General features: G+C 47.6%; 104 protein-coding genes, 4 tRNA genes, 1 rRNA gene and 1 pseudogene (1 of these 110 running past the window's edge). 79 read left to right on the forward strand and 31 right to left on the reverse strand.

The features are described 5' to 3' along the window. Positions 1 to 162: 162 nt before the first annotated feature. From rrf to BM334_RS08135, 5 genes are all read left to right on the forward strand, one after another. A 5S ribosomal RNA gene (rrf, locus tag BM334_RS08115) occupies positions 163 to 276 on the forward strand. A 266-nt stretch (positions 277 to 542) separates the two neighbouring features. Continuing rightward, the gene (locus BM334_RS08120) at positions 543 to 1,925 is read left to right on the forward strand and encodes a hypothetical protein (RefSeq protein ID WP_126801846.1); all 1,383 of its coding nucleotides are present in this window, start codon (positions 543 to 545) and stop codon (positions 1,923 to 1,925) included. Between the two features lie 89 nt (positions 1,926 to 2,014). Beyond that, a complete protein-coding gene (murB, locus tag BM334_RS08125; protein ID WP_092840663.1) occupies positions 2,015 to 3,016 on the forward strand; it encodes a UDP-N-acetylmuramate dehydrogenase in 1,002 nt (333 codons plus the stop codon). Continuing rightward, positions 3,013 to 4,005 (forward strand): bifunctional biotin--[acetyl-CoA-carboxylase] ligase/biotin operon repressor BirA, encoded by a 993-nt coding sequence (gene birA, locus BM334_RS08130; protein ID WP_092840665.1) that lies wholly within the window; start codon positions 3,013 to 3,015, stop codon positions 4,003 to 4,005. Before murB ends, birA begins: the two co-directional genes overlap by 4 nt. Then, positions 3,995 to 4,747 (forward strand): type III pantothenate kinase, encoded by a 753-nt coding sequence (locus BM334_RS08135; RefSeq protein ID WP_092840667.1) that lies wholly within the window; start codon positions 3,995 to 3,997, stop codon positions 4,745 to 4,747. Before birA ends, BM334_RS08135 begins: the two co-directional genes overlap by 11 nt. A gap of 46 nt (positions 4,748 to 4,793) precedes the next feature. Here BM334_RS08135 and nspC read toward each other — a convergent pair whose 3' ends face one another. From nspC to BM334_RS08165, 6 genes are all read right to left on the reverse strand, one after another. Further along, on the reverse strand, positions 4,794 to 5,930 hold the full coding sequence (gene nspC, locus BM334_RS08140; RefSeq protein WP_092840669.1) for a carboxynorspermidine decarboxylase: 1,137 nt from the start codon (positions 5,928 to 5,930) through the stop codon (positions 4,794 to 4,796). A gap of 4 nt (positions 5,931 to 5,934) precedes the next feature. Further along, on the reverse strand, positions 5,935 to 7,134 hold the full coding sequence (locus tag BM334_RS08145; RefSeq protein WP_092840671.1) for a saccharopine dehydrogenase family protein: 1,200 nt from the start codon (positions 7,132 to 7,134) through the stop codon (positions 5,935 to 5,937). A 90-nt stretch (positions 7,135 to 7,224) separates the two neighbouring features. Continuing rightward, on the reverse strand, positions 7,225 to 9,138 hold the full coding sequence (locus BM334_RS08150; RefSeq protein ID WP_092840673.1) for a tRNA(Met) cytidine acetyltransferase TmcA domain-containing protein: 1,914 nt from the start codon (positions 9,136 to 9,138) through the stop codon (positions 7,225 to 7,227). A gap of 3 nt (positions 9,139 to 9,141) precedes the next feature. Further along, positions 9,142 to 10,560, reverse strand: a complete 1,419-nt coding sequence (locus BM334_RS08155; protein ID WP_092840675.1) for a sodium-dependent transporter — start codon at positions 10,558 to 10,560, stop codon at positions 9,142 to 9,144. 142 nt (positions 10,561 to 10,702) lie between these two features. Continuing rightward, the gene (locus BM334_RS08160; RefSeq protein WP_092840677.1) at positions 10,703 to 12,076 is read right to left on the reverse strand and encodes an aldehyde dehydrogenase family protein; all 1,374 of its coding nucleotides are present in this window, start codon (positions 12,074 to 12,076) and stop codon (positions 10,703 to 10,705) included. Further along, the gene (locus BM334_RS08165; RefSeq protein WP_092840679.1) at positions 12,073 to 13,539 is read right to left on the reverse strand and encodes an NAD-dependent succinate-semialdehyde dehydrogenase; all 1,467 of its coding nucleotides are present in this window, start codon (positions 13,537 to 13,539) and stop codon (positions 12,073 to 12,075) included. Before BM334_RS08165 ends, BM334_RS08160 begins: the two co-directional genes overlap by 4 nt. Before the next feature lie 325 nt (positions 13,540 to 13,864). On the opposite strand from BM334_RS08165, the gene BM334_RS08170 reads away from it, so the two are divergent. Beyond that, the gene (locus tag BM334_RS08170) at positions 13,865 to 15,691 is read left to right on the forward strand and encodes a DEAD/DEAH box helicase (RefSeq protein ID WP_092840681.1); all 1,827 of its coding nucleotides are present in this window, start codon (positions 13,865 to 13,867) and stop codon (positions 15,689 to 15,691) included. Here BM334_RS08170 and BM334_RS08175 read toward each other — a convergent pair whose 3' ends face one another. Together BM334_RS08175 and BM334_RS08180 are read right to left on the reverse strand one after the other, a co-directional pair. Beyond that, positions 15,692 to 16,225 (reverse strand): lipocalin family protein, encoded by a 534-nt coding sequence (locus tag BM334_RS08175; protein ID WP_092840683.1) that lies wholly within the window; start codon positions 16,223 to 16,225, stop codon positions 15,692 to 15,694. 12 nt (positions 16,226 to 16,237) lie between these two features. Next, on the reverse strand, positions 16,238 to 17,839 hold the full coding sequence (locus BM334_RS08180) for a cryptochrome/photolyase family protein (RefSeq protein WP_092840685.1): 1,602 nt from the start codon (positions 17,837 to 17,839) through the stop codon (positions 16,238 to 16,240). Between the two features lie 121 nt (positions 17,840 to 17,960). Here BM334_RS08180 and BM334_RS08185 point away from each other — a divergent pair, with 121 nt between their 5' ends. After that, positions 17,961 to 18,701, forward strand: coding sequence for a glycosyltransferase family protein (locus BM334_RS08185; RefSeq protein WP_092840687.1), 741 nt, complete (start codon positions 17,961 to 17,963; stop codon positions 18,699 to 18,701). A 6-nt stretch (positions 18,702 to 18,707) separates the two neighbouring features. Next, positions 18,708 to 20,729, forward strand: coding sequence for a lipid IV(A) 3-deoxy-D-manno-octulosonic acid transferase (waaA, locus tag BM334_RS08190; protein WP_092840689.1), 2,022 nt, complete (start codon positions 18,708 to 18,710; stop codon positions 20,727 to 20,729). Between the two features lie 6 nt (positions 20,730 to 20,735). Here the strand turns inward: waaA and BM334_RS08195 are convergent, their stop codons facing one another. The 4 genes from BM334_RS08195 to mutY all read right to left on the reverse strand — a co-directional run bounded on the left by BM334_RS08195 (position 20,736) and on the right by mutY (position 24,687). After that, the gene (locus BM334_RS08195; protein ID WP_092840691.1) at positions 20,736 to 21,989 is read right to left on the reverse strand and encodes a glutamate-5-semialdehyde dehydrogenase; all 1,254 of its coding nucleotides are present in this window, start codon (positions 21,987 to 21,989) and stop codon (positions 20,736 to 20,738) included. Beyond that, complete coding sequence (proB, locus tag BM334_RS08200) at positions 21,986 to 23,098, reverse strand: glutamate 5-kinase (RefSeq protein ID WP_092840693.1); 1,113 nt, start codon at positions 23,096 to 23,098, stop codon at positions 21,986 to 21,988. Before proB ends, BM334_RS08195 begins: the two co-directional genes overlap by 4 nt. A 189-nt stretch (positions 23,099 to 23,287) precedes the next feature. Next, positions 23,288 to 23,560 (reverse strand): oxidative damage protection protein, encoded by a 273-nt coding sequence (locus BM334_RS08205; RefSeq protein WP_092840695.1) that lies wholly within the window; start codon positions 23,558 to 23,560, stop codon positions 23,288 to 23,290. Between the two features lie 77 nt (positions 23,561 to 23,637). Further along, entirely contained in the window at positions 23,638 to 24,687 is a 1,050-nt protein-coding gene (gene mutY / locus BM334_RS08210; RefSeq protein ID WP_092840697.1) for an A/G-specific adenine glycosylase, read from the reverse strand. A 151-nt stretch (positions 24,688 to 24,838) separates the two neighbouring features. Here mutY and BM334_RS08215 point away from each other — a divergent pair, with 151 nt between their 5' ends. Beyond that, positions 24,839 to 25,915 carry an OmpA family protein gene (locus tag BM334_RS08215; RefSeq protein ID WP_177215061.1) on the forward strand — a complete coding sequence of 359 codons (1,077 nt, stop codon included), beginning with the start codon at positions 24,839 to 24,841 and terminating at the stop codon, positions 25,913 to 25,915. Positions 25,916 to 26,049: 134 nt separating this feature from the next. After that, entirely contained in the window at positions 26,050 to 26,766 is a 717-nt protein-coding gene (gene trmB, locus BM334_RS08220; protein WP_092840701.1) for a tRNA (guanosine(46)-N7)-methyltransferase TrmB, read from the forward strand. A 2-nt stretch (positions 26,767 to 26,768) separates the two neighbouring features. Here the strand turns inward: trmB and hemW are convergent, their stop codons facing one another. Both hemW and BM334_RS08230 read right to left on the reverse strand, forming a co-directional pair. Continuing rightward, on the reverse strand, positions 26,769 to 27,914 hold the full coding sequence (gene hemW, locus BM334_RS08225; RefSeq protein ID WP_092840703.1) for a radical SAM family heme chaperone HemW: 1,146 nt from the start codon (positions 27,912 to 27,914) through the stop codon (positions 26,769 to 26,771). Continuing rightward, complete coding sequence (locus BM334_RS08230) at positions 27,911 to 28,513, reverse strand: XTP/dITP diphosphatase (protein WP_092840705.1); 603 nt, start codon at positions 28,511 to 28,513, stop codon at positions 27,911 to 27,913. The genes hemW and BM334_RS08230 overlap by 4 nt, the downstream gene beginning before the upstream one ends. Before the next feature lie 75 nt (positions 28,514 to 28,588). On the opposite strand from BM334_RS08230, the gene BM334_RS08235 reads away from it, so the two are divergent. Further along, on the forward strand, positions 28,589 to 30,346 hold the full coding sequence (locus BM334_RS08235) for a potassium/proton antiporter (protein ID WP_092840707.1): 1,758 nt from the start codon (positions 28,589 to 28,591) through the stop codon (positions 30,344 to 30,346). On the opposite strand, the gene BM334_RS08240 is transcribed toward BM334_RS08235, so the two are convergent. The 4 genes from BM334_RS08240 to BM334_RS08255 are packed head-to-tail and all read right to left on the reverse strand — an operon-like array spanning position 30,343 to position 32,949. Then, positions 30,343 to 30,786 carry a DUF4426 domain-containing protein gene (locus tag BM334_RS08240; RefSeq protein WP_241970964.1) on the reverse strand — a complete coding sequence of 148 codons (444 nt, stop codon included), beginning with the start codon at positions 30,784 to 30,786 and terminating at the stop codon, positions 30,343 to 30,345. The two genes, BM334_RS08235 and BM334_RS08240, sit on opposite strands and share 4 nt — an antisense overlap. A gap of 11 nt (positions 30,787 to 30,797) precedes the next feature. Beyond that, a complete protein-coding gene (locus BM334_RS08245) occupies positions 30,798 to 31,349 on the reverse strand; it encodes a YggT family protein (protein WP_092840709.1) in 552 nt (183 codons plus the stop codon). A 22-nt stretch (positions 31,350 to 31,371) separates the two neighbouring features. Next, a complete protein-coding gene (gene proC, locus BM334_RS08250) occupies positions 31,372 to 32,199 on the reverse strand; it encodes a pyrroline-5-carboxylate reductase (RefSeq protein WP_092840711.1) in 828 nt (275 codons plus the stop codon). 48 nt (positions 32,200 to 32,247) lie between these two features. Then, complete coding sequence (locus BM334_RS08255) at positions 32,248 to 32,949, reverse strand: YggS family pyridoxal phosphate-dependent enzyme (RefSeq protein WP_092840713.1); 702 nt, start codon at positions 32,947 to 32,949, stop codon at positions 32,248 to 32,250. Positions 32,950 to 32,983: 34 nt separating this feature from the next. On the opposite strand from BM334_RS08255, the gene BM334_RS08260 reads away from it, so the two are divergent. The 3 genes from BM334_RS08260 (at position 32,984) to tsaD (ending at position 36,218) form a co-directional block, all read left to right on the forward strand. Then, entirely contained in the window at positions 32,984 to 34,018 is a 1,035-nt protein-coding gene (locus BM334_RS08260; protein ID WP_055438563.1) for a type IV pilus twitching motility protein PilT, read from the forward strand. A 2-nt stretch (positions 34,019 to 34,020) separates the two neighbouring features. Beyond that, positions 34,021 to 35,136, forward strand: a complete 1,116-nt coding sequence (locus BM334_RS08265) for a PilT/PilU family type 4a pilus ATPase (RefSeq protein WP_092840715.1) — start codon at positions 34,021 to 34,023, stop codon at positions 35,134 to 35,136. Positions 35,137 to 35,198: 62 nt separating this feature from the next. Beyond that, positions 35,199 to 36,218, forward strand: coding sequence for a tRNA (adenosine(37)-N6)-threonylcarbamoyltransferase complex transferase subunit TsaD (tsaD, locus tag BM334_RS08270; protein WP_092840717.1), 1,020 nt, complete (start codon positions 35,199 to 35,201; stop codon positions 36,216 to 36,218). Between the two features lie 15 nt (positions 36,219 to 36,233). On the opposite strand, the gene plsY is transcribed toward tsaD, so the two are convergent. Next, on the reverse strand, positions 36,234 to 36,821 hold the full coding sequence (gene plsY, locus BM334_RS08275) for a glycerol-3-phosphate 1-O-acyltransferase PlsY (protein ID WP_092840719.1): 588 nt from the start codon (positions 36,819 to 36,821) through the stop codon (positions 36,234 to 36,236). A gap of 95 nt (positions 36,822 to 36,916) precedes the next feature. On the opposite strand from plsY, the gene folB reads away from it, so the two are divergent. Genes folB through BM334_RS08290 form a run of 3 tightly spaced genes read left to right on the forward strand, consistent with a single transcriptional unit; the run spans position 36,917 to position 38,621 of the window. Continuing rightward, positions 36,917 to 37,273, forward strand: a complete 357-nt coding sequence (folB, locus tag BM334_RS08280; RefSeq protein WP_092840721.1) for a dihydroneopterin aldolase — start codon at positions 36,917 to 36,919, stop codon at positions 37,271 to 37,273. Positions 37,274 to 37,278: 5 nt separating this feature from the next. Beyond that, positions 37,279 to 37,827 (forward strand): 2-amino-4-hydroxy-6-hydroxymethyldihydropteridine diphosphokinase, encoded by a 549-nt coding sequence (folK, locus tag BM334_RS08285; RefSeq protein ID WP_092840723.1) that lies wholly within the window; start codon positions 37,279 to 37,281, stop codon positions 37,825 to 37,827. Beyond that, the gene (locus tag BM334_RS08290) at positions 37,824 to 38,621 is read left to right on the forward strand and encodes an undecaprenyl-diphosphate phosphatase (protein WP_092840725.1); all 798 of its coding nucleotides are present in this window, start codon (positions 37,824 to 37,826) and stop codon (positions 38,619 to 38,621) included. Before folK ends, BM334_RS08290 begins: the two co-directional genes overlap by 4 nt. On the opposite strand, the gene BM334_RS12910 is transcribed toward BM334_RS08290, so the two are convergent. After that, the gene (locus tag BM334_RS12910; protein ID WP_092840727.1) at positions 38,614 to 39,750 is read right to left on the reverse strand and encodes a tRNA nucleotidyltransferase/poly(A) polymerase-related protein; all 1,137 of its coding nucleotides are present in this window, start codon (positions 39,748 to 39,750) and stop codon (positions 38,614 to 38,616) included. The genes BM334_RS08290 and BM334_RS12910 overlap by 8 nt on opposite strands. Positions 39,751 to 39,855: 105 nt before the next feature. Here BM334_RS12910 and BM334_RS08300 point away from each other — a divergent pair, with 105 nt between their 5' ends. The 3 genes from BM334_RS08300 to BM334_RS08310 all read left to right on the forward strand — a co-directional run bounded on the left by BM334_RS08300 (position 39,856) and on the right by BM334_RS08310 (position 43,997). Then, a complete protein-coding gene (locus BM334_RS08300; protein ID WP_092840729.1) occupies positions 39,856 to 41,346 on the forward strand; it encodes an ExeA family protein in 1,491 nt (496 codons plus the stop codon). Then, on the forward strand, positions 41,346 to 42,128 hold the full coding sequence (locus tag BM334_RS08305) for a general secretion pathway protein GspB (protein WP_092840731.1): 783 nt from the start codon (positions 41,346 to 41,348) through the stop codon (positions 42,126 to 42,128). Before BM334_RS08300 ends, BM334_RS08305 begins: the two co-directional genes overlap by 1 nt. Before the next feature lie 93 nt (positions 42,129 to 42,221). Then, complete coding sequence (locus tag BM334_RS08310) at positions 42,222 to 43,997, forward strand: acyl-CoA dehydrogenase C-terminal domain-containing protein (RefSeq protein ID WP_092840733.1); 1,776 nt, start codon at positions 42,222 to 42,224, stop codon at positions 43,995 to 43,997. Positions 43,998 to 44,042: 45 nt separating this feature from the next. Here the strand turns inward: BM334_RS08310 and putA are convergent, their stop codons facing one another. Continuing rightward, a complete protein-coding gene (gene putA, locus BM334_RS08315) occupies positions 44,043 to 47,210 on the reverse strand; it encodes a bifunctional proline dehydrogenase/L-glutamate gamma-semialdehyde dehydrogenase PutA (protein ID WP_092840736.1) in 3,168 nt (1,055 codons plus the stop codon). A 203-nt stretch (positions 47,211 to 47,413) separates the two neighbouring features. Here putA and BM334_RS08320 point away from each other — a divergent pair, with 203 nt between their 5' ends. Next, positions 47,414 to 48,940: a CYTH domain-containing protein gene (locus tag BM334_RS08320; protein WP_256209418.1), complete on the forward strand. Its 1,527-nt coding sequence runs from the start codon at positions 47,414 to 47,416 to the stop codon at positions 48,938 to 48,940. Between the two features lie 2 nt (positions 48,941 to 48,942). Beyond that, entirely contained in the window at positions 48,943 to 51,690 is a 2,748-nt protein-coding gene (gene glnE, locus BM334_RS08325) for a bifunctional [glutamate--ammonia ligase]-adenylyl-L-tyrosine phosphorylase/[glutamate--ammonia-ligase] adenylyltransferase (RefSeq protein ID WP_092840741.1), read from the forward strand. Between the two features lies 1 nt (position 51,691). Here glnE and lpxL read toward each other — a convergent pair whose 3' ends face one another. Beyond that, a complete protein-coding gene (lpxL, locus tag BM334_RS08330) occupies positions 51,692 to 52,621 on the reverse strand; it encodes an LpxL/LpxP family Kdo(2)-lipid IV(A) lauroyl/palmitoleoyl acyltransferase (RefSeq protein ID WP_092840957.1) in 930 nt (309 codons plus the stop codon). Beyond that, the gene (tolC, locus tag BM334_RS08335; RefSeq protein WP_092840743.1) at positions 52,614 to 53,975 is read right to left on the reverse strand and encodes an outer membrane channel protein TolC; all 1,362 of its coding nucleotides are present in this window, start codon (positions 53,973 to 53,975) and stop codon (positions 52,614 to 52,616) included. Before tolC ends, lpxL begins: the two co-directional genes overlap by 8 nt. Before the next feature lie 259 nt (positions 53,976 to 54,234). Between tolC and BM334_RS08340 the strand changes: the two genes are divergently transcribed. The 8 genes from BM334_RS08340 (at position 54,235) to BM334_RS08375 (ending at position 62,653) form a co-directional block, all read left to right on the forward strand. After that, a complete protein-coding gene (locus BM334_RS08340; protein ID WP_092840745.1) occupies positions 54,235 to 54,849 on the forward strand; it encodes an NUDIX domain-containing protein in 615 nt (204 codons plus the stop codon). Further along, positions 54,846 to 55,286, forward strand: a complete 441-nt coding sequence (locus BM334_RS08345; protein WP_241970966.1) for a DUF1249 domain-containing protein — start codon at positions 54,846 to 54,848, stop codon at positions 55,284 to 55,286. Before BM334_RS08340 ends, BM334_RS08345 begins: the two co-directional genes overlap by 4 nt. 3 nt (positions 55,287 to 55,289) lie before the next feature. Continuing rightward, a complete protein-coding gene (locus BM334_RS08350; protein ID WP_092840747.1) occupies positions 55,290 to 55,892 on the forward strand; it encodes a YqiA/YcfP family alpha/beta fold hydrolase in 603 nt (200 codons plus the stop codon). A gap of 56 nt (positions 55,893 to 55,948) precedes the next feature. After that, positions 55,949 to 57,841 carry a DNA topoisomerase IV subunit B gene (gene parE, locus BM334_RS08355; RefSeq protein ID WP_092840749.1) on the forward strand — a complete coding sequence of 631 codons (1,893 nt, stop codon included), beginning with the start codon at positions 55,949 to 55,951 and terminating at the stop codon, positions 57,839 to 57,841. A 14-nt stretch (positions 57,842 to 57,855) separates the two neighbouring features. Further along, positions 57,856 to 60,096 (forward strand): DNA topoisomerase IV subunit A, encoded by a 2,241-nt coding sequence (parC, locus tag BM334_RS08360; protein WP_092840752.1) that lies wholly within the window; start codon positions 57,856 to 57,858, stop codon positions 60,094 to 60,096. A 61-nt stretch (positions 60,097 to 60,157) separates the two neighbouring features. After that, positions 60,158 to 60,880, forward strand: coding sequence for a 1-acylglycerol-3-phosphate O-acyltransferase (locus BM334_RS08365; RefSeq protein WP_092840754.1), 723 nt, complete (start codon positions 60,158 to 60,160; stop codon positions 60,878 to 60,880). Positions 60,881 to 60,884: 4 nt separating this feature from the next. Beyond that, the gene (gene rraB / locus BM334_RS08370) at positions 60,885 to 61,247 is read left to right on the forward strand and encodes a ribonuclease E inhibitor RraB (protein ID WP_092840756.1); all 363 of its coding nucleotides are present in this window, start codon (positions 60,885 to 60,887) and stop codon (positions 61,245 to 61,247) included. A gap of 44 nt (positions 61,248 to 61,291) precedes the next feature. Beyond that, a complete protein-coding gene (locus BM334_RS08375) occupies positions 61,292 to 62,653 on the forward strand; it encodes a GntP family permease (protein WP_092840758.1) in 1,362 nt (453 codons plus the stop codon). On the opposite strand, the gene BM334_RS08380 is transcribed toward BM334_RS08375, so the two are convergent. The 3 genes from BM334_RS08380 to pepA are packed head-to-tail and all read right to left on the reverse strand — an operon-like array spanning position 62,654 to position 67,519. Further along, positions 62,654 to 65,515: a valine--tRNA ligase gene (locus BM334_RS08380; RefSeq protein WP_092840760.1), complete on the reverse strand. Its 2,862-nt coding sequence runs from the start codon at positions 65,513 to 65,515 to the stop codon at positions 62,654 to 62,656. 18 nt (positions 65,516 to 65,533) lie between these two features. After that, positions 65,534 to 65,989, reverse strand: a complete 456-nt coding sequence (locus BM334_RS08385; RefSeq protein WP_055438584.1) for a DNA polymerase III subunit chi — start codon at positions 65,987 to 65,989, stop codon at positions 65,534 to 65,536. A 24-nt stretch (positions 65,990 to 66,013) separates the two neighbouring features. Continuing rightward, positions 66,014 to 67,519 carry a leucyl aminopeptidase gene (gene pepA, locus BM334_RS08390; protein WP_092840762.1) on the reverse strand — a complete coding sequence of 502 codons (1,506 nt, stop codon included), beginning with the start codon at positions 67,517 to 67,519 and terminating at the stop codon, positions 66,014 to 66,016. A 123-nt stretch (positions 67,520 to 67,642) separates the two neighbouring features. Here pepA and lptF point away from each other — a divergent pair, with 123 nt between their 5' ends. Together lptF and lptG are read left to right on the forward strand one after the other, a co-directional pair. Continuing rightward, positions 67,643 to 68,749 (forward strand): LPS export ABC transporter permease LptF, encoded by a 1,107-nt coding sequence (lptF, locus tag BM334_RS08395; RefSeq protein ID WP_092840764.1) that lies wholly within the window; start codon positions 67,643 to 67,645, stop codon positions 68,747 to 68,749. Beyond that, entirely contained in the window at positions 68,749 to 69,819 is a 1,071-nt protein-coding gene (gene lptG, locus BM334_RS08400; RefSeq protein ID WP_092840766.1) for an LPS export ABC transporter permease LptG, read from the forward strand. Before lptF ends, lptG begins: the two co-directional genes overlap by 1 nt. A gap of 40 nt (positions 69,820 to 69,859) precedes the next feature. On the opposite strand, the gene BM334_RS08405 is transcribed toward lptG, so the two are convergent. Continuing rightward, positions 69,860 to 70,411 carry an RDD family protein gene (locus tag BM334_RS08405; protein ID WP_092840768.1) on the reverse strand — a complete coding sequence of 184 codons (552 nt, stop codon included), beginning with the start codon at positions 70,409 to 70,411 and terminating at the stop codon, positions 69,860 to 69,862. A 177-nt stretch (positions 70,412 to 70,588) separates the two neighbouring features. On the opposite strand from BM334_RS08405, the gene BM334_RS08410 reads away from it, so the two are divergent. From BM334_RS08410 to dnaB, 14 genes are all read left to right on the forward strand, one after another. After that, positions 70,589 to 70,675: transfer RNA gene (locus BM334_RS08410), tRNA-Leu, on the forward strand. A 66-nt stretch (positions 70,676 to 70,741) separates the two neighbouring features. Then, entirely contained in the window at positions 70,742 to 73,924 is a 3,183-nt protein-coding gene (locus BM334_RS08415) for a toll/interleukin-1 receptor domain-containing protein (protein WP_157981881.1), read from the forward strand. Continuing rightward, positions 73,925 to 75,877 (forward strand): hypothetical protein, encoded by a 1,953-nt coding sequence (locus BM334_RS08420; RefSeq protein WP_092840772.1) that lies wholly within the window; start codon positions 73,925 to 73,927, stop codon positions 75,875 to 75,877. It abuts the gene before it with no gap. 70 nt (positions 75,878 to 75,947) lie between these two features. After that, complete coding sequence (gene rnr, locus BM334_RS08425; protein WP_092840774.1) at positions 75,948 to 78,317, forward strand: ribonuclease R; 2,370 nt, start codon at positions 75,948 to 75,950, stop codon at positions 78,315 to 78,317. 27 nt (positions 78,318 to 78,344) lie between these two features. Beyond that, positions 78,345 to 79,091 (forward strand): 23S rRNA (guanosine(2251)-2'-O)-methyltransferase RlmB, encoded by a 747-nt coding sequence (gene rlmB, locus BM334_RS08430; RefSeq protein WP_092840776.1) that lies wholly within the window; start codon positions 78,345 to 78,347, stop codon positions 79,089 to 79,091. Continuing rightward, positions 79,060 to 79,545, forward strand: a complete 486-nt coding sequence (locus BM334_RS08435; RefSeq protein ID WP_126801847.1) for a hypothetical protein — start codon at positions 79,060 to 79,062, stop codon at positions 79,543 to 79,545. Before rlmB ends, BM334_RS08435 begins: the two co-directional genes overlap by 32 nt. Before the next feature lie 129 nt (positions 79,546 to 79,674). Beyond that, positions 79,675 to 80,049, forward strand: coding sequence for a 30S ribosomal protein S6 (rpsF, locus tag BM334_RS08440; protein ID WP_055438593.1), 375 nt, complete (start codon positions 79,675 to 79,677; stop codon positions 80,047 to 80,049). 11 nt (positions 80,050 to 80,060) lie between these two features. Further along, positions 80,061 to 80,384 carry a primosomal replication protein N gene (gene priB / locus BM334_RS08445; protein WP_241970968.1) on the forward strand — a complete coding sequence of 108 codons (324 nt, stop codon included), beginning with the start codon at positions 80,061 to 80,063 and terminating at the stop codon, positions 80,382 to 80,384. Positions 80,385 to 80,394: 10 nt separating this feature from the next. Continuing rightward, complete coding sequence (gene rpsR, locus BM334_RS08450; protein WP_006956988.1) at positions 80,395 to 80,622, forward strand: 30S ribosomal protein S18; 228 nt, start codon at positions 80,395 to 80,397, stop codon at positions 80,620 to 80,622. A gap of 42 nt (positions 80,623 to 80,664) precedes the next feature. After that, on the forward strand, positions 80,665 to 81,117 hold the full coding sequence (gene rplI, locus BM334_RS08455; RefSeq protein ID WP_055438595.1) for a 50S ribosomal protein L9: 453 nt from the start codon (positions 80,665 to 80,667) through the stop codon (positions 81,115 to 81,117). A 154-nt stretch (positions 81,118 to 81,271) separates the two neighbouring features. Beyond that, positions 81,272 to 81,841 (forward strand): RNA polymerase sigma factor, encoded by a 570-nt coding sequence (locus BM334_RS08460; RefSeq protein WP_241970969.1) that lies wholly within the window; start codon positions 81,272 to 81,274, stop codon positions 81,839 to 81,841. Next, the gene (locus BM334_RS08465; protein WP_092840780.1) at positions 81,828 to 82,373 is read left to right on the forward strand and encodes a hypothetical protein; all 546 of its coding nucleotides are present in this window, start codon (positions 81,828 to 81,830) and stop codon (positions 82,371 to 82,373) included. Before BM334_RS08460 ends, BM334_RS08465 begins: the two co-directional genes overlap by 14 nt. Before the next feature lie 50 nt (positions 82,374 to 82,423). Further along, entirely contained in the window at positions 82,424 to 83,374 is a 951-nt protein-coding gene (locus BM334_RS08470) for a DUF4097 family beta strand repeat-containing protein (protein ID WP_092840782.1), read from the forward strand. Between the two features lie 130 nt (positions 83,375 to 83,504). Next, positions 83,505 to 84,935, forward strand: a complete 1,431-nt coding sequence (gene dnaB / locus BM334_RS08475; protein WP_092840784.1) for a replicative DNA helicase — start codon at positions 83,505 to 83,507, stop codon at positions 84,933 to 84,935. On the opposite strand, the gene zur is transcribed toward dnaB, so the two are convergent. Then, positions 84,932 to 85,372 (reverse strand): zinc uptake transcriptional repressor Zur, encoded by a 441-nt coding sequence (gene zur, locus BM334_RS08480; protein WP_092840786.1) that lies wholly within the window; start codon positions 85,370 to 85,372, stop codon positions 84,932 to 84,934. The two genes, dnaB and zur, sit on opposite strands and share 4 nt — an antisense overlap. Before the next feature lie 91 nt (positions 85,373 to 85,463). On the opposite strand from zur, the gene BM334_RS08485 reads away from it, so the two are divergent. The 24 genes and pseudogenes from BM334_RS08485 to BM334_RS08600 all read left to right on the forward strand — a co-directional run bounded on the left by BM334_RS08485 (position 85,464) and on the right by BM334_RS08600 (position 105,187). Next, on the forward strand, positions 85,464 to 86,321 hold the full coding sequence (locus tag BM334_RS08485) for a hypothetical protein (protein ID WP_092840788.1): 858 nt from the start codon (positions 85,464 to 85,466) through the stop codon (positions 86,319 to 86,321). A 95-nt stretch (positions 86,322 to 86,416) separates the two neighbouring features. Continuing rightward, complete coding sequence (gene dusA, locus BM334_RS08490) at positions 86,417 to 87,484, forward strand: tRNA dihydrouridine(20/20a) synthase DusA (protein ID WP_420849458.1); 1,068 nt, start codon at positions 86,417 to 86,419, stop codon at positions 87,482 to 87,484. A 143-nt stretch (positions 87,485 to 87,627) separates the two neighbouring features. After that, positions 87,628 to 87,900, forward strand: a complete 273-nt coding sequence (locus tag BM334_RS08495; protein WP_092840791.1) for a hypothetical protein — start codon at positions 87,628 to 87,630, stop codon at positions 87,898 to 87,900. 203 nt (positions 87,901 to 88,103) lie between these two features. Continuing rightward, the gene (locus BM334_RS08500) at positions 88,104 to 89,285 is read left to right on the forward strand and encodes a dipeptidase (protein WP_092840968.1); all 1,182 of its coding nucleotides are present in this window, start codon (positions 88,104 to 88,106) and stop codon (positions 89,283 to 89,285) included. Positions 89,286 to 89,629: 344 nt separating this feature from the next. Then, positions 89,630 to 89,941 carry a 30S ribosomal protein S10 gene (gene rpsJ, locus BM334_RS08505; protein ID WP_008488677.1) on the forward strand — a complete coding sequence of 104 codons (312 nt, stop codon included), beginning with the start codon at positions 89,630 to 89,632 and terminating at the stop codon, positions 89,939 to 89,941. Positions 89,942 to 89,979: 38 nt separating this feature from the next. Then, a complete protein-coding gene (gene rplC / locus BM334_RS08510) occupies positions 89,980 to 90,624 on the forward strand; it encodes a 50S ribosomal protein L3 (protein WP_055438602.1) in 645 nt (214 codons plus the stop codon). An 18-nt stretch (positions 90,625 to 90,642) separates the two neighbouring features. After that, the gene (gene rplD, locus BM334_RS08515; RefSeq protein ID WP_055438603.1) at positions 90,643 to 91,248 is read left to right on the forward strand and encodes a 50S ribosomal protein L4; all 606 of its coding nucleotides are present in this window, start codon (positions 90,643 to 90,645) and stop codon (positions 91,246 to 91,248) included. Beyond that, positions 91,245 to 91,547 carry a 50S ribosomal protein L23 gene (gene rplW, locus BM334_RS08520; protein ID WP_055438604.1) on the forward strand — a complete coding sequence of 101 codons (303 nt, stop codon included), beginning with the start codon at positions 91,245 to 91,247 and terminating at the stop codon, positions 91,545 to 91,547. Before rplD ends, rplW begins: the two co-directional genes overlap by 4 nt. 14 nt (positions 91,548 to 91,561) lie before the next feature. Continuing rightward, the gene (gene rplB / locus BM334_RS08525) at positions 91,562 to 92,386 is read left to right on the forward strand and encodes a 50S ribosomal protein L2 (RefSeq protein WP_055438605.1); all 825 of its coding nucleotides are present in this window, start codon (positions 91,562 to 91,564) and stop codon (positions 92,384 to 92,386) included. A gap of 16 nt (positions 92,387 to 92,402) precedes the next feature. Next, positions 92,403 to 92,681, forward strand: a complete 279-nt coding sequence (gene rpsS / locus BM334_RS08530; protein ID WP_026860408.1) for a 30S ribosomal protein S19 — start codon at positions 92,403 to 92,405, stop codon at positions 92,679 to 92,681. A 12-nt stretch (positions 92,682 to 92,693) separates the two neighbouring features. Beyond that, positions 92,694 to 93,026 (forward strand): 50S ribosomal protein L22, encoded by a 333-nt coding sequence (gene rplV, locus BM334_RS08535; protein WP_055438606.1) that lies wholly within the window; start codon positions 92,694 to 92,696, stop codon positions 93,024 to 93,026. Between the two features lie 10 nt (positions 93,027 to 93,036). Next, a complete protein-coding gene (gene rpsC, locus BM334_RS08540) occupies positions 93,037 to 93,726 on the forward strand; it encodes a 30S ribosomal protein S3 (RefSeq protein WP_055438607.1) in 690 nt (229 codons plus the stop codon). An 11-nt stretch (positions 93,727 to 93,737) separates the two neighbouring features. Then, a complete protein-coding gene (gene rplP, locus BM334_RS08545) occupies positions 93,738 to 94,151 on the forward strand; it encodes a 50S ribosomal protein L16 (protein ID WP_055438608.1) in 414 nt (137 codons plus the stop codon). Further along, complete coding sequence (gene rpmC / locus BM334_RS08550) at positions 94,151 to 94,342, forward strand: 50S ribosomal protein L29 (protein WP_055438609.1); 192 nt, start codon at positions 94,151 to 94,153, stop codon at positions 94,340 to 94,342. Before rplP ends, rpmC begins: the two co-directional genes overlap by 1 nt. After that, positions 94,342 to 94,605: a 30S ribosomal protein S17 gene (gene rpsQ, locus BM334_RS08555; protein WP_092840793.1), complete on the forward strand. Its 264-nt coding sequence runs from the start codon at positions 94,342 to 94,344 to the stop codon at positions 94,603 to 94,605. The genes rpmC and rpsQ overlap by 1 nt, the downstream gene beginning before the upstream one ends. Positions 94,606 to 94,746: 141 nt before the next feature. After that, positions 94,747 to 96,717: a BCCT family transporter gene (locus BM334_RS08560; protein WP_092840795.1), complete on the forward strand. Its 1,971-nt coding sequence runs from the start codon at positions 94,747 to 94,749 to the stop codon at positions 96,715 to 96,717. 12 nt (positions 96,718 to 96,729) lie between these two features. Then, positions 96,730 to 98,094 (forward strand): hypothetical protein, encoded by a 1,365-nt coding sequence (locus BM334_RS08565; RefSeq protein ID WP_092840797.1) that lies wholly within the window; start codon positions 96,730 to 96,732, stop codon positions 98,092 to 98,094. A gap of 53 nt (positions 98,095 to 98,147) precedes the next feature. Continuing rightward, entirely contained in the window at positions 98,148 to 100,169 is a 2,022-nt protein-coding gene (locus tag BM334_RS08570; RefSeq protein WP_092840799.1) for an oxidoreductase, read from the forward strand. 1 nt (position 100,170) lies between these two features. Continuing rightward, the gene (locus BM334_RS08575; protein WP_092840801.1) at positions 100,171 to 101,013 is read left to right on the forward strand and encodes a PHP domain-containing protein; all 843 of its coding nucleotides are present in this window, start codon (positions 100,171 to 100,173) and stop codon (positions 101,011 to 101,013) included. A 24-nt stretch (positions 101,014 to 101,037) separates the two neighbouring features. After that, positions 101,038 to 101,664, forward strand: coding sequence for an L-threonylcarbamoyladenylate synthase (locus tag BM334_RS08580; protein WP_092840803.1), 627 nt, complete (start codon positions 101,038 to 101,040; stop codon positions 101,662 to 101,664). A gap of 6 nt (positions 101,665 to 101,670) precedes the next feature. After that, positions 101,671 to 102,501 (forward strand): segregation and condensation protein A, encoded by an 831-nt coding sequence (locus BM334_RS08585; RefSeq protein ID WP_092840806.1) that lies wholly within the window; start codon positions 101,671 to 101,673, stop codon positions 102,499 to 102,501. Further along, positions 102,482 to 103,069 (forward strand): SMC-Scp complex subunit ScpB, encoded by a 588-nt coding sequence (gene scpB, locus BM334_RS08590; protein ID WP_092840808.1) that lies wholly within the window; start codon positions 102,482 to 102,484, stop codon positions 103,067 to 103,069. Before BM334_RS08585 ends, scpB begins: the two co-directional genes overlap by 20 nt. Next, positions 103,062 to 103,943 (forward strand): annotated as a pseudogene (rluB, locus tag BM334_RS08595) (23S rRNA pseudouridine(2605) synthase RluB); the annotation flags it as partial. The gene scpB and the pseudogene rluB, both read left to right, overlap by 8 nt. 194 nt (positions 103,944 to 104,137) lie before the next feature. Continuing rightward, complete coding sequence (locus BM334_RS08600; RefSeq protein WP_092840812.1) at positions 104,138 to 105,187, forward strand: agmatine deiminase family protein; 1,050 nt, start codon at positions 104,138 to 104,140, stop codon at positions 105,185 to 105,187. Here BM334_RS08600 and BM334_RS08605 read toward each other — a convergent pair. Then, positions 105,166 to 105,855 carry an SIMPL domain-containing protein gene (locus BM334_RS08605; protein ID WP_157981882.1) on the reverse strand — a complete coding sequence of 230 codons (690 nt, stop codon included), beginning with the start codon at positions 105,853 to 105,855 and terminating at the stop codon, positions 105,166 to 105,168. The genes BM334_RS08600 and BM334_RS08605 overlap by 22 nt on opposite strands. Positions 105,856 to 105,901: 46 nt before the next feature. On the opposite strand from BM334_RS08605, the gene BM334_RS08610 reads away from it, so the two are divergent. From BM334_RS08610 to BM334_RS08650, 9 genes are all read left to right on the forward strand, one after another. Next, the gene (locus tag BM334_RS08610) at positions 105,902 to 106,396 is read left to right on the forward strand and encodes a regulatory protein RecX (protein WP_092840816.1); all 495 of its coding nucleotides are present in this window, start codon (positions 105,902 to 105,904) and stop codon (positions 106,394 to 106,396) included. Between the two features lie 89 nt (positions 106,397 to 106,485). Next, positions 106,486 to 109,086 (forward strand): alanine--tRNA ligase, encoded by a 2,601-nt coding sequence (alaS, locus tag BM334_RS08615; RefSeq protein ID WP_092840818.1) that lies wholly within the window; start codon positions 106,486 to 106,488, stop codon positions 109,084 to 109,086. A gap of 252 nt (positions 109,087 to 109,338) precedes the next feature. Then, entirely contained in the window at positions 109,339 to 109,536 is a 198-nt protein-coding gene (gene csrA, locus BM334_RS08620) for a carbon storage regulator CsrA (RefSeq protein ID WP_055438621.1), read from the forward strand. 198 nt (positions 109,537 to 109,734) lie between these two features. Next, positions 109,735 to 109,827: transfer RNA gene (locus tag BM334_RS08625), tRNA-Ser, on the forward strand. A 12-nt stretch (positions 109,828 to 109,839) separates the two neighbouring features. Beyond that, a tRNA-Arg gene (locus BM334_RS08630) sits at positions 109,840 to 109,916 on the forward strand. 26 nt (positions 109,917 to 109,942) lie between these two features. Continuing rightward, a tRNA-Arg gene (locus BM334_RS08635) sits at positions 109,943 to 110,019 on the forward strand. A gap of 230 nt (positions 110,020 to 110,249) precedes the next feature. Continuing rightward, positions 110,250 to 110,492, forward strand: a complete 243-nt coding sequence (locus BM334_RS08640) for an OadG family protein (protein ID WP_092840820.1) — start codon at positions 110,250 to 110,252, stop codon at positions 110,490 to 110,492. 11 nt (positions 110,493 to 110,503) lie between these two features. Then, complete coding sequence (gene oadA, locus BM334_RS08645; protein WP_092840822.1) at positions 110,504 to 112,294, forward strand: sodium-extruding oxaloacetate decarboxylase subunit alpha; 1,791 nt, start codon at positions 110,504 to 110,506, stop codon at positions 112,292 to 112,294. Between the two features lie 4 nt (positions 112,295 to 112,298). Further along, on the forward strand, positions 112,299 to 113,429 hold the full coding sequence (locus BM334_RS08650) for a sodium ion-translocating decarboxylase subunit beta (protein ID WP_092840824.1): 1,131 nt from the start codon (positions 112,299 to 112,301) through the stop codon (positions 113,427 to 113,429). Positions 113,430 to 113,534: 105 nt separating this feature from the next. On the opposite strand, the gene BM334_RS12695 is transcribed toward BM334_RS08650, so the two are convergent. Beyond that, positions 113,535 to 113,708 (reverse strand): hypothetical protein, encoded by a 174-nt coding sequence (locus BM334_RS12695; RefSeq protein WP_177215063.1) that lies wholly within the window; start codon positions 113,706 to 113,708, stop codon positions 113,535 to 113,537. After that, positions 113,705 to 115,343, reverse strand: the 3' portion of a protein-coding gene (locus BM334_RS08655) for a response regulator (protein WP_092840826.1). Its footprint extends 479 nt past the window's final position; the window shows 1,639 of its 2,118 coding nt (coding positions 480-2,118); its start codon lies beyond the right edge, outside the window; it ends in the stop codon at positions 113,705 to 113,707. Before BM334_RS08655 ends, BM334_RS12695 begins: the two co-directional genes overlap by 4 nt.

The following is a 115,343-nucleotide window of genomic DNA, read 5'->3' on the forward strand; positions in this document are numbered from 1 at the left end:
AGGGCTGTAAGCCAGACACAAGTTCGAGCTTTTATTAAAATGGATGCTACGTCTGACGTAGCCCGGCGTTACACGCCGGGGAGCGATGCTCCAATCATGTAGAGTGGTCATCATTACCTTATACAGAATACAATCAGCCTTCATATTGTTTAACAGTTTATGCCTGGCGGCCATAGCGAAGTGGAACCACCTGATCCATTCCGAACTCAGCAGTGAAACGCTTCAGCGCCGATGGTAGTGTGGGAGTTCCCATGTGAGAGTAGGACACCGCCAGGCTTTAATTACGACGAGACCCCGAGCTAACGCTCGGGGTTTTTTCGTTTTGGGAAAGCCAAAAGCGTGATTGGTCCGCTGCGCTGTTCGCTAATATCAAATATCTAATAGCTAATATCGCCTTTGCTCTTCGTTAATATCGCTCTCGCTCTTCAATTGCCACCAAATTTGTTGTTAAATCGGTAGACAATAAAAATAACAGGGCTGTATTTATGCTTTTTCGGGGGCTTGGAATACTATTGCTGGCAGTATTGACTGGTTGCTCCACAATGACAGAGCGGTCAATGCTAGACCGCATAGATGCCAATAAAGCTCGATTATCACAAGTTTGGATGGGTTACGATGCCGAGCAAAGACGGTTTGGCTTCATTGACTCAGATAAATTTGTCTATTTAAAGGCAGATGAGTTACCCGACAACGATTTTATTGAAGTAGAAAAGGGGCTCTGGAAAAGTGAGAAAGCATATGCTCAGTTTAATGGTCTCTTTCACATCAACGCGCAAATTACCCCGGAAGTTAGAGCAACTCTTGTAGAAGCTGGTGCACGGAAAAATTATCTAGCGCTTAGCGCATTGATTCTTCACGAAGATTTTCACGGCTTTCAACGCGAACATTTCGTGGATAATAGGTCGGATACACTTGCTTATGCTGATATCGGTGAGCTACCTCCTTATGAAGTTTTTGCTGCAGTACGATTTGAACGAAGATTATTGCAAAGCATATTAGAACGGTTTGATGAAACTGATGTTCGTAATGATCTCATCACGTCTTATGTTGCACACCGAAATGTACGGAGCCAGTTGATGCCAGAAAGCTTCTCAATAAACGAGAATGCGATTGAACGTTCAGAAGGAACCGCGACCTGGTTTGAATTCTACGCCATGAAAGAGCTCGGCTTTTTGCACGATGTTACGCCGGTAATGATTCGCCGGTTGCAATCGAGTAGCGAAGAAATTGGCGGGGATTTATCTGCTCGATTTTTTTCACAGCGTTTATACGGAACCGGAGCTGCAATTAGCGATATAGTGCATCGTTTAAGTATTCCTAATTGGCAGCAAGCGATCAAACTTGGAAAGTCACCCTTTGATATTCTAAATGAGCATTATGCTGTTAGTACTGATATAGCATTGCAGACCTATAAGGTATTACAAACAAGCCAAGCCTATCGCGACGAATTGACAGCTTCAAAACGATTTGAGATACCGATACAGCCTCTGCAACGTTTAAATAATATAGCTGAGGAATATGCGTTCAAAGTCACTTTTGAACTCGATAATGCGTCTCGTGATGAATTTGATTACGGCTTTGCGGCTAAACAAATTGTTAGTCTTCCCGAGGGCCTTTTGCTGCCCAATATATATCGTTTCAATGCGAGTGCAGATAATGTGCGAATCAGTGTTGAGGGCGAAAATGTTTTACTGCATAAAACAGCGAGTCTGTCGTCTGAGCTTGGGGTCAGTAAATCAACCTTTGCGTTGTTTGTTGACACTATAAAAATCGATGACAAAGCTTTGAGTTTAGGAAGCTATAGTGCCCGCGCAGAAGATATAGAGGCAACAGGTTGCCAATTCGAAGGGGAAGGAAACATTCGTATTACTGTTGAGAAAGCAGACGTAGAACTTTCTAAAATTAAAAGTGACTCTGTGGACTAATACTACTTGCTAAGACTTTAACTGAAGCTCGAATTGTCTGCTGCGATAATCTCGTTGGGTTTTGTAACGAAGAGCCTTATAATTATTCAATGAATCAAACTTACTTCTTAACTGACCTCGAGCCATTACATAGCTTCCGTTTGCACGGCAAAGCGCATGAAGTTATTTCTTTAAAGCACACATCACAGCTAAGTGCCTTACCTCAACAGGCTTATATACTTGGAGAAGGTTCAAACACAATTTTTCTTGGTGACTTTGAACTTCCAATTGTTAAAGTTGAACTCAAGGGACTCTCGGTAAAAGAATCAGAAACACATTGGCAGGTTACTGTTGGAGCCGGAGAAAACTGGCATCACTTGGTATCTGAGCTGCTTAACCAAGGTGTTTTGGGGCTTGAAAACTTAGCGTTGATTCCGGGGACGGTTGGAGCTGCACCGGTACAAAACATCGGCGCCTATGGCCGTGAAGTATCAGAGTTTATCGAGACTGTGCAGGCGTGGGATAGGCAAACAAAGCAATTAGTAGAATTTTCGAACCAAGAATGTAATTTCGGCTATCGTGACAGTATTTTTAAAAAATATGCAGGTCGATGGCTAATTGTTGAAGTTAAATTTGCTATTCCTAAGCAGTGGCAACCCGAAGTGAGCTATGGCGAGCTTCGGGCATTAGGTACGCCTGTGACTGCGCAGCAAATATTTAAAGAAGTAATTGCCACGAGGCAACGCAAGCTACCTGCCCCTGAAGAAATACCCAACGCCGGAAGCTTTTTTAAAAACCCAATAGTCAGTTTGGCTGAGCTGCACCAGCTATTAAAGAAATATCCGAAAATGCCGCATTTTGATCTTGGTGACAACAAGGTTAAGCTTGCAGCAGGGTGGTTAATTGATAACTTAGGGTTAAAAGGTTTTAGTATCGGTCAAGCGGCCGTGCATGCGAATCAAGCTTTGGTGTTGGTTAATTTAGGTGGGGCATCTGCGACAGACTTGCTTTTGTTGGCTAGAACAGTCCGCAGTAAAGTAATAGAAGCATACGGGGTAGAACTTGAAGCTGAAGTTCGCTTACTCGGTCGACAAGGATTAATCACGTTATGAAGCAGCAGCGTCGCGAGAGAGTCATTACAGTTATAGAGCAACTTAGTGATGGGCACTTTCATTCAGGTGAAACTATCGGCGATTTGCTAGGGGTGTCGCGTACGGCGGTTAGTCAGTATATACGCGACGTGCAGAAGCTTGGTATCGATGTTTTTCGTGTCACCGGGAAAGGGTATCGTCTACAAAGCCCACTTCAACTTATTGAACTTTCAAGCATTCAAGCATATTGCGCAGATAAAGACCACGAAGCCAGCTCAATTGATGTTGAGCGCGTTGTTGGCTCAACGAACGACGTGATCAAGGAACGCCTGCAACAGCTTACTCTGTCCAATGGCTATACCGTTTTTGCCGAAGCCCAAACAGAGGGACGTGGCCGTCGCGGAAAGCGTTGGATATCGCCATTTGGAACTAATTTATACATGAGTATTTATTGGCGATTAGACCAAGGTATGTCGGCAGCAATGGGCTTGAGTCTTGCGCTTGGTACCGCCGTGGCTCAAGTTATTAGCGATTTCGGCGTACCTAACGTTGAATTGAAGTGGCCCAATGATCTTCTTGTTGATGGCAAAAAAATTTCCGGTATTTTGGTTGAGCTCGAAGGGCAAGCCTTGGGCGTTGCGCATGCAATTATAGGTATTGGGGTAAATTTGACCATGCCTCCGCAATGGCAACAAGAGATAGACCAGCCTTGGACCGATATTAGTCATCATCTAGGAGCGAGCTTTTCGCGAAATCAATTGGCGGCAAAGCTATTGATGAAATGTCGCGAATGTTTAGCTGAATATGAGTTAACCGGGCTAACAAGTTTTATCGAGCGTTGGCAGCAATTTGACCGATTACAAGGTCAGCCGGTGCGCATTATTATGGGAAATAGAGAAATTGATGGTATTGCTGCCGGTATTGATGATACTGGGGCAATTCTTGTAACCAGAAATGGTACTACCGAACGATATCATGCTGGAGAGGTAAGCCTACGACATGGCACATAAATTATTGATTGATGCGGGTAATACACGCGTAAAAACGGCACTAATGGATACAGAAGGACATTTGGAACCATGGTTTAATGCTGATTATGAAGAATTAAACCATCATCCAATTGCTATGGAGCTCGACAGTGTTTGGGTGGCGGTCGTAAGCGGTCAACAACAGAACGACAAGTTAGCAGCTTGGCTTTCAGCACATCAGCAAAGCAAGGTATTTCGAGTGCAGTCTGAGAAGGCGGCTTTTGGTGTAACAAATGCTTATGAGAAGCCAACAAATTTGGGAGTTGATCGCTGGTTAGCAATGGTTGGAGCTTATGACGAACAGCCAAAGGCAGCAGTGATTATAGACGCAGGTACCGCTATTACGGTCGACTGGATAGACGAACAAGGGAGTCACTTGGGTGGATGGATTGCCCCAGGCGTCGAGCTTATGAAGAATTCAGTAACGCAACGCGCACCAAATGTTTTTAATGATAGCCACGAGCAATGGGGGAAGGCCCAGCAATTAGGACAAAGCACACCAGATTGTTTACTCAATGGTTGTGTGAACACTTTTGTCGGCCTTGTTCGCCAGGCTATGGCTGTATCGGAGACAGAATTAGACTGGTTTGATTATCGGATTTTATTAAGTGGCGGTTCTATTCCACTATTGCCGGTAGACATAAAGCGGCGAGGTGAAATTCGGACTGAATTGGTATTACAAGGGCTTGCTTGTTATGCCCGGCAAGAAAAAAGCACAGCCTAGGCTGTGCTTTTTCATTTCGGCTATAATATTGAGCTGAATTCGGTGATTAAGATAGACGACCTCGGAAGTCTTCGTAACTAAATTTACGAATAAGATCGAAGCTACCATCGCGTCGCAAAATACCAATACTTGGATGTTCAACGCCATTGAAGAATGAAGTTTTGACCATTGTATAATGCATCATATCTTCAAAAATAACGCGGTCTCCAGGTTTTAGCGGCTCTGCAAAACTATATAAGCCAATAACGTCACCTGCTAAACACGAATTACCGCCTAGCTTATATGTATGAGGCAAAACCCCTGGCTCTCGAGCGCCAGTAATTGTCGGACGGTATGGCATCTCAAGCACGTCTGGCATATGGGCTGTGGCGGAAATATCCAGTAAAGCAATTTGCCCTTCGTTTTCGATGATATCCACAACTTCGGCAATTAACGGGCCTGTTTGCCAAGCAACGGCAGAGCCCGGCTCCAAGATAACTTGTAGGTCGTAAGTTTCTTGCAAGCGCTTGAGTTGAGAAATTAAATGCTCCACATCATAACCCTGGCGAGTCATTAGGTGGCCGCCTCCAAGGTTGAGCCATTTCATGTTGTGCAATAGGTCGCCAAACTTGCTCTCTACAGCTTCTAATGTGCGTTCCAGTGCATAGGAGTCGCATTCACACAGATTATGAACGTGAAGGCCTTCGATGCCGGTTAAATCGATACCGTTCAATTCCGAGGCTCGAATACCTAAGCGTGAGCCAGGCGCACTGGGATCATATAGCTCAGTTTCAGCCTCTTGGTGTTCTGGGTTAACCCTTAAACCGGCAGAAACTCCTGCAGCTACAGTTTGTTCTCGGTACCTTTGCCACTGCGATAGACTATTGAACGATATATGGTGCACAATCGGTAATAATGCGTCTATATCTGATTGCTTGTACGCGGGAGCGTAGGCATGCACTTCGCGGCCAAACTCTTCAGCCGCCAAGCGTGCTTCCCATACCGAACTAGCGGTACAGCCGCGCAAATATTCGCGCACTAAAGGAAAGGTACTCCACATGGAGAACCCTTTTAGAGCAAGAATGATGTGTGCACCACTTTCTTCTTGAACACGCTTCATCAACTGAAGGTTGCGCTCAAGCGCAGCCTCGTCACAAACGTAACAAGGCGAAGGGATAGCGCTATTAATGTATGGATTTGCCATTTGTTTATCGCTTAAATGGTGATTCAGTTTCGACTACTTTCCATGGTAAACCGTATTGATTTAATCGGTTCATAAATTCGTCAGGGTCAAACTGTTCCATGTTCCAAACGCCAGGTTTCATCCAGTGACCTTGTAACATCATCGATGCTGCAATCATAGCTGGCACACCGGTTGTATAAGAAACGGCTTGGGCACCAACTTCCGCGTTACACACGGCGTGATCACAATTGTTGTAAATAAAGATGGTCTTTTCTTTGCCATCTTTTAATCCGGTAACATAAGTACCGATGCAGGTCATGCCCGTATAGCCTTCGGCCAATGAACCTGGGTTTGGTAAAACAGCTTTTAAGAATTCTAAAGGCACAATTTTCTGACCTTGAAATTCAACAGGCTGAATTGAGGTCATGCCGACATTTTCGAGTACCCGCAGGTGTGTTAAATATTGCTCACCGAAGGTCATCCAAAAACGTGCACGTTTTAAAGTAGGAAAGTGCTTAACTAGCGATTCTAACTCTTCATGGAACAACAAATATGATGCGCGAACGCCAACACCTGGATAGTCTAGGTCTTCACGAACGCTAATTGGATCTGTTTCATGCCATTCGCCATTTTCCCAGAACTTACCTCGTTGGGTAATTTCGCGGATGTTAATTTCAGGGTTAAAGTTTGTCGCAAAGGCTTGACCGTGGTCGCCACCGTTACAGTCGACAATATCTAAATAATGAACTTCGTCAAAATAGTGCTTCGCTGCGTAAGCGGTAAATACGTTCGTTACACCTGGGTCAAAACCAGCACCAAGTAAGGCCATAATGCCTTTCTCTTTGAACTTATCTTGATATGCCCACTGCCACGAGTATTCGAATTTGGCTTCATCTTTTGGTTCGTAGTTGGCGGTATCAAGGTAGTGTACGCCAGTTTCTAAACAGGCATCCATAATAGGTAAATCTTGATAAGGCAAAGCAACGTTTATCACCAAGCTAGGCTCAACCTTGCGAATAAGCTCTGCAACTTCACTTGCGTTGTCGGCATCCACAGAATAAACACCGACAACGCGATCTTTACCGGCTTCTTCTTGTAACTTTTCGCATTTTGAAATGGTACGGCTAGCCAAATGTATTTCAGAGAAATACTCAGGCAACATGGCACATTTTTTTACAACTACGCCGGCAACGCCGCCAGCACCAATAATTAATACTCGAGACATGAATAAACCCTTTTTCTTTGGGAACTTAAAGGCTAAACGATAGCATACAATTGCTACATCAGCATATTTTGGTGCGCTATTTTACAGTGATTAACGTGTAAGTTCGAGGTATTCGCGAGCTATTTGGCGTAACTGGTTTTGCATGGTCTGTTGGCTGCTATAACCATAGCGTTGGGTAAGGCGTGCAAGGTCTTCGGTTGCATTTAGAATTTGACCGGGAATAGTCAAACCGGCAGTTTTGATGGGCATTTTCATGTCGCAAACGCTCCAAGCAAATTGTGCTTCAGTGAAGGGTAAATTACCGTACGCGAAGCCATTGAGAATTCCTCGCGCTAATTTATGAATTTCGCTTGAAACTGTTACTGTGAGGTGGCGTTTCCAATCAAGTTCAGCATGAGCGTATTCGTGAAGTGTTTTGACAAGTTCTTTACCATATGAAGAGAAACCGAAGGCAACAATCGCGTTTGGATATCCGCTAGCCATGTTTAGTTTACGGCCCATTCGAATTAATTTGTACGGGGTTTGAGACCAGAAATCGAGAACCTCAGGGCTTGCCCCGAAACTTGAGCCGAGAGACTCAACTCTCGCCTCTTTGCCAAGTTGGTTTAAATGTTCTAACAGGTTTAAACCTATCCCCTGACGTCGCACACTATTGTGAACGGCAATTCGTGTCACGCGCCACCAGCGCCAACTCAAAACGTCTTGTTGTTGCAAATAAAAAGCGACGGCTTGGGGTAATATATGGCCATTAAGACGTCGTTTACCTATTCTAATGTCTTCGTGCAACGAAGGCGGAAGCTCGCCTTCTATTGAATACCAAATGACACCTACCAGTACATGCTGGCGTTTAGCGATGACAAGTCGTTGCTGGGGGTCATCCAACAGCAAGCGCAGATCGTTGGGGCTACTTTGGTAATGAGCTTCTAAAAGCAGGGTAATAACCGCTGATAAATCGCCTTCGCTTAGCTCGCTTGCGTGAAGGTGTTGATACGTTAAAGCTAGATCGGTATCAAATTTTAATAAGCTTTCATTTTCGGAGCTGACTTGCATGAGCAGCAAATCGTTTAGCCAGGGCTCACAGGTGTCTTGTACTGACCAACGTACGGGCTGCGAAAGTTCATGCACTTTGCAAATTCTTTGTTGTTGTACCCAGTCCAAAAAGCGCACAGCAAAGCCTCGACCACAACCTTCATAGCCATCGACGGTACTGGCTATGGCCCAGACAGTAAATCGCTGAACCAACTGCTGTAGGACATGCATCGGCACTGCTGCAGCTTCGTCTATAATAATTCGTACGCTCTGGTCGGGATACTCAGTCAATAATTTGTCCCACGGGACAAACCGTACTGAGCTAGCCGCATGCTCAAGCAGCGTATACACCGACGATGGCTTCGGACCGGTAACAACAAGTTCCCGACCTCGGTAATGACGAATCCATGCTTGGCAAGCCAAACCTAACGTTGTACTTTTGCCACGCCCACGATCAGCCATAAGCAGATGACAGGTTCCGGGCAGTTCAATCATGCTATCCACTATCGCCTTTTGGCTAGCTAAAGGTACAGTAGGGGCGTCATCTGGCACTAAATAGCTTGCTAAAATTTGCTGGGTTAATTGTTTGAGGTCACTGTCAGGTCGAATGATTTCAATGCGTTCGTAATTAGCTGTACTCGAAAGAACGCGTTGTTTGAAAGGCGTATCTTCGGTTGGTAAAAACACAAATAATATGCCACCACCGTTAACTGTGCCTGCTAGAGCAGCTAACGCGTCGGCGTGAATGACCTTGGCAAATTCGAGTAAAACAAAGTTATTATTCGACCCCAGATAATCTCGATAGCGGTGCACTGGAATTGCTTTTTCGTCGTGATCAGATAGGTACAGTGTATTCTCATCGTTAGCGAAGATTGCATGCTTATGATATTGCAACCATGCCGGTGGACCGTCGAACAAAAAGACCGCTCGTACTCGAGCAGTCTTTAAATGATGAGTAATTCGACGTAGGCCCATAAGCTATAAAAACGAGTAACCGAAAAACTTAGTGAGCACGGTATTGGTAAAGACCACCGCAAGTATTAACGGAATGAATGTACCAATGGCAAAACTTACGTATTTTTCTAACCACGACGTTTTATAGTTTGCATTACCCTCGCTTAGTTCAGCTGTCAGTTGCTCACGTTTCCAACGGAAGCGAACAAACAAACAAATAAGCAGACCATTTAGCGGTAAAATCGTGTCGTAAAATACGTCATAGATGACATCAAATACTGACTTGCTTGAACCGGCATAGCTTGTGAACTCACTAAATAACGGCACTAAGCCAAATGACGTGGCGGCGATTAATGTCAATACCGTGAGCGCAATCCCCATATAAACAAGAGCTTGTTTGCGAGAGATATTTTTCTTTTCCATGAGTGACGACGTTGGTACTTCAATAATTGAAACCAGCGAGGTAATTGCAGCTACAAAAGCCAATAGGAAGAATATTGTTGCCGCCACACTGGCTGCAGCATAACCAATGGACTGAGAGAGGGCTAAAAAGATATTCGGAAAGAACGAAAATATCATACTAACCGATGAGTCACTCAATGACTCCGGATTAGTTTCTGGGTATATCGCAAAAATAGCAGGTAATGTCATTAAGCCTGCGATAAAGGCAACAGCCGTATCGGTAGCTGCAACTAACTTGCCAGACGTGACGATATCGTCACTGCGGCGGAAATAAGACCCATAGGTAATTAAAATGCCCATGCCCAGAGACAGTGAAAAGAAGGCTTGAGCCAAGGCTCCGTTAATGACAGAGCCATCTATTTTGCTAAAGTCGGGTACTAAGTAAAATTCCACTCCAGCCCATGCGTTATCAAGCGTAAGCACGAAGATAACGAGCAGCACTAGCATCAAGAATAAGGTCGGCATTAATATTTTTGAAGCTCGCTCAATGCCTTTGCGCACACCACCAATGAGAATAAAGTTAATAATAATCGTGACACCAACCAAATACGCCACAAAGTTATAGTCATTCACAAACTGGCCAAAGTATTCCGCAGTTGCTAGCTGGTCTAGGTTGCCAGTAAATGATTGTATGAGATAACCAAAAATCCAAACGGTGATCACCATATAAAACACGGCAATCATAAATGGCGTAATCGTGGCTAGCCAGCCGGCAATACGCCAGCGGTTTAAACCTTGCCCTAATTCAGCATAGGCGCGATAGGGACTATGTTGAGCGCGCCGACCTAGGCCCATTTCGGCAAGCATAACGGGTAAACATATGAACAATACAAATGCTGCATAGATAAGTAAGAATGCTCCGCCGCCGTTTTTTGTTGCGGCAACAGGAAAGCCGACTAAGTTGCCAATACCGACTGCGGAGCCGGCTGCGGCTAAAATAAAACCAATTTTTGAGCTGAAATGCTCGCGCTGTGCGCTCATAGGTAACCCTTGCGTTTCGTTATTATAGTGATTAGCAAATTGGCCAATCCTAGCGCAAGCGCTACATGCGAGCAAGTGATGCGGGGTTGTGAAGAAGACCAATCGCGCTTTAAACGCGACTGGTCCAATCAATTTAAGAGCGTTACGAGAACCAACGCAAAAGTTTTTGCTTGAACGACGTATATGGAGGGTATCGAAAATTCGGGTCGATTTTAAATGGTCGTGTCATAACGGACTTCACATGACTGAACGTTTCAAAGCCAAAGCGCCCGTGATACCGGCCCATTCCGCTGGGACCAACACCACCAAATGGTAGCTCGGGGTTGAGCATAAACATTAATGTATCGTTATTGCACTGGTTACCCGCGTGAGTTTGTTCGGTCAGCTGCTGTAAGGTGCGCTGCGAGCAACTAAACCCGTAAAGCGCAAGGGGCTTGTCACGCTCACGAATAAAGCTAATAGCACTGGCAAGATTCTTAATTTTCAAAACTGGCAAAATTGGCCCAAATATTTCATCTTGCATCACCTCGCTTTGCTCATTAACGTCGGTTAATACTGTAGGAGCAATAAAGCGTTCCTGTACATTATGTTGCCCACCTACGGCGACGGTTCCGTTATTAAGATAACTGACCAAACGTTGGCAATGGTGTTGGTTAACAATGCGACCGTAGTCTTCAGAGGTACTCGGGTCGGAACCAAAGAAGTCATGGATGGCGGTCTTTAAAGCGCTAAGAAATTGGTCATGAACATTTTCGTGCACCAAAACATAATCTGGCGCAATGCAAGTTTGACCCGCGTTTAGCCATTTGCCCCAAGCAATGCGTCGTGCCGCTACAGATATATCGGCATCATCGAGCACCACAGCTGGGCTTTTACCTCCAAGCTCCAAGGTGACAGGTGTTAAGAACTCGGCTGCGGCTTTCATAACAATACGACCGACGCGGCCACCACCGGTGTATAAAATATGGTCAAAGCGCTGTTGCAACAATTCGGTAGCAACCGTGGCATCGCCGGTAACTACCTGAACCGCCTCGGCGGATAAGTAGTCTGGAAGTAAGCGGTCGAGTAACTCAGCTGTTTTCGGCGCAAGTTCTGACGGTTTGACCACCACACAATTGCCAGCTGCTAAAGCTGCAACCATTGGGCTGAGCAGTAACTGCAATGGGTAATTCCACGCGCCTATCACTAACACCACGCCTAATGGCTCAGGATAGCGGTAGCTGCGCCCAGGCCAAGCCATTAAAGGCTGGCTTACACGTTGCGGGCGCATCCACTTTTTAAGGTGCTTAATCGTGTGTTTTATATCGCTATGTAAATAACCCAGCTCGGTTAGCCAACCCTCGGCGGTTGATTTTCCGAGATCAGAATTTAACGCCGCCAGCAGAGCCGTCTCATGCTCAACAAGCAGTTTTTGTAGTTGTTGCAGTTGCTTGACACGCCACGAAGCAGGGCGTGTTAAACCGCTGTCATAGGTGGCACGCAAGCGTTGCACCGAGGATGCGATAGTTGTACTCATGAAAAACCACCTAAGGTTATATTTTTGGTTTCTTGGTATTCGGCCAAGCCGTAACGCGAGCCTTCGCGGCCTATCCCGGATTCTTTCACGCCGCCAAACGCATTGTAAGCATGCGAAATGGCGCCGGAATTAATGCCTAACATACCACAGTCTAATTGCTCGCTGACGCGTTGAATACGTCGATAGTCCTGAGCGCAAAAGTAGCCCGCTAAGCCGAATGGAGTGGCGTTGGCTTGCTCAATGCCTTGTGCTTCATCGCTGAATCGCTGAATGGCAATGACTGGGCCAAATATTTCTTCTTGCGCGATACGCATTGAGGCGTCCACATCAACAATTAAAGTCGGTGCATAAAACAATTCACCAAGTTCAGTCAATACGCGACCGCCTTCAAGTACTTTAGCACCGTTTTGCTTGGCATCGTTGATAAGGTCGTTCACTTTATCAATAGCGTCTTGATTGATGAGGGGGCCGTAATCAACTTCTTCGGCATCGCCTGCAGCAATTTTCAATGTGTTGATTTGGGTTTGCAGTTGCTCAACAAATTTATCGTGAACCGCGTCTTGTACCAATACTCGGTTGGCACTTATACAGGTTTGTCCGGCATTGCGGAACTTGCAAACCAGTAGTTCTTTTACGGCAAGTTCAATATCGGCATCGTCGAACACAATAAAAGGTGCGTTGCCGCCAAGTTCAAGCGAAACCTTTTTCATGGTGCCGGCGCATTGCTCCATGAGTGCTTTGCCAACGGCTGTAGACCCCGTGAAAGTAAACTTACGCACCCGTGGATGACTCGTGAATACCTCGCCAACCGCTTTTGATTGTGTGGTTGGGACAATGTTTATCACACCATCTGGAATACCTACCTCACTGGCAAGTTGTGCAAGAGCTAATGCTGATAGCGGCGTCAATTGTGGCGGCTTAACCACAATTGTGCAGCCCGCCGCTAAAGCTGGCGCTACTTTTCGAGTGATCATCGCATGAGGGAAGTTCCATGGTGTAATAGCAGCGCAGACCCCCACCGGTTGCTTAATAATCCAACTGCGCTTGTCATTTGCATTAATCGGCAGAATATCGCCATACGACCGTTCGGCTTCGCCGGCAAACCAGTCGACAAAACTAGCGCCATATTCAATTTCGCCAATCGCCTCGGCAATCGGCTTGCCTTGTTCAAGGCTCATGAGTTCACCAAGTGACTGCTTGTTATCAAGCATGGCCTGATACCATTTACGTAATAAGTCTGCACGTTGTTTCGCCGTTTTCCCTCGCCACAATGGGAGTGCTTTATGGGCAGCTTCAATTGCTCGTTCAGCTAATGTTGCATCGCCATCGGCAACTTCAGCCAGCACGTCCTGATTAGCTGGGTTGGTCACTGCAAATCGCTTGTCACTAGGAACCCAATGCCCATCAATAAAAGCATTTGTTTGAATAAGTGAGCGCAGAGTGTGAGTCGGGTGGGTTGTCATAAACGTTCCCCTTGGTTTGAGCACCTAAATCAAGCATATCGATTGAGGTGCTTTTGGTGTTTTGAGATTTATCGTTCTCGAATATATACTTAGAGTATTGTGGTTATACGCAAGAACTTCAATGGTAGATTACCTTGCTATTATTTAACATTTAGCGTATAGTTCGCGGCCTCAGGGTCATTACCGCTATTGATGGGAGCGGCTTTACCCCTGAATTTGCTGGGGTAAACAGCGCCTAATTTCCTGCCAGAGTGTTCATCGTGTTCTGTAGCTGGGCCTATATCCCCAATTAAATAGATGCAGTACAGAAACATGTGAGAAAAATATGTCTGAAGTAATGACTGGCCAATCGTTTGCCGATTTGGCCCTGCCTGCTGTTGTGCTTAAACAGCTAGAAAAAATGTCTTTCACCCAACCAACCCCAATTCAATTGCAAGCTATTCCAGCTTTGCTTGACGGTAAAAACGTGCTCGGCGAAGCGCAAACCGGTACTGGTAAAACAGCTGCTTTCGGTTTGCCTGGTCTAGCCGCAATTGATACCAAAGAACGTAGCACGCAAATGTTGGTGGTTGCACCAACGCGTGAACTTGCCATTCAGGTTGCTGAAGCGGTTACCGAATTTGCTCAGCAAATGCGTGGCTTAGAAGTGGCAACGGTTTATGGTGGTTCGGCGTTTGGTCCTCAAATTAAAGCCTTGCGTGGCGGTGCTCAGGTTGTTGTGGGTACTCCAGGGCGTTTACTTGACCTATTGAAAAAAGGCGTGCTGAACTTATCTTCATTGCGTTTAGCGGTGCTTGATGAAGCCGATGAAATGCTAAATATGGGCTTTATCGAAGATATTGAAACTATTATGGCGGCAGTACCAAACACGGCTCAACGTGCGCTATTTTCTGCCACAATGCCACCAGCAATTCGTAAACTAGCCAAAACATTCTTGGTCAACGATGCCGGTGAGCAACCGCTTAACATTCAAATTGCAGCGATTGAAAAAGCCAAAGCAACTATTCGTCAACGTGCATGGTTAGTGCGTGGTTTAAACAAAATGCAGGCGCTGACTCGCTTGTTAGAAACCCTTGAGTATCAACGAGTACTTATTTTCGTACGTACGCGTTCAGATACCATGGATGTAACCGAGCAGTTGCAAGCATCTGGATTTAAAGCGTCACCATTAAGCGGTGACTTGAATCAAGCTCAGCGTGAGCAAACAGTTGCTCAACTGCGTAGTGGCCGAATTGAAATCTTAGTTGCTACAGATGTAGTTGCGCGTGGCCTTGACGTGCCTGAAATTACCCACGTAGTGAACTATGACCTGCCAGGAGATAGCGAGTCTTATGTCCATCGTATTGGTCGTACAGGTCGCGCTGGGCGTAGTGGTGAAGCAATTTTGTTCTACCGCAATAAAGAAAAGCATTTGTTGCGCACCTATGAGCGTTTAACCAACGGTACGATTGAGTTCTTTGAAGTGCCAAATGCCAAAGAATTGAGCGCGCACCGCCAGCAGAAATTACAGCAGCAACTGGTTGATACGGTAGCTGGTGGTGAATTTGCTGAATTGAACGCGATTATTGCAAAAATGCAGGCTGATACTGGCTTATCTGCTGAGCAAATTGCTGCCGCTTTGTTGGCTCAGCAAAACTCACAGCGTCCGCTGATTGTTGCTGATGACCCAGCACCGCGTAAATTTGAGGAGCGTGCAGATCGCCGTGGTAAGCGCGATGCGCGTGACGGTCGTGATAGCCGTGATGGTCGTGAAAAACGCAACTCGCGTGATCGTCGAGACGCCAACGTTGAATTTGATACTTACAAAATCAAAGTAGGTCGCGAGCACGGTGCTCGCCCGCAAGATATTGTTGGTGCTATTGCCAACGAAGGTGATATTGATAGCCGCTTTATTGGCCAGATTCAGTTGTTTGACGGTCATAGCTTGGTGGAGTTGCCAAAAGGCATGCCGACCAACGTGCTACGCGTATTACAACGTGCACGCGTACGTCAGCAGCAGATGGATATGGAACTTGCAAGTGGTGAACAAATCACTCGTCGTCCACGTCCACCAGCTGGTGAGCGTCCTGCATTTAAAGGCGCTCCGCGTCGCCCTGAACGCAGTCCTCGCGGTGCCGCTCAAGGCGAACGTCGTTCACGTCGCCCGCAGTAATTAATTTGAACCGGCCGTATGATCAACACGGATCATACGGTCGGTTTCAAACCCCCAAGCTTTTGCTTGCGCTTTAATTTCTTCAATAGTTTCTTCTGCAATAGTCGGTGTTCTGGCAAGTAGCCAAAAATAGTCATGGTTATCGCTGGTAACCACAGATACTTCGTAATTACCTTGCTCATCTGTTTGTAACCAACTGACATAGTAGCCACCGTCAAATGGCCAAAAGAAAGTCACCCTGTACATAGCATGATCAACTGGTACGGCGTGGCCGATTGCTGTTTGCCATTCACCATCAGCAACGTGATAACCACGATTGGTCACCTCAATGCTGTTGTCTGCGTTTAATCGGTATTCAGCTGAAACACTTTCAAGCCCTTCCTCAAATGAATGAGGTAGGCGTAGTATTTCATACCATTTGCCTAAATATCGCTGTGCATCAAAGTCGTTAACAACCGGGGCAACAGGCGTTGGTGTACTGCTGCATGCGGCTAATGCAACGACCCAGGCTAATACCAGTATCAATTTTTTCATAACCGTCCTTATTTAAAGCGTGTTGATATTTTCGATATAGAATTGAGCTTGAGCACGCAGTGAATTCTTATCAGACTCAGAACGCTGTTCCCATTGTTTAGTCATCAGTGCCATACGTGGGTTGGTTTTTAGTTTGTCAAAATGCTGATCAATAAAGTTCCAGTATAGGCTATTAAACGGGCAGGCATGCTCACCTACTTTTTTGTCCACTTGATATGCGCAAGACGTGCAGTAATTTGACATTTTATTTATGTAGCTTCCGCTTGAAATATAGGGCTTGGTTGCCAAAATTCCACCATCAGCAAATTGGCTCATGCCACGCGTGTTTGGCAGCTCTACCCATTCAATAGCATCGATATATATACCTAAATACCAGCCATCGACAACCGTGGGATTGACGCCCAATAGCAAGGCGAAATTTCCAGTAACCATGAGCCGCTGAATATGATGAGCATAAGCAAAATCTAACGACTGTTGAATGGCGTGTGAAAGGCACGCCATTCGCGTCGCACCGGTCCAAAAAAAATCCGGTAGGGCATTGCTGTGATTGAAAAAATTCAATTCGGCATAAGCTGGCATTTGCTGCCAATAAATAGCGCGAATGAACTCACGCCAGCCAATAATTTGCCGAATAAAACCTTCAATTTGCGCTAAGTCTACATCCTCTTGATGTTTCTGCCAGTAGGTTAAGGCGCGCTCAACAACCTCCCGTGGAGACAACATTTTTGTGTTCAACGCAAATGAGATTCGCGCATGGTAAAGCGCCCAATAGTCGGTGTGCATGGCATCTTGAAAGCGTCCAAAATTTGGCAATAAATAGCGGACAAAGTGATCAAGTAATTGCCTTGATTCCTTACGGTTAATTGGCCACAGATAGTTCTTTGAGTCAATTGTACCAATGGTTTTTATGTTTTGAAGTTCAAGCATAGCAACCAGTTTGCTCACGTCGTGACTAAAACAAAGCGGCGCGGGCGGCGTCTGTCCTTTGGGTAATTTATTGCGGTTAGCTTTGTCATAATTCCACTTACCGCCAAGCGGTTTGCCGTCGTTCATGAGATAACCCGTCGATTTGCGCATTCGGCGGTAAAAGCTCTCCATAACCACCTGTTTTTTCGGCCCAAACCAATCATCTAATACGCTTCGCTGGCAGAGAAAATGTTCGGTATCAAACCAGTCGACCGGAATGGATTGTTCAGCAGCAAAATCCTGTAAATATTTATCGAGCCGATATTCGTCTGGCTGCTGTATAGAGAACCCTTCAAGCTGCGGCATGACTGTTGCGAGTGCGGTTAAATTACTGGCGATGTTTTGTTGGTTGTGATCGGCATCTAGCGTGAAATAAAACACCTGATGACCAGCACTCGACAAGGCCTGAGCAAATTGACGCATGGCCGCAAAAAAACCGACTACCTTTTGAATATGGTGGGTAACGTAGTTAGTTTCTTGCTTAATTTCCATCAGCACAAATAGGCGTTTTGCATTCACGGTTTTGAACCAACTATGGCTGGCATTGAGTTGATCACCAAGTATTAATGCAACCTCTGAAATTGGTAGAGTAGCCAGTGCCGAAAGGTCAGTGTGGCAGCCCGAAATATCGCCTAATGGTGTTGTCATGAGTTAAGATTTGGCTAAGTTGTTTGCTATATTAGCTAATTACGCGTTTTCACGTGGCGAGATCACTGAAAATTTGGCATTATGCAGCGTTAGATAGACAAACCTTCTAGGCAGGATACACATGCAACCAGTAAATATTATTTGTATAAAATGGGGCAAGAAATACGGCTCTGACTATGTGAACACTTTATATTCAATGGTAAGCCGTAACATTTCAATTCCTTACCGCTTTGTGTGTTTTACAGATGACGCCGAAGGTATTCGCGATGAAGTTGAAGTAAAGCCAATTCCTGAAATTGGTTTTGAAGACTTTGATCAACGCAAGCCGTGGACCTTTGCGCATGGTTGGTTGAAGTTAACCTGTTTTGCGGAGCCGTTGTATGATTTGCAAGGGCAAACGCTATTTCTTGATCTCGACATTGTTATTGTGGGTAGTTTGGACGAGTTCTTTGAGCCTGAAGGCGACTTCTTAGTTATTAAAGAATGGGACAAGTCAGATGCGACAGGAAATACATCGGTATTTCGCTTCAACATTGGCGCCCATGTCGATGCACTTGAGCATCTCAAAGCTGACCCGGTGGGTTCGCGCAAAGATGTGCGCAACGAACAAGAATTTATTACCCAATTTGTTGCGCGCCAAGGCAAGTTAAAATATTGGCCAGCACAGTGGTGTCGTAGTTTCAAACGCCATTGTTTACGCCCATTCCCGCTAAGCTTCTTCCAACAGCCGCGTATACCACAAGGCGCAAAAGTGATTATTTTCCACGGGCGACCACATCCTGACGATGCGATGGCCGGACGCAGTGGTAAATGGTATCGCAAAGTGTTGCCAACCACTTGGATTAAAGAGTACTGGCGCTAAGTTGTTATGACCTTTTGGTACCGACTGCTTATTCGCCTTGCTACGCCATTAGTGTTTGTTTATCTGTGGCTACGTGGGGCGAAAGCGCCTGCTTACCGTCAGCGGTGGGCGGAGCGCTTAGCGAAGCAGACAGTTCCTGCCCAAGCGCGCGATGGTATTATCATTCACTGCGTTTCGGTGGGTGAAACGGTGGCGGCGCGAGGCTTAATTGAAGCTGTATTAGCTGCTTACCCGCACCTTCCTGTTACCCTTACTTCAATGACGCCTACGGCCTATGACCTAGCACAAAAATTATTTGGTGAACGGGTTTTTCACTCTTATTTGCCTATCGATACCCCGAGGGCCATGAGGCGATTTTTTGATAAATTTAGCCCGCGTTTAATCATCATTTTAGAAACTGAGTTGTGGCCATGTATGTTGGCGCAGGCAACCTTGCGGCAGACACCTGTAATGGTTGTGAACGCGCGAATGTCCGAACGCTCTGCAAAAGGCTACAAAAAATACGCGTGGTTGGTTGGGCCAATTTGGCAGCAGGTTAGCTTTATTGCCGCGCAAACTCAGGCTAGTGCAGAAAACTTCAAGCAACTCGGTGTTGCACAACAACAGCTCGCTGTTCGGGGTAACTTGAAACATGATATTCAAGTGCCGTTATCGACATTTGAACAAGCCGCGCACTGGCGTGAAAAACTGCAGCGTCCGATACTGTTGGCCGCTAGCACACATCAAGGCGAAGACGAACAAGTTCTGGCAGCGTTTAAACAGATTTTGAGCGCCTACCCAACCGCGCTTCTCATGATTGTACCGCGCCACCCAGAGCGCTTTGACAGCGTTGCTCAACTTATCGAGCAGCAACAGCTATGTTATACGCGGCGCAGCTTCAATGAGGCGGTATTAGCCAAACATCAGGTTTTTCTGGCCGATACTATGGGCGAATTAATGCTGTGGTATGCGCTTGCTGACATTGCCTTTGTGGGCGGTAGTTTGATTGAGCGCGGTGGGCACAATCCGTTAGAGCCCATTGCCACGAAAACGCCCGTTGTTTCAGGCCCGTATATATTTAATTTTGAATCACTTTTTGCAAGACTTGAGCAGTGCCAAGGGGTGCGATTTGCCAACAATGCACAGCAATTGGCAGACGTTTGGGGGCAACTTTTGGCGCAGCCCGAATTAGCCACAGAGCTTGCAACCAAGGCCGAGCAAGAGTTTAAAAATGACCAAGGCGCCACCGCTGCCATGTTAGCAGATATTTTAACCGTGTTGGCTGCCCCAGATAACAGTGCGCAAAGGACAATGTTCATGATGAAAACCGAGAACCCAGATAAAAACACCACTATTTGGTTCGATCCAGACGTATTAGCTGAATGTTCTAGCAGCTACTTCGAGGCTGATTATTGGCACCAGCAGAACAAAGTGAAGGGGTCTGCGACAGGGCGTAGTACGGCTTTTTTTGTTGACGCAGGTGAGCATGGGTTGTTATTGCGCCATTACTATCGTGGTGGTTTAGTCGGTAAATTTAATAAAGATCGCTTTAAGCGTGAAGCTATACCTCAAAGCCGTGCTATGGCAGAGTTTTCGTTGTTACTAAAACTACGCGAACTCGAGTTACCGGTGCCGCGGCCTGTTGCTGCTCGACACGTAAAAGCGCCGTTGTGGGGCTATCGCGCCGATATTTTGGTTGAAGTAATACCCAATGCGCAAGATACCTTCAAAGTACTGCTGCAGCGCCAGTTAGACGAACAAGAATGGCAACTTATTGGCAAAACAATTCGCCAGTTACACGATGCCGGTGTTTATCATTCCGACCTAAACTGTCACAACATTATGCTTGATGCAGATGGTGCGGCATGGATTGTGGACTTCGATAAATGTGGATTCAAGCAGGCAGGGGAATGGCGCGAGGCAAACTTGGAACGTTTACTGCGCTCATTAAACAAAGAACTGAATAAAGCGAAAGAAGCCAACCGCGATTTTCATTTTGATGAAACACGCGATTGGCCTTTACTAGAGCGCGGATACCGCGCTAACTAAATATTACTACTCGCGAATTTGGCCCGTGCCAGTAACGACAAATTTCTCGGTCGTTAGTGCTTGCAAGCCCATTGGGCCATACGCGTGTAGCTTACTGGTTGAGATGCCAATTTCAGCACCTAAGCCCAGTTGTCCACCATCACTGAAGCGTGATGAGGCATTCGCCATGGTCACGGCTGAGTCGACTTCACGAATGAATCGCTCTGCGGCGTCTTTATTTTCGGTAACGATAACCTCGGTATGGCCACTACCAAACTGATGAATGTGATCAAGCGCTTGGTCAAAATCAGCGACGGTACGCACGGCAATTTCAAGAGCCAGGTACTCTTCACCAAAATCATCGTCAGCAATCACGTCGGCATTGTCGAAGTAGCCAGCTGACTTGGCATCACTGTGAATAACCACATTTTTCTCAGCCAGCGCCTTCGCTACTTTTGGTAAAAACGTTGACGCGATGTCTTGATGCACCAGTAAACCTTCAAGTGCGTTACAAACACCAGTACGTTGGGTTTTGCCATTGAGCAAAATATTCAACGCTTTGTCTAAATCAGCGTCTTTGTCGACATACAAATGGCACACGCCTTTGTAGTGCTGAATGACAGGAATTTTGCTGTTATCGCTGACGAAGTGAATCAAACCTTCGCCGCCACGAGGAATCACCAAGTCAATGTACTTGTCTTGTTTGAGTAACTCATTCATGAGTTCGCGGTCGGGAGAAGGAACCACGGTGATGACATCTTCAGGTAAATCACTGTCACGCAGCGCCTGGTGCAACGCTTTAGCAATCGCTTTGCTGGTTTCTATAGCCTCGCGGCCACAACGCAAAATAACGGCGTTACCAGATTTGAAACATAAGGCACCAGCGTCTGCTGTTACATTTGGACGCGCCTCGTAAATCATGCAAATAACCCCTAGCGGAATTCGCATTTTATCAACTTGAATACCGTTCGGACGCGTTTCAAAGGCTTTGCGCTCACCCACTGGGTCAGCTAGCTTAATGATTTCTTCAATAGCGCTCGCCATGCCTTCAACACGCTCAGCATTAAGCTGCAAACGATCTAACATGGCATCAGACAGGCCTTTTTCGCGCCCAGCAACCATGTCTTGTTCGTTAACCTTCAGAATGTCGTCTTGTGCTGCGCGAATGGCATCGGCCATGCGCTGCAATACTTGATTCTTTTTCGCTTCTGATAATGTTGCGACTGCGCGTGCAGCAACGGCTGCACGTTTTGAAATTTGTTCTGCTAACTGGGTACTCATTCGTCCTCCAGAATCATTAAATCGTTACTTTCGATGACTTCCGTAATTGGGCTGTAACCGTACGCTTCTGCGATATCGCTTACTTCTTGGCCCTTTATGTGCATCAATTCATGCGAACTGTACTGACAAATACCTTTGCCAATCGCTTCGGCATTGCTGCCACTGCGAATCACCACGGCGTCACCGCGATTAAAGTCACCTTGAATATCAACAATACCGCTGGTGGTTAAGGCTTCACCTTTGCCTAGCGCGTCAGCTGCAAGGTCATCAATAACTAGCTCGCCTTGAGCAATAAGCGTGTGGCGTAACCAATGCTTTTTATTGCTCATGGGGTCTTGTTGGCGCTTAAAGAGTGTGCCGGGGTTGTTGCCACGGAGCATATGCTCAAACGTTGCACCTTTGCGACCATTGACGATGTATGTGTCAATACCATGCGATGTTGCTTTTTCTGCGGCTTCAATTTTTGTACGCATACCGCCGGTTGCGATTTTATTCGTGGTGCCGCCAGCCAAGGCGAAAATTTCTTCAGTGATTTCGTCAACTTGAGAAATTTTCTTTGCGTCCGGTTTGACTCGCGGGTCGGCATCAAACAAACCATCGATGTCTGAACAGATAATCAACGCATCGGCATCCACTAGGGTTGCGACCATAGCGGCTAGATTGTCATTGTCACCCACTTTCATTTCATCTGTTGCTAATGCGTCGTTTTCGTTAACCACAGGTAATACATCGTGTTCTAACAATGTTTTTAACGTGTTACGAACGCTCACGTAACGCGCGCGATCACGCAAATCACCATGGGTCATCAACACTTGAGCACATGAGAAGTCAAAGAACCGTGACCAATTAGCCATCATGTCGTTTTGTCCCACGGCAGCCATCGCTTTTTTGACGGTGACGGGAATGGTCTCACCTTCGTAAGTAATATGCTTACGACCTGCAGCGGCGCTGCCTGATGAAACTAAGACGATTTCTTGACCGCGTTCGCGACATTCAATAATAAAACGTGCGATCGCTAATAAATATTTACTGCTCGTTCCTGTATCGTCTGGCGCAATCAACGCACTGCCTACTTTTAGTACAGCACGCTGCCAGGAAGGCATCTCCATAACTACTCCCTCTTGAAAAATTCATATGTAGTCTAACAAATTTTGGGGTGTTTCTCTAGGTTCACGTGATAATCAGAAGATATGGTGAATATAAACCAGATAAAAATAACGAATGAAGTGCACTCTTTGCGGAAGTTTTACGGAATAGCAGGCATAAAAAACCCCGCGAGGCGGGGTTTAGGAGGCTCATTACTTACTTGGAGGGGTGTAACCTTCAATATCGACCTCTTTACCTTCAAAAAGGAAAGCTTTCATTTGCTCTTCAAGAAAGCTTCTTGCATTTGGGTCCATAAGATTTAAGCGCTTTTCATTAATCAGCATAGTCTGCTTCTTTTGCCACTCCGCCCATGCTTCTTTTGAAATATTATTAAAAATCTTCTCGCCTAATTCGCCAGGGTAGAGCTGAAAATCTAGGCCTTCAGCTTCTTTCTTAAAATACTCACAATATACGGTACGACTCATGATGACCTCATGTCTAGGAGCTTCGAGACCGTCATTTTAAGGCGCATGAACGCAGCATTGCAAACCCATCGCCATAGTTATTTGTCCAACCGTTGTAATTGTGTATCAAGATATTTACGAATTGGCGCGGGTAGTCCCACTTGATCAAGATCTTCGACTGCAACACGTTTTAGGGCTGTGTGGTGTAGACGTTCGGCCTTATTTTCTGAACTTGCGTTGTATACCAGCGCGTTGAGTCGGTAATGCGAAAAAACATGTTTAAAAGAGCCATGCTCGGTGAATTCATGAGAGGCTTGCTTTAACTCAGGAAAGCTCCATAAACGCGGCCAAATACCGTCACTTGGGCGCTGCTCAAGTAACACGCCTGCAGCAGTCAACGAATACAAAAAATAGCCTTGCTTGGTCGGTATTTGTTTTTTCTTCTTAGCGGTTGGGAGCGTGTCCACTCTATGTGTAGCAAAAGCGTTGCAGGTTTTTTGTAGTGGGCACTCTTCACATTTCGGCTGGCGGGGCTTACAAAGGGTAGCCCCCAAATCTAGCAGGCCTTGAGCATAAGCGCGATTGTTATGGTTCGGGGTATAGCGCTCTGCTAATTGCCAAAGTTTTCTATTTAGCTGTGTCGAGGATAAGTCTCCCTCAATACCAAAATAGCGAGCAAATAGACGTTTTACATTACCATCGACAATGGCTGCCGGCTTGTTGAATGCAAATGCGGTAATTGCGCCGGCAGTATAAGGACCGACGCCGGGCACTTCTCGCAACAATTCTGGCGAGTCTGGAAGCTGGCCATTATATTGCGCAACAACAAACTGCGCCGCGCGATGCAAGTTTCGTGCTCGCGAGTAATAGCCAAGCCCTTGCCAGGCGTTGAGTACTTGATCTTCTTGAGCACTTGCTAACGTATTGAAATCCGGAAACTTAACAATCCAATTGTGAAAGTAAGGAATAACGGTACTGACTTGTGTTTGTTGCAACATTAGCTCGCTTACTAACACGTGGTACGGTTGATTGTACTGTTGCCACGGCAAGTCATGACGACCATGTTGACGCTGCCAGTTTATCACTCGTTTGGCGAACTCATTTGGCGCGAATGGGATTGGCGAATTTCCAATGTTTTTGTATGTCATGACAATTTCGTAAGTAGGTTGTTAAGAAAAATGAAAATAAACTGTAAAGTCGTATGGATACAGGAAATTTTTAGATATTTGATCTATACTATGTAAAACTTTCAAGCATTACACCTTGAATCCGACAATGAGAAAATATAAGGAGCATCTCATGAAACGGTTATCTATTGTATCAGCAGCAGTACTTTCTGCGCTTGTTATCGCACCAAGTATGGCAAAAACAGGTAACGAGCCAGGTAGTATTTATGTGGGGCCCCGTATTGGCTTGTTTGGAACGGATTCTGATCGTCGAGTGATCGAAGACAATCGCATTCAGTCATTCGGTGGTGGATTTGATTCTGCGATGGGTGGTATTGAAGCTGGTTTTCAATTCACTCCAGAGTGGGGCTATCGAGTTTACTACGATTACCTGCGCGGCGATCTTGAAACATCTGGTTCGTCAACTTCAACGGGTAGTGCGTTAGGTATTGATTTACTTTACAACTTTACTCCAAAATTTTATGGCTCAATTGGTATTAACGGAACTGAATTTAGCGACGTAAGCAATCGTTTCTTGCGCGTCGGTGCTGGTTATAAAGAGTTCTTGAATGAGAATTGGGCATTAAGCATTGAAGGTGCAATTCAACAAAGCGACGGCGACCTGACTGAATTTATGTTCATGACGGGTTTACGCTACTACTTCGGTGGTGCGACGCAACCTACATACACCAAGCCAGAACCTGCACCGGCACCAGTAGCACCACCTAAACCTGAGCCAGTTGACTCAGATGGTGATGGCGTAATGGACGATAAAGACAAGTGTCCGAACACGCAATTAGGCTACAAAGTAGACGCTGATGGTTGTGTTATGTATGCCAACGAAACAGTCACTCGCGAACTTGTTGTTACGTTTGGTTTGAACTCAGCTGAAATCTCTGCTGGTCAAAAATCAGATATTCGTGAAACTGCCGAGTTCTTACGTGAGTATCCGCAGTTAGATATCGTTATCGAAGGTCATACTGACGACACCGGTGCTGCGACCTACAATCAACAGTTGTCTGATCGTCGTGCTAAATCTGTCGGTGACAGCTTGGTTAACGACTTCGGTATTGCTGAAGAGCGTATAAGCACAGTTGGTTACGGTGAGAGCCGTCCTAAGTACCCTAATAACTCGTCAGAGAACCGCGCGAAGAACCGTCGCATTGAAGCGGTTATGTCGGTTACTAAGCGTGTACCTGTCGAAAACTAAGTTTATTCGATAAACAACATCGAATAAAAAGACAGCGAATAAAGGCGTGCCAAACTTGCGTTTGGCGCGCCTTTTTGCATAATGAGCGCCGCAACGTAAATTCATTATTCATTTAAATACCGCACAGAGGCCGCATGAGTTCGGACAATCTAGAAAAAGCCCAAGCCGAAGGGAAATACATTCGCAAAATTCGTAGTTTTGTGAAGCGAGAAGGGCGTCTTACTAAAGGCCAAGCTGCTGCGTTAGAACGTACCTGGCCACGTATGGGATTAACTCACGAGCAAGGCTTACTTGATCTTGATACTGTATTCGGCCGACAGGCTCCAACTGTGCTTGAAATTGGTTTCGGCATGGGCAAATCGTTAGTCGCCATGGCAAAAGCTGCTCCTGAAAAGAACTTTATCGGTATTGAAGTTCACCGGCCGGGTGTTGGTGCGTGTTTAATGGATGCCGAAGAAGCGAATCTAACCAATTTGCGCGTGTATGAGCATGACGCCGTAGAGGTGCTACGCGACTGTATTGCCGATAATAGTCTCGCAACAGTGCAAGTGTTTTTCCCAGATCCTTGGCACAAAAAACGTCACCATAAGCGTCGGTTAATTCAACCTGAATTTGTTGAGGCCCTACGAAAAAAGTTAGCTATTGGTGGCGTTTTGCACTTAGCAACAGACTGGGAAAACTATGCCGAGCATATGCTGGAAGTGATGAGTACAGCCTCGAACTGGCGTAACCTTGCTGCCGACAATATGTATATTCCGCGGCCGCAAGAGCGTCCACTAACTAAGTTCGAGCAGCGTGGTGAGCGCTTAGGTCACGGTGTGTGGGACCTCAAATTTGAGCGTGTCGCTTAAGTTTAATCAAGCAAAGTATCGAGTATCGAATTCAAATAACGACGCCCAAGCGCAGTAGTGTGCCAATGGGTGTCGTTTTCTTTTATCAATCCTTTCTGGCTGGCCGTGGCCAATAAAGCCGATGCTTGTGAACTTGAAACTCCAGTAAGCTGTTCAAAAGTTTTTTTAGGCACAGCTTCAAATAAGCGCAAATAATTCATAAAAAATTCGAATGGCAGCTCTTGTGTGCTGACATCCCACGTTCGGTAGCGTAGCGGCCGAGTTAGGTCCAAATAGCCTTGTGGGTGTTTAACCTTTTCACAACGTAAAACGCGCTGCTCAGCGGGTAAGGTTATTTTACTATGAGCGCCGCAGCCAATGCCCAAGTAATCACCAAAGGTCCAGTAATTACGGTTATGCGCACTCTGATGGCCAGGCTTGGCGTAAGCACTCACTTCGTATTGCTCATACCCTGCCGCGATGAGCTTTTCATGACCACGTTCCTGAATGTCCCACAGTGTTTCATCTTCGGGCAATTGTGGTGGTCGGCTGGCAAACGCGGTATTAGGCTCAATGGTTAATTGATACCAAGATATATGCGGTGGGTTAAGAGCAATAATACCGTCTAAATCGGCCATGGCTTGCTCGACGGACTGGCCTGGTAGGCCATGCATCAGGTCGAGATTAAAGCTGCGTAGACCAAGAGTTGCGGCGTGAGCAGCCGCTGTACGAGCCTGCTCAGGGTCATGAATACGCCCTAAGGCTTGCAACTGCTCAGCTTGTAGGCTTTGGACACCAATAGACAGACGATTTACACCGGCTTTAACAAAACCGGCGAAGCGTTCGGTTTCGAAAGTGCCGGGGTTTGCTTCAAGGGTGATTTCGCACTCAGGTGCTAATGGCACAATTTTTTCTATACCGCGTAACAACGCATGAATGGCCTCAGCACTAAATAGGCTAGGTGTTCCGCCACCGATAAAAATACTACTGAGCGGCCGTTGTTGGGCCCACTTTTGATCGGCACGCAGATCATCTAGCAACCGCGCAACATACTCTTGCTCGGGGATGTCATGCTTTAGAGCATGCGAATTGAAATCGCAATATGGACACTTTTGAATACACCAAGGTATGTGCACATATAGCGATAGCGGTGGCAGTTGTAGCGTCATATGCGGTTACGCAATTCTAGTTGTTGCACTAAGGCCCGCAGAGCTTGACCGCGATGACTTAACTGGCGTTTTTGCTCGGCCTGTAACTGCGCCGCAGTACAATGCTCAGTGGGAACCCAAAAAACAGGGTCATAACCAAACCCGCCTTCGCCAGCTGGCTGTTCGGTGATTTGTCCGTGCCATTGTCCATGGCAAACAATTGGAGTTGGGTCTTGCGCATGCGTTAGATAAACGAGAACGCAGTGAAAACTCGCTTGGCGCTTCTCAGCAGGAAGACCTTGCATTGCGCCGAGAAGCTTTGCGATATTGTCTTGGTCACTGCAATGAGGGCCTGCATAGCGTGCAGAATAAATACCAGGAGCACCTTGGAGAGCATCGACTGCTAGTCCTGAATCATCCGCTAAGGCCGGTAAACCAGAGTGCTCTGCTGCGTGGCGAGCTTTGATTATGGCATTTTCAATAAATGTCAGTCCGGTTTCTTCGGCTTCTTCAAACTGCCATTCAGACTGTGCACGAACATGCCATCCAAATGGTTGCAGTAAGCTTTCAAGTTCAACCACTTTACCTTTGTTGCCTGTAGCGAGTACGAGTTCTTGCATGAAATTAGTCACCAATGTTTCATCATTGACTGCTATTATACGGGCGTAAGGCCGAGTCACCAAGGAGATAAATAGTTGGCGAGTATCAATGGAATAATGCTCTTGATGGGGTCGTTATTACTGATCAGTATATTGGCTGCAGTAGTTTCAAATCGTTTAGGTGCCCCCTTATTACTAACCTTCTTAGTCGTCGGTATGCTAGCCGGTGAAGAAGGCGTATTGGGAATTCAGTTCAGTAACCCTGAGCTGGCATTTTTCATTGGTTCATTGGCCCTTGTCATTATTCTTTTTGACGGCGGTATGAGAACTCATAAGGAACGCTTTCGAGTAGCCTTATGGCCTGCAATAAGTTTGGCTACTATTGGTGTTGCCCTCACTTGTGCCTTGACTGCGGCGGGAGTGGTTTGGTTTTTTGACTTGCCATGGCCCACAGCCTTGCTCATCGGTGCGATTTTGAGTTCGACAGACGCCGCTGCAGTATTTGGTATATTTCAATCGCAGAATTTACGTATTAAACAACGCGTAGCCTCCACACTGGAAATTGAGTCGGGTACGAATGACCCCATGGCCATTATTCTTACCATGACATTAACCTCGATGATTGCTGCAGCCGATAGCTTCTCGTGGGGATGGATGACGGTGGATGTGCTGCAGCAACTTGCTATTGGCTATCTTGCCGGTTGGGTTGGCGGTCGTTTCTTCGTTTGGATGGCACAAAAAATAACCGTACAGTTCTCTTTTTTCCCTTTATTAGCGGCTGCTACCGCGGTGGTCATTTTTGCTTTAGCTAGTGCTATTGGTGGCAGTGGCTATTTGGCCGTGTACTTAATGGGTTATAAAATTGGTAACTCGAGGTTGCCGCAACTGCCGCACATTTTGCAGGTACAAGACGGCTTAGCGTGGCTTAGTCAGATAATGATGTTCTTAATTCTTGGGCTATTAGTAACGCCCTCACACTTGATACAGCACTGGGCCTTGTCATTATCGGTCGCGGTGATGATGATATTCGTTGCGCGCCCACTAGCGGTGTTAATTAGTTTGGCACCGTTTTCGTTTCCTTGGAAAGAGCAAGTCTTCGTGGGTTGGGTAGGTTTGCGCGGTGCGGTACCGATAATTCTTGCTCTGTATCCATGGCTAACGGGATTACCTAATCAAGAGTTATATTTTGATATTGCATTCATGGTGGTTATGGTTTCATTGATTGTGCAAGGTTGGTCGTTAGCTCCCATGGCGCGATGGCTTGGCTTAGAAATTCCAGCTCCGGCTGAGCCCGATAGACGTATGCCACTTGACCGTGTTGGTAGTAAAGACCCCATGGAACTATGGGCCTATCAAGTGACGGAACGTTCGCCGGCTTGTGATCATTACTGGCCAGAACTGCGCCTAGACGTACCGGCTGAATTCTTGGGCGTTATTCGTGATGGTGAGTGGTTAATGCCCGGTCATCAACCGCAGTTTTGCGAGGGGGACACCGCTTTAGTGGTGGCAAAAGTTGAGCATGTTGATGCCATTAGCAAGGTACTTGCCGCTGGCGGTAAACCGACCGAGCTACAATCCAGCGAGTTCTTTGGTGACTTTAGTTTGCGCGGTGACTTAACCCTAGCAGAGGTTGCTAGCTTCTACACTCTAGGCGAATTAGAGGAGGGCATTAAAGCGCTCACCTTAAATGATTACTTTACGCAGAAATTCCATCGCCGAGTTGTGGTGGGCGACCATTTACAGTTGGGTACGGTACGCTTGACTGCGCGCGAAGTTACTGATGATGGCTTCATTCAGCAAGTGGGTATTAAATTAACGTCAGGTTCCGGTAGAAAAAATCAAGGGCCAAATTAATTGGCCCAAAACTCTTTGTGAAAGCGCAATTCATGGCTTTCGTTGCCTTGCTTAATCGTAATAAAAAAGCGTAAAGTTTCTAGGTTAGTAAAACGCGTTTGCGTTAAGTAATAAACCGCATCACCTTCAATGACTTCTTTAAATTCTAAACGCGTTTGTTGGCTGAGTGGGTTCATCACATAGCCACTTACTTCCACTTGCTGAGCTGGTTTATTTGGAAGATTTGCGTTAAGCACAGAGATGTTTAATGTTGCCAAAGTTTCACTGCGCGAAAGCCCATATTGCGAGGCCATCTCCGCTCGTAAGAGCGTTGAATTGAACGCGTTATAATGGACCTCCCATGCGCCTAAGCGCTTGCTTTGTTCTGCAAAACTGGCTGGAGAAAAGCCAGCAACAATAAATACAAGAGCTACAACACCCAATAACATCAGCTTTTTCATAGAAACCTCTTTTAGAGCCCCATACCCATACTAAATAAATTATTCAGCAGAATACGAGCAAACTGAATCGCAACAATGAGTACTAGCACTGATAAATCGAGCCCACCAATAGGCGGGATGATACGTCGAATTGGTGCTAAAAATGGCTCTGTAAGCTGGGCCATTAAGGCGGTCATGGGGTGATAACCGGTATTAAACCAGCTCATAATGGCGCGAATGATCGTTATCCAGAATAGCAACGAAAGGAACTGAAATAGCACCACCGCTAACCCCATAATGATGATGTCGCTCACCATGGGTAGCATGCCAGCGGTTAAACTCGATAAGGCGATAATTTTGCCAATGCCGACCGCATAAGCAAGCACGATGGATGCCAAATCCCAATGGCCAAGAGTCGGTAATATACGACGCAAAGGCAGTATCAGAGGGTTGGTGACCTTCACCACGAATTGACTCATAGGATTGTAAAAATCAGCGCGCGAGGCCTGCAACCATATGCGCAGCAACACGGTGATCAAAAATAAGTCGAAAGCAATTTCAATGAGAAAATTTAAAGCATCCATCAGAGGTCTCTAACTTGTGAGTTTAAAATAGTTTGGCCATTTCTTGGTTACGCTGCACTGCCGCTTTGACAGCGTTTGCCGAAATATCGTCGATATCGGCGCCCTGGTAAACCTCAATGCCCTTGGCAGTAGAACCACCTTTACTGGTTACCTGCTTACGTAAATCTTCTAATTCAAGTTCGCTAGCAATGGCCATTTCAGCTGCACCGAGTGCGGTTTGTTGAACCATTTGACGTGCTTTTTCACGATCAAAGCCTAGTGCGGTTGCGGCTTTTTGCAAGCTGGCCATAAATTCAAAGAAGTAGGCTGGGCCACTACCGGCTACGGCACCTAGAATATCAAGCTCGTCTTCGTTCGCGACCCATAAAGTTGCGCCAACACCGTCAAAGGCTTCGGTAATGTACGAGCGGTCGTCTTCACTAACGCGGTCATCAGCGACCAAGCCAGACATGCCTTTACCTACTAAAGAAGGGGTGTTTGGCATGACGCGAATCATGCGAATGTCGTCACCGAGGTATTGGCGATATTTCTCAATGCGAATGCCAGCAGCAATAGTTACAATTAATTTATCTGCAAGGTTTGGTACCTCTGCACGCAACGCGGCGCAGACATCCGCCATAAGTTGCGGCTTTACTGATAGTACAATGACATCCGCAGTAGCTGCTACTTCAGCGTTGTTATGGCTGGTATGTACGTGTAATTCACTGCTTAGCTTATCAAGTTTAGGTTGGCTTGGATTGCTCACGTATATCAGTTCACTAGGGTAGCCACTTTTCACCATGCCTCCAACAATACTTTGGGTCATATTGCCTGCACCAATAAATGCTATCTTACGAGGCGATGTTGTCATGTTGCTTCTCCTATTTTTTGTTGTTGGGCTCATTGTTTTAGCTGGCGCTTATAGCGCCTTACGGCTGCCAAATATCGCGGTGCCAATACGCACCATGGTGGCACCGTGTGCCACTGCAATTGGCCAGTCATTGCTCATGCCCATGGATAAAGTATCTATCTGTTTATATTGGGCTTGTAATTCAGAAAACAACCGTTGCATGGCCGCAAAGCTTGGCGCGCTGTCCGCGGCCTGCGCATGAGCGGCTGGAATCGTCATTAAACCGCGCAGGGTTAACTGCGGTAACTCATGAATAAGCGCAGCCAATTCCATCACTTGGTGCGGTTGCACCCCAGCTTTCGATTGCTCGTCGTCAATGTTTACTTGAATGAGTACATTCAGTGGAGCCATGTCGTCAGGCCGCTGCTTAGCGAGGCGGGTGGCAGTTTTGACGCGGTCAACACTATGTACCCACGCAAAATGCGTTGCGATATCGCGGGTTTTATTTGACTGAATTGGGCCAATAAAATGCCAACAAATGTCGTTATTAGGTAACGCCTCTGAAACTTGCACAATCTTTGCAATGGCTTCTTGCACATAGTTTTCACCAAAGTGGCGCTGCCCAGCAGTGTACGCAGCAACAATATCTGCCGCAGGTTTGGTCTTGCTGACAGCAATTAATTGTACGCTTTCAGGGGGCCGTTGCTGCGTTGTTGCGACCTCAGTAATTTCACTACGGACTTCTTTTATGCGTTCAGCTATGCTATTCATCAATGGAAATAACTCACTTACAAGAGGCTGTTACATGGATATCACTGAGTTACTCAGTTTTGCTGTTAAGCATAAATCATCAGACTTACATTTATCAGCAGACTCGCCTCCTATGATACGGGTAGACGGTGACGTTCGTAAAATAAATATCCCAGCGCTAAGTCATAAGCAGGTGCAAGAGCTCGTTTATGACATCATGAATGATCGTCAGCGCAAAGAATACGAACAAAATTTAGAGTGCGACTTTTCGTTTGAAGTGCCCGACTTAGCGCGCTTCCGGGTTAACGCATTTGTACAAAACCGTGGTGCGGGCGCCGTTTTTCGTACCATTCCTAGTGAAGTGTTAACGCTTGAACAATTAGGGGCGCCTGAAATTTTTAAAACCATTTCAGAAAACCCGCGTGGCCTCGTTTTGGTTACCGGCCCAACCGGTTCGGGTAAGTCAACAACGTTGGCAGCGATGATCGACTATATTAATGAAAGCAAGCATCATCACATTCTAACCATTGAAGACCCGATAGAATTTGTGCACAAAAATAAGCGCAGTTTAATTAACCAACGTGAAGTACACCGCGATACTCATAGTTTCAGTAACGCGCTACGCTCGGCGCTGCGTGAAGACCCTGATGTTATTCTCGTTGGTGAGATGCGTGACCTTGAAACGATTCGCTTAGCGATGACCGCAGCGGAAACAGGTCACTTGGTGTTTGGTACTTTGCACACCACCTCAGCACCGAAAACCATTGACCGTATTGTGGATGTATTCCCGGGTGATGAAAAGCCGATGATTCGTTCGATGTTGTCAGAATCGCTGCGCGCAGTAATTTCACAAACGCTGTTGAAGAAAGTTGGCGGCGGGCGTGTTGCGGCACATGAGATTATGATTGCAACGTCAGCCATTAAAAACTTGATTCGTGAAGACAAAATTGCGCAAATGTATTCGTCAATTCAAACGGGGGCTGCGCATGGTATGCAAACCCTTGATCAATGCTTACAGAACTTATTAAACCAAGGTTTGGTTGGGCGTGCCGATGCCAAAGCCAAAGCTGCCAATAAGGATTCCTTCTAATTATGGTGTTAGATAAGCTATTGAAAATAATGGTTGAGCGGAACAGTTCAGACTTATTTATTTCTGCTGGGCTGCCGCCAAGCGCCAAAATTAATGGTGAGCTGACCCCGTTAACCGAACAAAAACTCAGTGACAACGCTGCTCTGGCTATCGTCAAAGAAGCTTTAGGTGACCAACACCTCAAAGAGTTCATGGACGAAAAGGAAGCCAACTTTGCAATTTTCCGTGAGGGCATAGGTCGTTTTCGGGTTAGTGCATTTTGGCAACGTCAGCGTGCCGGTATGGTGGTGCGGCGCATTGTTACCGAAATACCGACAGTCGAAGAATTGAAGTTGCCCGAAGTATTAACCAAGCTGATCATGAATAAACGCGGATTAGTGCTCGTGGTCGGTGGTACCGGTACGGGTAAATCAACCACCTTGGCAGCGCTGATTGGTTATCGCAACCAAAACTCAAAGGGTCATATCTTAACCATTGAAGACCCCGTTGAGTTTGTCCATGAACATGCAAAATCAATGATTACGCAACGCGAAGTAGGGGCCGATACGGAATCTTTTGAAACAGCATTAAAAAGCTCATTGCGCCAAGCACCTGATGTTATTCTAGTGGGGGAAATTCGCTCGCAAGAGACTATGGAATATGCACTAACGTTCGCTGAAACTGGCCATTTGTGTGTGGCGACGCTGCACGCCAACAACGCCAACCAAGCGATAGAGCGTATTATGCACATGGTGCCGAAAGAAAAAATTGGCAAACTCATGTTTGACTTGTCGCTAAACCTACGCGGTATTGTCGCCCAGCAGTTAGTACCCACTATTGATGGCGGGCGTGCTGCGGCAATTGAAATTTTGCTGAACAGCCCGATTGTGGCCGAGAAAATTGCCACTAATGACATGGGCGAAATTAAAGAGATTATGGCTAAGTCTCGCGAGCTTGGCATGCAAACATTCGACCAAGCGTTGTTTGATTTGTACAAAGCAGGGCGCATTAGTTACGAAGAAGCGTTGCGCCATGCCGATGCGCCGAATGACTTGCGTTTACGCATTAAACTAAGCGGTGATAGCAACGCTAATGACGACGATAGCGCGCTGCAAGGTGTCACTGTCGATCTCGACTGACTTTAGGTAAAAACTAAGCTAAACTGTGCGCCGTTTTTTCGTCCCAAAGTGAGAGAGTTATCATGCGTGTGCTAGGAATTGAAACATCCTGTGATGAAACGGGTATCGCGATTTATGATACCGAGCAGGGGTTATTGGCACATCAGCTTTATTCACAAGTTAAACTCCATGCGGATTATGGTGGTGTGGTGCCGGAGCTGGCATCGCGCGACCATGTGCGTAAAACCCTGCCGCTTATTCAAGCCGCGCTAAAGCAGGCGCAATTAACCGCGCAAGATATTGACGGCGTTGCCTATACGGCAGGCCCCGGTTTAGTTGGTGCTTTGCTCGTCGGTTCATGTATCGGGCGCAGTTTAGCGTTCGGTTGGAACGTACCAGCAATTGCCGTGCACCACATGGAAGGCCATTTGTTGGCGCCAATGCTTGAGGAGAATCCCCCCGAGTTTCCTTTCGTGGCGTTATTAGTGTCGGGCGGGCACACTCAGTTAGTGCGTGTTGATGGTATTGGCCGTTACCAGTTATTAGGTGAATCGGTGGACGATGCGGCCGGCGAAGCCTTTGATAAAACCGCTAAGTTAATGGGGCTAGATTACCCCGGTGGTCCACGCTTGGCTGCTATGGCTGAGAAGGGAAATGAGAGTACGCATCAGTTTCCGCGGCCTATGACCGACCGACCTGGCCTAGATTTTTCCTTTAGTGGGCTGAAAACCTTTGCCGCAAATACCATCGCTAGCTCTGACGGGTCAGCGCAAGCGCTTGCTGATATAGCTCGAGCGTTTCAAGATGCAGTGGTAGATACCTTGGTTATAAAATGCCGCCGTGCACTGGAACAAACAGGTTTAAAACGATTAGTCGTGGCTGGTGGTGTGAGCGCTAACAAACATTTACGAACTCAACTCACTGAATTTACCCAACGCATTGGTGGGCAGGCATACTTCCCTCGGCCTGAGTTTTGTACCGACAACGGAGCTATGATCGCTTTTGCTGGCGCCCAACGCTTAGTTGCTGGTGAAACAACGGATATTCAGATTAAAACCTACCCACGTTGGCCGCTATCAGAGCTTTTAGCCCCACAGGGCTAAAACTGAAGGGCATTCTTATTGGCGGCGGGTACGTTTTTCTTGACCGGTACGCAGGCGCACGATATTTGATTGATGGCGCCACATAATAAGCACAGAGATCATAATGACTGGCACCGTATATTGAGGCTTTATCCAGTAAGCGTAGAAGGGCGCTAAGCTGACGGTCACAATGGCTGCTAATGACGATACCCGGCTTACCCGAAATACCAGCAACCAAGTTGCAATAAGCAAGAGTGCCATTTCCCAGGCAACGGGGAACATGGCGCCTAAGGCGGTGGCAACAGCCTTACCTCCGCGAAAATGAAAATACAATGGGAAAATATGGCCCAAACAGGCTGCGACGGCAATAATACCGAGATAAAATGGCTCAATGCCAAGAAAATAAGAGCCCCAAACAGGAACCATGCCCTTCAAGACATCAAACCAAAGTGTAAGTGCCGCGGGAATTTTTCCACCAAGCCGATAAACGTTGGTGGCGCCTGGATTATTCGAGCCAGAAGTACGAGGGTCGGGCAGGCCGAATAGGCGGCAGATCAGCACAGCGCTGCTAATAGAGCCGAATAAGTAGGCTGAAATGATGGCTAATACAATTAAAGCGCCCATATATGTGCGTTTGCTTCTGCTGTGCTTTCCGTTAATATGCAAAGCCCATAGCATAAGCGCTTTGCCGCTGAATTTCTATTAATACGGAAACGAGTATGGATAAAGTCTACGTCACAGGTCTAAAAGTTGATGCTTACATTGGCGTTTACGACTGGGAACATGAGCAAACTCAACCACTTATACTAGATCTCGAAATGGACTGGGATCACCGTAAGGCGGCAGAGTCAGAGCAGCTGAACGACGCGCTGGATTATGATGCGTTGAGCCAAGCCGTCATTCAATTCATTCAGGCTCGCCCGCGCGCACTTATTGAAACCATTGCCGAAGAAGTGGCGCAGCTGATTTTACAACAGTTCAAAACGCCACGTGTTCGCGTGAAAGTGGCCAAGCCGCAAGCTGTGCCGGCGGCACAATATACCGCAGTTGAAATTGTACGTTCGCAGGTTCGGTAGGCGTTATGAGCACAGTTTGGTTAGGTATTGGCAGTAACCGAGAGCGGGAGCGCTATATTCGCGCTGGCATTCATGCATTGCACCAAGAGTTTGCAAGTGCTGCGCATCCGATGGCAGTGTCGCGTGTATTTGAAAGCGACGCGGTTGGCTTTTCTGGTCGTCGCTTTTATAACCTGGTTGCGCGTGTCGAAACATCACTTTCCATTCGTGACGTCAGTGCTATTTGCAAAAAAATTGAACGTGAGCACGGGCACAGTTCGAATGCAGCCAGATTTAGCCCGCGTACATTAGATATCGACATGCTGATGTATGATGACATTGTATGTGACAGCCCTGTGCAGTTGCCGCGTGGTGAAATTCTAGAAAATGCGTTTGTGTTGTGGCCATTGGCAGAGTTAGCACCAACATTACGGCACCCAATTAGTGGGCAAACCTTTGCGCAGCATTGGCAAAATTATCGTGGTCAGCAAGTGTTGGAACCCGTAGAATTTCAGTTTGAAAACCTACCATTTTTAAAAATCTATTCGGCTTGTACAGGGAATGCACCGTTGTGAGTACTTTTGAATCAATAATTCTTGCGTTAATTCAGGGTTTTACTGAGTTTCTACCGATTTCTAGTTCGGCCCATTTGATATTGCCGTCACAATTACTGGGTTGGGAAGACCAAGGGCTGGCATTCGACGTTGCGGTGCATGTGGGCACCTTGTTAGCGGTGATGTTGTATTTTCGCCAAGAAGTTGGTCAGCTGATTGTCAATTGGTTTGCCAGTTTGCGTGGTCAGCATAACGCGCATAGTCGCTTAGCGTGGTTGATTATTTGGGCGACCATACCAGCCGGATTAGCCGGATTGTTCGGCAGCGACTTGGTTGAAAACGCTGCGCGCTCGGCACTCGTCATAGCCACTACAACCGTGGTGTTTGGTTTATTGCTTTGGTTTGCCGATGCTCGTGCATCGCAGCGTCAAGGTATTGAGCAGCTGACACTGCGCCAAGCTATTTTTGTCGGTATTGCCCAAGCATTAGCGTTAATTCCGGGTACGTCGCGTTCTGGTATTACCATGACGGCGGGCATGATGCTTGGCCTAACCAAAACCGACGCCGCGCGCTTCAGTTTCTTGCTGTCAATACCCATTATTATTATGGCTGGTGGCTATCAAGGCCTGAAGCTGGTGCAGACGCCAGAGCCGGTAGCGTGGTTACCCGTGGTGGTTGGCATGGTTACCTCATTTATTGCCGCTTATGTGTGTATTCACGTGTTTCTGCAGGTGATTAGCCGCATGGGCATGCTGCCCTTTGTGATTTACCGTTTAGCCTTAGGCGCATTATTATTGTTTTTCTGGTTTATTTAGCAGCGTCAATGTCGCGCCAGTGAGCCTCAATTAACTGTTGTTGCTGCTGGCGAATGGCTTCGCCAATGGCTGGGCCAGCTAATTGCTGCTGGCGCTCGGCGGCATTGGCAATCACCTCACGCGCGCTCACCGCCAAAGCTTGTTCGTAGAGTTTTAATAGCGCTTGAGCCGTACCCGCGGCCATTCCAAGTGCCTGCCACACCCCAACTAACTGCATGAATTGCGTTTTACGCCGCCACCCATCGGCTTTGCTAATGGTGTTGAAAAACCATTGTGGACTGAGCTTGTGCGTTGGTGAATAACCTATTTGAAGTGCGCTGTAAGCAAGTTTTGCATAGGTGTTGGGTAGCTTTAATACTTGCGCCAATTGTTCATGTTCATTTGGCGTAAGGGCTAAACAGGTTAAGACCCAACGCATCTGCGCCAATTCTTCGTCTTTGAAATGCCGTGGTAAGCGCTTTAATTGCTCACCAAGTTGCGCAATATTAAGCTTGTTGGTAAGCAGCATAAACCATGGTGACCAAGCTTTAGCTTCAGCAATGACCTGCCAAAAAACGTGCGCGTGGTGAGTGTGCAGTGCTTTCTCGGTTTCGCGCCAAACGCGTTCGGCCGCAAGCTCGGCTAGCTCACCGCTGGCGCTAATGGTGCGCATTAAGGTCATGGTTTCCGGTGCAACAGTGAAACCATCACCAGTAAAGCGTGCGGCAAAGCGGGCGACGCGTAATACGCGTAAGGGGTCTTCTATAAAGGCATCTGAAACGTGGCGAAGTACTCGCGCTTGAATATCATTCAAGCCGCCATAAGGGTCGATTAACTCACCACTGTCGCTTTGTGCAATGGCATTTATAGTCAAATCGCGGCGCTGCAAATCGGCTTCAAGCGTTACGTCAGGTGTAGCATGGACGGTAAAGCCGGTATAGCCTTTGGCTGACTTGCGCTCAGTACGAGCTAGCGCATACTCCTCGCCGGTTTGCGGGTGCAAAAATACTGGAAAATCTTTACCCACTTGTCGAAAACCGAGCTTGAGCATGTTATCAACCGTACTACCTACCACCACGTAATCACGTTCGTGCACAGGTTTATTCAGTAACTCGTCGCGAACGGCACCGCCGACCAAGTATATTTCCACGCGAACTCCTATTAAAATTTTAATGATGATCGCGAATCACTAGCCCTGATGCAAGTGAGTCGTTACACTGTTCTGCACTATAACAATGCTTGCAGTGATTTTGCTATGTATCTGAACTACTTTGGTCTGCATACGGAACCGTTTTCAATTGCACCAGACCCACAATTTTTATATTTGAGTGAGCGTCATCAAGAAGCGCTTGCTCATTTAAGCTATGGGCTGCAAGGCAGCGGCGGGTTTATATTGCTGACAGGTGAAGTGGGAACCGGAAAAACCACGGTGTCACGCGCGTTACTTGAGCAATTGCCTGAGCACACGCAAACCGCTTTTATTCTTAATCCAATGCTCAACTCTATTGAGCTGTTGGCAACGCTATGTGATGAGTTTGGTATTGATTATGAGGCGCAAGGGGCTACAGCCAAACAGCTCACCGACAAGCTGAGTCAATTTTTGTTAGCCGCACATGCTCAAAATCGTCAATGTGTGGTGCTGATTGATGAAGCCCAGCATTTACAGCCGCAAGTGCTGGAACAGTTACGGTTGTTGACTAACTTAGAAACCAATCAACATAAATTGCTGCGGGTTATTCTTATTGGCCAACCCGAGTTGCAAGATTTACTGCGCCGTCGTGAATTAAGGCAGTTAGCCCAACGTATTACCGCTCGTTACCATTTATTACCGCTACAATTTGCCGACAGTGAGCGCTATATCAATTATCGCCTACAGGTAGCTGGTGCACAGCGAGGGCTCTTTGATGCCAGCGCCATTAAAAAGGTTCACCAGGCCAGTGAAGGCATTCCGCGGCGTTTGAACTTACTGTGTGACCGTGCTCTGTTAGCTGCCTATAACGATCAACAACCAGTTGTTGGTGCCAAGCACATTAAAATAGCAGTGCAAGAACTTGATGGTGGGGTTGGTACAGCAACAACGATGCCACAGTCGCCAAGAGGCTTAACCAACTTTCTCAATCGCGGGCTCTCGCTCATTGTTGTTGCTGCCATAGTTGCATCAATAGTTGCGGTTGGTTCATGGTGGTGGTTGCAGCCGAATAGCGCCGTTTCCACCCCAGCAACAACACAAATTGAGGCGCCGAAACCAGCGGCCGTGGAGGCACTAGCACATGCTTGGCAATTACCAAAACCTCCCATCAACACCGACTTTTGTCGATGGATAGAAAGCTTCGAATTAATGTGCATAGCGGGCAGTGCGCGTTACGACCAAATTGTGAAAACTAATCTTCCGCATTTGTTGGTGTTAGCGGACAGTAGTTACCAATTTGTCGGCAGCAGCAATCAACAACCGGCTGACAATTGGACCGGAGATTTTGTGTTGGTGGTTGCCCAGCCACCAGGATATACCGCAACGGAGGCCGAAGTTGAAGGTTCTGTGTATCAACAATGGTTGGCGCAACAGTTAAAGCAACAGTCCCTCCAAGCAAGTGAACCTTTAGCGCAACAACTACAGCGTTTACAAGTAGCCAAAGGGTTAAGTGTGACGAGTAAACTCGATGCGTTAACGCTGGCATGGCTAATTTCACAAAGTGAGCTTGGTGGGCCAAAGCTTTCAGCAACCGCAGCTACAACAGAGGTACACTAATGTCATCGGTGCTAAAAGCGTTAAAAAATCAATCGTCGCCATTAGTACAAGGTTCGTCAGAAGTGCGACTTCATTCGGCAAAAGCAGCCAGCTCAGGTGCACCGCGCATGGTGTTATGGTTGGTGGTTATTGTGCTCGCCGGCATGTTAGGTTGGTTCACGGTGCAATGGGTGGCTCATCATCGCGCAGAAGCAAGAGCCAATACTGAGACCTTAGAGCGTGAGCAGGCGTCGCCAGTCACTCAGGCGCAATACCAACTTGGTGACATGACAGCAATCAAGACGCCACAGTGGCCTGCTATGACACCCGAAACTCGTGTGACCGAAGAACCCTTTGCGAGCGCAGAACAGGTGGCACAAAGCGCTGAGCAACGACCGATGCCTACTCAACAGCAAGATAATCAAAGCCCCGTTAATGACAACCAGGCAATTGATTTAAGTCAAATCTCTCCTGAATTACTCAGCGCCTTTGAAAGTGCTCTTGCTGAAGACAATAACGGCGATAACCGCGAAAACGGCAGCAACTTAAACCGCAGTGTGGTACCTGAACTTGGTCAATTAGCACCCTCATTTCGACGCACCATACCCAGTTTCAGTTACGACGGACACCAGTATTCATCGCGGCCGCAAGGGCGTTGGATAGAATTAAGTGGGGTGCGATTATTTGAAGGAGATCGCTTTGAGGGGCTGACTGTGTTGACTATCGCCCCGGCGCATGTGGTATTCGTGAAAGACAATCAAGCATTTTCGCAGCCAGCTCTAGAAGACTGGACAAAACCCTAGTTTATCTGATATTAAAACACCTGTTTAAATCCATTGTTTGATTTCGCGCGAAATAACTCCTGCGAAATCGCCGCAACTTAAAGAGGTGTTGTCATGGCGGACTATCGTGTTCCTCGCGAAGACATGCAGTTTGTGCTGCAAGACGTATTTAAAGTAGATAAAGATTGGGCGCAGTTCGAAGAGCTCGCCGAACTAGACATCGAAACGGCCGTGGCCATTATTGATGAAGGCGCCAAGCTGGCTGAAACATTAATTGCACCAAACGCGCGTGCCGCAGACGAAGAAGGCGTGCAATTTAACGACGGCGTTGTGACGACCCCTAAAGGCTACAAAGAAAACTTTAAACAGTTAGCGCAAGGCGGCTGGGTTGGTGTTACCGCAAACCCAGAATTCGGTGGCATGGGCCTGCCGAAAAGTATTTCTGCACAGTACGAAGAAATGCTCTGCGCTGCTGACATCTCATTTTCGTTGTACTCAGGCTTAACTGCTGGCGCCATTATGACCATTGATCAACATGGCGACGACGCGCTCAAGGCCACCTACCTTGAAAATATGATCAGTGGACAATGGACCGGTTCAATGTGCTTAACCGAGCCACATGCGGGCACGGACTTAGGCATTATACGGTCGAAAGCCATTCCAAACGACGACGGCAGCTTTGCCATTTCGGGAACTAAGATATTTATCACCGGCGGCGAACATGACCTAGCCGAAAACATTGTCCATTTGGTGTTAGCTAAATTGCCTGATGCGCCAGCAGGCAGTAAGGGTATTAGTTTATTCCTCGTGCCGAAGTTTTTGGTCAATCAAGACGGTAGCTTAGGCGAGCGCAATGGCGTGACCTGTGGCTCTATTGAGCACAAAATGGGTATTCACGCTTCGGCTACCTGTGTATTGAATTTTGATGGTGCAACCGGGTGGCTTGTTGGAGAGCCGCACAAAGGCCTGCCAGCTATGTTTACCATGATGAACTATGAGCGCCTAGGAGTAGGTATTCAAGGCTTAGGCGCTGCAGCTCGCTCGTATCAAAACGCTCTAGAGTATGCGCAAGACCGTATTCAAGGGCGCGGCGCTAAAGCAACTCGCGACATGGCGAAAGAAGCTGACCCGTTAATTGTGCATGGTGATGTACGCCGAATGTTGTTAACAATGAAAGCCTTTGTTGAAGGCGGGCGCGCATTCTCAACCTACGTCGGGCAGCAATTGGATATTGCCAAGTATGCGCAAGACCCAGCACAAAAGGCTCGTGCTGAATCATTAGTGCAATTGCTAACGCCTGTGGCGAAAGCCTTTTTAACAGACACCGGCTTCGAAGCGACCGTTATTGGCCAACAAGTATTTGGCGGTCACGGCTTTATTCGTGAGTGGGGGCAAGAGCAACTGGTGCGTGATGCCCGTATTGCCCAAATTTACGAAGGCACCAACGGCATTCAAGCATTAGACTTACTAGGCCGCAAAGTTGCGGGTTCACGTGGTGAAATGCTCAAGCCATTGTTAGACGATATTCAAGCACTACTGGCGCAACCACAAGCCGGTTTAGAGAAAGAGTATCAGCAACTGGCTGAAGCAACGCAAATTATTGCTCAAGTGACCAAGAATGTCCTGAGCAAAGTTGCTGACGATGAAAACATTATCAACAGTGTCGCAGTTGAGTATTTGTATTTGGTTGGCTATGTGGCTTTTGCATACATGTGGTTACGCATGGCAAAAGTGGCCGAGCCACTGGTTACTGAGCGTCCGTATTTAGCTAGTAAAGTAAAAACTGCGAAGTTTTATATGTCGCGTATTTTGCCACGTATTCATGGTTTGGTGGGTGCGATTGAAGACGGCAGTGAAAGTTTGTACATGCATGAAGTGGGCGAGTTTTAATCGCCCACACCATGTTTATTAAGTTAAGCGCAATGCTTGTTGTCGTTAGTCACCTAACGACAACAAGGTTGCATTACCACCAACAGCAGTAATATTGTTGGTGCGAGTTTTCTCGGTAACAAAGCTCGTTAAGTAGTGCGGGCCACCAGCTTTCGGGCCAGTACCTGACATACCACGGCCACCAAACGGCTGCACGCCTACAACAGCACCAATCTGGTTACGGTTGATGTATACGTTACCCACGTCAATTCGACGCGCAATGTCTGCTGCAAAGGTTTCGTTGCGGCTATGAATACCAAACGTTAACCCAAAGCCGGTATCATTGATGCTTTGAATAACGGTATCTAACTCGCTCGTTTTGTAACGAATAACGTGCAAAATTGGACCAAAGTTTTCTTTCACCAACTGATTAATGCTGTCAATTTCAATGGCTGTTGGTGCCACGAAAGTACCGCCGTTAGTGAATTCAGGCATAGGTGCACGGGCAATTAGGCGGCCAGCTTGTGAAATGTCATTCACATGCTGCTCAAGGTTGCTTTTCGCCACGCCGTCAATAACTGGGCCAACATCGGTTTCATGCAAAATAGGGTCGCCCACTTTAAGCTCAGCCATAGCTCCTTTGAGCAAGTCGATGACGCGATCAGCAATGTCGTCTTGCACAAATAAAACACGTAATGCCGAACAACGCTGGCCCGCACTCTTAAAGGCGCTAGCGACAATATCAGTAACAGCTTGCTCTGGTAGAGCCGTTGAGTCGATCAACATAGCGTTTTGACCGCCAGTTTCCGCTATTAATGGCACAATAGCGCCGGTACGCGCTGCCAGTGCACGGTTGATGGCTTGTGCGGTATAGGTTGAACCAGTAAAGCACACGCCACCAATTTCTTCTTGCGACACCAAGAAGCTACCTACTTCGGCACCGCTACCCGGCATAAAGTGCAATACATCACCTGGAATACCAGCTTCTAATGCAAGTTGTACTGCACGGAAAGCAATGAGGCCGGTTTGTTCTGCAGGTTTTGCAATAACACAGTTGCCGGTGACCAAAGCTGCAGCCACTTGGCCTAAGAAAATGGCGAGTGGGAAGTTCCATGGGCTAATACAAATAAAGGTGCCACGGCCTTGCACGAACAGCTCATTCGTTTCGCCGGTTGGCCCCGGTAAGGTTGTGCCTTCACCCATAAGTTCACGTGCTTGTTGCGCGTAATAGCGACAGAAATCAACGGCTTCACGAACTTCGTCAATACCGTCTTGTAAGCTTTTGCCTGCCTCAACGCTACATAAAGCGATTAATTCAATACGATTAGCTTCCAGTAAGTCAGCGAGTTTTTCTAATGCACTTGCGCGCACTTCAACGTCAGTGTCACGCCAGCGACGATAAGCGGCATTAGCGCTCTGCAACGCTTGCTCTGCTAACGCTTTGTCACCCCAGCAAATAGTACCAATATGGTGGCTGGTATTTTGTGGGCTATGAATGGCCACTTTGTGATGTGCGTCCACTACGTCGCCATTAACAATCGGGCCACCTTGCCATTGCTTGTCGCGGTACTGGTGTACTGCATTAATAAAATCATCAGCTTGTGAGTGAATGTTCATATTCAGTCCTAACGAGTTTTTCCGATCGCCAAAAATTTGCGTCGGTAGTGGAATTTTATGATTCGCGAAATGCTCATGCTTTAGCATAGTATGCAGCGGGTGCTCGGTTAATTCGGCAACCGGTGTTTGTGGGTCAACCAGTTTGTGTACAAATGAGGTATTTGCACCGTTTTCTAGTAGACGGCGAACCAAATAAGGCAGCAAATCTTTGTGCGCACCAACCGGAGCATAAATACGCACCGTGGTGTTTTCATCTTGCTCGAGCAAGGTGTCGTACAAGTCATCTCCCATACCATGCAGGCGTTGGAACTCTATACGGCGCTGGTAGGTTGCGTTTAAATCACGAATGGCCACCACTGTTTGCGCGTTATGTGTGGCAAATTGAGGGTAGATAGCACCATCAGTTGCTGGGCTCATTAAGTAATGCGCACAGGCTAAGTACGACACATCAGTGTTGGCTTTACGGGTGTACACAGGGTAACCGGATAGGCCATTCACTTGGCATAACTTAATTTCGGTATCCCAGTAGGCGCCTTTTACTAAGCGTACTGGAATTTCATCGCCGCACTCACGAGCTAACGCTGTTACCCAGCACAATACAGGTAACGCACGTTTTGAGTAGGCTTGAACCACGAGACCAAAGCGCGGCCAGCCTTTACAGACACCACTGCGATAAACCTTCTCGAACAGCTCTAATGATAGCTCTAGGCGATCCATTTCTTCTGCGTCAATACTTACGCCAACGTCAGCCTCTTTGGCAAGCTTAACCAGTTCAGTCAAGCTTTGAGCTAGTTCGGTAAGCACACGTTCATGGTTCGCAACTTCGTAACGCGGGTGCAGTGCTGATAATTTAATTGAAATGGTCGGACGGGGCGCGTTCGGGTTATTGAAGTTTTCTTTACCCACAACTTTAATCGAATTGACATAATCAGCATGATAACGGCGTGCGTCAGCCATGGTTAATGCGGCTTCACCGAGCATGTCATAAGAATGGGTATAGCCTTTGTCACGATTATTACGACTGTTTTTTAGCGCTTCTTCAATGGTACGGCCAAGAACGAACTGGGTACCCATTATGCGCATAGCGGCGTAGGTGGCTTTACGTACTACCGGTGAGCTTAACCGGCGCACCATGCGACGAAATACCCCGCGAGGCGTTTCCATTGGCTTGCCGGTTGGGTTAATCACGTTATTGGTTAACGCTAGACCCCAAGTACCACTATTGACCAGCCACGAAGCGCTTTGGCCCATGTGTTTGTGCCAGTCACCACCAGATAAGCGGTCTTGAATAAGTGCATCAGCTGTAGCGGCATCAGGAATTCGCAGTAATGCCTCAGCCAAACACATCAGAATAATGCCTTCTTTGGTATCAAGGCTGTACTCTTGCAAAAACGCATCAACGCCACCGCCATCAGCACGGTCGCGAACTTTGTTCACTAAATTAGCTGCCGCTTGAGTTACACGCTCAAGGTTTTCGTTGTCTTGAGGCACAAGGGGCAACAGCTCACGCAAATAAGCATCTTCATCGACTAAATAGTTGTCGGTGATGGCTTGCTGGAGTCGACCAAGGTCGGCGCCGGTATACTGAGCCGCAAGTACTTCACTCGCTTTAAACATAGCATCTCCTGTAGGACTCAGCCCAAGGCTGGCGGTGACATATTTCGGGCGCCAGTATATGACTTTTTGGGCGCGCGTAAAGCCTGTCTGATCATATTTTTTTGTCACTTCATCGCGACCGATTAATTGCGCCCACGGTGCATTTTTTGTGCAGCGCTGTCAAGCCCATTTCAGTTGACCCGTAAAGTCAGTGCGAGTACCGTATGAAGCAAGGAAAATCAACGCGTAAGAGAGAGCTCGTGAGCCAAGAAATTGAATTGAAATTACTTGTGGAACCGAATCAGCGTGAAGCGGTGTTACGGTTATGCCAACAATTGGCCAAAGACAGCGATAGCAGTACCCTCGAATTAACCAATGCTTATTTCGACACCGACGACTTGCAGTTGCGTCAGCATGATATGGGGTTACGCATTCGGCGGCGTGGCGATGAGCGTGAGCAAACGATTAAGTTAGCTGGGCAAGTGCTGGGCGGCATGCATTCGCGTCCCGAATACAATGCAGTCATCACCAGTGACACCCCAGATTTAACGCTTTTTGAAGAAGATATATGGCCCGACGAGTTTCCGGTATTTGATATTCAACGTGAATTGGTTGAGTTGTTTCGCACCGACTTCACGCGCCACCGTTGGAAAATTCAAAGTGGCGAAGGCGTCATTGAATTGGTTTTTGATGAAGGTCATATTGTGGCCAATGGTCAATCGCGAGCAATTTGCGAAATTGAACTTGAAGTGCAAGGTGGTATTGCCGCCGACGCCTACAAATTAGCGCGCCGTTTTATTACTCGGGTCAATGCTCGGGTAGGCAGTTTAAGCAAAGCTGCTCGCGGTTATTTGCTGGCGCAAAAATCGGTGCTTGAGCCATTTAATCATGCGCATTTTGTGCATCAGCAACCTCAAGATGACGTAGGTACAGGCTTATACCGAGCGTTAGCCTATGCGCTGCAATATTGGCAACACAACGATGCGTGCTTAGCTGAACAGCCAACTGTACGCGCGGTGGCGGGAATTACCGACGGTATTCGTCTATGCAAAGTTGTATTACAGCAACTTGCGTTATTTGAAATTGATGTGAGCGATCACATTGCGAGGCTTGAGCAAATGCTCGGCCACTTAGGTTGGTTAAGTCGCTATGATGGGCTTAATGAGTTGACAGCAGAAGACGGTGCGTATCACCGGGCGCTTGAGCAAAATCAAAAACTTTATGAAGTGATTGTTGAGCAACAAGAACACTCTGTTCAGCTTGAACTGGTGATTAGCCTAAGCAAGCGCGACGACTATCAACTGACATTATTCGAGCTCGGCGAGCTATGCTCAGAGCAACTGCGTCATGAACAACTCATGCAGGTGCCTTTAAAGCAATGGGCCACGCAGCGTTTGCGCGAAGACTGGCAACAAGTGGTTGAAGCTTTTACTAAGCATCAAGAAATGCGCGCTGATCATTATTTGAAGTTACTGCCACAGTTACAAAGCTCGCTACAACTTGGTTATTGCGTTGGGTATTTGTTTGATGCCGAAGACCGCGAATTATTTAGAGCGCCCTGGCAAGACTTAATGCGCGGCATTCGTGAAATTATGGCACTTAAGCTACTGCGCGAGGCCATAAAAGACACCGATGAAGTGAATACTGAAAAGCTTTTAGGTTGGCAAGAAGTGCAGCTTGAATCGCTGCTTTATGCGCTTGAACGCTCGCGTCGTGCGGCACTTAAACAAGAGCCTTATTGGATACTTTAAGTATGGATGCGCAGCGGAAAGTCTGTGAAATAAGTCAATTTGTTGCGCGAACGATTGAGCAGCAGCCGGATGCGATTCAATGGCAGAACGGGCATGTGGTGCTGCCCACAACTGACGCTTATGCTCATACCGTGAATGATATACTCGGATCATGTGTTGACGAGCCCGAGGCTCAGCGTACACTCCGGCGAGTGCGGCAACAATGGTATGCCTCGTTAGCCGCTGCCGACTTGCTACAGCAAATCAGCGTGCCGGACATGCTTAAACACATCAGTGCGACCGCTGATGCCTTTATCAATGGGGCGCTAAACTGGCTGTATCCTCGCTATTGCGAGCGCTTTGGCACACCGCGAGATAACCAAGGCCAAGCGATGCCGTTATTGGTGATTGGCATGGGCAAGTTGGGCGGGCAAGAACTAAACTTTTCGTCTGATATCGATTTGATATTTTGTTACCCCACCCAAGGCGAAACTGACCACTCACGTAAACCAATAGAAAACAGTGTTTTCTTTACACGCCTTGCTCAGGCTTTGGTTGGCCTGCTTGACCAAATTACGGCCGATGGTCGCGTGTTTCGTGTTGACTTGCGTTTGCGGCCGTTTGGTCAGTCTGGACCTGTGGTTGCCAGTATTTCGGCGCTTGAATATTACTACCAAGAGCAGGGGCGCGATTGGGAACGCTACGCCATGGTAAAAGCGCGGTTAATTGGCGGCAGCAAAGCCTATGAGGATGAATTGAAGTCGCTGTTACGGCCGTTTGTTTATCGCCGCTATATTGATTTTTCAGCTATTGACGCTTTGCGCAAAATGAAAACCTTGATTACCCAAGAAACCCGCCGCAAAGGCCTGGAGCGTAATATAAAACTAGGCGCCGGCGGCATTCGCGAAATTGAATTTATTGCACAAGCCTTTCAGTTGATTCGTGGCGGCCAGCAACGGCAGTTACAAACCCAATCACTTTATGCTGCCTATCACGCGATTGCCGAGCTTAATATCTTGCCAGAAGCTACGGTTGAACAGCTTCTACAGTGCTATGAAAAGCTGCGCAAAATGGAACACGTGTTGCAGCAATTGAACGACGAGCAAACCCAAACACTACCCGACGATGCGCCGACTCAGCAGCGCATCAGCTTGGCATATGAGCAGCCTTGGCCTGACATTGAAGCCGATATTCGCGCGACCATGGCGACCGTGCATGAACAGTTTCAGCAGGTTATTGGTGACCCGGACGCCGAAGACGAAGAAGCAGGACAGTTGCAGTTACTTTGGCAAGATATGATTGAAGACGATACGGCCATTGATGTATTGCTTGATTTTGGCCTTGCTAAGTCGACAGCGCAGCTTATTTGGCAACAGGTGAATCAATTGCGTATGGATGTGCGTAAACGCGGCTCAGGGCCTCGTGGACGCAAAGCTATGGCGAGGTTAGTTCCGCTATTGTTAGAGCGTATTGTGCAGTTTGCTGATGCCGACTCAGTACTTGAACGAGTGTTGCAGGTGCTGCGGAAAATCATGACCCGTACCGCGTACGTTGAATTGTTAGTTGAGAACGCTGGTGCGCGAGAGCAGTTGATTAAATTATGCCGCGCCAGTTCATGGCTTACCTCGCAAATTGCCATGTATCCGCTGCTGCTGGATGAATTGATCGACCCTCAACATTTGTACCGTTTACCTGAGCTGAATGACTATCCCCGTTTGTTAGACGAATTTTTGCTGCGAATTCCTGAGCAAGAACACGATTTAGAAGCACAAATGGATGCGCTGCGACAGGCGCGTCAGGTGCTGCAATTAAAAGTTGCTGCTGCCGATATTAGTGGTGCTTTGCCACTAATGAAAGTAAGCGATCATTTGAGTTACCTAGCCGAAGCATTGATAGACAAGGTGGTTCGCTTGGCTTGGCACCAATTGGTTGAAAAGCATGGTGCGCCCCCTGAGCGAAGTGCTGACGATATGGGCTTTGCCGTTATGGCGTACGGAAAACTTGGCGGGCTTGAGCTTGGTTACGGCTCTGACCTCGACCTTGTATTCATTACTGACACCAACTACGAGGGCGATACATTGGGGCCTAAGGCCATTGGCATTCAGCAATTTTATTTGCGCCTAGCCCAGCGAATATTGCATTTATTTACCGCGCGAACGCTTGTCGGCTCGCTATACGAAGTGGATATGCGGTTGCGACCTTCCGGTAAATCAGGCTTGCTAGTAACGCGACTTGATACCTTTGCAAGCTATCTGCAAGAAGATGCCTGGACATGGGAGCTACAAGCCTTGGTGAGGGCTCGTCCGGTGTTCGGTGCGCAACCTTTACGAGACAAGTTAATCGCCCTGCGGCAACGACAAATTTGCCAACGCCGTGATGAACAACAATTACGTGAACAAGTATTGAGTATGCGCGAAAAAATGCGTGGTCACTTAGCAGCGCGGGTAAATGCCCAGCAGTTTGATGTGAAACAAGGGGCAGGGGGTATTACCGACCTTGAATTTTTGGTGCAGTATTTAACTTTACGTTTCGCTCATGAAATTCCGACGCTAGCGACCTTTACGGACAACATACGAATTCTTGAACAAGCTGAGCATAAACACTTGTTAACCAAACAAGAAAGCCAAGCGTTGATAACGGCCTATATTGCCGAACGTGAAGTTTTGCATAAGCTGGCGCTTGATGATCGAGGGTCGGTGACGCATGAAAATCTAGAGGATTACCGCCATACGGTGATCACCGCATGGCAGCATTGGTTGGGCAAGAGCTGAGTTAACGCTTATAGAGATCTGGGTCTGTGTCATTAGGGCGAGTTTTAAAGCGCCGATGAATCCACATGTATTGCTCAGGACGCTGCTGAATTGCGAACTCAACCATTTTATTTACCCGCGTAACGTCGGCTAAGTCATCCCCAGTGGGGAAGTTCTCAAATTCAGGGTAAAACGTCATGTCATAACCCGTGCCGTCGTCTCTGCGAAAACATGTCACTGGCAATACAGCGCAGTTTGCGCCATGCGCAAATAGTAGCGTCCCTGTTGTGGTGCTTGCCTTTTCCACCGCAAAAAGCGGCGCGAAAATGGTTTTTCTGCGGCCATAGTCTTGGTCTGGCAGATAACCAGCAATTTCGCCTTGGTCTAAAGCTTGTAGCATGCCTTTTACGTCGCGCCGCTGAATCATGTATTTATTCGAACGACCGCGGCCAAGAGTCTGTAAATACTCCATAACCGCGTTGTTATGCGGACGATACAAGCCAACTGCTGGCTTTACAAAGCCGTGCAATCGCGCGTGCACCTCAAGGCTTAAGAAGTGAAATAGCAACAACAACACGCCGCGGCCGTCACGCTGTGCCGCATGTAAGTGTTCAACGCCATGCACATGTAACTTGCGGCGAATGCGCCAGTCGGGCCACCACCATGCCATACCTGTTTCAAAAAATGCGATACCGGTATTTTCGAGGTTCTTACGCACCAACGGCTCTACCTCATCGGCAGGCATGTTTGGAAACGAAAGCTCGAGATTTCGACGTGCGATATCAGCTCGACGAGGCACAAAGCGATAAAACAGTCGGCCTAAAACTCTTCCCATACCGAGCTGCCATTGATATGGCAGCCACGATATAGCATAAAGAAAGCCAACACTAAGCCACGTTAACCAATATTTAGGTAATAGAAAACGTGGCTCAAAGCGGGGTTTTTCAATTATCTTCATTAATTAAGCTTGCGTTAATAGCGACTAAATCTTGCTCGCTAATTTGCCCTGATGCTTGTTTCAGAGCTAAGTACTGACGAATATAGCCATAGCGCGCGCTAGATAGATTACGGCGGGCGTTATACAAGTTGCGTGTGCTGTTTAGCACATCAACGATAGTACGTGTACCCACTTCAAAACCTGTTTGCGTGGCTTTCAATGCGCTTTCAGCTGATACTACGGCCTGTTCAAACGCGCGAATAGTCGATAAAGCTGCAACAACGTCGTAGTAAGCGCTACGCACCTGACGTTCAACATTGCGACGCACACCCTCAAGTTCTTGGCTTGCAGCAATGAAGTTTTCGCGAGCTTGGTCAACTTCTGATGATGTTCTGAAGCCCGTAAACAAAGGCACGTTCAGCGACAAACCAATTGAGTTTGAGTCCATGCGCGGTATGTTAGTTTTAATACCATCGACGGTAGTTGAGGTGTCGTTAGTCGAATAGTCGGCACTCAATGATACCGTCGGCAAATGACCATTACGCGCCAAACTTATTTGCTCATCACTGATTTCCACAGCAACACGTTGCACTAATAATTGTAGATTTTTATCTTCTGCAATTTTCACCCACTGCTGTGCGTCGCTTGGTGTTGGGGTTTCTGGCGAAAACGAGCTGGTATTTAATTGGGCTAAATCTTGATGATAACGGCCAGTAATTTCACGCAAAGATTCTTGCGCAACTTCAACCGCATTCTTGGCTTGAATTTCTGAAGCTATGGCGGTGTCGAACTGTGCTTGTGCTTCATGCACATCAGTGATTGCCGTTAAGCCTACCGAGAAACGCTGTTTTGTCTGCTCTAATTGACGTTCAATCGCTTTCTTTTCAGCTGTCGCGAACTCAAGATCATCCATCCGCTCAAGGACTGTAAAATACGCATTAACGACACGAATCATTAATTGTTGACGTGTACTTAAGTAGTTTACTTCTGCTTGATAAGCTTGTTTTTCACTAAGAGCTGCGCGATCCCAAACGTTCATGTCAAAAACGGTTTGCGAAAGACTAACGCCGGCATTCCAGGCACGGCTTTCAGAGTCAATAGTGACAAATTGCTGAGAAGTTGTGTCAAACTGAGCACGCTCCGACTCTGAGCGTGAATACCCAGCTGAGAAACTAACTTGTGGCCAAAATGCTGACTTCGTAATATCAATGCCTTTTTGCGCGGCGCGGCGCTGAGCATCAACTTGTTGTAGGGTTGGATCGTTTTGCAATGCGAGTTGAAAAACTTGTGCGAGGTCGTCAGCATAGGCAACACTTGATGTTGCGCCGATAGTTAAGCCGACTAAAACGGATAATACGTGCTTTTTCATGGGCTAGGGTGTCCTAATTATTTGAAAGCATTATCTTGCCTAAAACTTGGCAGCTATTTTACATACACTCGTGAATGTTTACTAGTTTACTTTGAAACGTCACAAATAGCATTGCGTCAGTTGCAACAGAATGGGTTCAAGTGTAACTAATTATGTGCCAAATCGGTGCTTATTTACAATTTTATTCAATCGCTTTCGCGATTAGGTGAGTACTTATATCGGTAAGTTACTGACGCAATTCAACAGGAAAAGGTTTATTGTGCAAAAATTTTCTAAAAACGACGTTAAGATTATCGAGCGACAACCGGTGCGTGAAGGCTTTTTAAGTATTCATAAACTTGTGTTACAGCATAAGTTGTTTGAAGGTGACTGGTCGCCTATTTTTGAGCGAGAAGTCATGGACCGTGGCCACGCCGTGGTGGTGTTGCCGTATGATCCCAAACAAGATGCTCTGGTTGTGCTTGAGCAATTTCGTGTTGGCGCCTTACTTGGCGCGTCAGATGAAACGCAATCACCTTGGCTGCTAGAATTTGTGGCCGGCATGTATGACGGCGACGAGTCAGCCGAGCAGGTTGCGCACCGCGAGTTATTCGAAGAGGCGGGACTGACAACCGAGCGTTTGCATTTTGCACTGAATTACCTATCTACGCCAGGTGGCTGCACTGAAGAAATATCCATTTATATTGCCGAAGTAGACAGTTCGCGAGCGCTTCGACATGCTGGGCTGGCTAGCGAGCATGAGGATATTCGTGTACATGTATTGCCATACAGTGACGTTGTCCAGTTACTTGAGCAGGGAAAAATTAACAATGCCGCTAGTGTGATTGGGCTACAATGGTTGCAATTACATAAACGCCGCTTTGAGGACTTATGACCACTGATGTGAAGTTACGCCGCTATAAATTTGATTTGGCCGCGCTGCAGCGTTTGGCCGCGTTAAATTATGCTGCGCTGAAGCCGTTGGCTGAAAGCGTGCGGAAACATGGTGCTCAAGTGATTAAAATTGGTCAGCATTTACGTTTTGCTCTCACGGTGCTTGAGTCGGCGCCATACACCACAGAAGTACGCATTGAACAACAGGCTTTGGTGACTCAATTGCCGGGGCTGAAAGAGGCGCAGCTTGATGTGCGGCTTTATCATGATGCGCAACTTGCTGAAGTTGTGCGTAGCCAAGGGGTAACTCGATTACAGCCAACCTATGACGTGCCAAATCCGCGAATGCATCATGCCAATGAAAAGCACCAAGTGAATCATTTTTTACAAGAGTGGCTGCAACTTATTAAGAGCCGAGGCTTACTACAGGAGAATTAGACAGTGCTGTTGTACTTACATGGATTTGAGAGCTCTCCGGAAAGTTTAAAGATTATTCAAACTCGCGAGTTTATCAATTCGCACCAAGCCAAATTACCCTATACAACGAAATCAGCGGTTCAATTGTTAGCGCCTCAGCAGCCATCACGTATGAGCGCAATTCGCCAAGTACTTGACGAACTGGTGGCCTCACAGCCACTGACCGCTGTGATGGGCAGTAGCCTCGGAGGGTTTTGGACGCATTACGTGGTAAGCCAGTTACATCAACGTGGTCGCACCGATGTACGTGGGGTGTTGATCAATCCAGCGGTGCAGCCTTATAACTGGATGCCTGAAGAAGCCGTAGATCGGGTTCATCCGTATACTCAAGAAGCCTATCAGTTGGACGCTAGTGACCGCCAGGTGTTAATTGAGGCGGAACAAAGCTTTGTCGACGAGGCTGATTTACTGGTGCTTTTGCAGGCTGGTGATGAGCGCTTAGATTACCGCTTAGCAAGAGATTATTATCGTCGTCAACGCATGGTGGTAGAGCAAGGGGGAGACCACAGCTTTATAGATTTTCCGCGATACCTACCCGCGGCGCTTGAGTTTCTACACGTCCTGTAACAGTATATGGGCATTCCTATAACAACGATTCCGTGCAACACGAGATAATAAAGCGCATGTCAGATTACAAAGCCGATGCGATAGAGGTCCTTAATGGCCTAGAACCGGTCCGTCGCAGACCGGGAATGTACACCGATACCACGCGCCCGAATCACTTAGGTCAAGAAGTCATTGATAACAGTGTCGATGAAGCACTTGCCGGTTACGCGCGTGAGCTAACTGTTATTTTGCACCCTGATCAGTCGCTAGAAGTTCAAGATGACGGCCGCGGCATGCCCGTAGACGTTCACCCTGAGGAAGGGGTACCCGGCGTCGAACTGATCATGACTAAGCTGCATGCCGGCGGCAAGTTTTCAAACAAAAACTACAAGTTCTCTGGCGGTTTACACGGTGTGGGTATTTCTGTTGTTAACGCACTTTCGACCCGGGTCGATGTTACGGTAAAACGTGATGGCAACGTTTACCAAATGGCCTTCGAGCATGGTGACAAGGTTAGCGATCTGGAAATTACTGGCACGGTTGGTAAGCGCAATACCGGTACGAATATTCGTTTTTGGCCAGATCCTAAATATTTCGATTCAGCAAAATTTTCCGCATTAAAGTTGACACACTTGCTGCGCGCTAAAGCAGTATTGTGCCCGGGGTTAAAAATAACCTTCAAAAACTTAGTCGATAACGACGAACAGAGCTGGTATTACGAAGATGGCCTGCGCGATTACTTGGTGGAAGCCGTACGTGAATTGCCAACGTTGCCTGAAGAGCCGTTTATTGGTGCCATGGCAGGTAACGAAGAAGCGGTTGATTGGGCCGTAACTTGGTTACCCGAGGGTGGCGAAGGGGTTACAGAAAGCTATGTAAACCTGATTCCTACCCCGCAAGGTGGTACTCACGCGAATGGTCTACGCCAAGGTTTATTAGAGGCTATGCGTGAGTTTTGCGAGTTCCGCAACCTACTACCGCGAGGCGTACGTTTGACCCCGGAAGATATCTGGGACCGTTGCGCTTATATTTTGTCAGTGAAAATGCAAGATCCGCAGTTTGCCGGACAAACCAAAGAACGGCTGTCGTCACGTCAGTGTGCTGCGTTTGTGTCAGGGGTAGTTAAAGACGCGTTCAGCTTGTGGCTCAACGAGCACACCGAACAAGCTGAGCAATTGGCCGAGCTGTGTATCAATAATGCTCAACGCCGCATGCGCGCAAGTAAGAAAGTGATTCGTAAAAAAGTCACGCAAGGGCCCGCACTACCAGGCAAATTAACTGACTGTGCAACTCAAGACCCCGCTCGAAGCGAATTATTTCTCGTGGAAGGGGACTCAGCAGGCGGTTCGGCAAAGCAAGCACGAGACCGTGATTTCCAAGCCGTTATGCCACTGCGCGGAAAAATCCTAAATACTTGGGAAGTCGAATCAGACCAGATTCTTGGTTCGCAAGAAATTCATGATATTTCTGTTGCGCTTGGAGTTGACCCAAACTCGGAAGACTTAGAACAACTGCGCTATGGCAAGGTATGTATTTTAGCCGATGCCGACTCGGACGGCTTACACATTGCGACGCTGCTGTGCGCATTATTTGTGAAGCATTTCCGTAGTTTGGTGGATCACGGCCACGTGTATGTTGCCATGCCGCCACTGTACCGAATTGACGTTGGCAAAGAGGTTTTCTATGCCCTTGATGAAGATGAAAAACAGGGCATTTTAGATCGTATTGAAGCGGAAAAGAAAAAGGGCAAAGTAAACGTTCAGCGTTTTAAAGGCTTGGGTGAAATGAACCCGCTACAATTGCGTGAAACCACGATGGACCCAAATACCCGTCGCCTTGTGCAACTCACGGTGGATGACTCGCAAGCAACCGAAGAGTTAATGGATATGTTGCTGGCGAAGAAACGCTCAGGCGATCGCCGTGATTGGTTAGAAAGTAAAGGCAATTTGGTCGATTTGGCTGAGTTGTAAGGAGCAGCACAATTATGTCAACGGAAGTTTTAGAACAAATACCTCTGCGCCGCTTTACCGAAGATGCGTATTTGAATTATTCCATGTACGTCATCATGGATCGCGCATTGCCACACATTGGCGATGGTTTAAAACCGGTTCAGCGCCGAATTATTTACGCCATGTCAGAGCTTGGCTTATCGGCGTTAGCGAAATATAAGAAATCAGCCCGCACGGTGGGTGACGTACTCGGTAAGTTTCATCCGCATGGCGATAGCGCGTGTTACGAAGCCATGGTGCTTATGGCGCAACCGTTTTCTTATCGCTACCCCTTGGTCGATGGGCAAGGGAACTGGGGTTCGCCGGATGATCCTAAGTCATTTGCGGCGATGCGTTATACCGAAGCCCGATTATCGCGCTTTAGTGAAGTACTGCTTAGCGAACTAGGCCAAGGCACTGTAGATTGGACGCCAAACTTTGATGGCACCATGAAAGAGCCGCGCATGTTACCCGCGCGCTTGCCTCATATTTTGTTAAATGGTGTCACCGGCATCGCGGTGGGTATGGCAACTGATATTCCGCCACACAACGTACGTGAAGTTGCCAATGCTTGTGCGCTGTTGTTGGAAAAGCCTAGCGCAGATTTAAGCGAAATCATGGAACACATGCGCGGGCCTGATTATCCAACCGACGCTGAAGTGATTACGCCGCACCAAGAAATCGTCAAAATTTACGAAACTGGCCGCGGCACGATTCGTATGCGGGCTAAATATTCATTAGAAGATGGCGAAGTCGTGATTACGGCGCTGCCGCATCAAGCTTCTGGCGCGAAAGTGCTCGAGCAAATAGCGGCGCAGATGCAAGCTAAAAAACTACCTATGGTGAGTGACTTACGTGACGAGTCAGACCATGAAAACCCGACGCGTTTAGTTATTGTGCCGCGTTCCAACCGGGTTGATACTGAGCAAATGATGCAGCACTTGTTTGCCACCACTGACCTTGAGAAAAACTACCGCGTAAATCTCAACATGCTTGGATTGGATGGCCGCCCGCAGGTGAAGCCAATTCTCAATGTCCTTAAAGAGTGGCTGGTGTTCCGTCAAGACACGGTGACACGCCGTGTTCAATATCGTCTTGATAAAATATTGGCACGCTTGCACATTTTAGAAGGCTTATTAATAGCCTATCTGAACATTGATGAAGTGATTGCCATTATTCGCCATGAAGACCACCCTAAGCCGGTGTTAATGGAGCGATTTGGGCTGACCGACACACAAGCAGAAGCTATTCTCGAATTAAAATTACGCCACTTAGCCAAGCTAGAAGAGTTTAAGTTAAAAGGCGAGCAAGAAGAGCTTGAAAAAGAGCGTCAGCAACTGGAATTGTTACTCGGTTCTGACCGTCGCATGAAGACGCTTATTCGCAAAGAAATTTTGGCAGATGCTGAAAAATATGGTGACGATCGCCGTTCACCGTTGGTTGAACGCCAAGAGGCCAAGGCACTGAGTGAGCGCGATTTAACCCCAGCTGAACCAGTAACCGTGGTGTTGTCGAAAAAAGGCTGGGTGCGTGCCGCCAAAGGCCATGACGTTGACGGTACTAACTTGGCCTATAAATCTGGTGATACTTACCTGGCACAAGCGCAAGGTAAGAGCAATCAACAGGTTGTGTTTTTAGATAGCTCGGGCCGCAGTTTCTCGTGTGAAGCGCATTTATTACCGTCAGCGCGAACTCAAGGTGAGCCCCTGACTGGGCGATTTAGCATGGTCGCCGGTGAAACCATCGATCAAGTATTAATGGCTAAAGATGAGCAGCGCTATTTGCTGGCCTCAGATGCAGGTTACGGATTTATCTGCCAGTTTGGCGATTTGGTAAGCCGTAACAAAAACGGTAAGGCAATTTTAAACTTACCGACAGGTGCAAAAATTTTACCTCCGAGTGCGGTAAACAACCGTGAAAATGACTTGTTGGCGGTGGTTTCCAACGAAGGCCGTATGTTGCTGTTCCCTGTTCGCGATTTACCTGAGCTGTCAAAAGGCAAGGGTAACAAGATGATCAGTATTCCAACCCTGCGCGCACAGTCGCGGGAAGAATATGTGGTGGCTGCAGCGACGGTGCCGGCCGATGCGGCAATTACGCTGCTAGCTGGTAAGCGCAAACTCACGCTGAAACCATCGGATCTTGAGCATTATCGTGGTGAGCGGGGCCGTCGTGGCAATAAATTACCGCGCGGATTGCAGCGCGTTGATGCAATTTTAGTGGAAAATACTGACTGATCGGACGTTTTTCGACGCCTAACAGGTTATACTAGCGGCCATTAAGCTTTAAGGAGATTACATGCTCGCTGTTGTACGTATTTTGCTGTTGGGCGTTTTTATTATCGTTGGCAGTACCTTATTACTTTTAATTTGTATTGTTCGGCCGTTTCACCGAAATAACACCGCGTTAGCTGCTCACTGGTATGGGCGCATGCACCGTTTATTTGGGGTGAAGCTTGATATTCGCATACCGGAATCACTGCGTAACAGTGGCCCTTATGTGTATATAGCGAACCATCAAAACAGTTATGACATTTTTACCCTTGCTCGCGCAATGCCGTTGGGCTCGGTGAGTATTGGTAAGAAAAGTTTGAAATGGATTCCGTTTTTTGGTCAGTTGTACTGGTTGGCGGGCAACATTCTGATTGATCGTAAAAACAAAGGTCGCGCTCACGGTACTATCGAGCAAGCCGCGACAGCGATTCGCAAGCGTAAGCTATCTATTTTATTGTTCCCTGAAGGCACTCGTAGTTATGGGCGCGGCTTATTGCCGTTCAAAACCGGTGCGTTTCGTACGGCTGTTCAAGCTGGGGTAGATATTGTACCTATTTGTGTGTCAAACCTTCATGGGCGCATTAAACTGAATCGCTGGAATAACGGTACCGTTATTATTGAAATGCTAAACCCAGTTAAAATTTCTGACTTTGGTGAAAATGCAGTGCGAGCTTTATCGGCCCATTGTCATCAATTGATGCAGTTAAAAATTAGTGAACTCGACCACGAGCTGGCGCAGGGGCAATAAGCGTATGGCAAATAACTTGAATGAACTCATTGCGCAAAGTGATGAAACAGTTGCAGCGTTATTGCAAGATGGCGCCAATGCAATGGATAAATTCACGATTGAACATCATCTTGTCAGTACTGACTTTACCAAGCTTGAGAAGGCGGCGGTGGAGCTGGTTAAAGCTGGCTACCATGTTGATGACGCTGACGAGTTTGAAACCGATGATGGCGCCCGAATATTTGCATTCGTTGCAGTAAGTGAAGTAAAACTAGATGCAGATATTTTGCGCATGCAGACGCAAGAAATCACAGAAGTTGCAAATATCACCGGCGTTGATTACGACGGCTGGGGCACCTACTTCGGCGAAGACGACGAAGAAGAATAAACAATGAAGCCCCGCTAAAACTAATAACAACAGGGGCTCACTTCATGATTGCGAATTTAGGTTTAATTGCCGGTTTGGGTTTATTAATCTGGCTGGCATTGCGTGGCGTTAATATCCTACTTGCGGTATTGGTCTCAATTTTTGTTATTGGTCTAAGTAACAGTATTCCCATAGCTGATATTTTTCTCAAGCACTTTCCGTTCGGAGCTTCAGGTGCTTTTAGTTTTGCTGGAAACTTTTTACTACTGTTTATCTGCGGTGGTATTTTCGGCCGTGTTATGGCGGCAAGTCACGCAGCTCAAGGCGTTGCAGTGGCGATAACACAGAAACTCGGACAGCAACGCGCACTTTGGATAGCCATGTTAGTTTGTGCGCTGCTTACCTATGGCGGTGTGGTGGTGTTTGTGGTGATGTTTACCATGTACCCCATCGGAGTGTCATTGATGCAGAGCGCTAATATTCCTCGGCGCCTGTATGCGGCAGCCATTGCTCTAGGTGCTGGTACCTTTACCATGACAGCACTGCCGGGTACCCCATCCATTCATAATGTGATTGCCGCACGTAATTTAGGTACCGATCTTTTTGCTGGTGGTTGGCTTGGGGTTATGGCCGGCGTAGTGATGGCGGTGCTAGGCATGTGGTATCTACAACGGCAATGGCGTCGCGCTAGTGCTAACGGCGAAAACTACCAAGCTAACGACAAAGATAAGCAAATGGCAGCGTTAGCGCCAGCAACCGATCAACGCCTACCAGGCTTAGTGAAATCGCTATTACCTATTGTTGCGGTATTGGCTACTATTGTTGCGCCACGTGCGCTACAAGCCTTTGGAATACAGTCACAGTGGCAACAGTTCGCTTTAGGCCAACCGGTGCTGTGGGCAAGCTTTGCACTGTTGGCTGGCAGTGTATTGTGTTTGGTCATGTTCGTGCCGGTACGCAAACGCTTTGTCACAGTCGCGGGGCAGGGGGTTGATGATGCCATGTTACCGTTGATCAATACCGCAGCGGTAATTGGCTTTGGTGGTGTCGTGATTCAAACAGCCGGTTTTCATGAGTTTGCCGCATGGCTGCTAGGCCTCGATATTCCCGCTTTATTGTCGGTGTTTATTTCTGCAAACCTGATATCTGGAATTACCGCATCAGCATCGGGTGGGTTACAGATATTTATGTCAAGCCTAGCGCCTGCTTATATTGAAGCTGGGGTTAGCCCAGACCTGCTGCACCGTATCGCTAATCTGGCTGCTGGCGGTCTCGATTCTCTACCACATTCGGGAGCTGTTATTGCGCTGTTAACCTTAATGGGGCTAACCCACAAAGACGCCTATAAAGACATCTTTGTGGTCACGGTGATTATTCCAATAATAGCTGCATTGCTTGCGGTATTGATTGCATTGGCGTTGTATTAATTACAACGCCGCAATTTTTTCCCGCTGTTGCTGCAGTTGGTGCAGGGTTTCTTGAGCTTCTGCTTGTTTCGCACGTTCTTTTTCAATTACTTCCGTTGGCGCTTTGCTGACGAAGTTTTCGTTGCTTAATTTACGGGTAAACAAGTCGAATTCTTTCTGCGCTTTCTCAATAGCTTTATCAAGTCGCGCTAGCTCTGCTGCCGTATCAATTAAGCCAGCCATAGGAATGTTTATTTCCATGCGGCCCACAAGAGCTGTTGCGCTCGCAGGGGCTTCCTCGTCGGCTGCTAAGAAAGTAACTGATTCAAGCTTAGCCAAGGCACTTAAGAAGCTTTGGTTCTGCTCAAGCCGCGTTTGAGCGGTCGCATCGGCGTTCTTGAATAGCACCGGTAACGGCTTGGTTGGTGACAAGTTCATTTCGCCACGAATGTTACGTACGGCAACGATAACTTGTTTTAACCATTCCATATCGGCACTGGCTGTTGCAAAGCGCTGCGGTTGCACCTGTGGGTAGGCTTGCAACATGATGGTGTCGGCGTTGATACCTACCAATGGTGCCACGCGCTGCCATATTTCTTCGGTAATAAATGGCAACAATGGATGTAACAAGCGTAATAACTGCTCAAGCACCGTCACCAGCGTGTGGCGTGTGCCACGCAGCTGCGCTTCGCTGCCATTAAATAGCACCGGCTTGGTGAGCTCAAGGTACCAGTCACAGAACTGGTTCCAGGTAAACTCATAGGCAATCGCGGCAGCTTGGTCAAAACGATAGGTATCAAGCGCATGACGGAATTGCTTGGTGGTGTCATTGAGCTGCTCAATAATCCACTGGTCGGCCAACGATAATTCAAGTTCACCACTTGGTTTGCCATCGCGTACACCACAGTCTTGGTCTTCGGTGTTCATCAGCACATAGCGGCTAGCATTCCATAACTTGTTGCAGAAGTTACGGTAGCCCTCTAAGCGCTTCATGTCCCAGTTAATGTCGCGACCGGTTGAAGCTAATGCAGCTAGGGTAAAACGCAATGCGTCAGTGCCGTGTGCGGCAATGCCCTCAGGGAACTGCTTTTCGGTGCGCTTCTTAATTTTAGCCTCTAGCTGCGGTTGCATCATATTGGCCGTGCGCTTATTCACCAAGGTATCGAGATCGATACCGTCAATCATGTCGAGCGGGTCTAGTACGTTGCCCTTAGATTTCGACATTTTTTGACCTTCTTCGTCACGAATCAAACCGGTGACGTAGACGGTTTTAAACGGTACTTGCGGTTTGCCGCTCTCGTCTTTTAAGAAGTGCATGGTCATCATGATCATGCGCGCAACCCAGAAGAAAATAATGTCAAAACCAGTCACCAACACGTCGGTTGGGTGGAAGGTTTTTAAGTCATCCGTGTTATCTGGCCAGCCTAACGTTGAGAACGTCCACAAAGCTGACGAGAACCAAGTATCTAAAACGTCGTCATCTTGGCGCAACGGTGTGTCACCAAGGTTGTTGTCACGGCGCACTTCGTCTTCATCACGGCCAACATAGACGTTGCCTTGGTCATCATACCAAGCAGGAATGCGGTGTCCCCACCAAAGCTGACGCGAAATACACCAATCTTGAATGTCGCGCATCCAAGCAAAATACATATTTTCATACTGCTTCGGCACAAACTGAATATCGCCGTCTTCGACTGCTTTGGTTGCAACTTCTGCCATTGGAGCCACGCGTACGTACCATTGGTCAGTCAAATGTGGCTCAATGGGCACGCCACCGCGGTCACCATAAGGAACCTTGTTGGTGTGTGCTTCGGTTTTATCAAGCAAACCAAGCGCGTCAAAATCAGCAATAATTTTCTTGCGTGCGGCAAAGCGCTCAAGCCCTTGGAAGTCGGCTGGTAAGGTACCGTCAAAACCGTCAATTTCGGGCAATGACTCGCCCGTAGGCGTGTATAAACCAGCAACGTCGCGAACATTCGCATGGTCGTCCAACACGGCAATCATGGGTAGGTTGTTACGCTTACCAACGTCATAGTCATTAAAGTCATGGGCGGGGGTGATCTTCACACAACCGGTGCCAAATTCTTTATCGACATAGGTGTCGGCAATGACTGGAATGCGGCGGCCAACAATGGGGAGCTCAACAAATTTGCCGACCAAGCTTTGGTAGCGCTCGTCGTCGGGGTGCACCGCAACACAAACATCACCGAGCATGGTTTCAGGGCGTGTGGTGGCAACCACTAAGTAGTCTTTACCGTCGGCGGTTTTGGCGCCGTCAGCAAGGGGGTAACGCAGGTGCCAAATATGGCCTTGCTGTTCTTTGTTTTCTACTTCTAAGTCAGAAATAGCAGTTTGTAATTTCGGGTCCCAGTTAACTAGGCGCTTACCGCGATAAATCAGGTTTTCTTTATGCAAGCGCACAAACACTTCTTTAACGGCATTCGATAAACCGTCGTCCATGGTGAAGCGCTCGCGGTCCCAGTCAACTGAGTCGCCTAATCGGCGCATTTGTGAGGTAATGGTACCGCCTGATTGTGCTTTCCAGTCCCAAATTTTATCGATAAAAGCATCGCGGCCCAGTTCTTGACGGGTGACGCCTTGTGCGGCTAATTGGCGTTCAACCACCATTTGCGTGGCAATACCGGCGTGGTCGCTACCAACCTGCCACAAAGTATTAAATCCGTCCATGCGTTTATAGCGGGTGAGGGTGTCCATGATGGTATGCTGAAACGCATGCCCCATGTGCAAGCTGCCCGTGACATTTGGCGGGGGGATCATGATGCAGTAGGCATCGCCTTGACCCGACGGTTTAAAATAACCGCGCTCTTCCCAAGTTTTATAAAGGGCTTGCTCAATCGCTTGCGGGGAATACGTTTTATCCATAGAAATAGTCACTTCGTTCTATTGGGTGAATGAATTCATCTGTTCAGATGCTTTAACCGTTTGCAGCTCAACACGCTGCCCGCGGTATAGTTTATAGCGTTCACGCGCCTGTTGGCGCGCATTTTCTTCACTGGGCACGCGTTCAATAATCATGCGTGCGCCTTGCCACTCGGGCATATCAGCCATTAAGTTTACCACCGCAGCGGTGCGGCGTTTAGCCACATTAGCTTGCGGCCAACACAACTCCACCGGTGCACCTTGAGAAGGCCCCTCACCGGCTAAATTATGTGGCACAAAAGCGTCGCTCGGTGACTGCCACAAGGCTTCATCGAGTTTTTCGGCTTCCGCTTGATTGGCACACCAAACACGAACGCTTCGAAAATCGCGCCATGCTTGCGTAATACGCTCACAGAAGAACTGCAACTGTTGTTGCTCATCAAGCCCGTCGAGAACGTAAAAAATGCCTTGTGCCATAGGTTAAGCCTTAACTATTAGGTTTTATTCTTGCTCTGCCGAAGCGGTGCGGTTGAGCACGAATTGCGTCAGCAACGGTACCGGACGGCCTGTTGCGCCTTTCTTCGCGCCGCTGCGCCATGCTGTACCAGCTATATCTAAGTGCGCCCAGTGGTATTTCTTGGTAAAGCGCGACAAGAAACATGCTGCAGTAATGGTACCTGCATCGCGACCGCCTAGGTTAGCCATATCAGCAAATGGGCTATCTAATGCGTCTTGATATTCATCCCACACCGGCAAGCGCCATGCACGATCGCCGCTTTGCTCTGAGGCTGATAACAACTCATGGGCAAGCGGGTTGTGGGTGCTCATTAAGCCGCTAGCGTGGTGGCCAAGGGCAATAATACAAGCCCCTGTTAGGGTGGCAACATCAACTACCGCTTCAGGTTCAAACCGCTCGACATAGGTTAAGGTGTCGCACAACACGAGACGACCTTCAGCATCCGTATTTAATACTTCAACGGTTTGGCCGCTCATGGTGGTAAGTACATCACCAGGGCGATAGGCTTTGCCATCTGGCATATTTTCACAGCCGGCAATGGCACCAATAACGTTGATTGGCAGTTGCAGTTCAGCAATGGCCTGCATGGCACCCAAAACCGAAGCGGCACCGCCCATGTCATATTTCATTTCGTCCATGTTTGCCGATGGCTTAATTGAAATACCGCCGGCATCAAAGGTTAAGCCTTTGCCAACCAACACAATGGGTGCCTGATTAGCATCGCCACCTTGGTAGTGCAATAAGCTTAATACCGATTCGTTTTCCGAACCACGACCAACCGCCAAATAAGCGTTCATGCCAAGTTCGGCCATTTCTTGTTCGGTTACCGCGGTAAATTTTAAATTGTCATAGTTAGTTGCCATTTCTTCGCAGCGTTCTGCTAAATAGCGCGGTGTACAAATATTCGGTGGCATATTTGCCACGTCGCGGCATAGCGACATCCCTTTAGCAACGGCTAAACCGTGCTGAATGGCTTTTTCGCTAAGCGGCAGCTCACGGCGAGTCGGTACATTAAATACCATTTTACGCAACGGTCTGCGCGGCTCTTCTTTGCGAGTTTTTAATTGATTAAAAGTATATAAACCACCTTGCGCGGCTTCTACCGCTTGGCGTACTTTCCAATAGGTGTCACGACCTTTGACGTGAAGCTCGCTGAGAAAACAAACCGCTTCCATGGAACCGGTTTCGTTCAAAGTATGGATGGTTTTTTCAATAATTTGTTTATACTGACGTTCATCGAGCTCACGTTCCTTGCCACAGCCAACCAGTAAAACGCGTTCGCTGAATATGTTAGGAACGTTGTGTAGCAGCAGCATTTGCCCTGGTTTACCTTCAAGGTCACCACGGCGCAGCAGGTTACTGAGGTAGCCTTCGCTGACTTTATCTAGCTGTTCTGCTACACCGGATAGGCGGCGTGGTTCGTATACACCAACCACGACACAGGCAGATCGTTGTTTTTCCGGACTGCCACTTTTTACGCTGAACTCCATATGTGCTCCCGTTTGCTGCGGTTGACAGTGGATCGCTGTCGTAGAATAATTCTTGTTAAAATGACAAGTTTACTTAAAAATCGCAGTATTTCCAGTAAAAAGCAACGTTAAGAGTGGGCATCAGTGCGTATATTTCGCTATTTAATACGTGAAACATTTAAGTCGCAAATCGCTGTGTTAGTGGTTTTGATGACTATTTTTGTCAGTCAAAAGTTTGTTCGCGTGCTTGCTGATGCTTCTGCTGGAGAAATTCCAAGCAACATCGTCATTCAGTTACTCGGCTTAAATCTTCCTGCACTTGCTGCGCTTATCTTACCCTTGAGTTTATTTCTTGGCATTTTGCTAGCCCACGGGCGTATATACGCAGACAACGAAATGACCGTTTTACATGCGTGCGGTGTCAGTGAGTGGTATGTAACGCGAGTAACGCTCGTGCTGTCTGTTATTCTGGCCGTTGGCACTGCGGCGTTGACACTTTACTTGGTGCCTTGGTCGCTTGAGCAAGAGCGGGTGGTGGAAGAGCGAGCACGCAGTGAAACTGGGTTAAGCGTGATTATGCCGGGGCGCTTTCAACAAGCGAGTAACCAAAAAGCAGTGATTTACGTTCAAGGTTTAACCGAAAACGGCGATCTCGATGAAGTATTTGTAGCCCAGTCATTACGTGACGAGAATAACCGTGTGATTGGCGGCAGTGTGGTTATGGCAGACAACGGCGCGGTTATTGCGGCCGACTCGGGTGCACAAACCCTAGTCTTGTCGAACGGCATGCGTTATGCCCAAAGCCTCGATGAAGGCGAGTTCCAAGTGATGCAGTTTGATAATTATCAACTGCAAATCAAAGAACAAGAGGGCAGCGAGTATATTCGAAAGCTTGAAGCCTACAGCACGTTAGAATTGATGAACGAACCCAATACTGAGGCTCAGGCAGAGCTTCAATGGCGTATTGCGATTCCGCTGGCAATGCCGTTACTGACGCTTATTGCTGTGCCGTTAAGCCGGGTTAACCCGCGCCAAGGTAAGTTTGCTCGCATGGCTCCGGCCTTGCTGATTTACTTGGGGTACTTTCTTATCCTGATGTCAGCTCGTTCTGCCGTTGCTGATGGCGCTATTCCCGCCAGTATCGGTTTGTGGTGGATTCATGTGTTGTTGCTTGTTTGTGGCGTTGCACTAATTGGCAAAGGCCGCCCATGGGGGCTGAAAGTGCTATCAAAATTTAAGAGGGCGCGCTGATGTTTTCTATTCTTGATCGCTACATAGCGCGCTCAGTATTGGTCACATCGCTGCTTAGTTTGGCGGTTTTAAGTGGCCTGTCGAGTTTAATTCGATTTGTTGAACAGTTGAAGTCGGTAGGTCGTGGAACTTACTCGGTGGCGGAAGCTGGACTGTTCGTGCTTTACAGCTTGCCCCGCGATATTGAGGTGTTTTTCCCCATGGCAGCCTTGTTAGGCGGCTTGATTGGTATGGGCATGTTGGCGAGTAATTCAGAGCTTGTGGTGATGTTGGCTGCCGGTCGCTCACGCTTGAATATTGTTGGCTCGGTGATGAAAGCGGCGGTGGTGATGATGCTGGCCGTTATGGCGATGGGTGAGTGGGTCGCTCCAGAGTTAGAATCACACGGGCGTGAGCTTCGAGCTCGGGCAATTTCCGGCGGTAGTCTAATTTCAGCGCAACAGGGTATTTGGGCGCGCGACGGCATGAACTTCGTCAATATCGGTGAGGTCGAGAATACCGGCCGGCTGCGCGATATTACCGTCTATCATTTCGATGAAGGCAATGAGTTAAATTCTATTCTGCATGCAGCAAGTGCTGTGTACAGCGCTGAACGGTGGCGTTTGGCTGACGTCACACGCACCACCTATGCATTTGAAAAAATTCAGCAAGATCATCAAGACACAGTCCTCTGGCAATCGTCGTTAACGCCAGACAAGCTTGGTGTGGTTACGGTAAAACCGGAAAGTTTATCCATTCGTGGATTGGTCGATTACCTAGACTACCTAGAGGCTAACCGACAAGCGGCTGAGCGTTATAAGCTAGCCCTATGGCGTAAGCTGTTAGCTCCGGTGACCGTTGCGGTTATGTTGCTTGTTGCGTTGTCATTCATTTTTGGCCCCTTGCGCTCAACCACCATGGGTGCGCGCATACTACTTGGTGTTATTACTGGTTTTGGCTTTCACGTGAGTAACGAAATTTTTGGGCCGATGGCTCAGGTGTATCAGTTGCCGCCCGTGCTTGGTGCTTTGTTACCTAGTTTACTGTTCGCTAGCTGGGCGCTATGGATGATGGGGCGCCGCGGCAGTTAGCGGCGCCTTGTTACAGTTCTTTTTGTTACAACTCCTATTGTTACAACTCTTTCCAGTAATACAGTTGGTTTGCTTCTTTTGATAGGGTAACCAGTTCGGTTCCGGCAGCATAATCGTGCCAAGCTCTGCGGTTTTTAAAGTCAACCAGAACCCACAAGTTACCCAGCCCAAAGGCACAGGTTAAAATGCGAATAGCCGCTTGTTTTTTCGTTAAGCGCTGACCATTGCGTTGTTGCACTTTCAAGCGCCAAGCTCGCATGCCGACGGTTTGTCCGCTGCGCCACCAGAACCAGCCGAAGAACACAGCCAGTACTGTGAGTAAATAAATACCAAAAATAGGTGTTTGATTAAGCCAGTCTGCCGCAGTTAAGTTATCACTAAGTGCAATAACGCCCATACGGTTTAGTACCGCCGGCAAAATAAGAGCGAAGCCAGTTGAGAGCATGAGAATAGCAACAGCTACGAGTAAGTCGTAAATCATAGCCGCTAAACGTCGTAAAAAGCCTGCGCTAGGGAAGCTGGCATGTATTTGGGCGGTGGTTTTTGGTGGACTGTCTTCGACAGATGGCGCGTTAGGTGACGTTGTACTCATGATGAACCCGTGCTGAAAATTTTCGCTATAGTACCTAAAAACCCCGAAGAAAAACCAATTTTTCAGGTTATTTGCTCACGAAATAAGCGATTGAATAATTCTGTCATAAAATGTCTTGATTGGCTTCAACGGTTCAGTATAATGCGCAGCATACTTCAGTAAGCAAGACCCCCCAGTGCCTGGGTGGCGAAATTGGTAGACGCAGCGGATTCAAAATCCGCCGGGATAAAACCCGTGTCGGTTCGAGTCCGACCCTAGGCACCACTTCTTTACAAAACACCACTTTGAAAGCTATAACCTTGTGTATAACAACATACAGGGACCGAAATCTTGTCTTCATCGTCAACACCACAACGCACCTATCAAGCTTTTATTTCGTATCGGCACGCGGACAATACGCTCGAGGGGCGGCAATGGGCTACCTGGCTACATCAAGCCATAGAAACCTACCAAGTACCCGACGAATTAGTGGGTAAAAAGAATAGCCGCGGAGAGGAAATTCCCGAACGTATTTTCCCAATATTTCGTGATGAAGATGAGCTGCCGGCCGATGCTGACTTAGGCAATTCTATAGCCAACGCGCTGAAAGCCTCACGGTTACTCGTTGTGGTGTGCTCACCGAACGCTGTCGCGTCGACTTATGTTGCCGATGAAATTGACTATTTCAAACGCCTTGGCCATTCCGATCGCATTATTGCGATGATCATTGATGGTGAGCCCAATGTGAGTTGGGATACTAGCAAACATAAGCTAGGTTTTTCGGCTGAACAAGAGTGTTTTCCAGAGCCCCTACAGTTTCGTTATGACGAAAATGGCAATCGCACTGAGCAACGGGCCGAGCCCATCGCAGCTGATTTTCGGGTATTCCATGACGGTCAACCTCAGCAAGCGTGGACCAGCCAGGCTGCATATAGACAGCAGCTGAAGGTCGATGGGAAATTAGCCCCGCAAGACATCGATAACGCCGTTAAACGCTATGGCGAGCAGCAAAACCTCATGTTGCTAAAAATCATCGCGGGTATTTTAGGGGTGCCATTAGGTGAATTGACGCAACGCGATAAAGCTTACCAATTGGCGCTGGCAAAACAACGCGCTAAGCGACTACGGCAGTGGCTCGCTGCGGTGGGTGTATTGGCTATGGTCGCGATAGGTGCTGGTATTTGGGCTTATGTGCAGCAGCAAGTGGCAGAGCAACAGCGTGACACAGCGCTTGTGAGCCAAAGTCGATTCTTGCTGAATCAGGCGCAGTTGCGAGCCGAAGACGGTCGTTTTGATGAAGCTATTCTGCTTGGGTTAAACGCGCTACCGGGGGAGTACGGTGGTCAGCGGCCGTGGGTGAATGAATTGGCCGGTTTGCGTTTAGCCATGCAGCAAAACCAAAAAATACTAAGTTGGCGAGCGCCTCAGGCGGTAGCTTATGCAGCATTAATTCCGCACGTACCGCGCTTAGCTGTAGGTTATGACAATGGTACTGTGGATATTCTGGAGGCAAATAGTGGTCAAGTTTTAGCAACATTGGCTCATCAAGCTCGTATCGACCAGTTTACTATAAGTCCGACCGGCCAATATATTGCGCTTAAAGGGCGTGACTCGAGATTAACGATTTGGAGCTTAGCCAACTTTGAAAAAATAAATGACATTTCGATGAAAGGGTGGTCCGAATCGGTGCAATTCAATGCCGACGAGAGTGCGGTTTTTTCGTTGAATTACCCTGGTTATATCGCCAAGTACCCAATCAATGACAATACAGCGCTGTATGAGACGGAGGTTGTTGAATCAGCAAACCGACTCATTATCTCACCCAATAGTAAGTATCTGGCAACGGCGGATTTATTTGGCATGAACTCCCATGTTTTTGACGGTGAAACAGGTCAGTTAATCCGCTCGATTCCGGCCGAAGAAGGGGCTTATTCAGGGATAATTCGTGAACCTCAATTTAGTCCGCTGAATAATGAGATTCTTTTAGTCTATTCTCATCTTGGTACGCACAGTTATGTGGTGACTAGTGATGAAAAGTCGTTTGCCCCTGGCTACCATTTAATATTCGACCAAGCAGGTGAGGCCGGCTTGATGTTATCGACAGGGCAACGAATTGACTCAGGTAATGAAAACGCGGACGGACTAAATGCACTTAGCACTTCACCCATGGTGGTTGATTTAAATAGTCGCAACTATGTGGCACTTGAGCACGGTATGATGGGGCCAGATTTTGTTCAGTTTGGCGCTACAGAAACGATCTATTCTGGCAGTGGCGATAATATATATGTTTGGAATGAGAAAACCGGTGAGCAAACGTTTGCTATCAAAATTCCCGATTCAGAAAAAACCAGTATTGATGATCAGCAACAACTTATTTTAGCGTGGCAGCCCGGCGCACAAAATGTTGATTTGTACAGTTTACAGGGTAATCAAGCCGCTGCTTTTATCGCCAACAACTTCCAAGCACTCGGACGTTCATTGAGCCCTTCGGGCAATTGGTTGCTGGTTATCAATGACGATAATTCTATCGGTTGGCTGAATACGAAAACCAATACGGTAGAAGCCGTTATGCCTATACCATGTGAGCGTCTTTGGCGTGATGCTCAAGTGGTTTTCGCAGCAGATGAAACACGGGCAGCCATTCACTGTCAGCGTGACTCTTGGTTTGTCTCTCAACGTGACACGGCAAAAGCACTAACCTTTCAAGCGACTACGGTGGCCAACTCGGGCGAGCTTGCTGCAAAGGTAGTTGATGCAGGTGAGCAGATTGCTGCACAGGTGTTTGATTGGCGTAACAATACTCAGGTTGCGGAAATAACTTTACCGGCTCAATCACGCTATGACATTGATGGCCTAACTATAGCTGCTGGTGGCAACTATGTATTGGCCAATGTTGATAGTAAAAATACGATTGTCGCAAACATTAAAAACAACACAGTGTATGTTGATATTCCACTTGCTGGTGAGGCTGTGTGGCTTTCTGAGCCGCAACTAACCGTGGTGAAGCAGGTTGATGCGATAACTTTTTGGAGGGCACAGCAACAAGAGCCGATTTGGCGTTTTGCTGACGGTCGTAAGTACAATACGGTTCTACCGATTGCAAATGGACGTATGCTGTTAGTTCAAACCGCAGCCGACGAGTTGCTGTGGTTAGATGTTGCAAGTCAAAAGATCATCCAAACAGCTAAACTAAGTGGCTATTTACCAAGGGTTCGCGAGTATCCACAACATGATATGTTTATTATTCACGGCTACCAATGGCAATCGTGGCGTATCTCTGACCATACACTTATTGACCGGTCGCCTACGTTTGGCCAAAGCCGCGACATTGCTTTTGATGCAACCACCGGTGCGTTAGTGCAGATCATTGATGAGCATCGCTATGTGCGTTATCCGGCTCTACTTGATCTTAGCGTAAAACAGGCTCGCGCCGCTTTACCTATTGGCAAAAACTGCTTATCGGAAGAACAAAGAGCGCGCTATTACTTGCCGCCGTTAACCCCCAAACAACGCCAGCAAAGAGGATGTGAATAAATGATGCCCTCATGGTTATTGCCGCTACTTAAGGTGCTCGGCATAAAGGAGCAAGACAACGCCAAGGTAATTCTTAGCAAAGCCGAGAAACTAGCCAATCAGTTAGCGCCGAATACTCGGCGTATGTACGCCTATATTCTTGTTGTTCAAGGCTTGGCTGTGTTGGCGCCGCTATTGTGGTTGTTAGTAACCCGCAGTGGGGTGAATGTAAGCTATGTCGGATATTTTAGTGCGGTATGCGCTATTTTGTTAGTGGCTGTATTATGGTGGGTGCGTTGGCGCGGTATGCAACATAATTGGGCTCGTGCGCGAGTGGTTGCAGAAATTGCGCGCTCACAATTAGCCTCTGCAAGCATTGACCCAGTCATTACCGCAAAGGCGCTAACGGCTGCACCAAGCCTTGCTGCTATTGCCGCATATTTACAGCGACCTGTTGCAGTTGATGAATTAAAAAATTCGAATGCAGCAGCGTTACAAACGGACTACTGTCAGCAACGCGTTGTTGATCAACTAAATTACTATCGGCAAAAGCGCCGATTGGCGCAGCAACAGCGACATCGCCTGAGTAAAACCGTAACTTTGTGTGTAGATGCTGCGTTGTTTTTGGCTGTAATGGGGCTGCTAATAGCACTGCGCGACAACTCAAATTCGTGGTTGTTATGGTCTGGTTCAGACTATATTTTGGCCTTCATTGGTGCGTTATTGCCTTTAGTTGCTATTTTGCTGCAACTACGTGGCAACTATTTAGACCTTGACCGGCGGGTAGGGCGTTATGCTCAACAAATTGAGTTTCTTGAGCAGCAGCAGCTACGGCTAGAAAGCAAGTTACCGCCAGCGCAATTTAAACAGGTTGTGGTTGAAACCGAGCTTAGTTTGCTGAGTGAAGTTAGTGAGTGGTATTACCAAACCGAACACAACCAGCCTTATTATCGCGCCAATAATCAGGAAATTGACCAACGTGAATTGCAATTAATTAAAGCTAAGCCCGTTGGCTTTATGAGCAAACTTTCTAACGTGTTAGCAATTTCTGCAGGGTTTATCGGGCGGGTGCTGTTTGGTCGAGTACTAGTCGTTGGGCTATCGATTGTGGTAACGACAGCACTAATTCATTACAACAAAGCGCCGCAAGACCCCAACGTAGTCGCTAAATTAAATAGTCAAGAAGGCGAGTTGCTGATCGCAAACCAATCTAGCTACGCACTCTGGCAACCAAGCGATGCTGCGAAACAGCATGGACTCATTGTAGTTGCACACGGTCTGCGTGATGGCGTGCAACGAACAATTCCAGAAAATGTGAGTGACGCACATTGGATGACGCGCCTACAGCAAGCAATTAAACAACAAACCAAGCTTACACCGGAAATTATTTTGGTGAATTGGAGCCATGCAGCAAGGCCTTCAGCGGTACCCGTTGTAACCTTAGAAAATAAAATGCTTGATGCATTAGGGCTACCTAAAGACGCACAAAGCATGTTGAATGATTTATCAATGATTCGGCCGCAAGGTGAGCGCATTGGCGAATTAGTGGGTTTCAAACTTGCCCGAGAATATCGCTCTGGTGTGCTCGATAAAAATAAGCCATTACATTTAATTGGCCATAGCGCTGGTGGCTTTGTCGTGCTACATGCAGCGCTCGTATTAAACGAGTTGGGGCTGGCGCCGACAGATATGCGGGTGACAATGCTCGATACGCCAGTTCCCGTGGCTAGCGATATTGCCAAACTGGCAGCGCACACCCCCGTTGATTTTTACGTTACATCGAGCCTTGCATTGGGTGTGCCCAAACATCAATTTAGTGCTGAATTCAATCGCTTTGATATCGCCGTACCAAGTGAAATTGACCCATATACGGGGGCGCACTCGTATGCGCACAGTTGGTTTATCGACAGTGTGACTCGGCCCGAATTACAGCACGGTTTTGCGCGTTCAAGCTTCGCAAAACAACAGCGCTAATGGCAATTATCTGTTATGCTATAGGCATTCGACTGCTTGCAGTTTTGCAGTAGTTAACTATTGAGGAAATATGACAAAACACGACGATTCGTCAACATCAGAACAACCCGAATACGAGGTTGAAATTCCTTCACGCGACGATTTGCTCGCCGCCGTTGAAGCGCGTTTAAAACCAACCAGTTTTGATGAACTGGTTGAGAAGTTCAAACTATCCGATGAACGGCAACAGGTTGGTTTGAAACGCCGTTTACGTGCTATGGAGCGCGACGGTCAACTTATTTACACCAAAGCCAATGCTTATGGGTTACCCGAGCGTATGAGCCTGATTAAAGGGCGCATGATTGGCCACCGTGATGGCTTTGGTTTTTGTCGCCCAGAAGAAGGCGGCGCCGATTTATTCATTCCGCATCATCAAATGTACAACGTGCTGCACGGTGACAAAGTACTAGTGCAGCAACAGGGTACCGAAAGCAAGGGCCGCAAAGAAGGCCGTATTGTTCGCGTTATTGAGCCGCGTAAGGGTGATATCGTCGGACGTTATTTTATTGAGCACAATATTGGTATTGTGGTGCCCGACGACAGCCGTATTTGCCAAGATATATTAATACCCGAAGGGCAAGCCAACGGTGCGCGGCATGGTCAAATTGTTGTGGTTGAAGTGACACAACGGCCAACACGGCGCAGTAGCCCTATTGGCACGGTCACCAAAGTACTCGGTGAGCACATGGCTCCGGGTATGGAAATTGAAATTGCCATTCGCGAACATGACATTCCAACTCAATGGTCAGCCGCGGTTGAGCAAGAGTTGGCGCGTTACGGTGAAACCGTGCCCGCAGAGGCTTACGAAGGCCGTACCGACTTACGTAAATTGCCGCTGATAACCATTGATGGTGATGATTCGCGCGATTTTGACGATGCCGTATGTGCCGAGCCGCACGGCGATGGTTGGCGCTTGTGGGTAGCGATTGCCGATGTGAGTTATTACGTACGCCCAAATACAGCCTTGGATAAAGACGCTCTTGAGCGCGGCAACTCCGTTTATTTCCCTAATTTTGTTGTGCCGATGCTGCCTGAAAAGCTGAGTAACGGATTATGCTCGTTGAACCCTGACGTAGACCGTTTATGCATGGTCGCCGAAATGACCATCAACAATAAAGGTAAACTTACAGGCTCTGAGTTTTACCCTGCTGTGATGAATTCGCACGCGCGCTTAACCTATACCAAAGTGGCTGCCATTTTGGATGGTGACGCCAAGCTGCGCAAAGATTATGACCATGTGATGGGTAATATTGAGAACTTACATGGCTTGTACAAAATTCTGAAGAAAGCGCGTCAACAACGGGCGGCCATTGAATTTGAAACCACTGAAACACGGTTTATTTTTAACGCGCAGCGGAAAATTGAGTCGATTGAACCGGTACGCCGTAATGTTGCTCATACCATTATTGAAGAATGTATGATCATGGCTAACGTAGCCACTGCGCGGCTTATTGAAAGCCATGACGAAGCAGGCGCGCTGTTCCGAATTCATGAGCCGCCAGCAACCGAGCGGTTGACCTCATTTCGAAGCTTTTTAGCTGAGCTTGGTATTACCATGAAAGGTGGCGATGACCCGAGCCCGCATGATTATAGTGACGTACTGGCGCAAGTGGCTGAGCGGCCGGACGCTGAGCTGATTCAGACTATGTTGTTACGGTCGATGCAACAAGCTGTTTATAGCCCCGACAACGCAGGGCACTTTGGTTTGGCACTTGACGAATACTCGCATTTTACATCGCCCATTCGTCGTTACCCCGATCTGATTTTGCATCGCGCAATAAAAGCCCTGTTGAAAAAGCAGCAAGGGCCGTCGCCGGCACTTGAAGGGGCGTGGATGTACCCGGACGACCAGCTTGATGAGCTGGGTGCGCATTGCTCCATGACTGAGCGCCGTGCCGATGACGCGACGCGCCAAGTGGATGAATGGCTAAAATGCGAATACATGCGTGATCACGTGGGCTCTGAGTTCTCCGGCGTTATTGCCGCAGTCACCAATTTTGGTCTATTTGTGCGCATTGATGACATGCAAATTGATGGCTTGGTGCATATTAGTAACCTAGACAACGACTACTACCAGTTTGATGGTGAGCGACAGTTATTGATTGGTGAAAACTCGCGGCGAGTCTATCGGTTAGGTGATAAAGTACGCATTCGCGTGAAGTCAGTGAATTTAGACGAGCGCAAAATTGATTTAGATTTATTGTCGGCGGAAAGCCCAACCGGTCAAGACCGCATGCTACCGAAAGGCAAAAAATTCGCCAAGGCAGAACAACCGCCCAGTAAAAAGCAGAAAAAGCAGGCCACCAAAGCGCGTATTAAGTCGAAGCGTAAAGCCAAAGAGTCGGCTCGCAAAGGCAAGAAACCGAAAGCCCCAAAATCGAAAGGCCAAAAACGGTCATAAGTATTCATTGTTGAGAGTTGTTGTTACATGAACAAAAAAGTCACTATTTTCGGTATGCACTCGGTGCGTTCAGTTATGAGTCAGCACCCTGAGCGTCTGGTGGAAGTGTTTGCCACGCGTGAGCGGCAAGACAAACCATTGCAAGAGTTAGTTAGCCAAGCGCAAAAACTGGGGATGCGGGTACAGTTTGTACCAAAAGCCACGTTGGATAAAAAAGCCGAGGGTGGTAATCACCAAGGTGTTGTTATTACGGCGCTTGAGGCTCCACAATTAACCGAAAATGATCTCGACGCATTATGTGAAAAAGCCGGAAAAAAAGCGCTGTTTTTGGTGCTTGATGGGGTAACTGACCCGCACAACCTGGGGGCCTGTTTGCGTACTGCCGACGCCACTGGGGTTACCGCCGTGATTGTTCCTAAGGACAAATCAGCGTCAATCAATCCAACGGTTCGTAAAGTAGCGAGTGGTGCTGCAGAAGCCGTGCCATTTGTGCAAGTGACAAATTTGGCACGCACCTTACGACAGTTACAAGATAATCAGGTTTGGGTGGTTGGCACCGCGGGTGAAGCGACCAAGAACTTATACGAAGTCGACTACACCGGGCCTGTGGCCATTGTCATGGGTGCTGAAGGCGATGGCATGCGCCGGTTAACTCGAGAAACCTGCGATGAACTGATTAAAATTCCATTGTTAGGCACAGTGAGCAGTTTGAATGTGTCGGTCGCAACAGGGGTCACTTTGTATGAAGTGGTTCGGCAACGTCATGACAGCTAGACGCAGTTGGAAGCCGCTGCTTATTGCGGCTTTAGTCATTGTCATGTTGGCGTTGGCGTGGTTGCCAACGGGGGATCTTGACCCCGAGCAACGTTCAAATAAGCCATTTTTGCATGTGACTTATACCATCGACGCCGCAAGCGAGGCCGCTGCTAAAGGGCAGCTTGAAGATGTTGCTTTTGACATTCAGCAACGCATCGAGCAGCGCCATGAATGGCGCCTATCAGAAACACCAGAGCCACGGGCATGGCAGCTTACTGTACAGGTCTCTAGCGCAGCCATGTTAGTGCTGAATGGCGAACTTCAAGCGCCGGCAAGTAATGCCACAGATGGTTCCGTGCAGCGCTTTAAAGTGCAAGGCCCAGCGGATAGTTACGCGGCTTTGCCTGAGCAATATGTAAAAATTCTTATCCAGCTTGTGGAAAACGGCCATAAAACGCAATCAAGCTTGTGATTGCGGGCGTTATAGGCTAAAATCCCGCCGCTTAAATCAGTCTGAAGTATTTAATTCATTTAAAAAGCGTTCCTTGCTGCCAAGGGTGTGACTGAGCCAGTTGGTAGCTATGAACCATAAGGAGCAGAAATGCGTCATTATGAAATCGTATTCATGGTCCATCCAGACCAGAGCGAGCAAGTACCTGGCATGATCGAGCGTTACAGCGAGACCATCAAAGCAGGTAACGGTACCATTCATCGTTTGGAAGACTGGGGCCGTCGTCAATTGGCTTACCCAATCAACAAGTTGCACAAAGCACACTACGTGTTGATGAACATCGAAGCGACTGCTGAAGTTGTAGACGAGCTAGAAACAGCTTTCCGTTACAACGACGCCGTTTTACGCAACATGATCATGCGCAAGAAAGAAGCTGAAACTGAAGCTTCTGTATTGAGCAAGAAAGATGAGCCGCGTAAAGCTGACAGCCGCAACGAAGAGCAAGACGACAACGAAGCGGCATAAGCCAACACGTTGTGTCTACTACTGTGGAGCCTGTGCAGAATTTATATCAAGTCAGCGGTGCGGTGATTAAACCGCCACAATTGACGCACAGCCCGGCTGGCATTAGCCATTTACGCTTTGTTCTTGAGCATTTGTCAGAACAAATTGAAGCCGGACTCCCACGCCGCAGCTATGTTCGCATAGTGGTTGTTTTAAGCGGTGGGGTTGCAACACAGTGGGCCAAAGAATTAAACGTTGGAACTGCAGTCCATGTCAGTGGTTTTTTGAATCGAATAGAAGATAAAAACGGTATTGGCAAATTGGTACTACACGCCCAGCAACTTGTGAAGATTTGAGGAGACCATCATGGCTCGTTTTTTCCGTCGCCGTAAATTCTGCCGTTTTAAGGCTGAAGGCGTTAAAGAAATTGATTACAAAGATATCGCTACTCTGAAAAACTACATCACTGAGAGTGGCAAAATCGTTCCTAGCCGAATCACTGGCACTTCTGCGAAGTACCAGCGTCAATTGGCGCGTGCCATCAAACGTGCACGTTACTTATCGTTGCTGCCTTACACTGATTCACATCAGTAAGCCGGCATCGGAACGATCTCAGAAACTCAGAGGTAGCGGACAATGGAAATTATTCTATTAGACAAAATTGCCAACTTAGGTAGCTTGGGTGACCAAGTTTCAGTTAAGTCTGGCTATGCACGTAACTTTTTGTTCCCACAAGGTAAAGCAGTTCCTGCAACCGAAGCGAACATTAAAGTATTTGAAGAGCGCCGTGCTGAACTTGAAGCCAAATTGGCTGAAGAGTTAGCAGCTGCGCAAGCTCGTGCAGAAAAAATTAATGCACTTGACCCAGTCGTTATCGGCTCTAAAGCTGGTGACGAAGGTAAATTGTTTGGTTCAATCGGTACGCGCGACATCGCTGATGCAGTTACTGCAGCTGGCGTTGAAGTGGTTAAAGCCGAAGTATTGTTACCAAACGGTACCTTGCGTGAAGTTGGCGAATACGACATCGAGTTGCACTTGCACTCAGACGTATTTGCAACGGTTAAATTGCAAGTTGTTGCTGCTGACTAATTTAGTCGCCGCAAGCAAATTAAAAAAGCTGTCCATTTGGGCAGCTTTTTTTTTGGATTTTTTATGACGCGCTGTAAACCTTGTCGTAATTACATGCGACATACTTAGTAACTGAACAAGAATCGCTGTACAAAATGCCAAGATAGGAATTCCAGTGACAGCTCAAATTTTAACAACAGCGTATTTTGATGACCCAGATGTGAAACTTGCGCAACAAGCAGGGCAGGGCGACTTAAATGCGTTTCGAAAAATATATGATCGACATCATCGGCGCGTTTACGGCTTGGTGTTACGTCTAGCCGGCGATTTTGATATGGCGAACGATGTGACTCAAGAGGTTTTTATTCAGCTCTGGAAACATTTGTCGAGCTTTCGTGCAGAAAGTAAATTCAGTACCTGGTTACATACCGTGGCCACGCGCGTTGCAATAACTGAGTTGCGTAAACAAAGCCGCCGTATTCAACAGTTACAGCTAGCCGGAGATGAACAGGCTCACTTCGAGCAGCAGTTGGTGCACAGTGACTGCCCAGATTTGGGGCGCCTTGATGGGCTGATTCAGCGGCTGCCCCTACAAATGCGTTGGGTGTTTGTGCTGCATTGCCTAGAGGGAATGCGTCATGAAGACGTCGCGGAAGAACTAGGTATAGCTGTCGGTACAAGTAAAGCGCAGGTGCACCGCGCCAGAACGTTATTAGAGGAGTGGTTAAGCGATGACAACGCCTAATAATAGTGCACGCATAGCATTAGATTCGTTAATAAACGACACCATGCAACATGGCGCTGAAGTAGCGCCGCCCAAAGACCTATGGCGTGGCATTGAAGCGAGCATTAGCCGTCAGCAACTGCGCTCGCAGCTACAACCAACTCATGGTTGGCGCTGGGCCACGGGTATTGCAGCATCACTTTTTGTGGCTGTTGGTGTGTTTATGGGCACCTACACCATGCCGGCGCCGGAAGTTGGCACAAACTCAGAAACCCAAGCCCACATGAACCTGCTTGCCATGATCACGGAACAACACCAAAAGCAACGTGATTTGTTATTGACGAATTACCAAGACGCTGGGCTGACGCCCACATTTAATGAATTAGAGGTTGAGTTACAGCAATTGCGCGAAGCGGCAATGAAAGTCACCCAACAGTTGCAACAAGAACCGAATAATTCAGAGCTATGGAAGTTCCTTCAGTGGTTACATCAACAGGAACTTGAGTTATTGAAAACTATGTATATACAGCCGCGCACTTATCAGCAGGCCTAATGAAGCAAAGCTAATTAAAGCCAAATAAAGTACAACTGAGGAGCTTACTTATGAATAAATTAATCCAAATGGCGATTGCCGGCACTCTATTACTGGTACCGAATTTGGTTGTTGCCAAGGGCCAGCAAGTTAATCAACAGCTTGAGGTACCAACCAACGCACGAGTGGTGATTGACACCATGCGTGGTAAAGTTGATGTGCAAGGAACGAATGCGAATGTGGCCAAGGTTGTTGGTACCATTGATGAGAATGCTGAAGACTTTATTTTTGAGCTGAATGGCAATACCTTAACTATTCACGTAAAAATGCCCAACCGCGGTAACTTCAGTAATAACGACGGTAACGATTTAAAAATTAGCCTACCAAACACCGCCCGTGTTGAGGCGCAAAGCGTATCTGCTGACTTTAATGTAAACGCGTTTACCGGCAGTGTTGTGGTGAGCAGCGTTAGCGGCGATATTACGGCAACCCGATTAACTGGCGGTGCTAACTTAGAAACGGTTAGCGGCGATATTGAAGGGCGTAACTTAGCCGGCGAATTGACCTTACAAAGTGTCAGTGGTGATGTCGAAGACCAAGGCAGTGATAGTTCGCGTGCAACCTATGGAACAGTAAGCGGTGACGTAAAAGCAACAACCAACGCCCGTGTGGTTCGTGCTGAAGCGGTATCTGGCGACGTACAACTGAATCTTGCTAGCGTAGACTCACTGCATATTAATAATGTCAGTGGGGACGTTGAAGTATCAACTGCGCTTAATGAGCGGGCCCGGGTTAATGTTGAAACGGTTAGTGGCGATACAACGTTGAAATTGCGTGGCGATATTCATGCAGATATAGACGCCCGTGCTAGCGCTGGTGGTGACATTGTGAACCGCCTAAACCAAGTAAAAGCAGAACAAGGCAAATATGGAATGGGACAAAGCTTGAAGCTTGAACTTGGCGAGCGCAGTAGTTCCATGAGCTTGCGCAGTGTAAGCGGCACTATTGTGTTGGAAAAATAGCAACATGAATTTCATTGAGTACATGAGCTCAACAAGCAAATCAGCAAATTTATGCTGATTTGCTTTCTTCGTGTCGTATGATTTTGTATAGTCTCGCATGGTTATTTGATATTTACTCACTGAGACATTCATGGCAGAAAAGCGCACGACCAAGCAAGCATGGCAAGGACAGCAAAAACCTAAAGACGCCAAACTTGACGCGATAAAAACACCCCCTCATTCGATTGAAGCAGAGCAATCGGTGTTGGGTGGCCTTATGCTGGATAATCAGGCATGGGATACTATTGCGGGTGAGTTAATTGCCGATGACTTTTATCATCGCGGACACCGGTTAATCTTTCGTGCTATGCATCATTTGTCTGAACGCACCCAGCCAATCGACTTGGTAACAGTGTCTGAAGTTTTAGAAGCTTCCGGCGAGCTTCAAGACGTTGGCGGTTTTGCCTACCTTGGCGAAATAGCTAAAAACACCCCCAGTGCCGCCAATATTCGTGCGTATGCACAAATAGTGCGCGAGCGGGCAATTCTGCGTGAAATGATCGCTGCGGCGAATGAAATTGCGGAGTCAGGTTTTGATACGCAAAACCGAACCTCTAGTGAGCTGTTAGATATTGCAGAAAGCAAAGTTTTTCAGATTGCCGAAAAGCGTACTAGCGCCAATGAAGGGCCCCAGCCAATTTCCCCAATTTTGCAAAAAACCATCGACCGTATTGATGAACTTAGTCGCAACAAGAACCACAACGGTATTACCGGTGCTTCAACGGGCTTCTTAGATCTCGATCAAATGACAGCAGGTTTGCAGCCCTCAGACTTGATCATTGTTGCCGCTCGGCCTTCGATGGGTAAAACCACCTTTGCCATGAACTTATGTGAAAACGTGGCAATGCGCAAAGACAAGCCAGTACTGGTGTTTAGTCTTGAGATGCCGTCAGAACAAATCATGATGCGTATGTTGGCGTCGCTAAGTCATGTTGATCAAACACGTATTCGTACTGGGCGTCTTGAAGAAGACGAATGGTCGCGTATTGCATCAACGATCAATATTCTAAAAGACAAGAACAATATTTTTATCGACGACTCATCAGGTTTAACCCCAACCGAAGTACGTTCACGTGCGCGGCGGGTTTATCGTGAGAGTGGTGGGTTGTCGATGATTATGGTCGATTATCTTCAGTTGATGACTGTGCCTGGCATGGCAGAGAACCGAACCCTCGAAATTGCCGAGATTTCGCGCTCGCTTAAAGCGTTAGCGAAAGAGCTTGAAGTGCCGGTGGTGGCATTGTCGCAGCTGAACCGTTCACTTGAGCAGCGGACCAATAAGCGTCCGGTAAACTCAGACTTACGTGAGTCGGGTTCAATAGAGCAAGATGCCGACGTGATCATGTTTATTTATCGTGATGAAGTTTACCACCCTGAAACCGAAGAAAAAGGTGTGGCTGAGGTCATTATCGGTAAGCAGCGTAATGGCCCTATCGGTAGCGTTAAACTAAAATTCCAAGGGCATTACTCGAAGTTTGATAACCTGGCAAAAATTGATTTACCAGACGGGCCAGATTATTAATGACAGGCTTTACACAGACCATGCGCTTCAATGGTCTGTGACGCCACCTGAAACTCTTGGCTTTCCGCTTGTTTGCGCAGTGCGTCATATACCCCATCTGACTGAATTTCTTGTACCGAACCACATTGAACACAAATAAGCATTTGTACTGGGTGCTGATGGTCAAAGTGACTGCATAGCACATAACTATTGGATGAGGTTATTTTATGAACAAAACCTTGTTCTTGCAGAAAATCTAGTGCGCGATAAATGGTTGGAGGTTTCGCATTAGGAACCGCAGCTTTTAACTTATCGAGCAGGTCATAGGCGCCGATCGCGCCTTCTTGTTCAGCTAATATTTCAAACACCTCGCGGCGCGCTGGTGTTAACCGCGCCCCACGTTGCTCGCATAATTTTTGCGCTTTATTGACTAAACGCTGAGTATCTAATGTGTTCATATTTGGCAGTTTATCACGCAGGTTTTACGTAAGGAAGATGATTTGTATCGCATAGTTCGATATGTTAACTTTTTTCCAACAGGGGGTATTCATGCAAGCAAAGTCTATAGTGCCATGGTTAATTGTCGCGACGTGTTTGGTGTTATTTGTTTCAACAGCCCGAGCTCAGTTACCCGATTACTTCACCGACAGCAGTAGTAAAGAGTATCGTGAAGTGCTTTATCATCTTCAGGCATTACTGCCCCCTGATGCGGTGCTAAAAGATAACCCATTAGCGTACTCTTTCTTCATAACGCCATATGCGCAGCTTGATGTTCGGCCAACTAAATTTACCAACCCTGAACATCGTGCAGAGTTTGCTAATTTCAACTTTGGTGCGATTGGTGCAATGTACACTGGTACACCGCAATATATTAAAAATCTAGCTGCAGCGGTGTTGTGCCGAAATGACGATTGCCATCAGGACAAAGCAGAACATGTTGCAGCTTTTATTCAAGTGGCGGATCAGGAGCTGAAGCTACTCGCGAAAAGTGAACAATTATCCATTGTACAGCAGTCAAATGATCAGCTTTTTCGTATCAATAATGCGTTTTTTGTTGGGCCTAGTGTCACCGTATATGAACCATCGGCTGTAGCTGGCTTTGTACCTTCGGCGCATACGACGCAATTTGAACGAATTGAGCAGGCGCCGTCTGAAATTGCGCAGTTGCGTGCGCTTTCCATGCCTTTGCGAAAGCTCATGGCCTCACACAAAATTGCTGCCATTGAACGGCATAATAATGGCGCGCTAAATATCATCGTCGCAGGTTTCGCCGATAACCAGTATGGCGCCGTTTGGAAAGAGTCTGGCCTTACCTTGCCGAGCAAGGGTGATAAAAATTGGGCTGGGTTTGAATATCAAGAGCTTTTGCCGATAAGCGCTAAGGCTTTTTATTATCAAACTAACTAGTATTTATCAAACAAGTCACCAACCGAAGTTAGTCAGGGCTTTTAATTCACGCTATAATACGCGCCCGAAAAAACTTTGATGGGTTGTAACTCGTTGTGACAATACCGAATAAACCTGAATACAATGTCGATGAGTCGCTTGCGTTTAATCGCAAGTTGTCAATCGCGCCAATGCTGGATTGGACCGACCGCCATTGTCGTTATTTTCATCGCTTGCTAACACAACACACGGTGCTTTATACCGAAATGGTTACAACCGGCGCCATTATTCACGGCAAAATGGACTTTCTGCAATTTGAACCGGCTGAACAGCCAGTGGTATTGCAACTTGGTGGCAGCGACCCAGCGGCCATGGCTGAATGCACGGTTCGGGCCGCTGAACGTGGTTATCAAGAAGTGAATATTAACGTTGGCTGCCCTTCTGATCGCGTGCAAAATGGTAGTTTTGGTGCTTGTTTAATGGCTGAGCCACAAACTGTAGCGGCATGTGTGAAAGCCATGAAAGAGGCTGCACCGAATACCGTTGTTTCCGTGAAAACACGTTTGGGAATTGACGAACACGACAGTGATGAATATTTACAGCGGTTTTTAGAGCCGGTGATGGAAGCCGGTTGCGAGTATTTTACCCTGCACGCCCGCAATGCTTGGCTGAAAGGCTTGAGCCCAAAGCAAAACCGAGATATTCCGCCACTACGTTATGATCGTGTGTACCGAATGAAGCAGCGTTATCCAGGCTTGCACATTACGATTAACGGCGGAATTAAAACCATTGCCGAAATTCACCAACACCTAGAACACGTCGATGGCGTCATGATTGGTCGCGAGGCTTATCAGAACCCAATGCTGTTAACAGAATTTGATGCTATATACGGCGCCGCCAAGCCGGTCGATGTTGCGAATGTTTTGGAACATATGATTTTGTACATGGAGCGCCATGTGGCACAAGGTGGGCGACCGTGGCATGTTGCACGTCATATGATTGGGCTTTTTCAAGGTGGTCCAGGTGCAAAGAAATGGCGTCAGCTACTGAGTCAAAAAGGACCGACGGCGACCGATGCGCGAGAACTGATTGAGTCAGCTTATGCAGAAGTGACGACTGCGCGTGCGCGGTTTGACCAACATTTAGCCGAATTAGCGATGCGCCAAGAAGCCGAAGACATCTAAATCAAAATTATCTTTGACAAAAATAATCTCTGCAAATCAATAGCATGTGACATTAATTGTTTGGTGATTAAAAATTGGCACAAGCTTTGCATTACTCCTATTGACTAAATTGGCATGTTGCCAAACTCAATAGGAGAATCCCAATGAAAACCACTATCGCTACTGTTGTATTTGTTTCAAGTTTGCTGAGTAGTCCTGTAATTGCTCAAGAGTCAGCACCGAAAGACGTTCTTGAATCGTCACTAACGCGCAGTATTCACTATGATGTGAGTGCGGTTCAGCAACAAGTGAAGAACGATAATACACTTGATTTAATGCAGTATGTTTCTGATTTTAAATTTGCTCTTAATCCGTCGGCGATTATGGCAACAATCAAAGAAACAGCCACTGACATACTCAGTTACCCTGAGGAATAATTCATGTGGTTACAACCTGCTTTGTTAGTTGCAATGATGGCTGCACCGGTATTGGGAACAGTGGTTGCCGGTGCGGTCGTTATCGCAACTAACGCGATGAGTGTCGACAAATCCAAGTGAATGGCCGGTGAACATGTGGTACGCTGATTTCCATCTATACCAACAACAATAGAGGAAGTGTAAGCGTGAATAAGCCGCTCATTATGGGTTTGGTTGGCGCCTTGAGTCTAACCACCGCTGCCGCTGCGCAGGAATACAATGCTTCTGAGCGAGCGCACCGTATTGCGCAAGATAATTTAATTATCGACACCCATATCGATGTTCCTTATCGCTTAAACAAAGACTGGGAAGACGTGACTCGCGCCACCAAGCGGGGTGACTTTGACTATCCGCGTGCCAAGCAAGGCGGACTGAACGTACCTTTCATGTCAATTTACATTCCTGCTCAACTAGAACAAACGCCGGGCGCCAGTTACCAACTGGCCCACCAACTAATCGATAGTATGGAAGCACTCGCGTGGCGCGCACCGCAAAAATTTGCCATGGCATACAGCGTTGACCAAGTGATGCAGCAGCAAGAGCGCGGCGTGATCTCTCTCGCGCTAGGTATGGAAAATGGCTCGCCAATTGAAGGCGACATGAAAAACCTGTATGAGTTTTACAACCGCGGAATTCGCTACATTACTTTAGCGCACAGCCAGTCTAACCATATCTCAGACTCGTCTTACGATGTGCGTCGTCAATGGAATGGTTTGAGCCCGTTCGGTAAAGAACTCGTCAAAGAAATGAACAATGTTGGCGTCATGATTGATATTTCACACGTATCTGACGAAGCTTTCTGGCAGGCAGTTGAAATTTCCAAAGTTCCGGTTATTGCCTCACATTCTTCGTTGCGCCGCTACACACCGGGCTTTGAGCGCAACATGAGCGACGAGATGATCAAAGGCCTCGCTAAGAACGGCGGCGTGATTATGATTAACTTCGGCAGCTCGTTTGTGACACAGCAAGCGAACCGCTATGGCGATATCGTTCGCAAACAAATTGCCGCGATTAACGAGCAGTACGGTGAAGGCTCAGACGAAGCTGAGCAACGCATTGCTGAAGTGCGTAAAAAGAACCCATTCCCGTTTGCCACACTCGAAGAAGTGCTTAACCACATTGACCATGTGAAAAATTTGGTGGGCATTGATTACATAGGTATTGGTTCAGACTATGACGGCGTTGGCGACTCTCTGCCAGTTGGCTTAAAAGATGTCTCGACCTATCCGAACTTGGTACAAGGGCTTCTCGACCGCGGTTACAGCGAAGAGGAAATTGAGAAGATTCTGTATAAAAACTTTGTTCGTGTATGGCGCGAAGTAGAAGCCTACGCCGCTGCAAACTAAAAGCAAGAGCGCTATTAGCTGTTAGATATTCGATATTAGATCGTAATATCTAACCTCGGTTAATAGCGCACTTTTCCTTACCCATTAAAATTCCACCGTCCGCCAATAGCCAATATCCACTAGCTGATATCGCCCTTGCTTTTCCCAGTCAAAAGTGTATAATTCGCGGCCACAGTTGATGAACTCCTTGGAGCTCTCGCCAACTGTAATTGGTTGCCACAGCAGTCCCGATAGGGGATTGAATGGATTTTTCGTTGAAAATGCCACGCCCGGTATGCTGCCAGGGTGTCGGTTTTTTTCTGTGCTCTTTTTTAAATGCTCTTTAATTGAGGCTTTGATTTTTTATGGCTAATCAAAGAATTCGGATTCGCTTGAAAGCGTTCGATCATCGTCTGATTGACCAGTCGACTGCAGAAATCGTTGAGACTGCAAAACGCACTGGTGCTCAGGTACGTGGTCCAATTCCACTGCCTACGCGCAAAGAACGTTTCACTGTGTTGATTTCTCCACACGTGAACAAAGATGCGCGTGACCAGTACGAGATCCGTACCCACAAGCGTTTGATCGACATCATGGACCCAACTGACAAGACTGTAGACGCACTTATGCGTTTAGACCTTGCAGCGGGTGTTGATGTACAGATCAGCCTGGGCTAAGCGGGCAGTAATAGGATTACACACGAGAGGTTTTAACAATGGCTATTGGTCTAGTCGGTCGTAAAGTAGGAATGACTCGCGTCTTCCAAGAAGACGGCGCTTCTGTACCTGTTACTGTGATCGAAGTGACAGCAAACCGTGTGACTCAGGTGAAAACTGAGGAAACTGACGGTTACCGCGCGCTTCAAGTGACTGCAGGTACTAAAAAAGCAAACCGCGTTACTAAACCACTTGCTGGTCACTTCGCGAAAGCGGGTGTTGAAGCAGGTCGCGGTCTCTGGGAATTCCGCCTAGAGAACGGTGAAGGTGAAGATTACGCAGTGGGTTCAGAAATCACTGTAGAAATTTTCGCAGACACCAAAAAAGTAGACGTTACCGGTACCTCAAAAGGTAAAGGTTTCCAAGGTGCTGTTAAGCGCTGGAATTTCCGTACTCAGGACGCTACCCATGGTAACTCGTTGTCGCATCGCGCGCCGGGTTCTATCGGTCAGAACCAGTCTCCTGGTCGGGTATTCAAAGGCAAAAAAATGGCAGGTCAGATGGGTAACAAGCAAATTACCGTACAAACGCTTGACGTAGTACGTGTAGACGCAGAGCGTGGCTTGTTGTTGATCCGTGGCGCTGTCCCTGGTGCTATTGGCGGCGATGTAATCGTTAAGCCAGCAGTCAAGGCTAAGGCGTAACGTCTGAGGAGAATGGTGATGGAATTAACATTAAAAGACGCAAAAGGCGCTCTTGAAGTTTCCGAAGCTACCTTTGGACGTGAGTTCAACGAAGCTCTGATTCATCAGGTAGTCGTTGCTTATGCTGCAGGCGCTCGTCAGGGCACTAAAGCACAAAAGACGCGTTCTGAAGTATCTGGCGGTGGCAAAAAGCCATGGCGCCAGAAGGGTACTGGCCGCGCTCGCGCAGGTACTATCCGTAGCCCAATTTGGCGCTCTGGTGGTACTACGTTTGCAGCGAAACCACGCAGCCACGACCAAAAAGTAAACAAGAAAATGTACCGCGGTGCTATGAAAAGCATCTTGTCTGAACTTGTTCGTCAAGATCGATTAATCGTGGTAGAGAAGTTTGGTGTTGAAGCACCAAAAACTAAAGCTTTAGCTGCACAACTTAAGTCTATGGATTTGAACGACGTTCTTATCGTGACTAAAGAAGTGGACGAGAACTTGTTCTTAGCGGCACGCAACTTGCACAAAGTTGACGTACGTGACGTACAAGGCCTTGACCCAGTTAGCTTGATTGCTTTTGAAAAAGTTTTGATGACTGCTGACGCAGTGAAGCAAATCGAGGAGGTATTATCATGATGCGCGAAGAACGTTTGCTGACTGTAATTCTGGCTCCTCACGTTTCTGAAAAGTCTACTACGACTGCAGAAACTGCTAACACTGTCGTGTTCAAAGTAGCGAAAGATGCAACTAAACCACAAATTAAAGCAGCGGTAGAAAAGTTGTTTGAAGTTGAGGTTGAAGGCGTTCGCACTGTGAACGTAAAAGGCAAAACCAAACGTACCGGCGCGCGCTTTGGTAAGCGTAGTGACTGGAAAAAAGCGTATGTCACCCTGAAAGAAGGTGCGGACATCGACTTCGTCGGCGGCGCTGAGTAACAGGAGGAATTCACATGGCATTAGTTAAGTGTAAGCCTACGTCTCCAGGTCGTCGCCACGTCGTTAAAGTGGTTAACGAAGACCTGTACAAAGGTAAGCCTTACGCCCCATTGTTGGATAAAAACAACAAAAAAGGCGGTCGTAACAATAATGGTCGTATTACTGTTCGTCACATCGGCGGTGGTCACAAGCATCACTACCGCATGGTCGACTTTAAACGCGACAAAGACGGTATCCCAGCGAAAGTTGAGCGTTTGGAATATGATCCAAACCGTTCAGCGAACATCGCTTTGGTTCTGTATGCAGACGGTGAACGTCGTTACATTCTTGCCCCTAAAGGCATGAAAGCTGGCGATCAAGTTCAGTCTGGTTCAGATGCACCGATTAAGAGCGGTAACGCATTACCTCTGCGTAATATTCCAGTAGGTTCTGTTATTCACGCTATCGAAATGAAGCCTGGTAAAGGTGCTCAGTTGGCTCGTTCAGCTGGTGCGTCGGTACAGCTTCTAGCTCGTGACGGCGCGTACGTAACTGTACGTCTTCGTTCTGGCGAGATGCGCCGCATCCAGTCGGATTGCCGTGCAACCATCGGTGAAGTAGGTAACGCAGAGCACATGCTGCGTCAATTGGGTAAAGCTGGTGCAACGCGCTGGCGTGGTGTTCGTCCTACCGTTCGTGGTGTGGCGATGAACCCAGTTGATCACCCACACGGTGGTGGTGAAGGTCGTACTTCTGGTGGCCGTCATCCGGTTACTCCATGGGGTACTCCGACTAAGGGTTATAAGACCCGTAAGAACAAGCGTACTGATAAATTCATCGTACGTCGTCGCAACAAATAAGAGTTGAGGATTAGACATGCCACGTTCTCTTAAAAAAGGTCCATTTATCGACCTTCACCTACTGAACAAGGTGGAGAAAGCGTTGGAAGCCGGGGACAAGAAGCCAATTAAAACTTGGTCCCGTCGTTCAATGATTATCCCTGATATGATCGGCCTAACTATCGCTGTTCATAACGGTCGCCAGCACGTGCCAGTTTTCGTTTCTGACGAAATGATTGGTCACAAGCTTGGTGAGTTCGCACCAACCCGCACTTATCGTGGCCACGCCGCTGATAAGAAAGCGAAGAAACGCTAAGGGAGACATGAGATGGAAGCTATTGCTATTCACAAGTTTGCCAAGCTTTCTGCGCAAAAAGGGCGTTTGGTAGCGGATCAGATTCGCGGTTTACCAGTTGCGAAAGCACTGGATATTCTGAACTACAGCCCTAAAGACGCAGCTGTGCTGCTGAAAAAGGTGTTGGAGTCAGCTATCGCGAATGCTGAACACAACGAAGGTGCCGACATCGACGAGCTAAAAGTTGCAAAAGTAATGGTTGACGAAGGTCCTACCATGAAACGCATCAAGCCTCGTGCGAAAGGTCGTGCTGATCGTATCTTTAAGCGTACCAGCCACATTACTGTGGTTGTATCAGATAGCTAGGAGATAAATTATGGGTCAGAAAGTACATCCTAATGGTATTCGCCTAGGTATCACCAGACCATGGAATTCAACCTGGTTCGCGAATACAAAAGATTTTGCTGATAACCTGCACAGCGACCATTTGGTACGTAAGATGTTGAACAAGCAACTGGCAAGTGCGTCAGTTTCACGTATCGTCATCGAGCGTCCAGCGAAGAGCATCCGTGTAACTATCCACACTGCACGTCCAGGTGTTGTGATTGGTAAGAAAGGCGAAGACGTTGAGAAATTGCGTCAAGCAGTTTCTAAACTGACTGGTGTTCCTGCGCAAATCAACATCTCAGAAGTGCGTAAGCCTGAGCTTGACGCGCAACTAGTTGCTGAAAACATCGCTGGCCAGTTAGAGCGCCGTGTAATGTTCCGTCGTGCTATGAAGCGTGCGGTTCAAAACGCAATGCGTCTTGGCGCCAAAGGTATCAAAGTAGAAGTGAGCGGCCGTTTAGGCGGCGCGGAAATCGCACGTACCGAATGGTACCGCGAAGGTCGTGTTCCATTGCACACATTGCGTGCGGACATCGATTATTCAACCGCTGAAGCAAGCACTACTTACGGTATCATTGGTATCAAAGTATGGATCTTCAAAGGCGAAGTTCTAGGCGGTATGCCAGTTGCTGAAGAAAAACCAGCAGCTCCAGCAAAACGCCCTAAAGGCCGTAAGTAAGGAGATACGAAATGTTACAACCAAAGCGTACGAAATTCCGTAAGGTACACAAGGGCCGTAACCGCGGCTTGGCGCAATCAGGTAACAAAGTTAGCTTCGGTACTTTCGGTTTGAAATCGGTTGAGCGCGGTCGTATGACTGCTCGCCAAATCGAAGCAGCTCGTCGTGCCATGACGCGTCACGTGAAACGTCAAGGTAAGATCTGGATCCGCGTATTCCCTGATAAGCCAATTACTCAGAAGCCTCTTGAAGTGCGTATGGGTAAAGGTAAAGGTAGCGTGGAATACTGGGTAGCACAGATTCAGCCAGGTCGTGTCCTGTATGAAATGGACGGCGTATCGGAAGAACTAGCGCGTGAAGCGTTTGAACTTGCGGCACGTAAGCTACCATTCAAAACCACCTTTGTGACTCGGACGGTGATGTAATGAAAGCGAACGAACTGAAAGAAAAAACCGTTGAGCAGCTGAACGAAGAGTTGTTAGGTTTGCGCCGTGAGCAGTTTAACCTGCGCATGCAAGCAGCCACTGGTCAGCTGAATCAAACTCACATGTTGAAGCAAGTGCGTCGTGATATCGCACGTGTTAAAACTATCTTGAATCAGAAGGCAGGTGCGTAATGGCTGAAGAAAAACGTGTACGTACTGTGCAAGGTCGTGTTACTAGCGATAAGATGGATAAGTCTATCACTGTTGCTGTAACTCGCCGTGTAAAGCACCCGGTATACGGTAAATACATTACCCGTACCACAAAATTACACGCACACGACGAAAACAATGAGTGCAAAACTGGTGATACCGTGATTATTCGCGAAACTCGTCCAGTATCTAAGACTAAGTCTTGGGCATTAGTTGAAATCGTAGAGCGCGCGTTAGTTATCTAATCGCCCAGCGATATAGACAACATTAACCGTGATGAATAAACGGCTTCTTTCGAGAAGCCGTTTTTTTTGTGTCTAACAAGGAAAGTCACAAGGTATTGGCTATAATAAACAGAACTTTTGTAATCTAGCCAAGGACATACCATGACTGAGAATACAGCTCCAGCCAAATTAAACCCGCCGGTTTTTTACAGTGCTGCCGGATTAATCGTCATTATTCTAGCTTTCGCAGCTTTAGCACCAACCACCGCAGACGCTTGGTTTCAAGCCATACAATCGGCAATTATTACCAACGCTAGTTGGTTTTATGTATTAGCTGTGGCGGTGATTTTGCTGAGTGTTTTATACCTTGGCTTTTCACGCATGGGCACGATTAAGTTAGGCCCTGATCATTCCGAACCTGATTACTCGCGGGTAACCTGGTTCTCCATGTTGTTTTCTGCTGGTATGGGTATCGGCTTAATGTTTTTTGGTGTTGCTGAGCCAGTCATGCATTTTCTAGCCCCTCCGGTAGCCGAAGCGGGATCGGTTGATGCGGCTCGGGAAGCAATGAAGATTACTTTCTTCCACTGGGGCCTACATGCTTGGGCAATATACGCGATTGTAGCACTCATTTTGGCATTTTTTGCGTATCGTCATGGTCTACCGCTAACACTGCGCTCAGCACTGTATCCGATGATCGGTGATCGAATTTATGGCCCTATTGGTCATGTGGTCGATGTATTTGCTGTTATTGGTACGGTATTTGGTGTGGCAACTTCATTGGGGTACGGGGTAACCCAAATCAATGCCGGTATTAACTACCTGTTTGATATTCCAGTGTCCGATACCGTACAAGTAGTGTTAATTATTGGCGTGACCTTGCTTGCTGTTATTTCGGTCACAACCGGCTTAGACAAAGGCATACGCCGACTGTCTGAGCTCAATATGATACTCGCAGTATTGTTGTTAGTGTTCGTATTATTACTCGGGCCAACGGTATTTTTGTTACAAGCATTTGTACAAAATACCGGTGCTTATGTATCAGAAATCGTAGGCAATACTTTTAATTTATTTGCCTATGAAAAAACCGATTGGATTGGTGGTTGGACTGTATTCTATTGGGGCTGGTGGTTAAGTTGGGCGCCGTTTGTTGGATTGTTTATTGCGCGAGTATCTCGCGGCCGCACGATTCGTGAATTTGTACTCGGGGTATTACTGGTTCCTGCTGGTTTTACTTTAATGTGGATGACCTTCTTTGGTAACTCAGCCATTGAGTTGATTCTAAACCAAGGGGTGACCTCATTAGGTGAATTGGTACAAAACGACGTACCTATTGCACTGTTTGCTTTCTTAGAGCAATTTCCCTGGAGTAGCTTCTTAAGTGTGGTAGCCACACTCATGGTCGTGGTGTTCTTTGTCACCTCGTCAGACTCTGGTTCTATGGTGGTCGACATGCTCTGCTCCAATGGCCGTGACGACACGCCGGTTTGGCAGCGTATTTTCTGGGCCAGCGGCGAAGGCCTCGTGGCCATTATTTTGCTGCTAGCCGGTGGGCTTGGTGCATTACAGACCATGACCATTGCCAGTGCTTTGCCGTTTACCATTATCTTGATGATTGCCACCTATGGGTTGATCCGCGCCTTGCGCGTTGACGTTCATAAGAAAGATACGCTGCAGAATAACTATTTAACGGCGTCGTCTTCTAGCAATAAAAACTGGCGCGAGCGTTTACACAATATTATTGATTTTCCGAGTAAATCGGTAGGGCAACGGTTCTTACTGCAAGTGGTGCAACCGGCATTTGATGATGTTGCTGAAGAAATGCGTAGTAGTGGGTTGACGGTTAACTTAGAAATTGACGACAAAGACAATAAGACATTCCGAGTTATTCATGGTGATGAAATAGATTTCATTTACCAAGTGCATTTAGCGTCTCATATTCAGCCTGCGTTTATTCATGCTGATGCTGACACAACTGACGCTCCAGAGGAGCAAAAGTATTATCGCGCCGAGGTACACCTGCGTGAAGGTGGGCAAGATTACGATATTCTTGGTTGGTCGCGCGATGCGGTTATAGGCGACATTATTGACCATTACCACAAACATATGCATTTTCTGCACGTGTTGCGTTAAGGAGAACTAAATATGGTGAAGTTAACTCTGGTAGCAGCAGCGGTGGCGGCAAGCTTAACGGCGCTGCCGGCCTATAGCCAAGATAAGACAACCACTGAGCAAGAGTTGAAAGTGTTGTTACAGCAGGTAGAGGCTCTTAAGCAGCGTATAGTTGATCTTGAAAATAAAATTGCCGAACAACCGGCAGAGCAACGCCAAGCCAGTGCGCAAGAAGCCGACTCAGATGACGAGATTGCGCCGCGACGACAGGTAAAAGGTCAAGCATTGGGGGCACGTGTTGAACGCTTAGAAGAAGACGTGCAGGAAGCTAAAAACGACCCGATTCGTATTGGGGGAGCGGTACGCACCCAGTACGTGTGGGAAGATTATAATGATCCATTAAAAGAGCGTGGTGGCGATTTTGACTTCGACTTAGTTCGTATTGATTACAGCGGTCAAATTGGCGATGTCATTTTGTCTGCGCAATATCGCTGGTTTCAATATATGGACGTGGTTCAGCACGCTTGGGTGGGTTACAACTTTACCGAGAACTGGCAGGGACAGTTAGGCGTCACCAAGGTTCCCTTTGGTAATACACCCTATAACTCTAACAGCTACTTTTTTAGCTCAAACTTTTACGTAGGGCTTGAAGACGATCACGACCTTGGTGCGAAAATGCGTTATCGCGACGATAACTGGGACTTCGACGTGGCATTTTTTAAGTCTGACGAATTAGGTGGGGCTGATAGTTTAGCCACGAGTAAAGCCGATCGTTATGCTTATGATGCAGTGGGTGTGCGCTTAAGTGGCGAAGGTTTGTATGACACGCCAGTGGCTTTGGCGGCCGAAACCAATAGTTGGGCATTACGTGGAGTACGGAAGTGGACTCTTAATGACCACAGCTCAGCTGAGCTCGGTGCGAGCGTGCAGTGGGGCGACATGAATGATGGTGTTGATACGGTTGGCGATCGCACCGCATGGGCCGTACATGGTGTATATAACTATGATCAATGGACCTTTATGGGCCAGGTTACTGAATATGACTACAATTTAGACTTGGCAAACCAAGGCCTAGTGGTCGGCGCTTATGCGTATTACGACACCATACCAACCAAAGCGCGCTTGTATTCAGCCAATATCGCGTACAGCATGCCCGTTAAAATTGGGCCAATTACCAATTTGACCTTCTACAATGACTTCAGCTTAATGACCGATAAGCGTTTGTATGACGAAGAAACATTAATGAATGTACTTGGTGTTGCTGTGTCTGCTGGTGGCTTGTACACCTATTTTGATTGGGTAACGGCACGTAACCAACCTTTTGTTGGCGGCTCTATGAGCGGCGAGGCAAAAGACACCAACACAAGGTTTAACATTAATATTGGCTATTATTTTTAAGCAAAAATGAGTACAGTGACCTTATTCAAACAGTTGTTTAAGTTGAGGTCATTGTGTCGACATATTATCAGCATTTATTTCAGCCGCTCGATTTAGGTTTTACACAACTAAAAAATCGCGTACTCATGGGCTCCATGCATACCGGTTTGGAAGAAGAAAAGAATGGCTTTGATAAATTAGCCGCCTTTTACGCTGAACGCGCAAAGGGCGGTGTTGGTTTAATTGTTACCGGCGGCATAAGCCCCAATTTTCGCGGTCGAGTAAGTCCATTTGGTAGCGAGCTAAGTAAACCATGGCACATAAGCAAGCACCGAAAAGTTACCGATGCTGTGCACCGCGAAGGTGGCAAAATATGTATGCAAATTTTGCATACAGGTCGCTATGCTTACCATCCGTTTTCGGTCGCGCCAAGCAAAATAAAAGCGCCGATAAACCCGTTCGCCCCCAAGGCCATGAGTGAACGCCAAATTTTAACGACCATCAAGCATTTTGCTCGTGCCGCTAAACTCGCGCAAAAAGCCGGTTACGATGGCGTTGAAGTTATGGGTTCGGAAGGTTATCTAATCAACCAATTTATTTGCCCCCGTACCAATAAACGCACCGATCGCTGGGGTGGTTCGTTTGAGAATCGAAGCCGCTTTGCGATTGAAATTATCAAAGCCATTCGAGAAGCTGTTGGCGAACAATTTATTATTGTGTATCGCTTATCAATGCTGGACTTAGTGCCTGACGGCAATACCTTCGAAGAAGTGATTGAGCTCGGTAAAGCGGTAGAAAAAGCGGGTGTAACTATTATTAACAGTGGTATTGGTTGGCACGAGGCGCGCGTACCGACGATTGTGACTTCAGTTCCACGAGGAGCCTTTAGCTGGATCACCGCGCGTGTGCGGCAAGAGCTTTCCATTCCGGTGGTGGCAGTAAACCGTATTAATACACCGGAAGTCGCCGAAAAAATATTGGCTGACGGTGAAGCTGACATGGTGTCTATGGCCCGCCCATTGCTTGCCGACCCGTACTTTGTAGAGAAAGCAGCAGCTAACCAAGCGGACCGTATTAATACCTGTATTGCGTGTAACCAAGCGTGTTTAGATCATGTGTTTGAAAACAAGCGGGCCAGTTGCTTGGTCAACCCGCAAGCCTGTTACGAAAGCGAGCTGGTATTTACTGCCACTGCACAGCCGAAAAAAGTCGCGGTTATTGGTGCTGGCCCTGCAGGTCTTGAGTTTGCGTGCCGGGCTGCCGAGCGGGGCCATGAAGTGCACCTGTTTGATGGTGCCAATGACATTGGTGGGCAGTTTAATTACGCCAAGCAAATTCCGGGCAAAGAAGAGTTTCACGAAACCATTCGTTACTTCAAAAATCGTCTCGCAGATACCGGCGTTCAGGTGCATTTAAACAGTCGTCAAAGCGCTGCAAGTTTAGCCACAGAGAAATTCGACGAGGTGGTGTTAGCAACGGGCGTGGTGCCACGTCAACTGGACTTGCCCGGCATTGATTCTGACAAAGTCTTGGGCTATTTAGACGTTTTACGCGACCATAAACCAGTAGGGCGCAAGGTTGCATTAATTGGTGCCGGTGGTATTGGGTTTGATTTGGCCGAATATTTAACCACTGACAAGTCGCCAACGTTAGATAGTCAAGAATGGTCTGAAATTTGGGGTGTGGATAAACACTATCAATCGCGCGGTGGTCTAAAGCCGCCGGCAAAAGATGAAGCAACCCGCGAAATTTGGTTGCTGCAGCGAAAAACATCAAAAGTAGGTGCAGGGCTTGGTAAAACCTCAGGTTGGGTGCACCGAGCGACGCTCAAGAAAAAGGGTGTTGAAATGCTTGCTGGTGTTACCTACAAGCGTGTGACTGACGAAGGGCTATGGATAGAAATTGATGGCCAAGAGCAATTGCTTGCGGTGGATAACATTGTGATTTGTGCCGGGCAAGTGCCACAGCGAGAGCTGCAAGCCGAACTTTCCGAGCTTGGCATGTCAGTGCACTTAATTGGTGGTGCAGACGTTGCCGCCGAACTGGATGCGAAACGAGCGATACGTCAAGGCGCAGAGCTTGCCGCACGAATATAACATGACTGTTAGTTACGATTTACATTGTCATAGCCACTTCTCAGATGGCGTGCTTAGTCCTCAAGAGCTGGTCCAGCGCGCGGTTGAAAATGGTGTCACCCATTTGGCGCTTACAGACCATGACTCCATTGCGGGGCTTGACCATGCACAAGCCGCTATTACTGCTGAAAACTTGCCATTAACGCTTATTAATGGCACGGAAATAACTTGCACATGGGAGCAGTTTGAAATTCATGTTGTGGGCTTGAATTTTGACCGCCAAGCAAGCGTTATCAAAGAATTATTGGCGTCACAACAAGATCAGCGCCGTACCCGCTACCAAGCTATGGTTGAAAAGCTACATAAAGCCGGCATATCGGTTCAACCACCATTGGCTCAAGAAATGACCATGCCAACGCGTAAACATTTAGCCGACGCATTAGTGAATGAAGGCTGGGTGCGCGACATTGAAACTGCATTTCGGCGTTATTTAGGCAAAGGTCAACAAGCTTATGTGGCAACCCAATGGGCGAACTTTACCGAAGTTGCCGCCGCAGTGAAAGCCGCCGGTGGGGTAACAGTCATTGCTCACCCTCATGCTTACCAGCTCAGCAACAAATGGTTACGGCGTTTGTTAAATGAGGCTAAAATGGCAGGCATTGATGGCGTTGAGGTCGCTATTGGTGCGCAAGCGCCGGGTGATCGTGAAGCGCTAGCGACTTTTGCTCAAGAACTTGGCCTTTACGCCTCTGTAGGTTCTGATTTTCACTTACCCGGGCGGTGGCGCGAACTGGGCAAAAACCTTTGTTTACCCGAGCGCTGTGTGCCAATATGGTCGCAGTGGTCAGAGGAAACAGTAAGATAACTTTTAAGCCGATATGAAGAGTCTATGAGCCAATACTTTAGTGTGCATTCGGAAACCCCTCAAAAACGCCTCATTCAGCAGGCGGCAGATATTATTTTGCAGGGCGGCGTGGTGGTGTACCCGACCGACTCCGGCTATGCCATTGGTTGCCGTATCGGTGAAAAAAATGCAATGGAGCGAATTTGTCGAATTCGTAACATTGATAAAGACCATAACTTTACCTTGATGTGCCGTGATTTATCAGAATTATCGACTTATGCACGAGTAGACAATCAGGCTTTTCGGCTATTGAAGAATAATACCCCAGGCGCGTATACCTTTATTTTGAAGGGAACGAAAGAAGTTCCTAAACGTCTGTTGAATCCGAAGCGCAAAACCATTGGTATTCGTGTTTCTGATGACCCCATTGTTATGGCCTTGCTCGAGGCGCTCGGTGAACCACTGATGTCGACCAGTTTAATTTTGGACGATAACGAGTTTGCCGAGTCTGATCCTCATGAAATTCGCGAGCGACTAGAACGCCAAGTCGACTTGATAATTGATGGCGATCATCGCGGTGAAGAGCAAACAACGGTGATTGACTTAGCCGATGACGAAGTGCGGGTTGCGCGCCCAGGTGCGGGTGATATTTCGCCTTTTGTGGACTATTAAATAGCGATGAGTACGGCTGAGCAAGCTCCGCAACAACACTCTTTGCCGCTAGGTTTTGTGCGCGGCGAGCCAGTCATTGATAAACCTGAAGACTTATACATTCCCCCAGATGCCCTTGAATTAATTCTTGAGAGCTTTTCGGGGCCGATGGACTTGTTGTTGTATCTTATTCGCCGCCAAAAAATGGAAATTGTTGACCTACCCATATTGCCGATAACCAAGCAGTACATGGAATATGTCGACATGATGAAAGACTTAAAACTAGAGCTAGCCGCTGATTATTTAGTCATGGCGGCTATGTTGGCAGAAATAAAAAGTCGTATGTTGTTACCACGACCGCCCACGGATGATGACGAAGAAGAAGACCCACGAGCTGAGTTAGTGCGCCGCTTGCAAGAGTACGAAGCTATTCGTCAAGGCGCTCAACACCTTGACGAACTGCCCCAAACCGGGCGTGATAATTTTATTGGTCATGCGCAAACTGACGCTCAACAATGGGTTGAACAGCAGTTACCAGAAGTTGCCTTGGCAGACTTAGCCCTTGCCTTCAGCCAAGCATTAGCCCAAGCAAAGCTACAAAACCATCACCAAGTGCAACGCGAAAAACTTTCAACTCGTGAACGAATGAGTCGTATTTTAGATTTATTACAACATCAGCAGCGCCTGCGCTTTGCCGATTTATTTGACCCTAGTGAGGGCCGGCCAGGCGTTGTGGTGAGTTTTCTGGCCATACTTGAGTTAGTCAAAGAAGCGTTAGTTGAAGTGGTTCAAGTTGACGCTTTTAGCGAAATTCATGTGATGCAACGAGAGCCTATTTATGCAGAATCAACAACTTAAACAAGCCGTCGAGGCGTTACTTTTCGTTGCCGAACAACCGTTGAGCGAGGCGCAGCTGCTTGAGTACTTTAGCAATGAGAGTATAAGCCGCAAGCAACTCAAGAATATCTTAACGGAGTTGCAAAAAGACTATCAAGAGCGCGGAGTGCAACTCACCCGTGTCGCATCAGGATATCGTTTTCAGACGCGCGCTGAATTGGGTGGTATAATAAGCCGGTTGTGGCAAGAGAAGCCGCCGCGATATTCGCAGGCGATGCTTGAAACCCTCGCACTCATTGCCTATCGGCAGCCAATTACCCGCGGAGACATCGAAGATATTCGCGGCGTTAGTGTTAGCTCGCAGATTATGAAAACACTGCAAGAGCGTGGTTGGGTGAAGGTGGTTGGGCATCGGGAAGTGCCTGGTCGGCCACAGTTATATGCCACAACAGCCGAGTTTTTAGATTATTTTAGTTTAAGCGATTTATCCGAGTTACCTGCTATTCCAGAACCTGCTGAAAAGGCGTCGAATACAGGGCAAACCATAACCGCTGAGACAGCGACAAATGAGAGCCATGCCCATGAGTGAAAAGTTACAAAAAGTATTAGCCCGATCAGGTCACGGTTCACGCCGTGAATTGGAAGCCATGATTGCTGCCGGTCGTGTCAGCGTCAATGGCCAAGTAGCCACCTTAGGTGAGCGTATAGAATCGAATGCAACGGTACGTATTGATGGCCGCGAAGTGAGCATCAAACAGCCTGAAGACGTGGTGTGTCGTGTACTTATGTACCATAAGCCAGAAGGCGAATTATGTACTCGCAAAGATCCTGAAGGGCGCCCGACCGTTTATGATCGCTTGCCACGTGTGCAAGGAACCCGTTGGGTTGCTGTAGGGCGATTAGATGTGAATACTTCAGGCTTATTGTTATTTACCACCGACGGTGAGTTAGCTAATCGTTTAATGCACCCTGGCCACGAAATTGAGCGCGAATATTCGGTGCGCGTGTTTGGTGAAGTGACCGATGCTATGATGCGCAAGCTCAAGCAGGGGGTGCAATTAGAAGACGGCCCAGCAAACTTCAAGGAAATAAAACGCGGTGGCGGAGAAGGCATGAACCAATGGTTTCGTGTCGTGCTCACCGAAGGTCGTAATCGCGAAGTTCGCCGTTTATGGGAATCTCAAGGCGTGCAAGTCAGCCGCTTGATTCGTGTGCGTTATGGCAACATTAAATTAGAACAAGGCTTGCCACAAAGCGGTTGGGGTGAATTGTCGTTAAAAGACATTAACTACCTGCGCGCTTTAGTTGAGCTGCCCGAAGAAACGCGTACTTTTATTGACCCGCGTCAAGGTGAATCTCGTCAGAAACGTTACTCGCGCGCGCGCCGAGCTCATGCACAAAAATTGCAACAGCGTGGTCAAGCTCCGGCGCATCGCCAAGATGCAGCCGCTGAAGCGAAACCTAAAACGGCCGGAAAAGGCCGTGGGTTTAAAGACAATGAGTTTAAAGATCATGACAACAAACGACATGATGGCAAAGGTAAGGAGCGCAGAGGTGCCGGGCGAAATGCTCGAAATACCGATGCAGATCTTGATAGCAAACCTCGCAAGCCGAAACCCAAGCAACGTATTGCTACAGGGAAAAAACGCACGCGGCAATGAGTCTGTTAGCTGATTGGCAATTATCTGGCCCATTATTCGTTTTATGGCCATTTCGCGATGATGTATGGCGCGACAATGGCCGTCCTGCTCAGCAGCAATTAATGTCGCTAGCAGCTCGGTTGCAAGCTCACACGAGCGATCAAGAGCTGCTATTTGGTGTTCATCCCAATATTCCATGTGAACCAGTCACCCAACAACCATTGCTGCAAATACGCTACAACGATGCGTGGCCGCGCGACATTGGGCCGCTGTGGGTGCGCGATAACAACCGGGTCGTTGCCCATGGCTTTAAGTTTTCCGCATGGCATGGCCTATACCTCGACACCCGTGACGATCAGGCCTTTGCAGCGCAGCTTTGTCAGCAGCTGGGCGTGGCGTTTAGGAACCACCCTGATTTGGTGCTGGAGGGGGGGGCAATAAGCACTGATGGTGCCGGCGTGGCAGTTGTTCATGGCGTTAGCGTTATGCGCAACAATCCGCAGTGGTCACGCAGCGACATTGAAAAGTATTTAATTGAACATTTGAAATTAAGCCATGTGTATTGGTTAGACTTTGCGCATCCTGCGGACGAAACGGGAGGGCATACTGACAATCAGGTGCAGTTTTTAGCTGAAAATATCGTCGTTTGCGCTTTGCCTATTCCGAGTAGTTCGTTATTTGAGCACTATCAATGTCAGCTTGATGCCATGAAGTTATGGCGCAATGCCAAGGGCCAACCCTACAAAATTGTGATATTGCCTCAACCTGAAGCCATAATGCCCAATGCGTCGGAATACCACAGTGTGCGCGCAGTACCAGGAGTATTTCCCCGTGGTCAGCGAGCCTTGCTAGCAAGTTACGTGAATTTAGTGCGCGGAGCTAACTATGTGTTACTGCCGCAATTTAACCTTGCCGAAGACACCGAAGCTTTAGCAACGCTGCGCGCAGCGTTGCCGTCTGTTACGGTTATTCCCGTACACGCCGATGAATTTATCAAAGCGGGTGGCGCCATACATTGTATGACGCTGGGCTTACCGAATACGGATTATTGCGGCGCAATAGCGTAAGTTAACGACACCTGTGCGCGAATGGTTTGGGTACCGGGTAAACTAACTTGGTCGGCTTGCCGAAAGCGCGCCGACGCTAATGCTAAGGCTTTAGGTGCCTGACTCATTTCTTGTATTTGTGCCACGGCGACAATTTTTACCCCTGCTGCGGCCGCTAACAACTCGGCTTTTGCGCGAGCATTTTTCACGGCCTGTTGCAGAACGTCGTTGTACAGTAAGTCGGGTTCACTGACTAAAAACTGAGCTTGGCTAATTTCGGTCACGCCAGAGGCGAGGGCATGATCAAGAATGATGTCGTAAATAGCCAGGTCTGTTAACTGAATTTGAATAGTGCGTGACACGTTAAAACCGCGCTGAATTCGCTGTCCTTCTTGGTAATCATAAACGGGTGCAGCGCTAAGCCGGTATGAGGTAATTGCCTGCTCCGGAATGTCTTGCTCGCGCAAGAACATAATAACTTCAGAGGTTTGTTGGTCAACGCGAGCTTTGAGAGCGACCAGATCATCACCAGATTGACTTACGTTGAGCGTTAACTGAGCTTGGTCTGGTTCGCGAAATGTTTCAGCGTCAGCTTGCACAGTGATGGTGTTGGGCGTGTTGGTGGCCGGTTGGCAAGCTGCTAACATAGTGAATGACATGACAGCAATCAATGTAAAGCGATAGAACATAACGATTCCTTTTAATGATCGATAATTACAGGCAAGTATAGACGCTATGAAACCGTCCATTGACCACACCGACGAGCACAGCAATGACGCGCAACAAGCCGAAGAGGTGTTAGTTCGGCTTATGGCGCGCCGTGAGCACTCAGCCCAAGAACTCAGACAAAAACTTAAGCAACGAGGGTTCGACCACAATGTTGTCGAGTTAGTTCTGGAAAAAGCGCAGCAGCGAGGTTGGCAATCGGATCAACGCTTTGCTCAAGTATGGGTGCGAACCTGTATTGCTCGTGGCGACGGTGCTCGTAAAATTAATGCGCAAGCGCAGAAAAAAGGCTTGTCGAGTGAGCTCATTCAGCAAGCGCTAGCAGCGGAGCAACCGAACTGGAGCGATGCTTGTTTTGAACGTTTACTGCGTAAGTTTGGTGAGCAACCACCACAGGATCAAAAACAACGCGATAAAATCATGCGTCATTTGTTGCAACGCGGGTTTTCATTTGACGAAATAAAACGTGCACTTGAACGCCAACGACAGGGTGCTGCAGACTAGTCGAAGCGATTCATTCGTGGTAGCATTTTGCGCTATCTTTAGTCAAAAATTGACATCTGTTAATTCCAAATCGTCACAGGAAGTAGTCCATGCAAATGACCAGTGCGGAAATTCGTGAAGCGTTTCTCGCGTTCTTCGCTGATAAAGGCCATCAACGTGTCCCATCAGCTTCGTTAATTCCAGGAAACGACCCAACGCTGCTATTTACGAACGCCGGTATGGTGCCGTTTAAAGATGTGTTTTTGGGCGACGAGCAACGCGATTATATCCGCGCAACGTCAGCGCAACGTTGTTTGCGTGCAGGCGGTAAGCATAACGATTTGGAAAACGTGGGTTACACGGCTCGCCACCATACATTTTTTGAAATGCTCGGTAACTTTAGCTTTGGTGACTATTTTAAGCGTGAAGCCATTCAATATGCGTGGGAGTTTTTAACCGACGTATTAAAGCTACCGAAAGAAAAGCTTTGGGTAACCGTGTTCACTGAAGACGACGAAGCATACAACATTTGGGCCAACGAAATGGGCGTGCCCACTGATCGTATTTCCCGCATTGGCGAGAAGGACAATTTCTGGGCAATGGGCGATACCGGACCCTGTGGCCCATGTTCGGAAATTTTCTTCGACCATGGCGAAGACGTTTGGGGTGGGCCTCCGGGGACACCTGAAGAAGACGGTGACCGTTACATTGAAATTTGGAACTTGGTCTTCATGCAATATAACCGTCAAGCAGACGGTACCTTGCAACCATTACCAAAGCCGTCGGTAGATACCGGCATGGGGTTAGAACGTATCGCGGCGGTTATGCAACACGTACATAGCAACTATGAAATTGATCTGTTCCAAGCCTTAATTCACGATGCAGCAAAAATTATCGGCACCGATGAGCTGAACAATAAATCATTGCGCGTTATTGCCGACCACATTCGTTCATGTAGCTTTCTCATTGCTGATGGTGTGCAGCCGTCTAACGAAGGTCGCGGATACGTGCTACGTCGTATTATTCGTCGAGCGGTGCGCCACGGCAGCATGCTCGGCGCGAAAGGCACATTTTTCTATAAGCTAGTTGCTAGCTTAGTGACGCAAATGGGTGCCGCTTACCCAGAGCTAAAAGCTAAGCAACAAGTTATCGAGCAAGCTTTGCAACGCGAAGAAGAACAGTTCGGTAAAACTCTAGAGCGCGGCTTAAACATTTTGAATGATGCGCTGGCCGAGCTTGAAGGTACAGTGCTGCCAGGTGAGTTGGTGTTTAAACTTTACGACACCTATGGCTTCCCAATGGACCTAACCGCCGATATGGCGCGTGAAAAAGGCCTTACTATTGACGAAGCAGGCTTCCAGCAAGCGATGGACGCTCAGCGTCAACGGGCGCAGCAGGCATCTAATTTCGGAGTCGACTACAACGAGCGCTTAAAGTCTGCGCAAAAATCTAAGTTTTTAGGTTATACCGACGTGTCTGCAACCAGTGAGGTTGTTGAGTTGTTCGTTGATGGTGAAAGTGTGCAAGAACTGCCGGCAGGCGCGAAAGGTATTGTGGTTCTTACTGAAACGCCGTTCTATGCAGAAAGCGGCGGCCAGATTGGTGATACCGGTACCTTGGTTGCCAATGGCAACGAATTTACCGTCAGCGACACTCAGTATATTGGTAAAGCTATTGCGCATCACGGTACTGCTGCGAACCCATTAAAAGTGGGCGATAAGGTTGCTGCACATGTTGATGCGCAGCGTCGTGAAGCCGTTAAGCGCAACCACTCAGCAACGCATTTATTGCATGCTGCACTGCGTAACCTACTGGGTGAGCATGTCACGCAAAAAGGCTCTTTGGTCACCGCTGAACGTTTGCGCTTTGACTTTTCTCATTTTGAAGCTGTGAGCGCAGAGCAACTTGATGCCATTGAACGTCAAGTTAACGAAGAAATTTATAAAAACCATGCGGTTGAAGCTGCTGTCATGCCGATTGAAAAAGCCAAAGAAGCGGGCGCGATGGCATTGTTTGGCGAGAAATATGACGACGACGTGCGCGTATTGCGTATGGGCGACTTTTCGATGGAATTATGTGGCGGAACGCACGTCAACCAAACTGGCGACATTGGTATGTTCCGGATTGTTTCAGAAGCAGGTATTGCTTCTGGCGTACGTCGTATTGAAGCCGTCACGGCAGCTGGTGCCGTTCAGTTTACCTTGCAACAGCAGCAGCAATTACGTAAAGCAGCAGGTATGCTGAAAACCGACACCGCGCATGTCGCCGAAAGATTGCAGCAGCAGATTGATCGTGGTCGTCAACTTGAACGTACTATTGATGAATTGAATCAGCAAATGGCAGCACAAGCCGGCTCAAGCCTTGTTGATAATGCGATAACCATTGCTGACACCAAGGTCGTTATTGCACAGGTGAGCAATATCGAAGCCAAAGCGTTACGCGGCATGGTTGATGACTTGAAGAACCAGTTGCAGTCAGGCATTGTGGTGTTGGGCTTAGCTGTCGATGATAAAGTAAGTTTGATTGTTGGCGTCACTAAAGACTTAACTGGGCGTGTAAAAGCAGGGGACGTGGTGAACGCAGCCGCTGCCGAAGTTGGTGGTAAGGGCGGCGGTCGTCCTGATCTAGCGCAAGCAGGCGGTAACGACGCCAGCAAACTGGGTAAAGCTCTGGAAGTGGCACAAGCCAAACTTGAAGCATTGCTCGGATGAAAGATACGCTAAAAAATTGCGGTAAACTGCATAAAGGTGCAGTTAAGAGAGCAACCTAAGCGGCTGTGTTAGCATGAATTCCTTGCTAGAATAACCGTTTACTTGCAAAACACGATGAATAGCTACGCAAAGAGTCGTGACTCTTATAACAATTGTGATATATTCTCTGTGTACTAAAAAAAACAGGCTGATGGTGCGGGGATGTTCTATACTGAACCGCATGGGAAACGGAAGTAGGGAAGGAGTAGGCTCATGTTGATCTTAACCCGCAGAGTGGGTGAGACCTTAATGATAGGTGATGAGGTCACAGTCACAGTATTGGGTGTAAAAGGAAACCAGGTGCGTATTGGGGTGAACGCACCGAAAAATGTTTCTGTACACCGTGAAGAAATTTATATGCGCATTCAAGCTGAGCATCAAGACAGCGAGAAGCCAGAGAACGACAATTAAGTTATCTCAAAAGCTGATCTTTTTAGATCGGCTTTTTTGTTTTTTTGGCGTCGCCGTAAATTTCAATTTCATAGAAAATAGCGGTTTATGCCGGATTTTTGCTCGAGATGTTTAAAATTCCCACAAACGAACCGTTATTTCTAAAAAATCGTTTGACATATTTTTCAAGGTCGCTAGAATTCAACGCCACAAGTAAGCGGTGAGGTGGCCGAGAGGCTGAAGGCGCTCCCCTGCTAAGGGAGTATAGGGTTTGTAGCTCTATCGAGGGTTCGAATCCCTCCCTCACCGCCATTTGTCAACAACGCACTCGTAGCTCAACTGGATAGAGTACTCGGCTACGAACCGAGCGGTTGGAGGTTCGAGTCCTCCCGAGTGCGCCATTTGTTGACAAGCCAAACCGAAATACGCACTCGTAGCTCAACTGGATAGAGTACTCGGCTACGAACCGAGCGGTTGGAGGTTCGAGTCCTCCCGAGTGCGCCATCTTCTTGAAAGTCAAATACGATATTAGCTAAAACCCAAAAGCTAAAACCCACTTCGTCTAGCCAATATCGCTCTAGCTCTTTTCTAATATCCAATATCTAATAGCCAATATCGCTCTTGATTTCTAATATCGCTCTCGCTTATACCGCCAAGAGTCCGTTTTTGAAGATGTTGTGTTATGCTGATAAGCAACTCAACTTAAATAGCAAACGGATGGACGTGGACCTGTTATGACTGGGCTAATATCTGAAGCATTTGCAATTATGGTTACCGGGATGGTGACAGTATTTGTCTTTCTTACGATTTTGATCGGAGCAATGAATGTGCTGCGTATCATTGCTGATAAGCCTGAAGCAGACAGCGAGCTAGGCTCAGGTGCGCCCGCATCGAGCCCGACTGCGCAGCAATTAGCGGCAATTACTGCTGCTGTGCACCAGCATCGTCGTTCCTCGAATCCGCAAAACAACAAGTAAGGAGCGCTTAAATGTCGAACCCATTAAAACTCACAGAACTGGTATTTCGTGACGCTCATCAGTCATTGCTCGCTACACGCTTTCGTCTTGATGACATGCTGCCGATGGCAGAGAAGCTCGATAATATGGGTTATTGGTCAATGGAGTCTTGGGGTGGAGCCACCTTTGATGCCTGTATTCGCTATTTAGGTGAAGACCCGTGGGAGCGTATTCGTGAGATAAAAGAGGCCATGCCGAAAACGCCTCAGCAAATGTTATTACGCGGTCAAAACTTGTTAGGTTATCGCCATTACGCCGACGACGTAGTGCGCCGCTTTGTTGAGCGTGCCCGCGAAAATGGTGTGGATGTATTTCGTATTTTTGATGCGATGAACGATGTGCGCAATTTAGAAACGGCGATCAAAGCAGCAAAAGACGTTGATGGTCATGCGCAAGGCACAATGTCCTATACCGTAAGCCCTGTTCATACGTTAGAAAAGTGGCTTGATATGGCGAAGCAACTCGAGCAAATGGGCTGCGATTCGTTATGTATTAAAGATATGGCTGGTTTGTTGCGCCCTGAGCCTGCGTTTGAGTTAATTTCAGCGTTAAAGAAAACCGTTGATATTCCAATCGCAATGCAATGTCATGCCACAACGGGGTTAAGCACCGCAACCTACCAGAAAGCGATTGATGCCGGCATTGATATGCTAGATACAGCTATTTCGTCAATGAGTATGACCTACGGGCACTCAGCCACCGAAACCATTGTGGCGATGACTGAAGGCACTTCACGTGATACTGGTCTGCAGTTAGGTAAATTAGAAGAAGTGGCAAGCTACTTCCGTGAAGTACGCAAAAAATACTCGCAATTTGAAGGTTCATTAAAAGGGATCGATGCGCGTATTTTATTGGCACAAGTGCCTGGTGGCATGCTGACCAACATGGAAAACCAGCTACGCGAACAAGGCGCAACTGATAAATTTGAGGCGGTACTCGAGGAAATTCCACGGGTAAGAGAAGATCTCGGCTTTATTCCGCTGGTGACGCCAACTTCTCAAATTGTTGGCACACAAGCCGTATTAAACGTGCTTAGTGGAGAGCGTTATAAATCAATATCTAAAGAAACGCGAGGGGTTTTGCGAGGCGAATATGGCGCTACCGCAGCGCCTGTTAACAAAGAGCTTCAACAACAAGTACTAGCCGGTGATGAGCCGATTACGGTGCGCCCAGCTGATTTGATTGAGGATGAGCTAGAAAAACTGACTCACGAGTTGCAAGCCAAAGCTAAAGAAGATGGCATAAAGCTGGCAGAAGCGGAAATTGACGATGTGCTGACTTACGCGTTATTCCCGCAAATTGGTCTGAAGTTCTTGAAAAACCGTGGTAACCCAGATGCATTTGAGCCAGCACCGTCTGCAGAAGGGGCTGTCAGCGCCGATCAAGCTTCTGCAAGTACGTCTGCAAGCACCGCACAAAGCAATGGCGAGGCGGCTGTTTACGACGTTAAGGTTGATGGCAAAGTATTTACTGTTGAAGTAGCGCCTTCTGGGCAAATTGTTTCGGCAGCGCCGGCCACAACATCAGCATCAACGCCGACAAATACTGAAGGCCGTGATGTGAAAGCACCACTTGCAGGCAACGTGTTCAAAGTGCAAGTAAAGCAGGGTCAACAAGTCAAAGCGGGCGATGTATTGATCGTTCTTGAAGCGATGAAAATGGAAACCGACATTAAGGCCGAGCATGATGGTACCGTCGCGCATATCCACACGAAGGAAGGCGACAGTGTTGCGGTTGGTGATCTTCTGTTGACGTTGGAGTAATGGCATGGAGCGCTTATTAACCTTATGGGATAGCACTGCTATTGCCGCCTTTACTTGGGGTGAAGGCGTCATGATGCTGGTTGGTGCATTGTTGCTGTACCTTGCTATTCACAAGAAGTTTGAACCACTGTTGTTATTGCCTATTGGTTTTGGCGCCATTTTGGCGAATATTCCGCAGGCAGGGTTTAATGATCCCGGCGGGTTGCTGTACTACGTCTATTACGTGGGTATTGAAACCGGTGTGTTTCCGCTGCTGATTTTTATGGGGGTTGGCGCGATGACAGACTTCGGTCCGTTGCTTGCTAATCCGCGTACGCTATTGCTCGGTGCCGCCGCTCAATTTGGTATTTTTGCAACATTGCTCGGCGCCATTGCTTTAAATGGCTTACCGGGTTTTGATTTTACCTTAGCGGATGCCTCGGCTATCGCCATTATAGGCGGTGCGGATGGCCCAACGGCCATATTTTTGGCGTCACGGTTAAGTCCTGATTTGCTGGGGGCCATTGCGGTTGCTGCGTATTCATACATGGCGTTAGTACCGATTATTCAACCGCCAATTATGAAGCTGCTTACCACTGAAGCTGAGCGCAAAATTCAAATGGAACAGTTGCGCCCAGTGGCACGTAAAGAAAAAATACTCTTTCCGTTGGCTGTGCTGTTGCTAACGCTATTGTTCTTACCAACGGCGACCCCGCTAGTGGGTATGTTCTGTTTGGGCAACTTGATGCGTGAAGCGGGCGTTGTCGACCGACTGAGTAAAACAGCTCAAAACGAACTGATTAATATTGTCACGATATTTCTTGGCCTGGCTGTGGGCTCGAAGCTTTCCGCATCGGAGTTTTTGTCGCTACAAACCTTAGGTATTTTGGCATTAGGTGCCGTCGCTTTCGGGGTGGGTACAGCTTCGGGAGTGTTGATGGCGAAAGTACTTGCCAAGTTCAGCAAGCAGCCGATTAACCCTCTTATTGGTGCTGCGGGGGTATCTGCAGTACCGATGGCTGCGCGTGTTGTCAACAAAGTAGGGCTGGAAGCGAACCCACAAAACTTCTTGCTAATGCATGCCATGGGGCCAAATGTGGCCGGTGTACTTGGCAGCGCTGTCGCAGCGGGTATTTTGCTGGCCTTGGTCGGTTAAGCCTTGGTTGGCTAACCAGTCGTTGGCCAGCTTTGCCGGGTTGAAGTAATTGACAAATTAAGTGAACGCTGGGCACTGAGTTGTGAGTGCTCAGTGTCTTTGCGTTTAACGGCCAGTAAGCCAAAGTAATAGTGTATAAACGACAGCGATAAACCCACTAAAAATAGCAATGTAAATAAAGCCTTTTAAGCCCTGTTTTAGGCTCCAGCCGTTGACTCGCAAGTAAACCAGCCAAATGACACTTAACAATAGTGGAATGAGAAATAGAAATCGTGTCATGAGCGTTTTCCTGTTATTTGCTGACGTTTATGCCATAAAACCAAGTCAGTCACAGCTTGATGAGCTTGTTCCAGTAATGGGTCAAGTTGAGTAATATGATCAGCCACTTCACCCACTTCACCATGAGCCATACTTTTTTCAAGTTTTGCCGCGACGCTTGATAGTTTTACGAAGCCCAAGTTGGCGGCGGCTCCTTTAAGGGAGTGAAAAAAGCGTTTTGCCTGTTCGTGTTGGCCTTTTGAAAGAAACTCAACCACTTTTTGGGGCGCTTGTTGGTACTCACTATATAGCCGGTCGACAAGACTTTGATAAAGTCCCATGTTGTGTCCTAAGCGTTCAAGCGCAGAATTAAACTCAATACCTTGGCGACTTGGATAAACGATATTTGGTGTTACTTTCTCGACCACTTCTTGTGCCGTCGGCGCCTCGTATTCACCTCGCAAACACCATTTCTCGAGTGCTTGATGCAAAACTTTCTCGTCAATAGGCTTGCTAATGTGATCTTGCATACCAGCAGCAAGAGAGCGTTCAATGTCTTCGCTGCTACTATTTGCTGTCATCGCAATGATAGGCAATTGTTGATATGAGAAATAACTACGAATTTTTTCTGCTGCAGTAAGGCCATCCATAACTGGCATTTGAATGTCCATAAGCACAAGCGCATATTGTCGGTTTTGAACCATTGATATAGCTTCTTCACCATGGCGAGCTATGTCTACCTGCAGCCCTGCATGTTCTAGCATTTCGCGAGCTATTAATTGGTTTATGTCATTGTCCTCAACGAGCAATACGGGAGCGCTACAAATTTCGTGTAAACGATTGTCGATCGTCGCTTGACGTGGTTCGTTACTTATCGACAAAGCAGAACATAAAACGCGTAACAGTCCAGAGCTGGTATAGGGTTTCACAATATATTCAGCGACACCTAAGCGTTTACTTTGTTCAATCATGTCTTGGGCATGATAATTGGTGGCCAAAATGAGCTTTGGTGTTGCCTCATGACATTCACTAAGGACTTCCTCACAAAACTCAAGTCCGCTCATGCCCGGTAACTGCCAGTCAACGATAACGGCATCGTAGTTGTGCTGCTGAAGTAACTGCAGTGCCTCCTCGGCGCTGCGGCAGGTACTTACTTGCACATCGTAGCTACGTAGCAGTTCGGTAAGCATTTCACGTGTTGTGAGGTTGTCTTCTATAGCCAGTACGTTTTTGTTCTGCAGGCGCTGAATTAAGGTATCGCGATTGGATAGATCTTGAGTTTGTTGAATGGGAAGCTGTACTTCAAGAAAGAATGTTGAGCCCTGTCCAACGCTACTGGTAACGCCTAAGCCGTGTTGGTTTATCAGTTTGACAATGCGCTGACTAATTGCCAACCCAAGACCGGTTCCACCAAACCGTCGTGTGGTTGAGCTGTCAGCCTGGGTAAATGCATCAAATAGCCGAGCTCGCTGCGCTTCGTCCATGCCAATCCCCGTATCGGTGACAGACAAACGCAGATAAACCTCGTCAGAATTCATGTCGAGCAAAGTAACAGCAACAACAATTTCGCCATTGTCAGTAAATTTAATGGCATTACTCACTAAGTTAACCAAAACTTGATTCAAGCGGAGCGGGTCGCCAACTAGGCGAGTCGGA

Origin of the sequence: Pseudidiomarina donghaiensis, from assembly GCF_900116895.1 — a bacterium.
GTDB lineage: Bacteria > Pseudomonadota > Gammaproteobacteria > Enterobacterales > Alteromonadaceae > Pseudidiomarina > Pseudidiomarina donghaiensis.

Bases quoted from the DNA above. Each gene is read 5' to 3' on its own strand.
- BM334_RS08120 (WP_126801846.1), top strand. From the start codon at position 543: ATGACAGAGCGGTCAATGCTAGACCGCATAGATGCCAATAAAGCTCGA.
- murB (WP_092840663.1), top strand. From the start codon at position 2,015: ATGAATCAAACTTACTTCTTAACTGACCTCGAGCCATTACATAGCTTC.
- birA (WP_092840665.1), top strand. From the start codon at position 3,013: ATGAAGCAGCAGCGTCGCGAGAGAGTCATTACAGTTATAGAGCAACTT.
- BM334_RS08135 (WP_092840667.1), top strand. From the start codon at position 3,995: ATGGCACATAAATTATTGATTGATGCGGGTAATACACGCGTAAAAACG.
- nspC (WP_092840669.1), bottom strand. From the start codon at position 5,930: ATGGCAAATCCATACATTAATAGCGCTATCCCTTCGCCTTGTTACGTT.
- BM334_RS08145 (WP_092840671.1), bottom strand. From the start codon at position 7,134: ATGTCTCGAGTATTAATTATTGGTGCTGGCGGCGTTGCCGGCGTAGTT.
- BM334_RS08150 (WP_092840673.1), bottom strand. From the start codon at position 9,138: ATGGGCCTACGTCGAATTACTCATCATTTAAAGACTGCTCGAGTACGA.
- BM334_RS08155 (WP_092840675.1), bottom strand. From the start codon at position 10,560: ATGAGCGCACAGCGCGAGCATTTCAGCTCAAAAATTGGTTTTATTTTA.
- BM334_RS08160 (WP_092840677.1), bottom strand. From the start codon at position 12,076: ATGAGTACAACTATCGCATCCTCGGTGCAACGCTTGCGTGCCACCTAT.
- BM334_RS08165 (WP_092840679.1), bottom strand. From the start codon at position 13,539: ATGACAACCCACCCGACTCACACTCTGCGCTCACTTATTCAAACAAAT.
- BM334_RS08170 (WP_092840681.1), top strand. From the start codon at position 13,865: ATGTCTGAAGTAATGACTGGCCAATCGTTTGCCGATTTGGCCCTGCCT.
- BM334_RS08175 (WP_092840683.1), bottom strand. From the start codon at position 16,225: ATGAAAAAATTGATACTGGTATTAGCCTGGGTCGTTGCATTAGCCGCA.
- BM334_RS08180 (WP_092840685.1), bottom strand. From the start codon at position 17,839: ATGACAACACCATTAGGCGATATTTCGGGCTGCCACACTGACCTTTCG.
- BM334_RS08185 (WP_092840687.1), top strand. From the start codon at position 17,961: ATGCAACCAGTAAATATTATTTGTATAAAATGGGGCAAGAAATACGGC.
- waaA (WP_092840689.1), top strand. From the start codon at position 18,708: ATGACCTTTTGGTACCGACTGCTTATTCGCCTTGCTACGCCATTAGTG.
- BM334_RS08195 (WP_092840691.1), bottom strand. From the start codon at position 21,989: ATGAGTACCCAGTTAGCAGAACAAATTTCAAAACGTGCAGCCGTTGCT.
- proB (WP_092840693.1), bottom strand. From the start codon at position 23,098: ATGGAGATGCCTTCCTGGCAGCGTGCTGTACTAAAAGTAGGCAGTGCG.
- BM334_RS08205 (WP_092840695.1), bottom strand. From the start codon at position 23,560: ATGAGTCGTACCGTATATTGTGAGTATTTTAAGAAAGAAGCTGAAGGC.
- mutY (WP_092840697.1), bottom strand. From the start codon at position 24,687: ATGACATACAAAAACATTGGAAATTCGCCAATCCCATTCGCGCCAAAT.
- BM334_RS08215 (WP_177215061.1), top strand. From the start codon at position 24,839: ATGAAACGGTTATCTATTGTATCAGCAGCAGTACTTTCTGCGCTTGTT.
- trmB (WP_092840701.1), top strand. From the start codon at position 26,050: ATGAGTTCGGACAATCTAGAAAAAGCCCAAGCCGAAGGGAAATACATT.
- hemW (WP_092840703.1), bottom strand. From the start codon at position 27,914: ATGACGCTACAACTGCCACCGCTATCGCTATATGTGCACATACCTTGG.
- BM334_RS08230 (WP_092840705.1), bottom strand. From the start codon at position 28,513: ATGCAAGAACTCGTACTCGCTACAGGCAACAAAGGTAAAGTGGTTGAA.
- BM334_RS08240 (WP_241970964.1), bottom strand. From the start codon at position 30,786: ATGAAAAAGCTGATGTTATTGGGTGTTGTAGCTCTTGTATTTATTGTT.
- BM334_RS08245 (WP_092840709.1), bottom strand. From the start codon at position 31,349: ATGGATGCTTTAAATTTTCTCATTGAAATTGCTTTCGACTTATTTTTG.
- proC (WP_092840711.1), bottom strand. From the start codon at position 32,199: ATGACAACATCGCCTCGTAAGATAGCATTTATTGGTGCAGGCAATATG.
- BM334_RS08255 (WP_092840713.1), bottom strand. From the start codon at position 32,949: ATGAATAGCATAGCTGAACGCATAAAAGAAGTCCGTAGTGAAATTACT.
- BM334_RS08260 (WP_055438563.1), top strand. From the start codon at position 32,984: ATGGATATCACTGAGTTACTCAGTTTTGCTGTTAAGCATAAATCATCA.
- BM334_RS08265 (WP_092840715.1), top strand. From the start codon at position 34,021: ATGGTGTTAGATAAGCTATTGAAAATAATGGTTGAGCGGAACAGTTCA.
- tsaD (WP_092840717.1), top strand. From the start codon at position 35,199: ATGCGTGTGCTAGGAATTGAAACATCCTGTGATGAAACGGGTATCGCG.
- plsY (WP_092840719.1), bottom strand. From the start codon at position 36,821: ATGGGCGCTTTAATTGTATTAGCCATCATTTCAGCCTACTTATTCGGC.
- folB (WP_092840721.1), top strand. From the start codon at position 36,917: ATGGATAAAGTCTACGTCACAGGTCTAAAAGTTGATGCTTACATTGGC.
- folK (WP_092840723.1), top strand. From the start codon at position 37,279: ATGAGCACAGTTTGGTTAGGTATTGGCAGTAACCGAGAGCGGGAGCGC.
- BM334_RS08300 (WP_092840729.1), top strand. From the start codon at position 39,856: ATGTATCTGAACTACTTTGGTCTGCATACGGAACCGTTTTCAATTGCA.
- BM334_RS08305 (WP_092840731.1), top strand. From the start codon at position 41,346: ATGTCATCGGTGCTAAAAGCGTTAAAAAATCAATCGTCGCCATTAGTA.
- BM334_RS08310 (WP_092840733.1), top strand. From the start codon at position 42,222: ATGGCGGACTATCGTGTTCCTCGCGAAGACATGCAGTTTGTGCTGCAA.
- putA (WP_092840736.1), bottom strand. From the start codon at position 47,210: ATGTTTAAAGCGAGTGAAGTACTTGCGGCTCAGTATACCGGCGCCGAC.
- BM334_RS08320 (WP_256209418.1), top strand. From the start codon at position 47,414: ATGAAGCAAGGAAAATCAACGCGTAAGAGAGAGCTCGTGAGCCAAGAA.
- glnE (WP_092840741.1), top strand. From the start codon at position 48,943: ATGGATGCGCAGCGGAAAGTCTGTGAAATAAGTCAATTTGTTGCGCGA.
- tolC (WP_092840743.1), bottom strand. From the start codon at position 53,975: ATGAAAAAGCACGTATTATCCGTTTTAGTCGGCTTAACTATCGGCGCA.
- BM334_RS08345 (WP_241970966.1), top strand. From the start codon at position 54,846: ATGACCACTGATGTGAAGTTACGCCGCTATAAATTTGATTTGGCCGCG.
- parE (WP_092840749.1), top strand. From the start codon at position 55,949: ATGTCAGATTACAAAGCCGATGCGATAGAGGTCCTTAATGGCCTAGAA.
- parC (WP_092840752.1), top strand. From the start codon at position 57,856: ATGTCAACGGAAGTTTTAGAACAAATACCTCTGCGCCGCTTTACCGAA.
- BM334_RS08365 (WP_092840754.1), top strand. From the start codon at position 60,158: ATGCTCGCTGTTGTACGTATTTTGCTGTTGGGCGTTTTTATTATCGTT.
- rraB (WP_092840756.1), top strand. From the start codon at position 60,885: ATGGCAAATAACTTGAATGAACTCATTGCGCAAAGTGATGAAACAGTT.
- BM334_RS08375 (WP_092840758.1), top strand. From the start codon at position 61,292: ATGATTGCGAATTTAGGTTTAATTGCCGGTTTGGGTTTATTAATCTGG.
- BM334_RS08380 (WP_092840760.1), bottom strand. From the start codon at position 65,515: ATGGATAAAACGTATTCCCCGCAAGCGATTGAGCAAGCCCTTTATAAA.
- BM334_RS08385 (WP_055438584.1), bottom strand. From the start codon at position 65,989: ATGGCACAAGGCATTTTTTACGTTCTCGACGGGCTTGATGAGCAACAA.
- pepA (WP_092840762.1), bottom strand. From the start codon at position 67,519: ATGGAGTTCAGCGTAAAAAGTGGCAGTCCGGAAAAACAACGATCTGCC.
- lptG (WP_092840766.1), top strand. From the start codon at position 68,749: ATGTTTTCTATTCTTGATCGCTACATAGCGCGCTCAGTATTGGTCACA.
- BM334_RS08405 (WP_092840768.1), bottom strand. From the start codon at position 70,411: ATGAGTACAACGTCACCTAACGCGCCATCTGTCGAAGACAGTCCACCA.
- BM334_RS08420 (WP_092840772.1), top strand. From the start codon at position 73,925: ATGATGCCCTCATGGTTATTGCCGCTACTTAAGGTGCTCGGCATAAAG.
- rnr (WP_092840774.1), top strand. From the start codon at position 75,948: ATGACAAAACACGACGATTCGTCAACATCAGAACAACCCGAATACGAG.
- rlmB (WP_092840776.1), top strand. From the start codon at position 78,345: ATGAACAAAAAAGTCACTATTTTCGGTATGCACTCGGTGCGTTCAGTT.
- BM334_RS08435 (WP_126801847.1), top strand. From the start codon at position 79,060: ATGAAGTGGTTCGGCAACGTCATGACAGCTAGACGCAGTTGGAAGCCG.
- rpsF (WP_055438593.1), top strand. From the start codon at position 79,675: ATGCGTCATTATGAAATCGTATTCATGGTCCATCCAGACCAGAGCGAG.
- rpsR (WP_006956988.1), top strand. From the start codon at position 80,395: ATGGCTCGTTTTTTCCGTCGCCGTAAATTCTGCCGTTTTAAGGCTGAA.
- rplI (WP_055438595.1), top strand. From the start codon at position 80,665: ATGGAAATTATTCTATTAGACAAAATTGCCAACTTAGGTAGCTTGGGT.
- BM334_RS08465 (WP_092840780.1), top strand. From the start codon at position 81,828: ATGACAACGCCTAATAATAGTGCACGCATAGCATTAGATTCGTTAATA.
- BM334_RS08470 (WP_092840782.1), top strand. From the start codon at position 82,424: ATGAATAAATTAATCCAAATGGCGATTGCCGGCACTCTATTACTGGTA.
- dnaB (WP_092840784.1), top strand. From the start codon at position 83,505: ATGGCAGAAAAGCGCACGACCAAGCAAGCATGGCAAGGACAGCAAAAA.
- zur (WP_092840786.1), bottom strand. From the start codon at position 85,372: ATGAACACATTAGATACTCAGCGTTTAGTCAATAAAGCGCAAAAATTA.
- BM334_RS08485 (WP_092840788.1), top strand. From the start codon at position 85,464: ATGCAAGCAAAGTCTATAGTGCCATGGTTAATTGTCGCGACGTGTTTG.
- BM334_RS08495 (WP_092840791.1), top strand. From the start codon at position 87,628: ATGAAAACCACTATCGCTACTGTTGTATTTGTTTCAAGTTTGCTGAGT.
- BM334_RS08500 (WP_092840968.1), top strand. From the start codon at position 88,104: ATGGGTTTGGTTGGCGCCTTGAGTCTAACCACCGCTGCCGCTGCGCAG.
- rpsJ (WP_008488677.1), top strand. From the start codon at position 89,630: ATGGCTAATCAAAGAATTCGGATTCGCTTGAAAGCGTTCGATCATCGT.
- rplC (WP_055438602.1), top strand. From the start codon at position 89,980: ATGGCTATTGGTCTAGTCGGTCGTAAAGTAGGAATGACTCGCGTCTTC.
- rplD (WP_055438603.1), top strand. From the start codon at position 90,643: ATGGAATTAACATTAAAAGACGCAAAAGGCGCTCTTGAAGTTTCCGAA.
- rplW (WP_055438604.1), top strand. From the start codon at position 91,245: ATGATGCGCGAAGAACGTTTGCTGACTGTAATTCTGGCTCCTCACGTT.
- rplB (WP_055438605.1), top strand. From the start codon at position 91,562: ATGGCATTAGTTAAGTGTAAGCCTACGTCTCCAGGTCGTCGCCACGTC.
- rpsS (WP_026860408.1), top strand. From the start codon at position 92,403: ATGCCACGTTCTCTTAAAAAAGGTCCATTTATCGACCTTCACCTACTG.
- rplV (WP_055438606.1), top strand. From the start codon at position 92,694: ATGGAAGCTATTGCTATTCACAAGTTTGCCAAGCTTTCTGCGCAAAAA.
- rpsC (WP_055438607.1), top strand. From the start codon at position 93,037: ATGGGTCAGAAAGTACATCCTAATGGTATTCGCCTAGGTATCACCAGA.
- rplP (WP_055438608.1), top strand. From the start codon at position 93,738: ATGTTACAACCAAAGCGTACGAAATTCCGTAAGGTACACAAGGGCCGT.
- rpmC (WP_055438609.1), top strand. From the start codon at position 94,151: ATGAAAGCGAACGAACTGAAAGAAAAAACCGTTGAGCAGCTGAACGAA.
- rpsQ (WP_092840793.1), top strand. From the start codon at position 94,342: ATGGCTGAAGAAAAACGTGTACGTACTGTGCAAGGTCGTGTTACTAGC.
- BM334_RS08560 (WP_092840795.1), top strand. From the start codon at position 94,747: ATGACTGAGAATACAGCTCCAGCCAAATTAAACCCGCCGGTTTTTTAC.
- BM334_RS08565 (WP_092840797.1), top strand. From the start codon at position 96,730: ATGGTGAAGTTAACTCTGGTAGCAGCAGCGGTGGCGGCAAGCTTAACG.
- BM334_RS08575 (WP_092840801.1), top strand. From the start codon at position 100,171: ATGACTGTTAGTTACGATTTACATTGTCATAGCCACTTCTCAGATGGC.
- BM334_RS08580 (WP_092840803.1), top strand. From the start codon at position 101,038: ATGAGCCAATACTTTAGTGTGCATTCGGAAACCCCTCAAAAACGCCTC.
- BM334_RS08585 (WP_092840806.1), top strand. From the start codon at position 101,671: ATGAGTACGGCTGAGCAAGCTCCGCAACAACACTCTTTGCCGCTAGGT.
- scpB (WP_092840808.1), top strand. From the start codon at position 102,482: ATGCAGAATCAACAACTTAAACAAGCCGTCGAGGCGTTACTTTTCGTT.
- BM334_RS08600 (WP_092840812.1), top strand. From the start codon at position 104,138: ATGAGTCTGTTAGCTGATTGGCAATTATCTGGCCCATTATTCGTTTTA.
- BM334_RS08605 (WP_157981882.1), bottom strand. From the start codon at position 105,855: ATGTTCTATCGCTTTACATTGATTGCTGTCATGTCATTCACTATGTTA.
- BM334_RS08610 (WP_092840816.1), top strand. From the start codon at position 105,902: ATGAAACCGTCCATTGACCACACCGACGAGCACAGCAATGACGCGCAA.
- alaS (WP_092840818.1), top strand. From the start codon at position 106,486: ATGCAAATGACCAGTGCGGAAATTCGTGAAGCGTTTCTCGCGTTCTTC.
- csrA (WP_055438621.1), top strand. From the start codon at position 109,339: ATGTTGATCTTAACCCGCAGAGTGGGTGAGACCTTAATGATAGGTGAT.
- BM334_RS08640 (WP_092840820.1), top strand. From the start codon at position 110,250: ATGACTGGGCTAATATCTGAAGCATTTGCAATTATGGTTACCGGGATG.
- oadA (WP_092840822.1), top strand. From the start codon at position 110,504: ATGTCGAACCCATTAAAACTCACAGAACTGGTATTTCGTGACGCTCAT.
- BM334_RS08650 (WP_092840824.1), top strand. From the start codon at position 112,299: ATGGAGCGCTTATTAACCTTATGGGATAGCACTGCTATTGCCGCCTTT.
- BM334_RS12695 (WP_177215063.1), bottom strand. From the start codon at position 113,708: ATGACACGATTTCTATTTCTCATTCCACTATTGTTAAGTGTCATTTGG.